The sequence below is a fragment of the Levilactobacillus bambusae genome (assembly GCF_003124125.1).
GTDB lineage: Bacteria > Bacillota > Bacilli > Lactobacillales > Lactobacillaceae > Levilactobacillus > Levilactobacillus bambusae.
Genome location: NZ_QCXQ01000001.1, coordinates 57,672 through 173,014, shown reverse-complemented (window position 1 = coordinate 173,014; position 115,343 = coordinate 57,672). Strand labels below are relative to the sequence as shown.

The following is a 115,343-nucleotide window of genomic DNA, read 5'->3' as shown; positions in this document are numbered from 1 at the left end:
ACCATGTGAACCGGAATCCGAATGGTCCGGGCTTGATCCGCAATCGCCCGGGTAATGGCCTGCCGAATCCACCAGGTTGCGTACGTTGAGAACTTAAATCCCTTTCGGTAGTCGAACTTTTCAACGGCCTTCATCAGCCCCATGTTTCCCTCTTGAATTAGATCGAGGAAGCTCATGCCCCGGCCAACGTACCGCTTAGCAATTGAAACAACCAGCCGAAGGTTCGCTTCCGCCAACTGTTGTTTTGCCTCTTCGTCACCCTGTTCAATTTTAAGGGCTAACGCAACTTCTTCATCGGCCGTTAACAAATCTACCCGGCCAATTTCCTTCAGATACATCCGAACCGGATCATTAATCTTAACACCGGAGGCCGAAGAAGCATTCTTCAGTTCCTTCTTGGTGACCTTTTCGGTGGCCTTTAACGCCCGGGGATCTGGATCGCCGTTTTCATCTAAAACAGAAATTCCATCATCCTGAACTTTTTGAAGGAGTTTATCAACGTCAGCTGAAGAAAGTGAAAATGGAATGGCGAGCGTCGTACTTAATTCATCGTAAGTTGTGGACCCCGCTTTTTTATGGTCCTTGATAAACTTCCGTAACGCCTTATTGTAAACCTTTTTATCTTCCGTCTTTTGTGCTGCAGTCTTTGTGGTCTTTTTTGTTGCCATTAAAATACCCCCTAGATCAAGCTTGTTGTCGCTGTTGGCGTTGCTGTTCTAATTTAATAATATCCATTACTAAGCCCGTTTGACGTTCAGTATCACCAACTCGGTTGGCCTCCGCTAACTCGGCTTTCTTTTGTTTCAACCGCTGACTCAATGGTGCTCGATTCATTAGTTCAGCAACATAATCATCAACTTCCTCATCCGTTACGGCTGTCGGCATATCCATCAGTTCTAACCCAATTACCAACCGGGAAAGACTATCATCATGCAGGTAATCCGTAAACTGTGAGGGCTGATAAGCGTCATGCCCGTGCGTTTGAAAGTACCCCTCTGCCAGGGTAAAAATCAACTGGTAATCTTCGTGCACAAAGCAGAATCCATTGACGGTGGTCACCTTAAGCCACACCCGGTTCTCGTGCAGCATCCAGTATAGGAGTGATTTTTCCGCTCGTTCCAGGGCATTCAACGGCCGATTTTGCTGATGAACGGTTACCGGAGCCGGATCTGCGGGCGGTTCAGGCGGGACCGGACTGACGGGCTGGTTTGGGCGTTGCCGTTCACCCGCCGCACTCTTTTTGCGCCGGCTTTGTTCCACCTGAGTTCGTAGATCACTGGGAGAAACGTGAAACTCCGTTGCTAATTGATTCAAGTATAAATCTAATTCTACGGGTGACTTAACGGTGGTTAACACATCCGTCATTTCATTTAAATACGCTAACTTATCAGCTTCCGTATTGAGGGCGTGCTCATGCCTCATGTACCGCATTTGAAAGGCGACGGGTGTTTCCTTCGCCGAAGTCATTACGGCCTGAAACTTGTCAGCCCCGTACTTTTGCCGGTATTCATCGGGATCCAATCCATCGGGCATTTGAATGACACCGAGTTTGAGTTGACTTTGCTGACCAATCAACTGTAATGCCCTAGAAGTCGCCTTCTGACCGGGCATATCGCCATCGTAGCAAATTAATAATTGATCCGTTACTCGCTCAAGCGTATAGATTTGTTCCTTAGTCAGGCTCGTCCCCATGGAAGCAATCCCGTTTAATACACCGGCTTGATGGGCTGAAATAACATCCATGAACCCTTCAAAGAGAATGACCGCACCCATTTTTCTAATTTCAGGACGGGCAAGGTCAAAATTAAACACCGTTTTGCGCTTGCTAAAGAGTTCGGTTTCGGGACTATTCAAATACTTCGGTTGGCCATCCATTAATTCTAATAACCGCCCGGAAAAGGCAATTACCCGGCCACTACTATTACGGATGGGAAACATCAGCCGATCAGCGAACCGATCCCGCAGGTCACCCGTTTGGCTCTCAATAAAGAGACCGGATTTGCGTAAGAGTTGGTAGTCCAGTTGCCGCTGATCAACAAACGGTTTTAACAGGCGTTCTGCCGGGGCAAACCCCAGTTGATACGTCTCAATTGTTTCATCCGTCAGCCCCCGGCCGTGCAGGTAGTCCAGGGCGGATTGGCCCGCCTCCGTGTTCATTAAAACATGGTGGTATAGCTTAGTCGCATCCTCGTGAAGTGCCATTAACTGGCCCGTTTCACTTGAAGCGCTTGGGCCCGTTTCCTTAGGTCGATAACTTTCGTCTAACGTGACATGACTAAAATCGGCGACCTTTAAAACGGCCTCCGGAAAACTAAGGTGGTCAAGTTCCATAACGAACTTAAAGACGTTTCCGCCCCGGCCACAGCTAAAGCAATGAAAAATTTGCTTATCCTCTGAAACAGAAAATGACGGTGTCCGCTCCTCGTGAAAGGGACACAAACCGAATAAATTCTGACCCTGTTTTCTCAGTTGGACGTATTGACCAATATAATCTGCAATGTTGGTTGCCTGACGAACATCCTCAATTACGGTTTCGGGTAATCGTGCCATTGCGTCACCCCCTTAGTTCCTGGTTCTATCCATAAGTCTTTAAAAGCCGCACCCCGGATACGAAAGTGCGACTTTTAGTTAACTGCGTAAAAATACACTATATATAATAACACGTTCGGTTGAAAAGTCCAACCTTTTAGTAACGATTACTTAACGATTAAAAGATCGAGGTCGCCTAACGGATAAGTCCATACTGCTAGCTGAGATAATTCCGCTAACCGATTATTCCGAACCGCCTCATCCTCTGCCATCACCATCGTATCGTCAAAGTAGTGATCAATTATTGGTTGAAGGGCTGCTAATGCCTCGTAGAGGGTAGATAACCCATTTTCGGCCGCCTTAGGTAACGTCTGAACGGCGTCATGGAGGGCTGCTTCAGCCTCGTTTTCGAACAACTCGGGATTAACCCGTTGCTCTGCTACCCGTTGATCGGCCTTCTTTGAAATTCGGATGACCCGCGTTAAAGCTTCAATTACCGCCTTAAAGTTAGCATCGTCCTGGTGGGCAGTCAAAATCCGGGCGTCCTCAAACAGGTCTAAAATATCTGAGTTGGATCCCGCGGTAACGGCATCAATAATATCATGGCGGACCCCGTCATTTTTCAGCATCTTAGCCACCCGGTCCCGGAAGAAGTCCAAAATTGCGGGAACTTCATCCAATTGATCGTACGTCAAGTTTACCTCTGCGGCGTCCTCCGCACTAACCAGCTCCGGAAGTAACGTGTTGATTGGCAAGTGCCAGTGATGCTCGCGGGCGATCCGAATAATCCCGGTTGCCTGACGCCGAAGTGCATAGGGATCGTTTGACCCACTCGGAATCATGTTTGCACCAAAGAACGCAAGGATGCTATCAAATTTATCCGCAACGGCTAAAACCGCCCCCACCGTTGACTCTGGCAAATCACCATCGGCCGAAATGGGGAGGTAGTGTTCACGAACGGCTTGGGCAACCGCAGTGGTTTCACCCTGCAGCAAAGCATATTTTTCACCCATTACTCCCTGCAACTCAGCAAATTCACCGACCATCCCGGTAACTAAGTCGAATTTATAGATGTCAGCCGCCCGGTTAACGTCTGCTCGTTCCTGCTCACTCAAGCCAAACTTATCGGCGAGAACATTCGCAATTGCCTTAGTTCGCATCATCTTATCGTACATACTACTGATCTTATCGTGGAAGCTCACACCGTCCAACCGGTTAACGTAGTCATCAATGGTCTTCTTTTGGTCTTCCTGATAGAAAAACATCGCGTCTTCTAACCGCGCCGTTAATACCTTTTCGTTTCCAGCCACCACGTTTTCAATCATGTGGTCCGTTCCGTTTCGAACGGAAATAAAGTTTGGCATTAACTCGCCCGCCTGGTTTCGAGCGTAGAAGAATCGTTGGTGATCCCGCATTGAAGTGATTAACACCTCTTCCGGGATGGTCAGGTACTTCTTGTCGAAGGCCCCGGCAAATGCCGTTGGCCATTCCACGAGGTTGTTAACTTCTTCCAGCAAACTCTGATCGGGGTTAACCAACCACGCATTGTCACTAGCAATTTGGTTAATTTGGTCCATAATAATCTGTTTCCGCTTAGCGGCATCGACGACGACATACTCGGACATCAGCGCATCCTCATAGTCGGTTGCCGTTTTAAGAATGGCTTCATGGCCTAAGAATCGGTGACCACGGGTTGTATTCCCCGTCTGGACGTCCAGTATGTTAAATGGAATGATCGTACCGTCTAACATTGCTACTAGCCAACGAATGGGCCGAATGTAATCAAAATGGTTCACTCCCCACTTCATCATAGTTGGGAAGGTCATGCTGGTGACGACTTCTTTCATTCCTTCAAGAACTTCACCCGCTGTTTTACCGGCCGTGAACTTATCCACGTAAACATATTCAGTGCCCTTAACTTCCTTAAAGGTAATGTCATCGACGCTAAGTCCCTGGCCCTTAGTAAACCCGATTGCCGCCTTGGTCCAATTACCGTCAGCATCCTGAGCAATTTTCTTTGCCGGGCCCTTAACGGATTCAGAAATATCCTCCTGTTTATCCGCTAACCCAGTTACTTCAATCGCTAACCGACGGGGCGTTGAAAACGGCTTAATCGTTTCATACGCTAACCGTTGATCCTTCAAAAAGTCACCAGCCCGTTTTACTAATTGCTTAATGGAAGGCGTCACAACGTGGGCGGGAACTTCTTCTAAACCAATTTCAAGTAAAAATGTATGTGCCATTATTTAGCGGCCTCCTTTTCATCATCAGCAAGTAGCTGGGCTCGAATGGCAGGGTCCTTAACTAGTGGAAAACCTTGTTCTTTCCGTGCCTTAACAAAGCCCTGAGCAACTAAATGGGCTAACGTCCGAATTCGGGACATGTATCCAGCCCGTTCCGTAACCGATACGGCCCCACGTGCATCTAAGAGGTTAAACGTATGGCTGCACTTGAGGGTGTAATCGTAAGCCGGGTGCACAAGGCCGGCCGCGATTTGTTTCTTGGCTTCAGCCTCATAATCATCAAAATGACGAAGCAACATGTCCTGCGTACTCGTTTCAAAGCTGTACTTCGACTGTTCAAACTCAGGTTCCCGAAAGATATCACTGTATAAAACGCCATCAGCCCACTCTAAGTCGTATACGGAATTGACATCCTGCACGTATGAACAGAGTCGTTCTAGCCCGTAGGTAATTTCAGACATGACAGGATCCATCGTTAACCCACCAACCTGCTGGAAGTAGGTAAACTGCGTAATTTCCATTCCATCGAGCCAAACTTCCCAACCAACACCGGCACACCCCATGGATGGGTTTTCCCAGTTATCCTCAACAAACCGAACGTCATGATCGGCGAGGTTGATACCTAATTCTTCCAGGCTGCTTAAATAGAGTTCCTGAATGTTGTCTGGTGATGGTTTCATCACAACTTGGAACTGGTGGTGCTGGTATAACCGGTTGGGATTTTCACCGTACCGGCCATCCGCTGGCCGCCGGGAAGGTTCCACGTATGCCGCATTCCAAGGTTCTGGTCCAACTGCCCGTAGGAACGTATAGGGACTCATTGTACCAGCTCCCTTTTCCGTATCGTAGGCGTTCATAATCATACAACCTTGGGCTGCCCAATACTTCTGCAGCGTCATAATAATGTCTTGAACGGATAATTTATTAGCCAAACTAATTTCCTCCTTTAATCACAAAAAAGTCCCTGACACGAGATTAGTTTCCACCTCTCGTGCAGGGACGAAGTTAAATTCGCGGTTCCACCCTGCTTCTGACTTTCATCAGCAGCTTGCTTAGTTCACACAGACTCCGAATGCGCCACCCAGTTCAGTTCCTACCCGGCTTTCACTATTCCAGGCTCGCTAAAGGATACCCTGAACTGGTTATCATTCATCTACGTCGTTTATATTTAATTACCTTTATAATCATAGCATCCCGCCCCGGATTGTCAATGGGCGGACTACTTTTTCTTTAAGCGGCCCTCCCAGGAAGCCATCTGGTCAATAAACCGTTTGGCCTTTGGGTGAACCCCAACGGCATTGTTATAAATCAAGTCTAAAACCCGCCGTAAATTTTTCTGGGTTGCCGGCTTAATATCAATATGTCCGACCTGGTTCAAATTGACGGCCGAAAGTTGGCGCAAAAAGAAAATGGTTCGGGCATCTAAATGAAGGCGATGTGGATCTAATGACCAATGGGCCTGGCACAGCAATCCCCCGTAACTTTCTGAGTAGTCAAACGGCAGGTCTGTGCGGCCACACACCGCACATTGCCGCCATTCCTGAGCGACACCAAAGGTTGGTAAAAGCTGGAGTTCGATAACGTTCGTAATAATCGCTGGATTTTGATCCTGATCAATTAATTCAAGGGCCCGGGCAACCAGTTCATACCACTGGCCAACGGGCTGACCATCTGGAAACGCGAGGTCAATCAACGACATAATGTACGTTGCGTAGGCATTCTTAAAAATATCCGTCGAAATTCCTAAAAACTGGGTGGTATCCCGAGCCGACCGAATATAAGAAAGTCCGTCATCGCTGATGTCGCCAACGTATTCGCCAATGGTGAACGGTAAAATATCTGCCGCCATCTTATAGCCCCGTTTTTTAGCTCCCCGGACGAGAAACATTTTTTTCCCAAATTCCGCCGTTAAAAACTTAATGAGATAGTCACGTTCGGCATAATCCCGGCGAAGCATCAGAATCCCGTGGAAGGCCTCGTTGTGAAAAATTGCCACAAAAGCGCCCCCTTTACGCCATTAATAGTTATCCTTTTTATACCCGTAACTCGATAGCAGCGAAGCTTTATCCCGCCAATTGGGTACCACTTTTACCCATAGTTTCAAGTAAACATGGTCACCCAAAAGGTTTTCAATATCTTGCCGGGCGAGTGTGCCAATTTTTTTCAGCATACTCCCACCCTTCCCGATAATAATTCCCTTTTGACCGGGACGTTCCACAATAATTGTGGCCTCAATATCCAAGTGTGTTTCATCCTTATGTTCCATGTGTTCGACGTACACGGCCACAGAATGCGGGATTTCTTGCCGGGTTAACTGAAAGATTTTTTCCCGAATCAATTCCTGAATAATAAACCGTTCAGGATGGTCCGTTACTTGATCATCCGGGTAGTACTGGGGCCCGTTTGGCAGTCCCGCGATAATCGTTTGCAACAGATCCTCGACGTTATTCCCCTGCAGGGCTGAAATTGGCACAATATCCTTAAATGGCAGGGCATCCTTATACTGGTCAATCACGTTCAATAACTCATCGGGATGAATTTCATCAATCTTATTAATAATGAGATAGATTGGCTGGGTGACCTTTTTTAACCGGTCAATGATGAAATTATCACCAGCCCCCCGGCGTTCCGTGGCGTTGACCATGTATAAAACGGCGTCCACCTCTTGAAGAGCTGAGAGTGCAGACTTTTCCATGAAGTCCCCCAATTTATTATCGGGCTTGTGGATTCCTGGTGTATCAATGAATACAATTTGGGCGTCGTCCGTAGTATAAATGCCCTGAATCTTATTCCGCGTGGTTTGCGGCTTATCCGACATGATCGCAACCTTTTGGCCCACTACCCGGTTCAAGAAGGTCGATTTACCAACGTTAGGCCGCCCGATTAAAGCGACGAAACCGGATTTGTACTCTGGATTATCTGGATTTTGCATATTGATACTCCCCTTTCTACTTTTGCAGCAGGTTCCAAATGGATGGTGCAAGAATCAGCAGGCCCACAACTACCGCAAATGCTGCGGCCATCAAAACACCAGCGGCTGCAACATCCTTGGCTTTTTTAGCTAGGCCGTCAAACTGATGGCCCACGAGTAGGTCAACAATAGATTCCACAATCGTATTGACCGCTTCTGAAATGAAGACTAAAAAAATGGCCAGAAGCAGCCATAACCATTGGTTCATCGTTAAGTGTAACCAAACACCGATCCCAATAGCAAGAATAGCGGCCAGGGTATGCTTACGAAAATTGCGTTCCGTCTGGTATAACGCAACTAGGCCATCTTTGGCATGGCAAAAGGATTGCCAAAACGTATGATTTTTAGTTGTTTGGGTTTTCTTCTCGTTTGAGTCCATAATTATCTAAAATGTCCTTTTGCAGTTTAAACATCTCTTGTTCGTCTTCGGGCTGAATGTGATCGTATCCATTCAGGTGTAAAAAGCCATGTACCACTAAAAAACCCAGTTCGCGGTCGTAGGAATGCCCCAAATAGTCGGCCTGTTCCCCGACCTTATCAATGGACACAAAGATATCCCCGAGGTTGACGGGTAAGGCATCGGCTAGCTCCTCATCCATTAGAATGGGCATTTCGCCGTCATCCTCCTCATCCATCGGGAAACTCATGACGTCAGTTGCCCGATCGACTCCGCGATAATCACGGTTCAGAACCTGAATTGCCGCATTGTTCATAAACGTTACGGACATTTCGGTGTCTCCCTTCAGATCTAACACTTGAGCAGCGTACTGAAGGATGTTTTGGACCAGGTCCAGCTGCTCGCTGGGGACCGTTTGCTCAGTTTGATCAAAAATTTCTAACTCCATACCTTAGTGGGACTCCTTTTGCTGGTTCTCATCGTATCGTTCATAAGCATTAATAATTCGGGCAACTACCGGATGCCGAACAACATCATCTGAGCTAAAGTTCACAAATGCAATTTTAGCTAAATTCTGTAAGATTCGTTCGGCCTGGATTAACCCAGAACGTTGGCTTTTGGGCAGATCAATCTGTGAAACGTCACCGTTCACAATCATTTTTGAGCCGAATCCCAACCGGGTGAGAAACATTTTCATCTGCATGTTAGTTGTATTCTGGGCTTCATCCAGAATAACAAAGGCGTTGTCGAGTGTACGACCCCGCATATAAGCTAACGGCGCAATTTCAATGACGTTGCGCTCCATCAGCCGCTTCGTGTGTTCCGCCCCTAGAATGGCGTACAGCGCATCGTAAATGGGCCTTAAATAGGGGTCAACCTTATCCTTTAAATCACCCGGCAAAAAGCCCAGGCTTTCACCAGCTTCAACTGCTGGCCGGGTGATAATAATCTTTTCAACGTCGCCCCGTTTTAAGGAAGCCACCGCCATGACCACCGCTAAGTAGGTTTTTCCCGTTCCGGCAGGCCCGATTCCAAACGTGATATCATTCTTCTTGATCGCCGCGACGTATTCCCGTTGACCGGCCGTCTTTACCCGAACGGAATTCCCCTTATTATCCCGAATTAACGTCTCGGAATAAAGGTCCTCAAAGTAGTCTAAGGTTCCCTTTTGAGCCATTTTAACGGCTGAAATTACGTCGGCAGCGCTAACGTGGACATCCCGTTGCAGAAGCCGATTCATACTCGTAAAAATCTGAATGGTTTGGTTAACTGCCGGTGCCGTTCCCGCCACCTTAATCGAATTGCCAAACGCATGAATACTGACGTTCAATCCGTCTTCCAGTAACTTAACGTACTGATCCTGAACCCCAAGAAGTTTAGCCTCATCCGCAGGGTGATTCAAAACATATTCTTTTTCGATCATTGCTTCAGTCAAATACGTTTGACTCCTTTGCTTAAATAGATTTTATTCCATTTAATTTTAGCATAACTTTCCCGTTTAAGACAGTAATATCACGGCTAAGCAGTCATCTAACGGGCTTAAACCAAAGGGAGTTCAGCCCACCACTTCTGGTTAGACTGAACTCCCTTTCTAATCCTTACACTAACTGTGCTTGAACGGCAGACTTCACCATGTTGCCATCTGCACGGCCCTTCACTTTACCCATTACGGCACCCATAACCTTGCCAAAATCACCCTTGCCAGTTGCACCTACTTGGGCAATCGTTTCAGCTACCACCTGGTTAACTTCATCCGCCGTCATTAACGCTGGCGCATACCGGTTAACAATTTCAAGTTCTGCGTTGGTGGCGTCAACTAAATCCTGTCGGTTGCCGGCCTGAAATTCATTGATTGACTCCTGCCGGGTCTTAACCTCGTGGTTTAAAATTGCAATTTCTTCGTCTTCGGTCAGATCGTGGCCGACCTTAACCTGTTCGTTTTGAATGGCCGCTTTAATCATCCGAATGACGTTCAACGACATCTTATCGTGTGCCTTCATGGCCGTTTTTAAATCCGCCGTTAATTGATCCTGTAATTGACTCATCACTGCACCCCACTATTTAATTGATTAAAACAAAAAGCCCCTGTAAACAGGAGCTTTCCTTAATTAGAAGCGACGCTTGTTCTTACGTTTTCTAGCAGCTTCTGATTTTAACTTACGTTTTACACTTGGTTTTTCATAGAATTCGCGTTTGCGGTATTCTTGCAATGTCCCACTTTTTGAAACCGTACGTTTGAAGCGCCGAAGAGCGTCGTCAAGAGATTCGTTTTTACGAACGACTGTCTTTGCCATGTTACATTCCCTCCCTCCGAGCTCAAGTTGTACGCAAGACAAGTTATTTTTATACGTCTTGCGTAGCGGTTCTTTTTAATTATACATAAAGCCGTTTTTTTCGTCAACAATCCCGCCAAATAAATTTGAATGAACTTCATGATCGGGTTAGAATTAAGTCATTATCCTACGGAGGTGTGCCCCATGAAACAGTTGGATCTCTTTGTTATCTCAGACTCTAGTGGCGAAACCGCCTTAACCGTCGCCCAGACGGCCCTATCTCAATTTCCGAGCCTAAAAGTCAACTTTCAACGGTTTCCGTTTATTCAGACAACGTCCATTCTAAACGGTATTTTAAAACTGGCAGGCCAAAAGCAGGCACTGATATTTCACACCTTAGTCGATCCGGCCTTAAGTAACCTGGTCATTACCTTTGCCAGGGAGCATCATTTAGCCGAAGTTGATTGTCTTCAACCCGCCATGCATACCATTCAAGCCTTGACCGGCGAAGTCCCCGAAAGCGTCCCAGGTTTGGTCCATAACCTCACCGACACCTACTTTGACCGGATTGCGGCCATGGAATTCGCGGTGGCGTACGATGACGGCAAGGATCCGGCTGGTTTATTAAAGGCGGACATTGTCATTCTTGGGGTTTCCCGAACTTCGAAGACGCCCCTCTCCCTCTTCTTAGCTAACCGCAACCTCAAAGTCGCTAACTTACCGCTTGCGCCCCAGACCCAAGTTCCAAAGGAGCTTTGGGAGGTGAACCCCAACCGAATCTTTGGGTTAACCAACCGGCCGGAACTCCTGAGAAAGATCCGGCAGGAACGCATGATTTCTTACGGTCTCCCCGTGGAAAGTGCCTATTCAGACACCCACAAAATCCAAGAGGAACTGGACTACGCGGATCAAATCTATAAAAAGATTGGCTGCTTAGTGATTGACGTTTCAAATAAATCAATTGAAGAAACCGCTACGATTATTATGGAAAGCCTCGATCCAAAGCTCATTTCCCATGAATTCGACCGGTAATCAAACGATATTGACCACTAGTGACCTTTCCTAACAAAAATAAGCAGCGCAGCCTGATGCGATCAAACGATCGGATTAGGCTGCGCTGCTTATTTAGTCTAGCGGTTTAAGTAAGCCTCTACGGGAACCCCCGCTGCAACATCTGACCTTAAATCAGCGTTAAAGCGACCGTTTCTTAGCATGGCCACTTCATAGCCGTGGGGATTTACCTTCGTTTTCTTGTCGGCGTCCGTAACGATTAGCGGTGTTTCCATTAACTTAGGGACGGCGCGAAGTTGGGGATGGTGGGCAATTTGGTTTAAAGTATCAAATCCGATGGTCCCGTACCCAATGTTTTCGTGCCGGTCCTTATGACTTCCCTGGTCATTTTTGGAATCGTTAAGGTGGATGACCTTTAACCGATCCAATCCAACGACGTGGTCAAATTCATTCAGCACCCCGTCAAAATCATCCTTAATTGGATAACCAGCATCACTCGTATGGCAAGTATCAAAGCACACACTCAGTTTATCATTTTCGCTCACGCCGGCAATGATTGTGGCTAATTGTTCAAAGGTCCGCCCCACTTCAGTTCCCTTGCCAGCCATGGTCTCTAGTGCAATCTGTGCGGTTTGATTTGGGGTAAGAATTCGGTTTAACCCCTCAATAATTTTATCTAGGGCGGCCTCATCTCCGGCCCCCACGTGAGCACCCGGGTGGAGGACGATTTGTTGGGCTCCAATCGCTTGAGCCCGCTGGACCTCCTCCGTTAAAAATTGAATCGCAAACTTAAAGTTTTCGGGTTTATAGGTATTCCCTAAGTTGACGACGTAGGGAGCGTGAACCACGACGGACTCAATTCCGTGTTCCTTCATGTAATCTTGCCCGGCGGCCGCATTTAATTCTGAAATGGGTTTTCGTCTTGTATTTTGCGGAGCCCCCGTATAAACCATAAAGGTGGATTCATCAAACGATTCGGCTTCCTCTGCTGAACCTAGCAGCATCGGCTTACCCTTCATACTAACGTGGGATCCAATTAATAATTCAGTCATTTTCCCTCTCCTTATCGTGGATTAAATCAACTACTGCTTGGCTGGCCATTCCCTTTTCCCAGCAGCAGAATTGCTCGTAAAACGCCCGCTGTTTGGAACGGTACGCCTTAAAGTTACCGGTTGCGGTAAATTCATCAAGAGCCTTCAACAACGCGGGTTCAGCCGTAACTAACGGACCCGGAACATGTTCCTCATAATCAAAGTAAAAGCCCCGCAGTTCATCACGGTAGTGCTCTAGGTCGTACGCGTAAAATAGCATTGGCCGCTTTAAATTCGCGTAATCAAACATCACGGAGGAATAATCCGTGATTAACAGGTCGGCAATCAGATAGAGGTCAGAGATGTCTTCATCTGCCAATACTTTGACTCGATCTTCATACCCCGAAATATCAATACGATCACGAACTAAGTAGTGCGGCCGAATCACTAAGACCGTGTCCTCACTAACGTGGTCAAAAAACCGGGCCAGGTCAAACGGTAAGTCGAACTGGTATCGGCCCTCGCTAATGGCCTCGTCGTCCCGCCAAGTCGGCGCGTATAAAATAACGGTCGCCTGGTCGTTCCCCACTAATTTCAACTTTAATTCTCCGACCCGATCCGGCCGATCCTGCGTAATGAGGACATCGTTTCTCGGGTAACCAATTTCCAGAATTTCATTATGAAATTTAAATGCCCGCCGAAAAATCGTTTCCGAGTACGGGTTTGGGGCAATTAAGTAGTCCCACCGGTTGGCCTCGGTGGCAAAGTCTTGGTGGTACTGTTGCGTGGTCGTGCCAGGAATTGCAACGGTTGCGATGTCTCCCGCTAGTTTCTTCAGGGGGGTACCATGCCACGTTTGGAGGTAGCGGGTGTCCCGGTTCTTTTTCCACCAGCCAGGAAGTCGGGAATTAAACACCCAAAACTCGCTTCGGGCCATTAAAAACACCCACTTCAGGTGAAACCGTTTCACAATCTTTATCTCCGGATACTGTCGCACGAGGTCCGCATAAACACTTGGCTTAACGCTAAAGTATGCCGTCTCCCGGTACTGGGAATTCGAATTAACCAGTTGGCGATAAATTGCCGCCGGATTATCGTTAATGTCCTTACCGTTAAAACTCTCAAACACGATGCGCCGTTTTTTTACGGGGAATAAAATAAGCCCATCGTTTAGCACGATGAGCCCACCGCGAATGATGAGTTTAATTGATTGGACAAGTTTTTCCTTAAGACTCGTCACAACCAAACCACTCCCTTCGCTTGATTAGATAAGATCCATAAACCGGGATCTGAATTTATAGTGCAGGTGGGACCCCACCAGTAAAAAGAACAGGGTGAAGGCCCAGAATTCAAGGGTTAACACGGGGCGATCCCAGAACCAAGTTTCGTTCAGGAAGGACTCCCGGAATCCCGAGATAATGTAATAAAACGGATTTAGCTGCAACAGACGGACGAATGGTGCGGGAAAAGCCGTCGTTTCAAAGTTAAATAGCACCCCGGACATGTAGAAAAGGACCCGCATGAGTGATTGCAGCATAATGTGCCAATCCCGAATTAAAATGGTAACCGCCGAGTTAAAGATCCCCAAGGCAAGTAGGAAAATGAGCATGGCAACAAAGTAATAAATCCATTGAATCCACATCAAGGATGGGTAGATCCCATTCAATAATCCAACAAAAATCGAGAAAACCAACATGGTCCAAAATGAGCTTAAATTACTAACCAGCTTAATCGTTGGCAGAACCGACATCGGGAATTTCATCTTAGAAACCATCCCGACCCGGCTGGTAATACTCTTAGATCCATCCAGGGTCACACGGTTCATGTAAAACCAAACGGTATACCCGATCACCATCCACGGGAGGTAAGAAATCCCGTTCATGTTGTTCCCGCTCTTCAGACCGATCCCAAAAACCAACCAGTAAATGGCAATTTGAATTAAGGGGTACAGGTATTGCCATACCAATCCCAAGTAGTGGCTCTGGTACTGGGACTTATCCGAATAGCGTGAAATCCGAAAAATAATCCCTAAATTTTCAAATTGCTCTTTAAATAGAGTTTTAACCTCTTTCAAAACATGCACTCCTTTAAGATTGAAGCAACGCTAAGTAGCGGGCAGTCACACGTTTGGTGGCGTGTCCATCGTTATAGGTGTTCCAATTTTGATTAAAATCTTTAAAATCCGTCGCCGAGTCTAAGACGACGGCGTGCTCCAAATCATCAACCGTCTTTAGCGGTTCACTTGGCAGCCAGTCCAGTAAATCCTTTTGAATTCCCGGATTATTTTGGTAGTCATCCAAATCAAACATGAAAAACAGCAGCGAATGAGCATTGGGTAACAAACTGTAATCAAACGCAACGGAAGAATAGTCCGTGACAACGGTTTCGGCAACCGTTAATAAATCAGTCGTCGTTAACTGGTCGTAAAATTTAACCCGGCTCCCAAATTCATACGTTAATTGCGCTTGTGACGAGGTTAAGAGCGGGTGTAGCTTAACCACCGCAATGGCATTGGGATCGGCCAGCAAGGCTTCGCGCATCCCCTTAGGGGCATGGTATGTAATTCCCTCTCGGTAGGTTGGCGCATAGAGAAGCACCCGACGGCCCTTCAGTTCTGGCGCTAACCGGTAAACCCGTTTTTGAGCCCGTTTACGCCATTTCGCGTTAAATAATCGATCTGACCGGGGGTACCCCAAATATTCCATCCGGCTTGCCGGCACGTGGTAACTGTTTTCGAAGACCCGGGCCATCATTTTAGAGGCCACAACGTACTCGTCAAACTGGTCATAAACCGCTTGGAACCGCCGTTGATCAGCAGAAGAACGCGTTGACGTTGCCGGATCTTCCCAGCCGAACTGCTTAATGGCCCCGTTGGCATGCCATAACTGAACAATTCGCATCTTATGCGGATGGGCCAGCCCGCCCAAAAAGGCGTAGTAGTTATCACAAAACAGTACCCGAGCCGTCATTAATAACGGCAACCCATTTAAGACAAAGTTCATATTATCCCGAAACGGAATGGTTCGAACCCCGTATGCGGCTAATTCGGTTGCTTCCGCCTCGGTATTAGGCCGGTAAAAAACGATCAGTTCACTGCCCTCCGGCATTTGATCTTGAAAGGCTTTAATCAACCCCAAATTATTGCCAAAGCTCATCAAGTAGACCATATTTTTCTTTTTCTTGAAGCGATTAAGGCTTGAGACCAATCGAACAAGCCATAAGTATATCCTCTTCACGTTTGACCACCAAACAAATCATTTATTTTTAAAACACAACGACAAAATTATACCACATCAGACCAGTCACGCCAGCTCTTTCAAAAACTTTCTGGGACCTTAATAAAAATAAAAGGAACCCCGTGATAAGTCGTCAGAGATTCCAAAATCAATCAGTTATTCTAGTTTAAATCAGAGCTTAGGTTCGTAGAAGTGCCCTAAAATTTTAGTAATGGGCGTCATGCTAACAAAGGCATGCGGATCCGCTTCATCCATTGCTTCTTCTAGGGCGCCCATTTCGTAACGCGAAATGGCTGTAATAAGAATGGTTTTTGAGTCGTGCTTATAAGCTCCCTCCGCGTCGTGGATGATGGTAATTCCCCGGCGAAGGTGATTTTGAACGCTATCAATAACGGTTTTAGGGCGGCTAGTAATAATCATTACTTGGAGCCGCTGCTGTCGCGTATAAGTTAAATTCATCACCCGGGAGTTGACCACTAACCCTAACGCTGAATAAAGCGCATACGGCCAGCCATAGGCAAATCCGGCAGCGATAATAATAAAGATATTAAACGTCAAATTAATCCGTCCGATGCTATGGCCCGTTTTGCGTTGAATCACAATCCCTAAGATATCAAGACCCCCAGTGGAGATCCCGCTTCTTAACGCAAATCCCGTTCCAAAGCCGTTCAACGCACTACCAAAAATGGCACAGATTAACGGATCATGAATCACCGAAACCGGGTGCAGCAGCCGAATTCCAATGGACGCAAACAGAACCGAAATAAACGTAAATACCGTAAAGGTGTGGCCAATTCGACGCCAGCCGATGATAAACATCGGCACGTTGAAAATAAATAGCCCCGCGGCGACCGGGATATGTACCGGTCCGACCCGGTTTGAAATCGTGTCGACTAATTGCGCTAACCCCGTAATCCCCGATGAGTAAATATGGCCCGGGGTCCAAAAAAAGTTCACCGCAATTGACACACAAACGGCATAGAGCAAGGCCGCGGATACCTTAGATAAATAATCGTTGCGTCTTCTCATTTGACGAATAGTTTCCATGAACAAGCTTGCTCCTTATTTCATTTGTTTTAAATTCGCAGTTTAGTATAACATTTCACGCGGTTTGAAACCACAAAAACGGGGTGAACCGTTCGGTATAAACCGCCGGTACCACCCCGTTTGTTAGGTTACTCGTCTTTATCGGCCGTTTTTTCTGGTTCAACAACCTTAATGTGCAAATCTTCGAGCTGCTTATTTGATACTGGGGCTGGCGCATTGGTCATTGGTTCCGCTGCCTTCGAGTTCTTCGGGAAGGCAATAACATCCCGAATGTTCTCAGCGTGGGCTAATAGCCGGGCAAACCGGTCCAACCCGATGGCTAACCCACCGTGAGGAGGAAAACCGTAATCTAACGCATTTAGGAAGAACCCGAATTGATCCTCCGCCCGTTCCTTCGTAAAGCCCAAGGCCTTAAACATTTTTTCTTGTAATTCACGGGTATGAATCCGAATTGATCCGCCCCCGAGTTCCAACCCGTTTAGGATAATATCATAACTTTGGGCGTAGGCCTTATGGGGATCTTCTCCGTCATCTAAGTAGTGAACGTCCTCTTCCTTAGGCATGGTAAACGGATGATGAGCTGGCACCCAGCGTTCAAGGTCAACATCGTAATCGAATAACGGCCAGTTAACGATCCAAAGGAAGTTCCACTTGGATTGATCAATCATGCCTTGTTCCTTAGCAATGGCCGTCCGCAGGTAACCCAACGTCCCCGCAACCACCCGTTTGGAATCGGCAGCAAACAGTAATAAATCACCGCTTTTGGCTCCCGTTCGTTCGGTAATTTGTTGGAACCAGTCGCCCTCGTTAAAGAACTTAGCAACGGGACCGCTAAAGCCGTCATCCGTTACCTTCATCCAGGCTAACCCTTTGGCTCCAAACCGTTTAACGTAGTCGGCGTATTTATCAATGGCTTTCCGGCTGTATAAGTCTGCGCCACCTGGTACGGCAATGGCTTTGACCTCTCCACCATCCGATAAGGCCTCCCGGAAAACCTTAAAGTCTGACTGGGTCATAAGGTCAGAAAGATCCTTCAGTTCCATACCAAACCGCGTATCCGGTTGATCCGTACCAAATCGGGCCATTGATTCATCCCAGTCCATCCGTTTAAACGGCAGGGTAACGTCAACGTCCACCGTATCCTTCATCACCTTAGCAATTAAGCCTTCGGTAATTTCCTGAATTTCTTCAGCGGTAAGAAATGACGTTTCCATATCAATCTGGGTAAATTCGGGCTGCCGGTCTCCCCGCAAGTCCTCGTCCCGGAAACAACGGGCTAATTGATAGTAACGGTCAAACCCCGCCCCCATCAATAGTTGTTTAAATAACTGGGGGGACTGGGGAAGCGCATAAAAGTGACCCGGGTAAATCCGGGATGGAACCAAGTAGTCCCGTGCCCCTTCCGGCGTTGACTTAGTTAGATCCGGAGTTTCAATGTCGATAAACCCTTGTTCGTCAAAGTAACTATGAACGGAGTGGGTAATTCGGCTCCTGAGTTGAATATTTCGCTGCATTTCTGGCCGTCGTAAATCGAGGTACCGATACTTCAGCCGAAGTTCATCGGAAACATCAACGTTGTCCTGAATCGCAAACGGAGTTGTCTTTGATTTGTTGAGCAGGTGAACCTCATTGACCCGAACCTCAATCTTTCCCGTTTTCATGTCGGGATTAACTTCACGTTCTGATCGGGCAACGACCGTCCCCTTAACCTCAATGACGTATTCGTTTCTTAGCTTTTCGGCGACTTCTAACGCCCGCCGATCAAATTCCTCGCTAAAGACTAACTGAACAATGCCAGCCCGGTCCCGTAAATCAATAAAAATTAAGCTGCCTAAGTCCCGGCGTTTCTGGACCCAGCCCTTTAAGGTTACTTCCTGATCTAAATAATCTTCGGTAACCAACCCACAATAAGTTGTGCGTTCCATGTTCTTCCTCCTCTATTCTTCGTCCGCAAAGTCGCTTAAAACCCGGTTGAAATCGGCAAAGACGGCGTCGACTGGCACAATAATTTCTTCACCGGTTGCCATTAACTTAAGGTTCACCGTGCGATTTTCCAGTTCAACGTCCCCAACGGTCATCGTGTACCGAGCGTTCTGCTTATTCGCCGTTTTAAACTGGGCTTTGGCCTTTCGACCGAGGTAATCTCTGTCAGCCGTCATCCCAGCCTGCCGAACCGCTTCCGTCAGTTGAAGCGTCATTGCACTTGTATCTTCAGTAATTCCAACCACGTAAACATCCAGCTGGTCTAACTCTGGGAGGGTAACCCCGGCGTCTTTCATCAGAAGCACAACCCGTTCAATTCCCATTCCAAACCCAACGCCGGCCATCTCTGGGCCGCCGAGTTCCTCAACCAAACCGTTATAACGACCGCCCGCTAAAACGGTGGTATATCCCTCACCGAGGGATTTTGAGTTGGACATAATTTCAAAGATAGTATGGTTATAATAATCTAATCCCCGAACCATATCAGGGTCAACGGTAAAGTCAATTCCTAATGCTGTCAGAGTTGCTTCAACCTGATCAAAATGCGACCGGGCTTCCGACGTTAAGAAGTCTAAAATGGATGGCGCATCCGCCACAAACTCCTGGTCCTTTGGATCCTTACTGTCAAGAACCCGTAACGGATTCTTGTGTAACCGATTCTGTGAATCCTCGCTTAATTCATCAAAGTGGGGTTCCAGGAAGTTAATGAGGGCTTGACGGTAATTTTCCCGGGTATCCGCATCCCCAAGGGTGTTGATGACTAGCTTTAGGTCATGAAGGCCCAGTTCATTTAACAGTTGCATCCCCATCGCAATGACTTCAACGTCTAGGGCTGGATCATCACTGCCAAAGGCTTCCACCCCAATTTGATGAAACTGCCGCTGCCGACCGGATTGAGGCCGTTCATACCGAAACATCGGTCCCATGTAATAGACTTTATAGGGTTTCTGGGTTTCTGGACCGTAAAGCTTATTTTCGATAAAGGCCCGCACAACACCTGCAGTCCCTTCTGGTCTAAGCGCGAGGTGTCGATCCCCCTTATCCATAAAATCGTACATTTCTTTAGTAACAATATCCGAAGTATCCCCGGAAGTCCGGGAGAAAACGTCGTAGCTTTCAAACATTGGGGTCCGGATTTCTTGATACCGATAGGTTCTAAAAATTGCCCGAGCCGTGGATTCAACAAATTGCCAGAGTTCGGAATCGCCGGGTAAAATATCGGCCGTTCCCTTTGGACGTTGATAACGCATGAAGGTTCCCTCTTTCTTTTAACTACCACAAACCAAATAAAAAGCACCCCTGTCCACTGACAAGGGCGCAATTTGCACGGTACCACCTTTAAGTAATTCTTTTCTTGCAGGATAACGTTGCAAACGAATGGCGGTTGGCCATTAGCCTCAAAAGTGTCTTGGCGTTCAACTTAGCCAGCCCCTTGCACCTACCGGGGTTTCTCTGTGGGCCGTTTCACGCTACTGGTCTTTCTCTGTGGCGGTCTATTTAACTATATGTTAGCTTACAAAATCGTTTCTTAATTGTCAAGACTAAATCTTTGGTTTGACGGGCTTTCCCACGTGTTATAATAGCTGATAACTTAACCAAAGGAGTTTGATCATGTCTGTTAAATCGTTTCGGTGGCGCGGCCTAACCGTATGCCTTATCTTAATCGCCGTTTTTTTAGGCTTGTTATTCGGCCTGCTCCGGCAAAACTCCGTCGTCGCTTCGGTAAGCGACCTCAACCTACGGACTGGTCCTGGCTTAACCTACCGGACAACCACCCAGGTCAAAAAGAATTCCCGGCTCACCATTCTCAACCGAAAGGACAACTGGTACCACGTCCGGGATAGTCAAAACCACTTTGGCTGGGTAGCCAGCTGGCTAGTTGGCCCTAACGCAACGGTGAAAAAGGCAACTAACCTATCCGAAGCCACCATTGTATTAGACGCTGGTCACGGCGGCAGTGATTCGGGCGCCCTCACTGCCAACCATAAGCACGATGAAAAAACGTACACCCTAAAAATGGTTCAGGCAACGGCCAAACAGTTACGGGCGGCTGGGGCTCGCGTTGTTCTTACCCGGGATACCGATCAATACGTGGGGTTAGCCGCCCGACCGCAATTGGCCGATGATCTAAACGCCGACGCCTTTATTAGCTTCCACTTTGATTCATCCCCAACGAATAATTCTGCCTCTGGTCATACGACCTATTACTACCATAAAAAGACCTCCATGGCCCTAGCAACCGATATTTCTGATCAATTAACGAACGTCGGCCTAAGTAACCGGGGGATTAAATTTGGTAACTTTGAGGTGATTCGGGACAACTCACGACCCGCAATTTTGTTAGAGATGGGTTACATTAACAACAAGCACGACTTCAAATCCATTGAAGACCCCGAATACCAACGGTTGGTCGCAAAAGATGTTACGGCTGGCTTAAAACATTACTTTAATGAATAGGATGCGATATGAATGACCCTTTCAAACGAATGGTTTACCAAACTTCCCTTATCCGATGTCACCACCATCGAACCGGTTAAGGGTGGCGATATCAACTTAGCGTTTCACCTGGTGGCTAACCAACACGACTACTTTTTGTTAGTCCAACCGGGTAAGCCCCAAGCCTTTTACCAGCACGAAGTCGATGGCCTTAATCTAATCGGTAAGGTCGCCTTAGTGCCCGGCGTTGTTGCAACCGGAGAAATCAATGGCAATGCCTTTCTGATTTTGGAGTGGCTGGCTAGTGGCTCGGGTAGCCAATACCGGTTAGGCCAAACGGTCGCCCATATCCACCAGGTTCACAACAGCTACTTTGGGTTTGATCATGATGAACTGGACGCTCGAATTCCCAAGATTAATACTTGGCAGTCAGACTGGGGAACCTTTTACACCCAACAGCGCTTGGATCCCCTCGTTTTACTAGCCAAGCAAAACGGTTACTGGTCGGAGAAGCGGGAAGCAGCATACCAGCAGCTCCGAGCGGACTTTTTATCCTACACCAAGCACCGAACCATTAAGCCATCCCTGCTACATGGTGATTTATGGTCGGGCAACTATATGTTCACGGCTGACGGCACACCCGCACTGATTGATCCAGACGTTTTGTACGGGGACCGAGAATTTGACCTTGCCATGACGACTATTTTTGGTGGGTTTAGTGCCGGGTTTTATCAGGGATATACGGATACCTACCCGTTAAGCGCCGGCTACGAAGACCGGCTTCCCTGGTATCAGCTCTACTACTTACTTGTCCACTTGAACCTATTTGGTGAAACTTACGGGACAGCCGTTGACCAAATTCTGTTTAACGCTTAAGCTTCCTAGTTGCAACTTTAATGAAAAAGTCCTATAGTGTTCATGAACCAAAATGTATTGTGTACAATCTATTTTTGGAGGCGGACAAAATGAAGTTAAACATTAAAGATGCAGCTCAAGAGCGGTTGGCCACTAAAATTCCGGCTGGTAGTGTCGTCTTACTATCAGTCGATGATGGTTCCAATAAGTATTCCACTGTCGGAGGATCGTGTGCAATCGGTGATAAGTTCCAGTTGGTTATTCTCAATCAACGGGATCCTGATTATCCCATCGAGGTTGAAAACAACGCCGGTCTAAACCTATGGACTTCAACCGGTGAGACCACCTACTTTGACAACGGGTTAACCCTGAACTTCCGGGGCAATAACTTAGTTCTTTCTGATGATGGCGGAATTCTCGACAGTGCCGTGTCCATTAACGACTACCGTGACAAGCAACCCCTCACAAGGGAAGATCGTGAAGCCCAAATGAAAACATTGGGTAACCAAATCTGTTAACGAGTTACCTGTCATTGACGGATTTTAGAAATTTTCACTATAAATAAAGCAGGATGACCCGTAAACCGGGTCATCCTGCTTTATTTATATATGGTTCGGTTTAGTCTCGGGTCGCTTATTTTAAAGCTAGTGTTCTAACCACTCTTCTAGTTCTGGCATTTGGCTGACCCGAATTTCCGGATTGGAATAGACCCGGATCAAATGGTCCGGATCAAACAGGGCCCCGGCAATTCCTGCGTTATGGCCTGCTTCCACGTCTAAGTTACGATCCCCAACCATCATCGCAGCATCCTTATCTACCACGTAAGTCGTCATTAATGACTCTAACGACGCCGGGTTCGGTTTTCTAGGAAATGGCTGGTCCTTAGTTACGGTTCCCGTAAAGAACGATGCTAATCTCTCGGCCTCTAACCCTTTTAGGGCACTTTGATCCCGGTGAGTTAATAAAAAATTCCGGCCGCCGTTGTCCACCACAAATTGCAAAATTTCGGGGACTCCCAAAAAGGGCTTCGCAGTCTTCACCATTGATTTCTCATTTGCTTCATAACGGTCCTTCAAGGCTGCCTTATCTAAGTTATACATGGCACTCGCCTGCGTTAAAGCTGTCTCCAAATCTGACTGTCGCATCGCTTCATAGATTTCACCGTCATCAATTTCAAACTCAGAAATTCCCATCTGTGTCAGTGCCTTAACAACGGCCTCTACCATTGAAGGGTACGTATTCATTATCGTTCCGTCAAAGTCCCAAAAAATTTGCGAATAACGCACACTAAGCGCCTCCATTGTCCTTATTCCTTTTTCTTTGTATCAAACAGAATGGTGACCGGCCCATCATTCACTAAGGCAACCTCCATGTCCGCCCCAAACTGTCCCGTCTGGACCGTAATTCCAGTTGCCGCTAATCGGTCATTAAATGTATGATACATCTTTTTCGCATGTTCAGGGTTTCCGGCACCCGTAAAGCTAGGTCGGTTCCCCTTTTTGGTACTTGCAAATAACGTGAACTGGGAAACAGATAGCACGGCACCCCCTACATCCCCTAAAGCTAAGTTCATCTTACCGTTAGGATCAGAAAAAATTCGGAGCCGGCTGATTTTTGAGACGAGATAATCGACATCCTCGTCCGTATCATTATCTTCTACCCCCACTAACAGCAAAAAGCCCCGGTTAATTTGGCCGAGAACATGGTCCTCAACCCTAACCGATGCCCGTTTAACCCGCTGCAAAACAATTCGCATCCCTAGCTTCCTCCTTGAAATTTAATGGTAAGCTCGGTTAACCACGTAAACATCCGGTACATTTTTAATGTTCGCTAAAATTCGTTGTAAAATCTCTGCGTTTCGGACCCCAATGGAAATCGAAATGGTTACAATTCGATTATGATCGACCTTGGCATTAATTGAATTCAGCTTCTTGGTCGTATTATTAATGGTCCGCAGAACGTCATTAATTAATCCGTTTCGGTTATAGCCCTGAACTTCAAAGTCCGCTGCGTAATTTTCACCGTCACCAGCAGCGTTGGCCCAGTTAACGTCAACAATCCGTTCACCGTTTTCAACGGCCTTTTTAACGTTAGGACAGTCTTCTCTGTGAACGGACACCCCCCGGCCCTTAGTAATATAACCTAAGATTTGATCACCTGGAACTGGGGTGCAACAGTGGCTCAACCGAATCAGCAGGTTATCAACACCCTCGATCAGTACGCCTTCCGACGGCTTATTTGCGTTTGCATCGTCATTCGTAATGGTCTGATGTTCCTCTAAGAGTTCGTGTTCCTCCTGCCGTTTTTGCTCTTCCTCTGCTGCATGGCGGACGTCTGCCGTTAACCGGTTAAGCACGCCACCGGTGGGAACGTCACCAAAGCCGATGGCGGCAAAGAGATCATCAATCTGTAAAAAGTGCTGTTGTTCGGCGACTTTCTGCAGATTTTCCTTCGTCATAATCACGTTGGGGTCAAAGCCGGCATCTGCCAACTGAGCTTCCAAGGTATCTTGACCCGTTTCGATATTGGCTTCCCGATCGTTTTGGCGGAAGTACTGTTTGATCTTATGCCGGGCCCGGCGCGTCCGGACTAGGTTCAACCAGTCCCGACTAGGGCCAGCTGAATTAGTCGACGTCAAAATATCCACGATATCACCGGTTTTTATTTCGGTGTCTAGCGGAACGATCTTGCCGTTAATTTTTGCCCCCGTCGTATGATTGCCAACTTCCGTATGAATAATATAGGCCATGTCTAAGGGGCCAGCCCCCTGTGGTAGCTCCAGAACGTCACCCTTGGGGGTAAAGGCGTAGACGTGGTCCCCGAACAGTTCACCCTTCACACTGTCCATAAATTCAGAAGCGTTGTCCGTTTCCTCCTGAATTTCAATAATGTGTTTGAACAGGTTTAATTTATCCCCCGTCGACGTTTCTTGGACCTCTTCCGTCTGGCCCTCCTTATAGGCCCAGTGGGCAGCAACCCCGTACTCAGCAACTTGGTGCATTTCAAAGGTCCGAATTTGAATTTCTAAGGGCTTGCCCTCTGGTCCAATTACCGTCGTGTGCAGCGACTGATACATATTGGCCTTTGGCATGGCAATGTAATCCTTAAACCGGCCCGGCATGGGTTTCCACTTCGAGTGAATGGCGCCCAAAACCGCATAGCAATCCCGAACTGAATCGACGACCACTCGAATCGCTAGTAAGTCATAGATCTGATCAAACTGCTTGTGTTGATCCTTCATTTTCCGGTAAACCGAGTAGATGTGCTTCGGCCGCCCGTAGATTTCCTGGTGGGTAAGGTGAAGATCCGCTACCGCCCCCTCAATTTCTTGAATGGCGGCGTTAATGTAGGACACCCGTTGATCCCGCTTTGAATTCATTAAATGAACGATTCGGTAATATTGCTGCGGATTTAAGTACCGCAGGGAGACATCTTCTAACTCCCACTTAATCGTACTAATCCCCAAACGATCCGCTAAGGGGGCGTAAATTTCCAGGGTTTCATTTGCAATCCGCCGTTGTTTTTCGGGCTTCAGGTGTTGAAGGGTCCGCATATTATGCAGCCGATCCGCCAACTTAACGATCATGACCCGAATATCCTTTGACATCGCTAAAAGCAGCTTACGGTGGTTTTCAGCCAACTGTTCCTTATTCGACTTGTACCGAATTTTTCCTAGTTTAGTGACACCATCCACGATTAGCGCCACGTCATCCCCAAACAGTTCGCGCACATCCCCAAGCGTAATGCCTGTATCCTCGACAACGTCATGGAGGAACCCAGCTGAAACGGATTCGGGATCCATTCTAAGGCTGGCCAAAATACCGGCCACCTGCGTTGGATGCATAATATAGGGCTCACCAGAAACTCGAGTTTGGTCTTGGTGCGCCGTTGCGGCTAACTGATAGGCCTTCTTGACCATCATCACGTGCTCGATGTTCATGTATTCAGCGCAGGCATCAAAGACATCCTGAGCCGTCCAAATCCGTTCCTTAGGCATTCTCTCACTCCCTTAAGCGGTTGCTGATAATCCGTACGACATGTATGACAAACATAAATAAACAATGGCAAACACAATCATATAGGGCTTCAAAAAGAGCTCAGCTCCAATTGCAAAGCACAGGGGCCAAATTAACATCCAGGCCCAGGATCCATTTCGGCGTTGAATGACCCGCCCAATGATGATTGATGTCATCGTATTGACGATACTTAATAGCAGGCAAAAAATTAGCCAGGGTGCCATACCTGCCGTGACTAACACCCAGGGAACCACAATGCCTAATCCAACGCCAACTAACCAGTATGGCCAGCCAATCCGGTTTATTATCTCTTGTTTCACTCTCATCAATTCCTTTAGTCATCTTAATAGGCCCTATTTTAGCATTTTTTGTGCCGTTACCGCAGAAATATTTAGGCCTGCAACTCAATCACGGTTGAAACGGCCGCCAAGAAGTATAACGGTGCCGTTTCCGTTCTTAAAATTCGGGGACCTAACCCCACGCTGACGGCGCCGTTTTGGGTGGCCTCCTGAACCTCTTCAGGTGTTAACCCGCCTTCCGGGCCAAAAACGGCGGTCACCCGATCACCTGCCGTTAATTGTGCTAAGGCTTGGGCCAACTTGGTCGTTTCGCCCTGCTTAGCGGATTCTTCGTACGCAATTATCCGCAGATCGGCGGGTTCATTTAAAATTTCAGTCAGTCGTTTAACGTAGCGAACCCGTGGGCGATGGGTTCGATGTGCCTGTTCGGCCGCCCCGTCGGCAATCTTTTGGAGGCGGGCAACCTTTTTTTCAACCTTATTATCGTTCCATTTGGCAATCGACCATGCGGCCGCAAAAAAAACAATGTCGTCGGCCCCTAATTCAGTCGCCTTTTGTGTGATCCACTCGGCCTTCTCGCCCTTTGGCAAACCACTCGCAATCGTCACCCTTACCGGCAGTTCAACGTTAACCGCAAGTTGACTCTGAACGGTCATGACCGCGCCGTCTTCATTCAACTTCGTCAAGGTCCCAACGTAGAGGTGTTCATTTGCATCCACAAACTCAGCGTCAGAACCAATTTCGGCTCGCAACACCTTTACCCAGTGGTGATAAACGTTCTCAGGTAGTGGCATCGATTGCCCAATTGCTAAACTTTCTTCAACAAAGTAACGCTGCATTAATCATCCTCCGTGGGTTTGTGCGCAATCACTGCCCGCCATTCGTTCATGGTTAACACTGAATCTACGATAAATCCTTGATTCTTAGTGGCAGCTAACACCCCATCCAGTTTATCATCAATAATTCCAGAAGTAATGAGTAATCCCCCGGGTTCCAGTACGGCCCACGCCTGCGGAACTAATGGAATCACAATGTCCGCCAACAGGTTTCCCATCACAATATCTACGGGCGCCGTAATCCCGGACAATAAGTCATTGGCAAGCACTGGAATCTCAGCCGCCACGGGATTTAGCGCCAAGTTTTGCTTCGCTGATGCAACTGCTACTTCATCCACATCGAAGGCGGTAATTTGGTCCACCCCAAGCAGCTTAGCGGCAATGCTCAGGACGCCCGACCCCGTTCCAACGTCATACATTCGCTCGTGACCCCTAACAACCATTTCAAGGGCAATTAAGCATAGTTGAGTGGTCTCGTGGGTTCCCGTACCAAACGCCTGACCCGGATTCAACCGAATAACAATTTCCCGCTGGTCGCTGGCAACATAGTCTTCCCACTCCGGGACAATGGTTATGTAGCGGGTAACCCGCACGGGATGGTAGTAGCGTTCCCACGTGGTCGCCCAATCCTCATCCGCAACCTCATTTGTCGTCACGGTCACTTCCCCGGGATTGAGACCAAATTGCTTTAAACCCGTAATTTTCTCGGATAGGGTTGGGGCCAATTCAGCCATGTTCACGTCGGCTGGGTAGTAAGCACTGACAGTCGCCCCCGAGCCCACGTGCTGCAACTCAGAGGGGTTAACAATTTCCCCGTGCTCGCCGTACCGACCCGGTTTTAATTTCGAATAGTCAGCTGAGTCATCAATTTGTACCCCGGTGGCACCAGCTTCCATCAATAGGTTTGCTACCGCCTCAACGGCTTCACTGCTTGTTTTAACGGTTAATTCCGTCCACTTCATTTTTCTGCCTCCAACTCTTTATTCAACCATCCGTACGTTGTCCAATTCATATCCCGTTTACGCTGCTTTGAGACGTAAGGATTTCCGGCAACCGTGTACCGCAAATTAGCGGTCGTCCAGTCGCCCTTGTTAGGAATGCCCACCCGGGGGCCAGATGTTATCACCGCTGGTTGACGGGCCATTGATTGATCCACCCGTAAATTAGTCTCGCCCAGAATTTGATTCTGCATTTGCTTGGTAATTCCAAACGCCTGAGTAAACTTGGCCGGGCCATTGGTTAACTCCGGGCCTTCCTTAGGTCGCCGTTCAAGCATCCAATTAATCCCCTGATCCGGTTCGACCGCGCGAATAAGAATCCCTTGGGGTTCCCCAGCCGGCTGAGTAATAATGTTTAGCATGGTCAAGCCCCGCATCTGGGGGGTGTATAGGGTGCCCGCCTCCTCATAAAGCGGGGCGTTCGCCTTAGTATGACGGTCCCCAAAAGCGTGGCATGCCCGGTCGTTAATGCCCACGTACGCCTCCGTCTCAACAATCCAGCCACTCATCAACCGATCGTTTAAGTAAAACACCAGGTATTGACCTAACAGAGTCCGAGCTGAAACCGGGGTTGGTTGTTCTCTAAGGTTGTCCACTATGCCTGAGTTCATAAGCCCTCCTTAAAATAAAACAGGGGCGGTGCCAAAATAATCTTTTGGCATGGCCCCTGCTGTGGTAACAAGATTGACGATTAGTTTTTTTCCGATTCCGATGAGTCATCCGCCTGCTTCATCTTGGAAAGTTGTTCGTCATGTTCAACTAAATGGGACTCCAGGTAATCCAACATGTCTGCTTCACTCTGAAAGACCCGTGGATGCTTCTGTTTGTGGAGCCGTAAATCAATTTCATTAATCCGCTGACGGCCAGTCCACGTATGCGTATACCTAATGATTACCCGATTATTGAGTGAATCACGCCCAAACTTAAAGACATATACACTTTCCGGCGTCATCAACGGCCGAATATAGGACTTTTCGTAACGATAATGATTCTGCTTCAAAAACTGCTTGGTTCGACTAAGCATGTGGTAACCACCTCCTTACCGCCTGTGTTTCTTTTCCTAGGTTATTAAAACCAACTATAAGACTATACCGCTTTATATCATACGATTTTTAGCCCTAAAAGGCAACCGGTTTACCCTTCATAGCGCGATCTTTCTTATTACTATACCATGAATTTGACTCAATTTTACCAAAAACACAAATAAACCCACCCGCTAATTTAAATCTAGGCGGGTGGGTTTATTGCGTTCATAAATTAATTATTCATCATCTTCGTCGGTTTTCAAAACGGCCATGAAGGCTTCCTGCGGAATATCAACCTTTCCTACGGCCTTCATCCGTTTCTTACCCGCCTTTTGCTTTTCTAACAGCTTCATCCGTCTTGTTCGATCGCCGCCATATAGCTTGGCCGTCACATCCTTACGGTACGGCTTAACGGTCGTTCTGGCGATGATCTTGCCGCCAATAGCTGCTTGAATGGCAATTTCGAAGTTTTGCCGCGGAATAATATTCTTTAGGCGCGTTGCGATCTCGCGACCGCGGCGCTCAGCAAAGGTTCTGTGGGCAATGAAGCTTAACGCATCCACTTTTTCACCGTTTAATAAAATATCGATCTTAACTAAGTCACTCGTTTGATAACCGGAAACATCATAATCCAGCGACCCAAATCCCCGGGTGCTTGACTTCAGTTTATCGAAGAAATCAAAAATAATTTCTGATAGGGGCATATTGTATAGGATGTTCACCCGGTACTTATCCAGGTAATCCATCGTTAAAAATTCACCCCGTCGGCTTTGACAGAGTTCCATCACGGCACCAACATAGTCGTTTGGGACCATAATCGTTGCCTTGACATAGGGTTCCTCAATCTTGCTTAATTCAGAAGAATCGGGCATTTCAGCGGGATTATCAACGTCCTTTTCGCTCCCATCCGTTAACTCCGCATGGTAGGTTACTGAGGGGGCCGTAGTAATTAAATCCAGGTTAAACTCACGTTCTAGCCGTTCCTGGATAACGTCCATATGAAGCATCCCTAAAAAGCCCACCCGAAAACCGTGACCTAACGCCTGTGACGTTTCTGGTTCAAATTCAAGGGAGGCATCGTTTAGCTTTAACTTTTCTAAGGCCTCCCGCAAATCAACGTACTTGGCATTATCAGTCGGATATAAACCTGCGTAGACCATGGGGTTCATTTCCCGGTAGCCGGGCAATGGTTCTTCGGCTGGGGCCGCGGCATTGGTGACCGTATCCCCCACCCGAGTTTCCGTAATATCCTTAATACTAGCCGTGATGTACCCAACTTCACCCGCCATTAAATAGTCCCGCTTAATGGGTTTAGGGGAGTTCACCCCAACTTCGTTCACCTCATATTCGGTCCCACTATTCATCAACCGAATTTTATCGCCGGGTTTAACCGTCCCTTCAAACACCCGGACGGATAAAACGACTCCGCGGTAATCATCGTAGACAGAGTCAAAGATTAACGCCCGTAACGGTGCGGTTAAGTCGCCTTGTGGGGCTGGGATTTCATTGACAATGGCTTCTAACAAATCCTCAATTCCAAGTCCCGTCTTGGCACTCGTCATGATTGCATTGGAAGCATCTAGGCCGATCACTTCCTCAATTTCCTCCTGCACCTTTTCGGGTTCCGCAGAGGGCAAGTCCACCTTATTAATATCCGGGATAATTGCCAGGTCGTCATCAATGGCTAAATAAACGTTGGCCAACGTCTGCGCCTGAACCCCCTGCGCAGCGTCCACTACAAGTACCGCTCCCTCACAGGCCGCTAAACTCCGGGAAACCTCATAGGAAAAATCGACGTGTCCAGGGGTGTCAATGAGGTGAAATTCATACGTTTCGCCATCCTTGGCGTGGTACTTAAGCTCGACTGCATTTAATTTAATGGTAATTCCACGTTCCCGCTCTAAATCCATATCATCTAGAACTTGATCTTGCATGTCCCGTTTTGAAACGGTATCCGTCAATTCTAAGATTCGGTCCGCAATCGTCGACTTACCGTGATCGATATGCGCAACAATGGAAAAATTCCGGATGTATTTTTGATGCTGTTGCATTTGTTCAAGATCCATTATTGTTCCCCATTTCGTAAAAATCCAATGTCTAAATTATACCAACGAACGGAACCGGACACAACTTTCCGTTCATATTCGCACTAAAACGAAAAAAGCCGTACGCCATGCGCACGACCCTTTATCCGTTATCAAAGTTTTAGTTAGTCACCGTTGTCGTTTGCTGCCACTGATTAGAATAAAAATCATCATTAATGTGGTAGGTCGGGGTCTTTTGCTTCTTGGTGAGGAACGGATCAACCCGCTGATCCACAGCCAGCCAACCCTTCCATCCCAAGTGAATGGTGTCCGTCATAAAGTAGGGCACGTCACCCTTATCCGATAAATCGACGATATTATTAAAACCTTGCGATTGAAGCTGATAGCGAATCTTTTGATCAAACTGTTTGAGCATTGACTGTGATAACCCGGTGTAATCAGCCCACTTTTGGTTAACTGGCGGAATGATAAACAACACGTTTGTATGCAGTCTTGCAAACTGATCTAAGCAAAGTTCAAAATCACTGTACTCGGGAGATTGCAGGTAGGAAAGGTTCTCTTGGAATCCCTTCAGATGCTTCACTTCCTGCTTTAACCCGTGATTATAAAAGCTATTGCTAATTTGGAACCGGTTATTATCGGTTTCCTTTTTACCAAGGTCAGTTGCCAATTGATTGATTTTAGAAAAAGAATATTGAGCGGGAAGTTTCTTTTCCTGTTGATCAACCTTCTTTAAGTTGCCGTTCGGTAAGTTGATCCCCGAGAAGAAGTTATCTTCGGACTTCAAAAAGTTCTGCCGGAGGCCAAGGTAGCGCTTCTGGTTTGGCGTCATCTGCTGACCCTTCGCAACCCGCTCTAATGCAGCATAGACAATGTGATCGGATTTAGCTGACGGCATCTGCATTAACCGCTGTGCCGCATAACGATCCATCTTAGTGTTACTATATTGATTCAGCCATTCGGTTGTTTGAAGCTGAGAGTAGTAAGCACTAAAGGCAGCTTTATCGACACCCTTTTTAACGAACCACTGGGGCGAAATCACAAACACTGCCTTCTGATTCTTTAATTGGGGTTGAATATTCTGCATCACGTAAAATTGTGTTAAAGACTGGGTTCCACGGGATCCCAACAGAAACGGCTGATATGACCGATGGTACTTCTTGGCCATTACCGACGGATGCATCGGATCAAACCGGGACCACTCAGATGAACCAAAGAACGGAACGTATCCATCATCCAGCGCCGCTGTTTTCAAGCCAGCGCCCTTTAAAACCGATGGTGATAGTGACACTGCGGCTTGCTCCTGGGCCTTCTTATTCGCGGTATAGCCAATGAGGTGGCCGGGCAAAAGGAAAATTCCAAGAACTAGCGCAGCCGCTAAAATCAGCGGTCCGAAGATCTGAAATAGACGTTTACCCATTACTTCATGCTATCGACTTTCGCAATAATTTTATTTGGCGTATCCCACTCTGAACGCACAAATTCTGAAACTGGTACGCTAATTCCCATTTCACTTTGAATTTGAAGTAATAACTGAACCGACCCCATGGAATCTAATAACCCGTCGTCAAACAAGTTTTCATCCATGTTATTGCTCAAGTCGCTACCCGTTAAGTCAGATAAAATTGATAAAACCGTTTCCTTTGTATCCATAATGAAAATCCCCTTTTTATTTTATGATTTAAATTTTTTAAACCCTACTTTGTAAACCAAAGTGTGTTCAAGAACCCGGAAAAGATGAGAAAACTGAAGCAAACCACGTTAGCCGTAAAGAAGATTGCGAAGTATTCCGTAAACTTATTGTGCGGAATTGAATCTTGGTGCTTCTTCTTATAACGCAGCCAGGCATCATTAATAATTAATGCTGCTGCATGGAACAACCCGTACGTAATATAAAACCACGTTACCCCGTGCCAGAATCCCATGATTCCCATGTTGATGAAGTAGACCACGTTGGAAGTCGTTGTCGGCTTTTTGAAGGTTTTATGCTTCATGAACCAAAAAACAAGTCGCATAAAGATGAAGTCACGGAACCAAAACGATAGCGTAATGTGCCAACGATTCCAGAAATCTTTAATGTTCTTAGACTGCCACGGCCGGTTAAAGTTCATTGGGGTTTCAATTCCCATAAAGTAAGAAATTCCCACCGCAAACAAACTATACCCCGCAAAGTCAAAGAATAAATCGGCACTGTAACAATACATGTACCCGAGGACCGACCAAGATAAATCGAGAAAGCCCCCCCGGTGAATCATCGCCGTATGAGCTAACTTCGGCATCAGAATCGTCCCAAAGAAGTACGCGAGTAAAAATTTATACAGGAATCCCAGAAAAATATAGTGGAGCCCCTTACCCAACATTTTAAGGTATTTATCTTGGTCAGGTACCGTTGTGAAATCCCCTTCGAACCGCCGGTACCGGTCAATGGGTCCGGATGAGATCGTTGGGAAAAACAGCATAAACGGAATAAATATTTTCAGACTAAAGTTCTTAATTGTACCGTCCCGGATCTCCATAATGGTCTGAACCGCCCGAAACGTCAAGTAACTAATTCCTAAAAACCCAATTAACGAGTTATTTCCACCATCCACTGCGGGAGTTACCTTAACGATTGTTAACGGCAAGATCGCCAGAATAACCGCAAAGTAGAAAATGTACCCCTTATTTTGCCCACGTTTCCGATAAACGGAATACCCCCACGTCAGCAACATTTCGAAAATGATGTAAACAACTAAAGCAACCCCCTGTGTCGACCACTTTGGTCCCCCAAACGTCAACAGTAAAAACGCTAATGAAACCAACGTTTCATAGAGGTGGGACCTTTTCCCATAGAGCAAGCCGATAACTAATGGAATTAGGGCAATCCCAAGAATCACAAAATAGGTGGGATTTTCGTACGGTGTAAACGATAGCATTAGTTATTAACCTCGGCAATAATAGATTTAACATCAACTTTACCATTAGGGGTAATGGGTAAGCTTTGCTTATAAACAAATTGTTGTGGGATCATGTATGGCATCATATCACCCTTCGTTAACTCAGATTTAATGGCTTTGGTCATGTCCAATTCAGAATCAAAGTGCACATTTTCTGCTGGAACAACCCAGGCAATCATCTTATCAACCATATGGTTTTTATTATAGTGCGGAACCGTCACCGCTTGCTTAACGTACGGGACCCGATTTAAGTAGTGGTCCACTTCTTCGAGCTCAATTCGGTAGCCGTGCATCTTAATTTGGAAGTCCGTTCGGCCATCGTACATAAAGAGCCCGTTTTCTAACTGGTAGCCGAGATCGCCAGAACGATAAACCCGTTTGCCATTCCAATCAATAAAGGCCTTGGCGGTTTTATCCGGGTTATTTAAGTAGCCCTTCGACATGGATGGCCCACTAATCAGTAACTCACCCTTTTCACCCGCTGGAACCCGGTTAAGATCTTCATCAACCACATCAATGGTCATATCTTCCTTAACGTACCCAATTGGCAGCCGGGCGTAGTCCCTTAAAATATCGGCGGTAATTTCAACTCCTGTGACGGCCACAGTTGTTTCGGTTGGCCCATACGTATTATAAATGCGAGCCTGTGGGAACTTAGCCCGCAGCGTTGCAGCCGTTCCGTTAGTTAATTCTTCTCCACAGAAAAGAAAAACAGCTAGATCCGGTAAATGTTCGGCATCAAACTCTGGTGCCAGTAAACAAATCTCGATAAAGGAAGGTGTGGACACCCAAACGTTCAAGTTCATCTGGGGTAAATCTTCAAATAACTCCTTAAAGTTATCGGTGACCGCCTTAGGAAGGGCAACCAATGTCCCTCCCTTGGCCATTGTTGGTCCCCAATCCATAACCGAAAGGTCAAATGCATAGGGAGCCTGTGACAGTGTTCGGGGTTGATCAGGAAGCTTAAAATCGTCCGATAACATCCAATTAACATAACTCACCAGGTTACTATGCGAGATTTGAACGCCCTTTGGCTTCCCCGTTGTTCCTGAAGTAAAAATAATGTAGTAGGTCTCGTCACCGCTAACCGCATGCGTCATCTCATACTGAACCGACTGGGAGAAAACCTCAGTTAATTCATCAGCCTGCATGACGGAAACGTCCGGTACTTCAGTGGGTAAAGCCTCTACGGCAATCACCAAGGCCGGACTGGCAACTTCCGCAATGATGGGAACCCGGTCCTTAGCAGAGTGAGTGTCCACCGGAATATAGGCGTGACCACTCTTCACCACCCCTAAGAAGGTCGCAATCATTTCAAAGGTTTGGCCCCCAAAAACAATAATGGGCGCCCCACTGGGCAGCTTCATTTGGTCCAAGTGGGCTGCCAACGCATCAGACTGGCATTTTAGCTCCCCGTAGGTATGAGTTTGCCCCAGGTAATTATAAGCGATCCGGTCGGGGTCGCTTTGACCATAATCATCAATGGTCGTTATCATATTAGTTATCATTTTACATTCCCCCGAAAACATTATGCCAGTTGTTATTTTTCTAACTCACCCGTTAAAATTCATTGTAGATAAAGGTTGAATTATTCAGGCCACTGTAACCATATAAATACACAAGCGCTAATATAATCACAAAGTAAAATAGCGTCCTTGCAAAAAAACGAACGATTGGATTTTGCCACCAGGCTTCCAACTGTGTCTTCATAGCCTCACCCCCAAAATAGCGATAATGAAGATCCCCGACATGTTTGCGTTAATCTTCATTATACTGATTTCCACCAACTTATCTCAACGATAAGGCTTGGATGTTTAATTAACCTTTACCTCCTTGATTAATATTTTTATATTTCCAATAAAAATATTTTTATAAACTAGTTAAATCGTTGGTACATCAAGTGATCAGATAAATTATTTTCTTTACTAATTCGAGATTATCATTTCATAATTTTGGATACAAAAGAAACGACTCGCAAATTATAAAAAAATTTGTCAAGCCGTTTCTGGATACCTGTTCGGTTAATTAGTCAATCAAAAAAGACTTTCATGACCCTTTTTTACCCTATTTTTTCATTTTGCCAAAGAAGCTGTGGTTGGTATTAGCGTCGATTTTTTCGCCGCTCGCCTTAGCAAAAGCAACCATGGCCTCTTTTTGCCCCTTATTCAGCTTCTTAGGGGTTTCAATGCTAACCGTGACCTTTTCATCACCGTTCCCATTTCCACGCAGGCGTGGGGCCCCCTTACCTTTGAGTCGGAAAGTCGTCCCCGTTTGGGTTCCAGCAGGAACCTTCATTTTGACGTCACCATGAACGGTCTTGACGTTAATTTCATCCCCCAGGGCTGCCTGAGCAAAGGAGAGGTTCGTTTTAAAGTAAATGTCCGCACCGTCCCGCTGAAAATCTTTGCTGGGCTGAACGGAGAAAATGATGTATAGGTCTCCGTAAGGCCCCCCGTTTTCTCCGGCTTCTCCCTGTCCTTGCAGGCGCATTTGCTGCCCGTCATCGACACCAGCTGGAACCGTCACTTCAACCTCATGCCGTTCATCAACATGACCAGAGCCACCACAGGTTGGGCACTTCTCTTTAATTTCCTTACCCGTTCCGTGACAGACTGGACATACCTGCTGACTCTGCATTCGGCCAAGTGGCGTATTTTGTTCCGTCACAACGTATCCGGAACCCCCGCAATTATGACACGTTTCTGGGTGGGTCCCGGGTTTAGCACCGCTTCCATCACAAGTTTGGCATTCAGCTTCCCGATTATAGGTAATAGTCGTTTTCTTACCAAAAATTGCTTCCTCAAACTTAAGGTTCATCTGGTACTGCAGGTCACGTCCTGGCCGTGGGGCAGTCGGATCTTGCCGTGCCCGACTTCCAGCCCCGCCAAAAAACTGGCTGAAGATGTCGTCGAAACCGCCGCCTCCGCCAAAACCGCCGAAGCCAGCACCTGAAGCGTCACCGCCACCAAAGCCGCCGAAACCTTGAGGACCATCAGCTGAACCGTATTGGTCATAATTTGCCCGTTTTTGGGTGTCGCCAAGTACGTCGTAAGCTTCTTGAATGTCCTTAAATTTTTCGGCCGCATCCGGCGCATCATTCAAATCCGGATGGTACTTTTTTGCCAGTTTCCGGTAAGCCCGTTTAATATCATCGTCGCTGGCATCCTTCGACACACCGAGAATTTCATAATAATCCTTGTTTGCCATTGTTTACCTCCCAGAGGTCATCATTTAAATTTTTACTGACACTATATCATACCAGTCAACGTGCAAAAAGCCAAAGTCCACCGGACCTTGGCTTTTCGTCAACGACCTAACAACCAGTCGATTTACTTCTTATCGTCATCGTTGTTAACTTCGTGGAAGTCACCATCAACGGTGTCGCTATCCTTAGCGTCGTCAGCAGAACCCGTATCGTTGGTTTCGCCACTGGCCTCGGATTGAGCCTGTTGATAAAGTTTTACGGATAGGTCTTGAACAATTTTGTTCAAGTCCTCTTTCTTTTGCTTCATTTCTTCAAGGTTATTATCTTCTTGGGCCTTCTTTAAAGCATCACGAGCTTCTTCGGCCTTCTTGATTTCATCCTCAGAAACCTTACCCTGAACATCCTTTAAGGTTTTATCCGTTTGGAAGATTAACTGGTCGACTTCGTTCTTAGTGTCGGCTTCATCCTTACGGGCCTTATCAGCCTCTTCATTTTCCTGAGCTTCGTTCATCATCCGGTTAATTTCATCATCGGATAATCCCGTTGAACTCTTAATGGTAATCTTTTGTTCCTTGTTGGTGCCTAAGTCCTTGGCAGAAACGTTAACGATCCCGTTTTTGTCAATATCAAAGGTCACTTGAATTTGTGGAACCCCACGTGGAGCAGCAGGGATGTCAGTCAGTTGGAAGTTGCCTAACGTCTTATCGTCAGCAGCCATTGGCCGTTCACCCTGTAAGACGTGGATATCAACGGCAGGTTGATTGTCAGCGGCCGTTGAGAAGACCTGAGACTTGCTGGTTGGGATCGTTGTGTTCCGATCGATCAACTTCGTGAACACGCCACCCATAGTTTCAATTCCGAGTGATAATGGCGTTACGTCAAGTAAAACGACATCCTTAACATCACCAGTAAGCACCCCACCTTGAATGGCAGCACCCATTGCTACCGCTTCGTCAGGGTTGATAGAGTGGTTAGGTTCCTTGCCAGTCCAATTCTTAACGGCTTCTTGAACGGCTGGAATCCGTGTGGACCCACCGTTTAAGATCACAACGTCAACATCAGCGGCCTGTAACCCGGCATCCTTTAAGGCGTTTTGAACGGGGATCTTGGTCTTTTCAACCAGGTCAGCGGTCATTTCGTTAAACTGTGCCCGAGTAAGCTTAGTTTCCAAGTGAATTGGACCGTTAGCTCCAGAGGCAATAAACGGCAAACTAATTGTGGTTTCAGAAACCCCAGATAAGTCCTTCTTAGCTTTTTCTGCGGCTTCTTTTAACCGTTGCATAGCCATCTTGTCTTCGGCCAGGTTAATTCCGTTATCCTTCTTGAAGTTATCAATCAACCAATCCATGATCTTTTGATCAAAGTCATCCCCACCTAAGTGAGTATCACCGTTAGTTGATAAAACTTGGAATACGCCGTCGCCTAATTCAAGGATGGAAACATCAAAGGTTCCACCACCCAAATCATAGACCAGAATTTTTTCGTCCTTGTCCTGCTTATCCAATCCGTAAGCCAATGCGGCTGCGGTTGGTTCGTTAATAATCCGTTCAACGCTTAATCCGGCAATCTTACCAGCATCCTTAGTTGCCTGGCGCTGAGCATCATTAAAGTAAGCTGGAACGGTAATGACGGCCTTATCAACCGTATCGCCGATGTAGTCTTCGGCAAAGCCCTTAATGTATTGTAAGATCATTGCTGAAATTTCTTGTGGGGTGTATTCCTTACCCTGAATTTCAACTTTATATCCCTCTTCACCCATATGACGTTTGATGGATGAAACCGTATCTGGGTTGGTAATTGCCTGACGTTTTGCAACGTCCCCAACTTCTGGTTTACCGTCTTTAAATGCTACAACTGACGGAACCGTCCGGCCACCCTCTGGAGTAGTGATAATCTTTGGATCGCCGCCTTCAAGTACGGCAACGGCAGAGTTAGTTGTTCCTAAATCAATCCCAATGATTTTATTGCTTGCCATGTTTAAGATTCCTTCTTTTTGTAAAATTTTTAAATCAAATTACTGAGCAACAACGACCATCGCTGGACGAAGGACCCGGTCCTTTAACAGGTAGCCTGATTGAAAGACCTGAACCACTGTATCTGGTTTTTGGCCATCCTCTACGGCAACCGTTTGGATCGCTTGATGAACCTTAGGGTCAAATGGTTCACCTAACGCAGGGATGACACTAATACCATTGTCCTTCAGGGCATCCTGCAGGTGGGTTAACGTCATTTGAACTCCCTTTTGTAATTGTTGACCAGCATCGTCATCAACCTGAACGTCTAACGCTCTTTCCAGATTATCAACCACTGGCAAAATGGCCTTTGCTAACTTCTGACCATCATACTTAATGGTGTTCGCCTGTTCCTTTTTAAAGCGGGTCGACATATTCTGAATTTCCGCTTCGGCCCGTAGGTAACGGTCCTCCATGGCATCTCGTTCAGCCTTTAAGTCGTCGAATTCCGAAGTTGCCCCGGCTGAGGTATCCTCAGTCGTTGGTTCCTGACTCACGACTTGATCGGTTGAGGCTGCTTCACCATCAACCTGTTCAGTTGAATCAAGCTGACTTTCATCTTGCTTCTTTTCAGTCACGTAAATCCCTCCTTTTGTTACTCGCCATAGTGTTGATAATAATCAAGCAGTTTTTTAGCTAATTCTTCCCGGAAGGCATCGACCAAGCCGATTACCCGCGAATATTGCATTCGGGTGGGACCCAAAATTGCAATCATTCCCTGCCCGTGCTGGTCCACATCGTAAGTCGCAGTTATCAGACTGTAGTTTTTGAGAACGTCATTCGTTATCTCATTTCCAATCCGAACCTGCATTTGATTCGATGGTTTACCAATAATATCCGCTAAATCATCGTTCGTGTCCAATAATTGATACAAGGATTTCAACGAATCAACATCTTGATCATCCGAGTAATTCAGAACGTTCAGTCGACCACCGATATAAAACCGTTCTTGGGCTGCCTTTCTCAAAACATCACCAAAAATTGCGAGGAACCCCTCGGGACTTGTTACGTAGTGGGAAACCTCAACCGGAATATCTGTGTTCAACCGGGCCAAAACATCGGGTAACGTGTGCCCAACCAATTGATCATTAATTAGCCTAACCACCGGTTCCAGCTGATCAGCGGTGATCCCCTCCGGAACATCAAACGCCCGATTCTGAACGTTGCCATCGTCGGTCACTAAAATTGCCATAACCTGACGTTTTCCCAGGGGTACCAACCGAAATCCACTTAACCGGCTTTCCTGAAGTTCTGGGGGCAAGGTAAATGCCGTATAGCTGGTAAGATTAGATAAAATATTTGCCGATTGCGAGATGATATCATCAATCTTATGAAAGTCACTTCCTAAAGAGCTTTGAATAAGGTTGATATCATTCTGCCGTACCGGATCCGGTTGGATCAAATGATCCACGTAGAACCGATATCCCTTTATGGAAGGCACTCGGCCAGACGAAGAATGGGTCTTCTTAATGAGTCCACTCGACTCCAGCGTTGCCATTTCATTGCGAATGGTGGCAGAACTGACGTGAATCGGCAACTGCTGTGCCAATGCTTTTGATCCAACGGGAACGCCGGAATTTGTATAATCCCGTACAATGGCCCGTAAGATCATCATTTGTCTCTCTGTTAGCGTCACAATCACCTCTTTTAGCACTCATAAGGTTCAAGTGCTAAGACACATCTATAATGTAGCAAAGGAAACCTTTAAAGTCAAGGGATCTTACTAGATTTTTAGCAATCTCAGTTTCCAAGTGCTAATGAGAAATAGCAACCGATTAGAGGTTTTTTTCAACGTAATCACGAGTATTTTGCCTGTCTTTTTCTAATTGTGCAACTAATTCATCAACCGTTTCAAACTTCACTTCTCCCCGAAGTCGATGCTGCCAGCGGACGTTAACCCGCTCCCCGTAAAGATTACCGTGAAAATCAAGGAGATTCATCTCAACGGTTAGGGGCCGATCATCACCAAACGTGACGTTATACCCCACCGAAGTCATCGTTTCGTACCAATGGCCACCCACTTCAATTTCGGCAACGTAAACCCCGACGCCCGGTAGCCAGGTGCCAGCATCATGAAAAATATTAGCCGTTGGAAACCCCATGGTTCGACCCCGGGCTTCACCGTGAACGACTAGTCCATGGGTCACGTACTGATAACCGAGCAAATCGTTAGCCGCATCAACGTCACCGGCATCAAGGGCGCGCCGAATCCGACTGGAACTAATTTTTTGGTTCGCTTCATCCAGCTCTGTCACGGTTACCACGTTAAAACGTGATTGGGCGTAAGCAGGCAGATTGGCCATGGTTGCCACTTCTTTGGGACCGTAAGTATGGTCAAATCCCGCAACGACGGTCGCCGGGTGCAGCCGCATTAAACAGTCATCAACGAATTGTTGGGGAGACTGTGCGGCGAACTGACCGGTAAAATCAGCTACAAAAACGCGGTCAACCCCTAAGCTTTCAAAGTGTTCCATTTTATCCGTGGGCAGCGTTAAATACTGCATGTCCTCCGGTTCAACCGGGCGAAAAACAAGCGCCGGGTGATGATTATAGGTTAGGACTGCCAGTGGGAGTCCCATTTGTTCAGCGATTTGCTTTGCCTGATGAATAACGGCTTGGTGCCCCCGGTGGACACCATCAAAGAATCCCATAGCTAACACTACGGGTCCGGACGGTAATGGTGCAGGGTCCATTGGGTAATGAATCGAATAAATTTCCACTATTTTTCCCCCTCATCCACAAGATTAAACATTTTTAACGGCCGGTATAATCCCTTGGCGTCATCCCACTGATATAAACAACGGGTCTGATCTTGGTGCACTAACGCCACCTGGGCAAAAGGCTCCTCATCCGGGGTTTGATTCAGTTCATCTGGCGATAGAAAGACCCCGTTTTGGACAAGCCGCCAAACCCTTTGGTCAACTGATACGTGCGGATAATCCGTCAGGGCATAGTCTAACGGGCGCAGTAAGTGACTAAGGCTGCCATCAGCAACTGCCTCTTTAACCTCGTCTAAGGTCACGGTGTCATCTAACGTAAAGCCCCCCGATTCCTGCCGGGTTAAGTCAGACATTACCGCCGGCACTCCTAGATAGCGCCCAACATCCACCGCTAGGGTTCGGACGTAGGTCCCTTTGCTACAAGCCACCTCAAAGGGAAACGTTAGGGTGCCATTGTTTTGATCAAATAAAACGGTTCCCGTTCGTCTAAAACTTTCAACATGAATCACGCGGGTTGGTCGGTCAACCGTTTCTCCCGCTCTGGCATACTCATAGAGTTTACGACCGTTAACCTTGACTGCCGAAAACATCGGCGGCGTTTGCTGTAGATCCCCCGTCATCTGGGTCAGGACCTGATCAATTATCGTTTCTGAAAGTGGTTCAGTTAACCGTTTCCGCTCGACGATCTCGCCGTCTAAATCCTCAGTGGTGGTTGAAAAGCCCAGTGTGATGCTCCCAGTATACCGCTTGCCAGATGCCATGAGATAATCGACCACCTTGGTTGCTGCGCCAATACAAATGGGAAGTACGCCATCGACGTTCGGATCAAGCGTTCCACTATGTCCCACCTTCTTCGTGTGCAGGATGCCTCGCATCTTTGCAACACAGTCGTGACTTGTCATACCGCGTTCCTTATACAACGGGATAATTCCGTTCATGTTTTCGCCTCCGTTTTAACAAAAAAAACTGGGAATCGTCTGTCCAGAGTCAACTCCAGCACAGATGATTCCCAGTATCCGTTCATTAGCTTATGATTTGTCCTGTGAGTCACGTTCTAATTGGTTAATCAATTGATCGATATGGCTACCATACTGAATGGATTCATCCCGCTCAAACGACAACTCAGGCGTCTTAAAAATCCGAAGTCGTTGGCCTAATTCATGCCGAATTAATCCCGTCGCCTTGTCTAAACCAGCCTGAGCTTTTTCACCGTCGGACGCTTTATCAGACAAAATGCTATAGTAGAGGGTCGCTTGTTGGTAATCGCCGGTAACGTCAACCCCGGTAATGGTCACGCCCTGAACCCGAGGATCCCGAATGCGTTTTAACAGAATATCGTTGACTTCCCGCTCAATTTCCTGCGACAAACGCCCCTGTCTGTAATTTGCCATTGTGATTAACTCCTTTATTAGTCGATCGGAACTTCCTTCATCACGTAAGCTTCAACCACATCGTTGACCTTAACGTCATTGAAGTCCTCAATCGTTAATCCACACTCAAAGCCCTGCTTAACTTCTTTAGCATCGTCCTTGAAGCGCTTCAAACTCCCTAATTGGCCCTGGTAAACAACAATTCCGTCACGAACGAGGCGAACCAGACAGTTCCGTTCAATTCGGCCGCTAATGACCATTCCACCGGCAATCGTCCCAATCTTTGAAGCCTTGTAGATCTGACGAACTTCGACTTCACCAATGACTTCTTCCTTGTAGGTCGGTTCCAGCATCCCCTTCATGGCCGCTTCAATTTCTTCGATGGCATTGTAGATAACGGTGTAAAGCCGAACATCGACATCGTCACTATCTGCTTGAGCCTTGGCCTGGGGGGTTGGTCGGACGTTAAACCCAACGATAATGGCGTTGGACGCTTCCGCTAAGGTAACGTCACTTTCATTAATGGCACCAACGGCACTGTGGATAATATTAACCCGAACACCATCGACATCAATCTTGCCTAAGCTTTGGCTCAGGGCTTCAACGGAACCCTGAACATCTGCCTTAACCACAATGTCCAGTTCCTTCATTTCGCCTTCCTTCATCGTATCGAAGAGGTTATCTAAAGTCACATGGGTCGTTTTATTCCGTTCAGCCATGAGTGATTCCTTGGCCCGTTCTTCACCAGCTGCCCGAGCCGTCTTCTCGTCATCGAAGACCACGAATCGGTCACCGGCTTCTGGGACATCATTTAAACCAGTAATTTCAACTGGTGTTGACGGCGTCGCTTCAGTCAGGCTTTGACCACGCTCATTAGTCATCGTCCGAACCCGGCCAAAGGCATCCCCAACCACGATGGGATCCCCAACGTGCATCGTTCCTTGCTGAACCAGTAAGGAAGCAACCGAACCCTGACCTTGATCCAGTCGAGCTTCAATCACTGACCCAGCCGCATTTTGCTCTGGATTGGCCTTCAATTCCATCACATCAGACTGTAATAGAATCATATCCAATAAGTCATCAACGTGCTCACCCGTTTTAGCTGAGATTTGGACGAAGATGGTGTCACCACCCCAGTCTTCTGGAATTAAACCGTATTCGGTTAGTTGTTCCATAACGTGTTGTGGGTTAGCACCTGGCTTATCGATCTTATTTACGGCAACAATGATTGGCGTTTCAGCGGCCTTAGCATGGTTAATCGCCTCAATTGTTTGAGGCATTACCCCGTCATCAGCAGCAACCACCAAAATTGTAATATCAGTTACCAATGCCCCACGCGCCCGCATTTCCGTAAAGGCAGCGTGCCCCGGCGTATCCAAGAAGGTGATTAATTGATCATTGTAATTGACCTGGTAGGCCCCAATGGCTTGGGTAATCCCACCTGCTTCACCGGCAGTAATGTGTGAGTGGCGGAGATAATCAAGCAACGTCGTTTTACCATGGTCAACGTGCCCCATGATGGTCACAACCGGAGCGCGGGTTACTTGATGCGCCGTATTGTTTTGCTCATCTTCAAACATCTTATCGATATCCGAAACATCCACTTCGATTTTTTCTTCGGCTTCAATTCCGTAATCAGCTGCAAGAATTTCAATGGTTTCAGAATCCAAGGATTGATTTTGATTCGTCATAATTCCCATCATGAAGAGCTTCTTAACAATTTCGGCTGGTTCACGGTGCAGAATTTTCCCAAGGTCTTGGGCGTTCATGCCAGTGGTGTAGTAAAGAACCTCCGGCAGAGCCTTATTCTTCCGCTCAGGAGCTCCCTTACGCTGAGTCGTTTCCTTGAGTCGGTTATTCTTCTTGTACTTGTTTTTGTTATTATTATTGCGTCGCTGGTTGTTTTTCCGGTTATTCCGGCCACCATGGCGATTATTAGTCTTCTTATTATTATTCAAGCTGCCACCAAATCGTCCAGTCCCTGTATTCCGGTCATTAAGCCGGCCTTCAGACTGGGTATTTTTATTTTGTTTATTCGTTGTTGTTTTCTGAGTATCTCGTTGCCGGTTTGATTGAGGCGTTGTCACCTGTTTATCCCGGGATTGATGAGGTTTTTGACCTGACTTTTGCGCCTCATTCTTTTGACTCTGTCGTCCATCGGCCCGTTTAGGTGCCTTCTTAACGGCTGCCGATCCCTTTGACTGCTGGTTTGTCTGCTTGGTGTACGCTGCGCGCAACTGACGCTCTTCGTTGTCACCGAGCGTTGACATGTGGTTCTTTACGTCAAATCCTAAGCCATTGGCATGGGAAATTAAGTCCTTGCTAGGGACGTTCAATTCCTTAGCCAGCTCATAAATTCGCTTTTTCCCCATATCATCACTCTCCTTTTCAAACTAAGACGGTAATTGCGCTAGCGTTCCTAACTAAGCAACGCCTTCAATTTGTCAGCAAAACCGGCATCCTTGATCGCAACCACCGTTCTTTTCATTCCGATTGCTGCACTTAGATCAGCCTTCGTAAAGGTTTCATCAAGTGAAATTTGATAACTCGCTGTTTTATCCCTAAACTGCTTTAACGTATTGTCACTGGCATCATTGGCCAAAATAACTAACTTAGCCGATCGATCCCGAATACTAGCTAGCGTGAACTGTTCTCCAGTCGTTAGCTGACCGGCCCGCCGCACCAAGCCTAAAAGCTGTTGAGCTTTCTCCTGGTTAGTCATTGTTGAATAGTTCCTGCCGGGCCTGTTGGTGATCCACGTATGCAATGAGGTCATCGTAGAACGAATCATCCAACTTAACGTCAAAAGCCTTATCAAACGTCTTTTGGGTTTTAGCCTTCTTGGCAACCTCCACATCAAGTGAAATGTAAGCCCCCCGACCAGATTTCTTACCGGTAGGATCCAAGCTTACCTCACCAGTTGAGGACCGAACTACCCGCACCAGCTGCTTCTTAGGAACCATCTCACCAGTTACGATGTCTTTGCGTAACGGTACCTTTCTCTGTTTCATACTTAAGCCTCCGCTTTAGTCGTTGTTATCACCGTCATGATCTTCAGCCCATTCTTCAATGGCATCACTGATACTTGCCCGATCCTCGGCATCCCCTTCACGGTATGCGGCTGAATCTCCCACCTCTTCAAAAGCGGTGGCATCTTCGGCATAGTCGGCTTCATCATTTGTGGCTTCTTCCTCGGCCTCAACAAATAACTTGTTATCTGCAGCCGGATCACTAACCATGTTTTCTCTGGTCATATCAACGTCGGCATCCGCTTCATCAGCGGCAACCTCAGCCTCAAGATCCGAAATTTCTTGATCCCGTTTGTTAGCCATTGATCCCATCACATCCTCAGCTTCAGATTCTGGTTTAATATCAATCTTAAACCCGGTAAGTTTTGCCGCTAATCGAGCGTTCTGCCCCCGCTTACCAATGGCTAACGATAGCTGATAATCTGGGACAATAACGGTACAGGCATGCTCATTTTCGGGATCAAAGATGACATCTAATACCTCCGCCGGATTTAAGGCGTTAGCAATAAAGGTCGCAGCGTCCTCGGTCCATTCAATGATGTCCATATTTTCGCCACTTAGTTCGTTTACAATCGCTTGAACCCGTGAACCACGGGGACCAACGGTTGTTCCCACTGGATCCACATCCGGGTTGTTCGATCGAACGGCGACCTTTGACCGGTCACCGGCTTCACGAGCGATCGAAACGATTTCGACCGTACCGTCGTAAATTTCAGGAACCTCTTCTTCAAACAACCGTTTCAGCATTTCTGGCTGGGTCCGTGAGACAAAGACCTGAGGTCCCTTTGCCGCATTCTCAACCCGGGCGACATAAACCTTAATTCGGTCATGAATCCGGTACGTTTCATTCGGCATTTGGTCTTGGCGACCCATAACGGCTTCAACCTTGCCTAAACTAACGTAGACAAACCGGTTATCCTGCCGCTCAATTTCCCCGGTAACGACTTCACCGTCGTAGTCACTGTATTGTTCAAAAATATTTTCGCGTTCAGCTTCGCGCAACCGTTGCATAATAACTTGCTTGGCCGTTTGTGCAGCAATCCGGCCGAAGTTCTTGGGTGTGACTTCAAACTTCACGTCATCACCGACTTCATAACCCCGATTAATGGCCACAGCATCGTCTAAATTCACTTCAAGCCGTGAATCATAGACTTGGTCAACCACTTTTTTAACGGCGTAAACGTGAACGTCACCCTTTTTACGGTCAAATTCAACCTCTACGTTTTGGGCCTGGCCGTAGTTCCGCTTGTAAGCTGACGCTAAAGCGGCTTCTAGTGCATCAATCACAACGTCCTTTTGGATCCCCTTTTCGGATTCAAGGCTGTCCAGGGCGCCTAGCAGCTCTTTACTCATGTCTCGATTCTCCTTTGTTAAAACTTAATTGCTAACCGTGCTTTAGCAATTGCATCGCGAGGGATGGTGAAGGTTTTGAACCGTCCCTTTAAGTTAACCTCTAAATCTAGGGTTTCCTTAGTTAGGGATTTCAAGGTTCCTTCATACATTTTTCGACCATCGAGCTTCTGGTATAGCGAAACATGGATGTAATCGCCAACCGCCTTTTCGTAGTCACTTTCATTCTTTAAGGGGCGCTCTGCACCTGGTGAAGAGACCTCTAAGTAGTATGCCTGTGGAATTGGGTCTGGATCTAAGGCGTCCAATTCCTCACCCAGCTCGTCACTGACCTCAGCACACTCGTTAATGGTAATTCCACCTTCTTTATCAAGGTAGACCCGCAAATAAAAGCTCTTGCCTTCCTTAACAAATTCAACATCAACCAGTTCTAAGCTCATTTTCTTAGCAATTGGCAGAACGAGTTCCGTTACCGTTTCAACAACTGAACCCAAATTCACACCTCCATTCAGTTTTTTTCAATAAAAAGAGTGAGCATCGCTGCTCACTCATTTAATAACGAGTTAATTTACATCTCATAATATAGCACAATCATTGATCTAATACAAGTTTAACCCAATGGCCTACATCATATCGAATAAACTCAGCTGATTTTCATCCGGTAATTGATCCAAAACGTGATTTTCCGTCATGTAATCAATTAGGGTCTTTGATACCTTTCCCCGGTTTGCCAGGTCTTCCTTGGATAAAAATGGCTTATCTTCCCGAGCCGCCACAATTTGTTTTGCAACGTTAAGCCCCAACCCAGGCGCCGCTCTAAATGGCGCAATTAGGGTCTTACCATCAATTAGCCATTCCGAGGCATCCGACCGTTCGATATCAATCATCTGAAAGTCGTAGCCCCGTTCAAGCATTTCATTGGCTAATTCAAGCACCGTTAAGAGGTTTTTATCCTTAGCACTCGCATCCCGTCCCATGTCGTTAATTTCCTTCATCCGGGCCTTAACCGCTTCTTTCCCCTTGGACATGGCCACTAAATCAAAGTCGTCTGCCCGAACGGAGAAGTAAGCGGCGTAATAAGTCAACGGAAAGTGAACCTTAAAGTAAGCTACCCGCAAGGCCATCAGCACGTAAGCGGTCGCGTGGGCCCGGGGAAACATGTACTTAATCTTTAAGCAGGAATCGATATACCACTCAGGAACGTTTGTTGCCCGCATTTTTTCCTGCCACTCGTCAGGAATTCCCCGGCCCTTCCGAACGTGTTCCATGATTTGAAAGGACGTTTCAGAATCCAGTCCATAGTTAATTAAGTCGGTCATGATATTATCCCGACACCCGATAACATTGGCAATCGTCGCGGTCCCATTCTTAATTAATTCTTCGGCATTTCCCAGCCAAACATCGGTTCCGTGGGACAACCCAGAAATCTGCAGAAGTTGTGAATAGTTTTGGGGGTGGGTTTCCTCTAACATCCCCCGAACAAACCGCGTTCCAAATTCTGGGACCCCTAAGGTACCCGTCTTGGATTGAATTTGTTCCGGGGTCACCCCGAGCGTTTCCGTTCCGTTAAATAACCCCATCACACCGGGATCATCCATTGGGATGGACTGGGGATCAATACCGGATAAATCCTGCAGCATCCGAATCATCGTGGGATCATCATGCCCTAAAATATCAATTTTTAAAATATTATCGTGAATGGAATGGAAATCAAAGTGGGTTGTCTGCCACGCTGCACTTTGATCATCGGCCGGGTACTGGATCGGCGTAAAATCGTAAATATCCATATAGTCCGGCACAACGATGATTCCGGCAGGGTGTTGGCCCGTGGTCCGTTTGACCCCGGTTGCTCCCTTGGCGAGCCGATCTTCTTCGGCCCCCCGGAAAGTTGTTTCCTTATCCCGTTCATACGCTTTGACGTACCCGTACGCTGTCTTATCAGCAACCGTCCCAATAGTTCCGGCCCGATAAACGTTTTTTTCACCGAATAGAACCTTCGTGTAGTTATGGGCAATTGGCTGATAGTCCCCGGAGAAGTTCAAATCAATATCGGGAACCTTATTTCCTGTAAATCCAAGGAACGTTTCAAACGGAATATTATGACCATCGCCAATCATATGGGTGCCACACTCCGGACAGTCCTTATCCGGCAGGTCAAACCCCGAACTGTATTCCCCCTTCGTATAAAAGTGGGAATACTGACAGTTAGGGCACCGGTAGTGCGGTGGTAACGGATTAACTTCCGTAATTCCCGTAAAGGTGGCCACTAAGCTAGACCCAACCGATCCACGGGAACCAACTAAATAACCATCCTTATTGGACTTCGCAACTAACCGTTGAGAAATTAAATAAATGACGGAGAACCCATTTCCGATGATGGATTTTAATTCCTTGTCCAACCGTTCCTGCACAATATCAGGCAGCTCTTCACCATACCAAGCGTGAGCGGTGTCCATGGTCCGTTTTTTAATCTCATCTTCCGCCCCCGCCATTCGTGGCGTATAGAGTTTGTCCTTTAATGGTTCGACCTCTTCAATCATGTCGGCCACTTGGTGGGTATTTTCAACCACAATTTTATGTGCAGCGTCCGCCCCCATAAACGCAAACTCTTCGAGCATTTCATCCGTTGACCGGAAGTGAAGGTCGGGAAGCTCTTGCCGGTTCAGGGGGTTAGCTCCCCCCTGGGAGTTAATTAAAATCTTCCGGTAGATAAAATCTTCCGGGTTCAGGTAGTGGACGTCACCCGTGGCAACCACCGGCTTATTGAGGTTGTCTCCTAGCTTAACCATATTATTCAAAATATCTTCCAGGTGTTCTCGATCCGCAATTAACCCGGATTCAATGAGGGGCGCATAGGCCGCTGGCGGTTGCACCTCGAGGTAATCATAGAACTTTGCCCGGGCTTCGGCTTCAGCCTCCCCCTTCTGCATCATCGCCGTAAAAACTTCACCAGACGAACAAGCAGACCCCACGATAATCCCCTCGCGTAAACGTTCTAGTTCACTTCTTGGAATCCGTGGTACCCGGTAATAATATTGCACGTTCGACATTGAAATCAGCTTGAACATATTCTTTAATCCAGCCTGAGTTTGAGCCAGCAAAATTGCGTGGGATGGCCGCGCATGTTTATAGGCGTCATTTTCCGTCATGTGGTCGTTCAACTGGTCATGGAACTGAATCCCGTACTGCTCTTCCGCATCCTTAATGAAAATATAATTCAGGTGCCCCGTTGATTCAGCATCATAAACGGCCCGGTGGTGATGTTCGAGCGCCACCTTAAACTTCTTCGCCAACGTATTCAACCGGTAACTTTTCAGGTTGGGATACAAAAACCGGGCCAAGGTTAGGGTATCAATAATCGGATTGGTAATTTCTTCCATGTTATGTCGTTTATAACCCGTATTCATAAACCCCATATCAAAGGTAACGTTATGACCAACAATTATAGCGTCCCCGTACCACTCCCGAAATTCCTTGAAAACCTCTTCTTCGCTCTTACTTCCCTGCACCATTTCATCCGTAATACTTGTTAGTTCAGTCGTTTGATCGGACAGGTGAAAACCGGGATCAATAAACTCTTCAAATTGATCAATGACATTGGCCCCCTGCATTTTAACCGCAGACAATTCGATGACCCGATCATAAATGGCGGATAAACCAGTCGTTTCCGTATCAAAAATAACGTAAGTCGCATCATTTAGGGGGACGTGGGCGCTATTAAAAGCAATGGGTTCACCATCGTCCACTAAGTTAGCTTCAACCCCGTATATCATCTTTAAATCCGTTTTTTTAGAGGAATTAAATGCCTCTGGAAAAGCTTGGACGCCGGCATGATCAGTCACGGCTAACGCCGGCATTTGCCACTTGTTAGCCTGCTGAACGTAATCCGAAATGGGGTTCGTCGCATCCATTTGGCTCATTGAGGTATGGAGATGTAATTCAATCCGCTTATCATTTTCTGGTGCCGAATCCTGGCGTTCCGCATGCCCGACCTGATTAATGTCACGTGCATTTAACACTAAGTCACGCAGATACGTATCTTCCTGGATTCCCCCGCGAACCTTAACCCACATGCCCTCTTTAACCGCCGCAAACTGGGCTTCGTCATCTTTATCGTGTGAGAACTTTTTGACAACGATTGAGGAAGTATAATCCGTAATCTTAATCGTGAGGAGTTGGCGGCCCGATCTCAAGACCCGAATTTCCTTATCAAAAATATACCCCTCCAAAACCACTGACCGTTCTTCTTCAACGATGTTAATCATTTGCATGGTTTCTTCATTCGGTTTGATCTTATGGCCAATCTGAACCGGCCCTGAAATAGGGCCGGGTTCGCCAGATACGGCCGCCCGCTTTTGACTCGATTCCTTAATGGCTGCAGCCGCCTTCTTAGCTCGTTCAGCATCCTTGGTGGCTTTCTTTTCCTTGAAATCCTTAATCATTTCTTGGGACGCCGTTTCATCCACCATCACGTGAATGTTAAACGTTGGAAATCCCGCGGCGTGATAAGCTGACTCAATAGGGCCCAATGCCTGATTCGTTAAAAAGTCCTTAATAATTTCATTTTCCGCCATTAAAATAACCCGGTCGCCATCCAGTTTAGGAACCCTAGAGTTCATTAAAGATTGGGTCATGTTGGATTGGATGTTACTGTGCGTCACAACCCAGTCCCAATAATCACCCAGTAGCCGATCGGTCATTACCGGATTTTCAACCTGGATCCAGTCACTAACCTTGGCAATTTGGTTAAACGAGAGCGTTAACCGATTTTGAAAATCAGTAAAAACGTCAAACGGCAGTATCTGGGGGAGCTTTAGGTAAAATTGCCAGCGGCGCGTTTTTTCATGAACGTCTAGCCGGTCAATTTCTGCACCCTCAAAGTATGGTTGGTTTTCCTCACTGCCAAGCTGCAGCTGATCCAACAACTTGGTAAATAATTCGTGATGACTTAACCCCACAATAAGACTCCTTTCATTGTTCCTATGAGCTAAAAAAGGGATGGACACCAAGTCCAAGCCCTTCTTCAGCTGATACACCTATCTTAGTCAATTTCTTTAAACAGAATCTCAACCGTATTATTAACTTCATCCTTAATAACTTCCACGGTTTCACCGGTCTTGCGAATTTTCAATTCAACAATTCCATCTTCAGCCTTTTTTCCAACCGTAATTCTAAGCGGAATTCCAATTAAATCAGAATCGGCAAACTTAACGCCAGCGCGTTCCTTACGATCATCAACCAACACTGAATATCCAGCCTGAGTTAAGGTAGCCTCTAATTCCTTTGCCAACTCAACTTGACTTTCCTGCTTAATATTAACGGGAATAATATGAATGTCAAACGGTGCAATCGCCTTCGGCCAAACGAGCCCCTTATCATCCGCCGATTGTTCTGCAATGGCGGATAACAACCGGGAAACTCCGATTCCATAGGACCCCATGACCACGGGTACTTCACGACCATTCGCATCTAAAACGTTTGCACCCAATGCCTTTGAATACCGGGTACCCAACTTAAAGATATGCCCAATCTCAATGCCCTTGGTAAACTTTAAGACGCCGGAGCCATCAGGTGATACGTCACCCTCCTGAACAAACCGTAGATCTGCGTAATCATCAACCCGAAAATCCCGTTCAGGATTAGCATTGATATAGTGGTGGCCATCTTCATTTGCCCCAACTGCAACATTCACCATGTCGCGAACGTACTGATCCGCAACGATCTTAATGTCTTCACCAACGGCAACTGGGCCTAAGGAACCAAAGTTCGCTCCTAGATAATTTTGTGCATCTTCAGGGGTTGCCATATCGAGTGTATCAACATCCAAGAAGTTCTTCAGTTTGATATCGTTAACTTCATGATCCCCGCGAACCAGAACCATTACGGGCTGCCCATCCGCCAAGTAAAGCATGCTCTTGACTAATTGATCTGCCGATGTCGCTAAGAAGTCCGCCAGTTCGTTAATACTTTTAACGCCCGGGGTTTCAATTTTTTGCAGGGTCCCTAACGCCGCGTGAGACTTTTTAGGCACGTAAAGGCTGGTGGCCATTTCTAAGTTTGCCGCGTAGTCTGAGGAATCGGAGTATACAATGGTATCTTCTCCAATTGGTGCAATAGCAGAAAACTCCTTGGAGTCCTTTCCGCCCATCGCTCCTCCGTCCCCAATAATGGTCCGGTAATTAATTTTCATACGGTCAAAAATAGCTGTGTACGCCGATTCCATTTGATTATAGATGTGATCAAGATCTTCATCATCAATCGTAAAGGAATAGGCATCCTTCATAATAAATTCACGGCCACGCAGTAACCCATACCGGGGCCGGTCTTCATCACGGTACTTAGGCTGAATTTGGTACAACAGCAGGGGCAGCTTTTTATAGGATTTCACCGTATCACGAATGATCGTTGTAAAGGTTTCCTCGTGGGTTGGTCCTAAGATAAAGTCGGTGTCGTGCCGGTTCTTAAACTTAAACAGAGTGGGACCGTAAGTTTCATACCGGCCGGATTCCTGCCACAACGACGCTGGTAAAACGGTCGGGGTTAACATTTCAACGGCGTCAATATTTTCCATTTCACGCCGAATAATGGTTTCCATGTTCGTTAACACCCGAAAGGCCAACGGAAGGTAAGCGTACATGCCCGCCGTAACTTGTTTGATATAGCCAGCCCGCAGCATCATACGGTGGCTTAACGCCTCTGCGTCGCTTGGAACCTCCTTTAAGGTCGGAATTAACATTCTAGATTGTTTCATACTCAATACCCCTTCACTCTGAGTTTACCTATCTAATAAAGTAACGTTCAATATCGTTCCAAGTCACCAACACCATTAAAATAACCAAAATAGCGACCCCAACTAAGGTAATAATGGTCTCCACTTTTTCGGATAACGGCTTACGTCGAATGCCTTCGATAATATTCAATAGTATTTTACCACCATCCAAGGCCGGAATTGGAATCAAATTAACAATTGCCAAATTAATCGACAAAAAGGCCAAGAAGTTAAGCACGCCAGCTAAGCCCATTTGGGTTGCCTGAGAAGTAGTGGCAAAAATAGCCACGGGACCCCCTAAATCGTTTAACGAAAAATGCCCTGAAACCATGACCCATAGTGCACTTAAAAGCTGAAGCGTCATACTCCAAGTCTGGGTAAAGCCGCTCAGGACCTTGGCACCAAAACTAGTATCTAAGTGTTCCGTAACGCCAATCACTCCGTAGGCCTTCCCGTTGCTGGTCTTTTTGTCTGGCGTAACCGTAATTTGCTTCTTTTGGTTTCCCCGTTGAATGGTCATCGTCGTCTTCTTATCCGGATTTTTTTGAATTTGCTTCGTTAAATCCGCCCAATTTGCGGTCTTATGTCCGTTAACGGCGGTGATTCGGTCACCTGATTTAATCCCTGCTTCCTTAGCCACAGAGTTAGTTGGGGTCGGCGTGACCTGATTGCTACCCGTTCCAACCCCTCCTTGGACAAAGGCAAGCAGCATGAAGGCCACGATAGCTAGAATAATGTTATTCATCGGTCCCGCAAAATTGGTCATTAGCCGGTGTCCTAGCGAGGCCGATTGAAACTGAACGTCCCTTGGTGCAATTTGAATTTCGGTCCCATCAGCTTCGATAATCGTTGCATCATGGTCGACCGGGTACCGTTTTAACGTTGACTCATCCCCGTTTTCGTACCCTTCAATCCAGAGATCATCCTCTAAATCCGTTGCCGTTACCTGCATCGGAATGCCGTTAAACAGCGCCGTTTTTTTGCTCGTATTGATTCGGCTCACCTTTTCATCACCGTTTAAAAACAAGCTCACTGGCGTACCTGGTTGGATCTCTTCTTCATCATCCTGAGCACCAGCCATTCGAACGTAGCCACCGACCGGTAATAATCGAATTGTATAGGTCGTTCCATTTTTATGAGTCGCAAAGATTTTTGATCCCATCCCAATGGAAAATTCCCGGACCAGGATCCCGGAACGTTTTGCAAAGTAAAAGTGACCAAACTCATGCACGGTAACCAGAATTCCGAACACAATGATAAACACAATAATTGTTAAGATCACTGAAATCGTTCCTCCCTTTTTTAAGTCAGATATGCATTAGAGTATCGTACTTAAAGTGTCAGACGCAAGTAATTTTGTCAGCCCTAAATTAAACCGAACAGGTGGACGATTGGCAGGACTAATAGCAAGCTATCAAACCGATCTAAAATTCCACCGTGACCGGGTAAAATTTTACCCGAATCCTTTACCCCGTAGTAGCGTTTCAGTGCGGACTCAATTAAATCCCCCAACTGGCCCACAATTGAGAAGATCAGGGTCAACCCGATCATTGAACCAATTCCATGACCGGCAAACGGGAAAAAGTAGGCAAAGATAACCCCAACTAAGGTCCCTAATAGCGATCCGCCAATTGATCCCTCCCACGTTTTATTCGGACTAATGTGGGGAGCCAACTTATGTTTACCAAATTGACGGCCGAAAATGTAAGCCCCTGAATCCGTTGACCAGACGATAAAGAGGACGTAGAAAATCGCCGCTACACTGACACTACGGGCCGCAATAAAGTAATGAAAGCCCATCCCAACGTAAAGCATTCCTAACGTCAAAACGCCTGCATCATCAAATGTGAATCGATTTTTAGAAAATACGGTCCAAAGCAGTAATAAAATAACAAATAAGTAAAAAATAAAGGCGTCCGACAACCGACTGGATAGTTGTGACATCCATGTCGTGGGAACAATCAATGCAATCACACCCAGTGCACTGATAAAGGCCTCCGGCGAAACTAACAGTTTCTTTTTCATAACTAGTATTTCACTCATGGCAACTAAGCCTAAAACAATCGCAGCTAAGTCTACCCAGCCATGTCCCGCAAAAATAATCGGGATAAAGATTAATAGGGCGACTACCGCCGTCGTAACACGTTGCTTCATCGTTAAACATTCTCCTTAACGTTTATTTCTAAACGATTATTTTTGGTTTTCATCTGGCTCAAGCCCACCAAAGCGTCGGTGCCGTTGCTGGTAGGTTTGGACGGCCTTCGCAAGTGAATCCCCGTTGAAATCCGGCCAGTGTTCCTTCACAAAAACAAATTCGCTATAGGCAATTTGCCAAAGTAAGAAATTAGAAATACGTTCTTCGCCACTTGTTCGAATAAGGAGATCAGGATCCCGGTATTGCCCTAAACTAGCGGTCATTAAAACGTTAGAGATCATTTCATCGTCAATTGCCGTGGGATCTAACTGACCATCCGACACCTGCTGAGCCAGCCTCTTGACGCCCGTCACAATCTCTGCTCGACCACCGTAGTTTAACGCAAAGTTCAAAACCATCCCGGTACAGTCTTTAGTATCTTCAATCGCTCCTTGTACCGCCTGCTGGGTCTTTTCAGGTAACTGATCAGTGTACCCCATCACCCGAACCCGAACGTTATTTTTAACTAGGTCCGGCACAAACGCACTAAAAAAGTCGGTAGGTAATTTCATCAGGTAGTTCACTTCATCCGTTGGCCGTTTCCAGTTTTCCGTTGAAAAGGCATACAACGTCAAGACTTTGACCCCCATCTGACTAGCAGCCATCGTCACCGTTTTAACGGTCTCCATCCCCTGCTTATGTCCGGCAATTCTTGGCATGTGACGGGACTTTGCCCACCGTCCATTACCATCCATAATGATTGCAATATGGGCCGGAATGTTATCCGGATCTAACGAAATTGTCTGAGAATCTGTTTCAGGTTGATTTTTACTTAAAAAAGAAAACAAATCGCACCTCCAAGTTAGTGTCTCCAACCTAATATGATAACAAAAAAAAGAGCGGGAAACTACCCGCTCAGAGTCTAATCTCAGGTTTTGAAAAATTTAATGAAAGATTAAGCTAGCATCCGCCATTCACCGTGGTTCGTATCAATCAAGGTTTGGAAGTATTGCAGAATCTGATTGGCATCATCACCGCTAATACTTCCCACCATATTCAGTCCTTGTCCGGTTGGAATAGGATCGGACAAATCAGTAATTTGATTTTCATCCTCAATGGTCGCCTGTGAAAACGAAATAATCCAGTCTTCACCGATTAACTGGGCAATAACAAAAAACATATTTAAATCACCGTTGACAAAGGCGGGTTCAGCATAGACCCCCTCCTGGATTTCTTGTAACTGGCCCCCGTTATAGTTAAACAACGATTGATTTTCGTCTGTAATTGGACCGTTTAACCGAAACACCATCTTAGCAAATTCATCAGACCCCGGTTGAATTTCAACGTTTTCATCATTATTTTGATCAGCCATGCTTAACCGCTCCCTTCGAAATTAACCTTCGAGAATTTCCTTTTCTTTGTCGCTTGCAATCTGTTCGACAGCTTTAATTGCAGTATCAGTTTCTTTTTGAACCTGATCCTCTAATTTATGCCATTCATCATCCGTATAGTCGCCATCTTTATGTCCCCGTTTTAACGTATCCATTGCATCACGCCGAACGTTCCGGACCGCAACCTTACCCTGTTCAGCCGTTGCCTTCACCTGCTTGGCAATTTCTTGCCGCCGCTCCTCAGTTAAGGCTGGTACCACTAGCCGAATTTCTTCACCGTCATTCGCCGGTGTTAAACCGACGTTGGCTGCATAAATCCCATGTTCAATATCATTCAACGCAGATTTATCATAGGGCTTGACCAGTAAAACCCGGGCTTCAGGAATAGTAATGGCCGCAATTTGATTTAACGGCGTGGGTGCCCCGTAGTAATCAACGGTAACATTATTTAATAAACTGGCATTAGCCCGGCCAGCCCGAATCGTTCCTAATTCACGTTCTAGGGCTGCCTCGGCCTTTTGCATTTTATCCTTTGCCGTTCCTAATACATCATTATCAGCCAACTTTATTTCCCCCTTACTGTGGTTCCAATCTTTTCACCTTGAACCACTTTTCGAATGTTACCAGGTTCGTTCAGATTAAAGACGACTAACGGAATATCATTATCCATTGATAGTGAGCTGGCCGTTGTATCCATAACATCGAGTCCCTGATTAATAATATCCATTTGTGATAACTCATCAAACTTCTTTGCTTCTGGATCCTTCCGGGGATCAGCCGAATAAATCCCATCCACGCCGTTCTTAGCCATTAAAATAGCATCAGCATTAATTTCTGCTGCACGTAACGCCGCAGCGGTATCCGTGGAAAAGTATGGGTTCCCCGTTCCACCTGCAAAAATAACAACTCGATCTTTTTCGAGGTGCCGAATGGCTTTTCTACGGATGTATGGTTCCGCAATTTGACGCATTTCAATGGAGGTTTGAACTCGCGTTGGAACCCCAATTGACTCAAGGTTATCCTGCAAGGCTAACGCATTCATAATGGTTGCTAGCATGCCGATATAATCGGCCTGGGCCCGTTCCATTCCCATTTGAGCGCCAGCTTCACCGCGCCACATATTACCTCCGCCAACAACAATACCAATTTGGATTCCAAGATCGAAGACGTCCTTAATTTCCTCAGCGATTGTTTTGATGACTGGTGGATGAATCCCAAACCCCTGGTCACCTGCAAGTGCTTCACCACTGAGTTTGAGTATAATTCGTTTGTATTTTAAATCCGCCATTTAGCATCCTCCTATGTTTGTGTCCGTACTGGTGATAATTTTATCATAGATTACGGCACGACAACAGGTTTTAACCCGACTTCACCAAGAAAAAGAGCTAGGGCCCAATGAATCGGGACCTAGCTCTTTTTACGGCATAAACCTTAGTTTTTAGCGTCGTTAATTTGTTTTTGAACTTCGTCAGCTAAGTTGCTTTCTTCAACTTCAATTCCTTCACCGACTTGGTAACGGATGAAGCTAACCAACTTACCGCCCTTAGAAGCAACGTATTGTGACACAGATTGGTCTTCGTCTTTAACGAAGGCTTGATCCGCTAACGTCACTTGTGAAAGGTACTTGTGCAAACGGCCTTCCACCATCTTCTTCACGATGTTTTCAGGCTTTCCTTCGTTCAAGGATTCCTGGGTAATAACTTCGCGTTCGTGATCTAACCGGTCTTCTGGAATGGCTTCCTTGTTCAGAAATTCTGGGTTGATAGCAGCCACGTGCATAGCTACATCCTTAGCGGTAGCCTCATCGGCCCCATCAAGAACAACTAACGAAGCGATTAATCCGCCTTGGTGTAAGTATGCGCCAAAGACTTCACTGTCGCTTTTTTCAACGAGTTGGAAACGACGTAGTTGGACGTTTTCACTCGTAATCTGAGTGGTCTTGATGATTTCTTCGCCTAAAGTATCACCGTTTGACGTTGTTAAAGCTAAGGCAGCTTCGTTATCAGCAGGCTTGCCCTTAACAATCGTTTCAGCGGTTAATTTAACTAAGGCTTGGAAGGTGTCGTTCGTTGCAACGTAATCTGTTTCAGAGTTAACTTCAACAATTGCAGCGGTGTTGCCATCAACAGCAATTCCAGCTAAACCGTTAGCAGACGTGTTACCGCTCTTCTTTTGAGCCTTCATAACACCTTTTTCGCGTAAGAAGTCAATTGCGGCAGCCATGTCGCCATCGGAAGCAACGAGTGCCTTCTTAGCATCCATCATACCAACTTGTGTCTTATCACGTAATTCTTTAACTTGTTGTGCGGTTACCTTTGCCATGAATAATGGCCTCCCTTTAAAAATAGTTCATCACAATAAAAGACTGACCCAATTCCCAGGCCAAAATTGGTCCTAAAAATTGAGCCAGCCCAGCACTAATTAATATTTGGATAATTAGTCAGATACTAATTGCAAATCGTGAGTGTTATTCGTTCTTGCCTTCTACAGCATCAACGATTTCTTCCATTGACTTGCCATCAGCTGCCTTCTTGGCACCTTCAGCAGCAAAGTCAACGTCATCTTCACCTTGACGGCCTTCAATAATAGCGTCAGCCATCTTAGAAGTGATCAAACGAACGGCACGAATAGCATCGTCGTTAGAAGGAATGACGTAGTCAACATCGTCTGGATCAGCGTTAGTATCAACCATCGCAACGATCGGAATGTTTAACTTTTGGGCTTCGTTCACAGCAATTGCTTCCTTGCGTGAGTCAACCACAAACATAACGTCAGGAATCTTTGGCATATCTTCGATACCGCCTAAGAAACGTTCCAACTTATCAGTCTGCTTCTTTAATAAAGAAACTTCCTTCTTTGGTAAGATGTCAAAAGTCCCATCAGTAGCCATCTTCTTCAAGCTCTTCAAACGAGCAATCCGCTTTTGGATGGTTGACCAGTTAGTTAAAGTTCCACCTAACCAACGGTGGTTAACGTAGTATTGGCCTGCCCGAATAGCTTCTTCTTGAATCGTATCTTGAGCTTGCTTCTTAGTACCAACGAACAGAACAACGGCACCCTTTGAGGATTCGTCCTTCATGTAGTTGTAAGCAACTTCAATCATCTTCACCGTCTTTTGTAAGTCGATGATGTAGATTCCATTACGTTCCGTAAAGATGTATTCCTTCATCTTAGGGTTCCAACGACGAGTTTGGTGACCAAAGTGGACACCGGCTTCAAGCAGTTGTTTCATTGTAATAACAGCCATAAAAATTTGCCTCCAAATAGTTTTTTCCTCCCCCACGATCCATTACCTTAAGAACTCTCTCGAGCACCGCTTAAAGTATTACGTGGAGTGTGAATTGATGCATCGCACCGACAATTAGTATATCTAATCCCCCATCAAAAAGCAACTAGTTTTCAATCGTTAGACGGTTTGCAAAATATTACAAATATGTTACAATACTGACCAAGATTGAGGAGGTCACCAATACTATGATAAAAGCGGTCGTTTTTGATCTCGATGACACGTTATACGATCAATTCTACCCATTTAAATCTGCACTTACGGAAACCTTCCCGGACCTTATGCCAACCCTTGACGCAATGCAGGCCTTTAACGTTTACCGGCAGAGCAGTGCCGCAGCCTATGCGAAAGTCGATCAGGGGCGTTGGACGCGGGATGAAATGGCCCAAAACCGGGTTAACCTCATGCTCCAAAAGCAAGCCGTCCCCCCCGTTACCATGGCCGAAGCCCTGGATTTTCAAGTTTACTACTGTGCCAACTTAGAAGAAATTACTCTTTTTCCTGGGTTTCGGACGGCCTTTGATGAATTAAGCCACCAGTTTGAACTCGGAATTATTACGAATGGCCGCACAGAGCACCAGTTAAAAAAGATCATGCAGTTAGACCTGCCACGCTGGTTCAAACGAGAAAACGTTCTGACCAGTGAAGAAGCGGGGATCGGTAAGCCCAACCCAGAAATTTTTACGATGATGAACCGCCGACTTGGCTTACGAGCAAGTGAAATGGCCTACGTCGGTGATTGCTATTCCGCCGATATTTTAGGTGCCAAACGGGCCGGATGGCGATCATGTTGGTTTAACCATCGCCAATTCGAAGAGTTAGACAGTTCTCTAATTCCGGATCAAACCGTTGCAGACGATCAGGATTTGTTCAACCTCTTGCTGGCATTAGCCAGTTCTAATACGGAAGAACCCGCATAAAAAAGTCCATCAACAATTAGTTGATGGACTTTTTTATTATGACTCAAATTCTACAATATTTTGGGCAGTTCCCGTCTCAATTAAAGATTTATTATCATCAAACGAGAAGACCACCATGTTTTTCACCGCGGTTTCCGTGTAAAAGGCGATGTGAGGACTAACTAGAACGTTTTCACGCTCCATCAAATTCTTCAATCGGCCATCGGGAATGGCGTCAAAGCTGCCCCAATCTTTGTTAAAGATCCCGACTTCATCTTCGTAAGTATCAAGCGCTGCGCCCCCAACCTTACCTGAATCTAAAGCGTGGATCAAAGCATCCGTATCAACTAGTGCCCCCCGCGCTGGATTAAGAATATAAACCCCGTCCTTCATTTCATTCAGGGTCGATTTATTAATCATATGGTCGGTTTCGGGCGTTGCAGGTGCGTGCAGGGATAAAACATCCGACTGCTTAAATAAGTCATCCGCAGAATCCACGTAGATGCCCTGCTTTTCTAATTCAGGATTCCGGTAGACGTCGTAGGCAATAACCTTAGCCCCGAAGCCCTGGTAAATTTTAATTGCTGCCCGGCCAATCCGCCCGGTTGCATAGACCCCAACCGTTAACTGGTTAAGTTCCAGGGCAATGTCCGGTGCCCATGTGAGGTTCCCCTCCGTCTGTTTACGATCAAACGTTCGACTTCGCCGTAGCAACCGCATGAGTTGGGTAACCGTAAATTCAGCGATTGCTTCCGGTGAATAAGCGGGTACATTGGTAACGGTGATCCCATTCCGTTTAATTGCATCAATATCAATATTATCTACCCCAACATTCCGTAGGGACATGTATTTTACGCCATCAGCGGCTAACTTATCAATTACCGATGCCGTATAGGGCTTCTGTTGGTAAACGACCGCGCCATCGTACCCCTTGGCAAGATCAACCGTTGAGTCATCCAGTAATTCTTGAACTACTTTTACATCAACATCCGGGTTCTTTTCTTCCCAGTCTTTAACGTATGGGAGTTCGTCATCACGAATTCCGTAGGCAATAATTTTCACGTGTCATTCCTCCAAACATTAAGATAACTCTATTATAGGTGTTTTCCAGGGTTCAGCCAATCCCTAAAGTGAGAAATCAACGTGATGTAAGCGTAAAAACTTTTCTTTTGCCGGTCGTGACTGATGTTTAAAATGCCATTCGGCACTTAGCGCATCATGTTTAGATTCAAATCGTTCCTGATAAAGAATTCGTATGGGATGATGCGTTTTGGTATACTTTGCGCCGTGTCCGCTCTTATGGGATTCAAAGCGGTTTGAAACGTCCGTTGTAAAACCGCCGTAAAAACTTCCATCCTGACAGAGTAGAACGTAAAAATAGTAGCTAGTGTTTGTCGCCAAATAGAATCGCCCCCACTTCTGGAAGATATTCTCCCTGTTCGTCGTATACAGTCATTGGCGGCATTACCCTCAAACCGTCGGGCTGACCATCCTTAATCGCTTCAACTAACACCATATTCGCCTCTTTATTTGCCTTTGGGTAAACAAATCGAAGACGTTTCGGCGCCAACCGGTGACTCTGCATCAATGCGAGTAAGTCTAACAATCGATCTGGGCGGTGAACAAAATAAGCTTTCCCGTTCATTTTTAACAACTGACTCGTCACGTCTACCACGGTTTTGAGCGTTGTTTTAACTTCGTGCCGAGCAATGGTCAAGTATGGATTATCATTTTTCTTACTTGCCGGCAAATTTTCAAAATAAGGTGGGTTACAAGTCACAACGTCGGCACTATCCTTTTTCAGGTGGTTAAAAACGGTAGCTAAATCTTGCGGATAGACCGAAATTTGATCGGAAAGTTGGTTTAGTTCGACACTTCGCTTAGCCATATCGGCCAGCCGGGGTTGAATTTCGACCTCCACGATTTTCCCGTGCGTTTTATGACTCATGAATAAACCAACCGCACCGTTTCCCGCACATAAATCGACGGTCAAACTACGGTTTCGCACTGGAAGTTTTGCAAAATCTGCCAGTAAGACGGCGTCTAGCGAAAACGAAAAAACGTCGGGACTCTGGATTATCTGAACGGATTGACTGTAAAGCTGATCAATTCGTTCGCCCGACTTTAACACTGGTTTTGTCACCTTAGTTCCCCCTAATCTTGTAATTTAACTTGAAACTAACGAACAAGTTCGCCATACTATTTTTAGTATAAATTCGAGAGGAGTTACCCCTATGCTGTATTCGTTTTTGCGTGTTCTTATCCGCGCATTACTTATCCTGATAAATGGAAACATCCATTATGATCATCAGGATCGTTTACCAAATCAACCCTATATTCTGGTTGCACCCCACCGGACTTGGTTCGATCCCGTTTTGTTTGCTTTAGGGACCAAGCGCAAATTTGCCTTCATGGCGAAGGAAGAACTGTTTAAGAATCCGATTCTTCGCTGGATTCTGGTCCACGTCCACGCCTTTCCGGTCGACCGTCAAAATCCGGGACCTTCAGCAATTAAGGTCCCCGTCAAAATTTTAAAAAAGGGGGATGACTCCCTCATTATCTTTCCCTCTGGCAGTCGCCACTCAGCCGAGCTAAAGGGAGGCGCCATCGTCATTGCCAAACTTGCCGGCGTGCCACTGGTTCCGGCCGTCTATCAAGGTCCTTTAACCTTTATGCGACTATTTTCACGCAAGCGAATCACCGTATCTTACGGTGACCCCATTTACGTTGACCGGAAGTTGAAGTTAACGGACGAAAACCAGAAACTGATTGAAGATCAAATGCAAGAAAGTTTCGATGCCCTTGATAAAGAAATTGATCCAGACTGGCACTACGTTGATGTGACCGGTCAAAAACATCGAACAATCGATTAGTCTCTACCCCAACCTTTTAGGATGGGGTTTTTATTTCCCGATTAATCAAATAAAAAGCGTTTAGCAAAATCCGAATTTAATCAGATCCTGTTAAACGCCAACTGATCAAAACGAATCGATCAGTTTATTTTTTCTTTGATGTCGTTGATGATTGTGACTTCATCGCGTTCATCATTTGGTTCAACTTACGTTGTGAAGGTTTTTGCCCCATCTGAAGCATCATTGCCCGCAACTGATCTTCGTTAATTGGCGGATTATCCTTTAGGTAGTTTTCAAGGTATTTACGAGCACCAAAAAAGCCACCTACGGCTCCCAGAATTGCTGCCAGAACGACAATCAAAATCCAAATACCGGTTGACATAGCCATCCCTCCTCATCTTTTCATTACAATCATTGATTTTACACAACTTCTCCGCAAAATAAAAGAGCAATCCTAGGTTTCCCGCTAGATTGCCCCGTTATTTAGCTTAGTCATCTCGTAATCCACGTTTGCGTTGGATCTTTTTAACTTTATCTGGCGTAACTTCTTTGCCATCCTTGTCAAACACCTGGGTCATTTCGAGTTGACTTCTAAAGCCCTCCCGAAATTTTTCTAAATACTGTTCCCGCAGGTCCTTTTGTTCGACTTTTTCTAATTCAGTTAATTCAACTTCCTTAGCCTTGTGAGCTAATTCATTGATTCGATCGAGTAGTTTCATCATTTCTGGATCTTCTGCCATGCGTGTATCCCCCTCTATCTTCAAATTTGAGGCGGCAAAAGAAGTCATTGGTTTTCTTTTGCATGAAAATTCTAACAACAAACGCCTAAAAGCGCAACTTATTCCGCTTTTATACGAACAAGTGTTTGAATCTTACAGTATCCTATGATAAACTTAATTTAAAATTACCGGGAAAGGATGCAAGCTTATGACTAAAGCATCAGATAGCAAACAGATGGCCATTCTCGACTTTATTTGGAAACGGGTAAACGAGGTCGGTTATCCACCTACCGTTCGTGAAATCTGCGACGCCGTATCCCTTTCCTCGACGTCAACCGTTCATGGCCATCTTGCAAGACTAGAAAAAAAGGGCTTCCTACATAAGGACCCCACCAAGCCCCGGGCGCTGGAAATTACAACAGCCGGCATGGCCGAACTGGGTGTTAAAGAGAAGCAGGAAATGATTCCCGTTTTAGGAACGGTAACCGCCGGCGAACCAATATTGGCGGTCCAAGAGGCCACTGATTACTTTCCGATTCCACCCGAATTTGACAATAGCAGCGACGATCTGTTCATGTTAACCATTCGTGGTGAATCAATGATTAATATTGGAATCCTGAGCGGCGATGAAGTGATCGTTCGCCGTCAACAATCTGCTGATAACGGCGACATTGTCATTGCCATGACCGAAGAAAACGAAGCGACCTGCAAGCGTTTTTTTAAGGAAGCAGATCATTATCGCTTACAGCCGGAAAATGATACTATGGCCCCGATTATTTTAAAGCAAGTTGCCATTCTAGGTAAGGTCGTCGGACTCTACCGGGCTGCCGTTGGTTAAATAACCTGTTAGGTAAACAGGATGAAACGCCCAACGTTCAATTCATACAAAAAACGGATGATGACTAATTCGATTGTTGATCGAATTTAGTCGTCATCCGTTTTTGATTACGGTTTGCTGTACACCGCATAATGGTCAACCTGAAAAAATTGTGTTTTCAAAGCGAAGCGAACTCATGGTGTCAAGTTCATTTTATTTTTAAATGACCGGACCATTATAATGACTCTCTGGCATAGTCTTAAAATCATAGGCAGCTAACTGAGCAGCATCCGTTAGATAGGCGGTTAAACTTTGAGATAACATAATATTAACCGGCGATTCTTTTTCGTGAAGTAAAACTACCGGAATCTCAGCACGGACGGCATACCCCACTTCAAACGCCGTTCCAGAATCTACGTTGTCACCAACAAAATCACTCACAGCCACCACAACGTCCGCGTCTTGCAGATGGTCAACATCATTATCGAAAATTGCCTGAGCCCACTCCGGGGTACCCACTTCAAGATTTTCAATTTGTTCGGCACGAGGACTAAAGAAGTCAGTTACAGTTACGTTTGTGCTCAGGGCTTCTTCCACCCGCTTTATTCGGTTAATTTGTTCATCGTCAAAAAAGGGGCCTGCTAAATAAATTTTCACACTCTTCACTCCTCGAATTGGTTATCCCTATTTTACCGGACCTCACCCAAATATGTCTAGGTCGCCTGAGAAAAAATCAGTTCGAGCTGAAGACCAATGCCCAACCATGTTATACTGTTAATTAAATACCATTCAAATGATTTAAGGAGGTTCAGTTAATGGCGCTTTTTATTGCGATCATGGCGGGAATCGTACTACTTCTCGCAATTTTTAAGTTGGTCCTTAATCTTCAGGAAGGTGAGGGATGGCGAATTCCGACTGGATTAGCCGTGATTGCCGTTTTAATCATGGGACTATCAATTTGGAAGCTTCCCTTTTGGTCCGGTCATGATCAGACATCCAATTCGGTATCCTCTCAGAGTTCAACTTCTGCTAAAACTTCAGCCAAGGATTTTTCAGCTAACTTTTCCGATCAAAAGGACTCCGTTTTTGACGGCGGAAAGGCTGATCGAGCTAAGGCCGAACAAACGTTAAAAGTTCAACAAATGAGTAAACAGCTTCGGGAAACCTACGCCGATTTAGGCCAGGTGACCTATACGGCTACAACCAAGACCTGGACCTTAACGATCACCGACAAAGACTTCAACAAGGCCGTTACATACCTTTCCCAAAATCCGGGCGAGGGTCAAAAAATCAAGTGGCCTAGTTTTGTGACCAATATGACCAAAACCTCACAGAGCATTCAAAAAAACGTTGGGTCGGGTTATACCTGGCAAATCAAGAGTTCAGCAGCATCCGATAGCATCATTCTTCGTCTCAAAGACGGCAAAGTCACCCAAAACTTAGCCAAGTAATCAGGATGACATCTAGCTGTGTACAAAAACCGGGAACGTTCACCTAAACGTTCCCGGTTTTTATCGTCTTATTATGCTAATCGGCTACTGTCTAACCGTTTGCTTTCTGTATTGGCGCTGTTGGTCCTTTAGGCCAGCTAAAACAAACGTTGCGTGATCCCCTGCTAAATCAAGAATTCGGTCTGATCCATCCGTTGGCAGCTGATCCATAAACATCGTTTCGTAGTCCTGTACGGATAACTTAGTTCGGTTATTCAATTCATCTAAACGTTGAATTTTATTCAACTGATCCTGATAATTGGGGACCAGCACCCCACTATAAAACTCGCCCTCCGCACCAGAACCGTAGCTAAACAGCCCAACTCGATCACCAGCCGATAACTTGCCGGTTTCAAGCAATGAAAGTAGGCTTAAATAGAGTGACCCAGTATATAGATTACCGACTTCCCGTGCATACACCCGGCTGTCATCAAAGTTGGCCTTTAGGACTTCCTGCTGACGCTCATCGGCCTCGGGCAAAACCGTTCTGAGCGCTTTGACTCCCATTTTAGTAAACGGTAAATGAAAAATCAGGGCCTCAAAGTCACCCATCTTAAATCCAGTTTTAGTGAGATAACGGTGAAAGGTATCCGTAAAAAAGTCCAGATAGACTTGTTCGGAATATTTCCCGTCCACTAGTGCTTCTGTTCGATAGTTTGGCCGCCAGAAATCCATAATATCCCTTGTCAAATGGGCATCATGCGTATCAAGAACTAAAATCCGGGGATTCTGACTTAATAACATGACAACGGCTCCCCCGCCCTGAGTCACTTCGCCAGGAGTTTTAATGCCATACCGGGCAACGTCAGCACCGATCACTAGGGCCTTTTCGTCTGGATGATTCATCAAGTAGTTTTTTGCAAGATCGATCCCTGCTGTGGCGCCAAAGCAAGCTTGCTTGAGTTCAACCGCCTTGGCCTGATTATTAACTCCAATCAAATTCATAAGGTAAACCGCTGCCGATTTGGAGTTATCAATTCCAGATTCGGTTCCAAATAGCACTAACGAAATTTTCTCTTTATCTTCAGGGGTTAAAATGGAATCAGCAGCATTGGCAGCCATTGTCACAACGTCCTGAGTTGGAGGAATAACTGCCTGTCGATTCTGCCCAATTCCAATTAAATATTTATTGGGATCCTCATGACGGGCTTCCGCTAAATCAGTCATATCTACGTAGTAATTCGGGGCGTAAAACCCGATTTTATCAATCCCAACGTTTGTTGTCATCTAACCTTCTCCTCTCGTGAACTGGGAGCCATTTCTCAGTTTCTAAAAGGTAAATGTAGCACAACTTACCTTTGAATCGCAACAGACGATCAATTGTACTATGCAACTTAACAGTTAATTTACAGCATTTATTTCTTGTCGTTATGCTTATTGCTATACACAAAAACATCCATGACGCAAAATTACGTCATGGATGTTTGTTAACGGCCTAATTGTTCCTTTAACCCCGGAAGCAACTTTTTCATAGCCTCCAGGTCCTGATTAGAAACCGTCGGATACGTTAACTTCATTGCTTCAAAGTGTTGAACTAAAATATTCGAAACGATTAAGCGGGCCGTGACCTTATCATCGGCCGGAATAATGTACCATGGACTCTTCTTGGTAGCCGTTCCCCTTAACATTTTGTTATAGGCCATTTGATAATCGTCCCAGTAGGCCCGTTCCTTGGCGTCACTTGCCGAAAACTTCCAGTTTTTTTCGGGAGTCGTAATACGTTTAATAAACCGCTTATCCTGTTCATCCTTTGACAAATGAAGAAAAAACTTATAAAAAACGAAACCTTGGTGCCGCAAATATCGTTCGTAGGCTTTCAAGTCTCGGTAACGGGTGTCAAACAGTTTTTGAGTGACATCCTTAGAACTTGTAATTCCCGGGATTTTTTCATTAAGGACAAGGTTCGGATGAACCTTATCCACCAGCACTTCTTCGTACTGAGACCGGTTAAAAATCTTAATTTCTCCGCGAGCAGGCAATTCATTATTTACCCGCCACAAATAATCATGGCTTAATTCTACTGAGGTCGGTTGCTTAAAGTTTGCGACCGACGTTCCCTCAGGATTCATCCCGGAAAAGACGTGTCGAATCATGCCGTCCTTGCCCGACGCATCCATCCCTTGAAGCAAAATAATAATTCCCGTTTGTTTGTCGGCGTAAAGGCGCTGCTGAAAATCCGCTAACTTTTGGACGTTTTCATCTAGCTTAGCTTGCTCGGTCACCTTCTCGCTTTGTTTTGACACCTTTTTGGCCGGTTTTGCCCGGGTCGGAATCTTATTAATATTAACCGGTTCATTTCCTGTATAACGATACAGTTCTTCATCACCCATAACGTCATCCCCCAATGTTATTTTCTTCACCATAGCACGATTTTCGGATAAAAGTGAGCTGAAACGCTTGCAAACTTAAAAAAATTTAAAATCAGCTTGACCTCCCTTCCTAAAACCGCCAAACTATAATCTGTACGCTTTTACGTTTGCTCGTCCTGACTAGACGATAGAAGCAAGAATTTCTAGGAGGATTTATTGGATGAGAAAGTATGTTGCTGAATTTTTAGGCACCTTTGTGCTAGTGTTTGTCGGTACAGGAGCCGTTGTCTTAGCGAAGGGTGATACCCTGACCATCGGTTTGTCGTTCGGGCTTGCCGTCATGATGATGGCCTACGCCGTGGGAAATATTTCTGGTGGTCACTTTAACTCGGCCGTTACCCTGGGCTTTTTAATTAAGGGTGATGTCACTTTCGTTCAAGCCATCGGCTACTGGATATCACAGTTCATTGGTGCAATCGTCGCTTCGTTTGTCGTTCAACGGTTTACCATTGCGCTACATCAACCGGCAAACCAACTTGGCCAAACGGATTTCCCAACGATTTCAGCCGGAATGGCATTCGGATTTGAAGCCCTCATTACCTTCCTATTCGTTTTCATTATTTTAATGGTCACAAGCGATCAGTTCGGTAACGCAATGATGGCTCCGTTAGTTATCGGAATTACCCTTGGGTTTATGATCATCGTCGCCCTCAACTTAACTGGCGGTTCGCTTAATCCCGCCCGGAGTTTTGGACCCGCAATTTTGGCGGGTGGAAGCGCCCTGGCTCACTACTGGGTTTACTTCTGCGCTCCGTTAGTCGGAAGTGCCATCGCTGCCTTTGTCGCTCGGTGGTTCCTTGCTGACTAATTAGTTTTAACACCTAACGGCTAACTTCAGCCGGTTAGGTGTTTTTTTATTGCCCGACAAGTGTTGATTGTCCCCAGATTTGTTATACTAAGGGTAAATCAGTCATGTAAAGGAGATTATTATGAAAACGATTACTGCTTATTTTGTCCGCCACGGTCAAACGATGTTAAACCACTACAATAAGGTACAGGGTTGGATTGACTCCCCGTTAACCGAAAAAGGGATTGCTGACGCCAAACGGGCCGGCCAAAATTTAAAGGCCCTCAACTTCGACTCCGCCTATTCAAGTGATTCCGGTCGGGCCATTGAAACGGAACGGTTGATTTTAAAGGCTAACCCCCACAATCAAAATATTGTCCAATACCAATATCCTGAATTTCGGGAACAGTGCCATGGTTACTTCGAAGGAAGTGACCTTAACCAAATGTGGCAATTTGTTGGTGAACAAGTTCAATTAACCTCTGAGAGTGCGGTTCTAAAGCAATTTGGGTTGGAAAAGGCCCGTGATCTTATTCATCGCGCTGATCTTTATGGCGAAGCAGAAAGTAACGATCAGTTTTGGCACCGACTTGACCGGGGCTTTGATAAACTCCGCGCAAACACATCCGACGGTGACGTTGTCGTCGTTGTCTCTCACGGGATGACCATTCGCTCCATCGTGGACCGATACGCTCCCCAACTTGACTTAGGCGAACCCACCCAAAATGGCAGTATTACTAAACTGATCATTACGGATAATGATATTCAGGTTGAATACTTTAATCACGTTGACATTCCGGTCGCATCACCCGAAGATTAAAGCTAGCGACAGAAACTCAGGATATCCTGAACCACTAAATAAGCAGCGCAACCATCCAGGTTACGCTGCTTATTTAGTTATTTTATTCATCGCCTTATCAAAATCCAGGCACACAGATTGGCATTTTTTAGACGACGGAACCTAAGGCAGCCAAAGCCGTAATAATCGCAACAATCGCAATCCAAATATTATCCTTTTCGATCCCCTTTTTCTTCCGGGACCGGAGCCACAACAGGCAGAGAACGGCCACGAGTGCGTAAATAAAAAAGTAGATTAAATTTTGTTTCACTGTCTTTCTTCCCTTCGTTCGATTAACTAGCAATAAAATCCGATTCGTTTTAATTCCAACCCTTCGCTCGATAGTTTAAAGTTAAGGTAGAATTTTCGGAGGTGATTCAATTGACGAGTGACGCAGAATTAAATAAATTATACAGCATTGACCACACCTTGGGCGAGGCCTTAGATAATATTAACACTAAAACCCCGGTCTACATCAACGGAACCCAGTTAAATCGCTTGTACGGTGAACAGGATTCGCGACAGGCCGTTTTAAACTTTGCCCACGACTCGGATACCGAGTGTGTGTTTGAAACCGATCCCAAGGGAATTGTTAATCTAAAGGGCCTAGTTGCCTACGCCAACCTTTCCCCAGTGGGACCGACAAATAAGGAAACCATCATTGACAATCTGGTGGACGTCTTTGATCAACGACCCGGACGCTACGAAATTGATGATGCATCAGCCAGTCTCACCGTTACTCCGGCAGGTCATGAATTCGGGGCAATTTCCTTAAAGTCGGGAACTTATCTCATGTACGGTAAAAATGATTATACGGTTCTTTTGAAGCTGTGAGCTTTCTCACTTAGGATCCAATCAGAACCTGCTATACTGAACAAAAAGGAGGTCTTCGTAGTGAATGACTTATTAAATCAAATTCTAGCCGACGTAAAGTCAATGTCTTCTGGTAGCACCAAGACGATTCAGTTAACTAATGTTACTGACGACCATGCTGGTGAGTTAATCGACCGGTTAAGTGCCAACGTGGCTGATGCCGACTTTGACCTTGATAAAGACGGAACAACCAATATCCTCCATGTCCGCAAACACTAATTACTTCTTCATTCAAACCATCATCCATGGATGATGGTTTTTTATTAGCAGTAACGTCGCCCTTAAATTTACATATACCAATTAAAGAAAAAACAAGACTATATAAAACCAATTTTGACACTTTTCCTTTGTACCAACGATATTGATGTAGTCCATTACATAATATTTTTTGTTTTTTTATATACCTTTACCTTGATTTTATTTTTGATATGGGTACAATGAAATTATGAAATCAGTTTCAAAGGAGAAATGAATGATGTCAGAAGAAATGGTTGCAACACTTATTCAATCGGTGGATCTAAAAGTTAAATCGGCTACCAAGGGCTTAGTGCTGGATACATCCCTTAGTTCAGCTACCGAGGCCACGGAGTTTCTCACCCTCGTTCGAATTAAATATCCACGCAACGTTTTTACCCTAAAGCAGCTTAATAATCATTACTGTGTTGTGATGGCGGATCCCGCCAGTGAAATTTAAATTGAGCTAGCAAAAGGAGGCTGCCAAAATGTCTGAATGGAAAAAATTTTTTAACACTAACCACGTCATTGAAAATACCCGTTGGTTGATCGAAATCGGTGCCATTACCATCGATCGGCTAGCCGAAAGTACTGGCGTTGACCCAAACGTTTTACATCAAATTGTGACAACGTCCATCACCGAAAACGAACTCTCTGAACAAGAAATTCGGTTTTTAAACATTTTTTACTATCAAAAGATGGAGGATTTTTTTCATCATACTTACTGTTATCATCATCAAATTACCCCAAATGAATTGGTTCCCGAGCAGGTGGAGCCAACCCTGAGACTAGCAATGAACCGCTTTTATATTCGTTAGCCCTGTCACTCCACCTGTTAATCACCGCTCACTGTCAATTTGGTATACGCTATAAACTTTTATCAAGGAATTTATGTTGCATTAATTTGTATCTTTGATATACTTATTTTTGTAAGCAATTTGGAGAGTTGGCAGAGTGGTAATGCAACGGACTCGAAATCCGTCGAACCGGCTAATACCGGCGCGCAGGTTCAAATCCTGTACTCTCCTTTCAGGTACGGTATAGAAAGTTTTTAAAAAATAGGAATCCCGCTAAATCAACGTTTAGCGAGGTTCCTATTTTTGAGTTTGGGTAAGAATGTCGAATAACTGAGAACACTTTTAGCATTTTTTCACACTTTTTGAACGCCAGCAAAACTTAAAAGACATTCGGCTGTCCTTTGATTGTGGGATCGCTTTTAAACTCCCTCACCCACCCTGACCTAAAAAGTCCCTACCAAAAACTTGGCGGGGACTTAAACATAATGTAGGGTTCGTGCTTTTTCACGATAACCAAGATTTATATTAACCAAATTATTTCAAATAAACAACTATTTGCACTTATTCCCTTAAGTTCACCCTAATTTATTCTAAACGTGATAACTCCTCACCACTAATAGTGTATAATAAACTCATTAATTCACAGTGTCGCAACTCATCACCAACACTATGAATCATCAGTAGCTTCATTTAACGGATGAAGCTGATTAAACGAGGTGTTCATATGATTTTACATAGTACTCAGGACGGGGAACAACCCCTATTTTTAGATGTCAATAATGCCACAACTATTTCAGGGGATCAGGAAGCGCAATCAATTTTTGCGACCTTAACATTACCAACCCGGGTGAACTTAATTTTTGGCCAAAAAAATGTTATTTACGTTCAAGATGCCCACCGGAAAAAGTATATTTTAACCCCCGGCTTTCCAAATCCCCAAGCTTTTAAGCAGGCTCTTCAATTAATTCCTCGGCTTACGGGAAATAGTGACTTCATTGATCAAGTCGCGACCTCTTCGAAGTCGGATTACACCCTTAAAATTACAATCGCGTAAAATACCGGCGAATGCCGGTATTTTTTATTTTTGGTCCCGTTAGCGTCCGTTAACTCAGGAAGTTATTGCGTTATTTGACCACGGCTAGGTTGACACTAATGTCGACATTTGCTACTAGAAAACCGTTTTAAGATATTCCATAACTTTACATAATTTAAATTATTATCATTCATCATTTACGGGCCTTAACCCTGATAAGCGTATTTGTTGATGGCCTAAATTATATTTGTTATGATGGCGCTATCTTCTAGAAAAGGTGGTCATGGCCAATGACAGTTAATAACTCAAAAGAACAAACCCTGCGTTACTACTTCACGAAGCTATATAATCAACGACTCGAGTCTGGTTTAACACCCAAGGAAGCTAAGAACGTCTCCTGCTCAGGCAATCTCCTCTGCCAGTTAAAGGAGTTAGTGGGCGCAGAAAATTTACTTCGTATTTTAACCGATTTACAGAACGACGGATTTCTTAATTTATTTACCGAAACATACGGTCCCAACGACGAAACACGCCTGCTGGGAATGAACTTAATGCCTAACCGTCAATTAGCGTTCGCTGTTGCTTACCATTAAGTTCATTACCTTAAAGAGGTCAGAGCTTTCTGGCCTTTTTATGTGGGCTCATCACAATTATTGTAATTTTCTCCCTTAAATTTTAAAATAAGGGTGTTAACTACTAATAAGACGGAAAGTGTGATTTAAATGACCCAATTAGAACGAACACTCCTACTTGTAAAACCCGATGGGGTAACGGAGGGCCATATTGGTGATATCATTCACCGATTGGAAGAAAAGCACTATACTATTTCGGCACTCAAAGTCGTTACGGCAACGGAGGACCAATTAAAAAATCACTATTCGGACAAGGTAGATAAACCCTTTTTTAAGGAAATTACCAGCTATATGCAGGAGGATCACTTAGTTGCTATCGTGGCCAGTGGGGTTAATATCATTAAGACCGTTCACCATATGGCGGGCAATACCAATCCTGATGAAGCACAACCAGGTACCATTCGTGGTGATTATTCCCATGACTGGTCAGACGGTATCTTGCGAAATACGGTTCATACTTCCGACAGTGTTACCGACGCAGAAAAAGAAATTCAAATTTGGTTTCCCAACCTAGAAGTTTAAGGAGGAGCTTATGAAAGTCAATAAACTTGCGGCATATTTATCTATTATCGCTACCCTCATTACCATTGTGTTAAACATCATGTCTGTTTCTCAACGGATGAAGTCACTTCACCAAGAATCAGCCTCAAAGCCAAAGCGTTAACCACCGGGTCTTAAAAGAACCCATTCGCATTTTATGATCAAACGTGGCATAATATTGAATAACGCTAAAAAAGGATGCGGTAAATGTGCTTCAGTTCGTTACCATCGGTCGAATCATCGGGATGGTTTTAATGGCGGTTGGATTAGTCTGGTTGATTTGGAATTCCTCAAGAAAACGGACGGCGCAAGCGGCACTTGTCACGCTTGGAATCGGGCTCGTCATTTTATTGGGTGCAGATGTTTTTCGTTTAATTATTCAGCATTAATATCTGACGTCCTGAAACGTTAATAAGCAGCATGCCCAACTTTGATTGCATAATCAAGGTTGGGTATGCTGCTTATTTTATTGGGGTTAACCGACAAATAGTTTTCGATTTTTAATTCTGGTTGCGATAGTAAAGCACCTTCACTTCGTCTAAAACAAAGGTCATTACCACCACAATTCCTAGCACCAACGCAACTTGAGTAACGGGCGCCTTAGCCAATAAAATTCCAAATATAGCCATGGCACTGGCGACAATAACGTTAATTAACGTCATCCAGAAAACCGGGCGGCTTGGCGCTAGCTTCCAAAAATGACCCCGCGTCCGAGTCATGTAAATCGTTGCCATCGGTGAGTCAATCAGGAACACAAATAGCAGAGAACTAATCACCGCGTGGGAAAAATGCCAACCGGTTAAATAAACATCTAATAACCCAAAGCCAATGATAAGCCAACCAATTGTAAAAATGCTAGCGATTTTAATAATCTGTCCCATCCGCCATTTTTCTGGCCGATGCGTGATAGCCGACGTTCGATCTGTTCCTAAGGTTAGCGTTACCAGGTCGTTCATAACGATAATAAAGACAATCATGCTTAAATTAACCGGAAAGAAGTCTGTTAGTAAGTACCCAAAGGTCAGTAGGACTGCCAACTCAGCTGTCCGAGCTAACTTAGTAATCGTCCACGTTAGCATGCGTTGATAAACCCGATGCCCGCTATCAATTAATTTACTAATATCACTTAGCCGGGGTTCCGTTAGAACGACCTTAGCGGCTTCCTTTGCCACATCCGTTGCATTACTAACAGCAATCCCAACGTTAGCCTGTTTTAGCGCAGGCGCATCATTAATGCCATCCCCCGTCATCCCAACAACGTTTTCCGCTTTTTGCAGAGCTTTCACGAGTTCAAACTTATCTTGGGGGTAGACGTCGGAAAAGCCATTATATTCCAGTGGATGCGCGAGGCCACTATGAATATCCGTTATATTAGGCCCAATCCCAACCTTTGTTGCAATTGATTTAGCCGTGGTTGACGAATCCCCCGTTAACATCACAACCTTAACCCCACGTTCCTGTAAATCGGCAATGGAGGTTGCCGCATCCTGCCTTGGTTCGTCAGCCAACGCAATTAATCCCTGTAAGGTTGCCGGTTGTCCATTTGAGCTCGTCGTTAAAGCAAGTACCCGATCCCCATCCTGTTCGGCCTGAATCACATCTGTAACTGCCTGATCCGTTTTTGATAACCTAGTTAGCAGCACGGTTGGTGAGCCTAAAGTGACGGTTAGTGGTTGATCGTTCCACTTTGTCGTGGCCACTGTTACCTTCTTATTAGGATCAAACGGGGTATAAGATAAGCGTGGTAAACTAGTTAAGCCCCGCTGTGCCGCTTCACCAATAATTGCTCTATCAATGGTTCCAGCTCCACTGGGATCACAGGCAACCGCTGCTAATTGAAGCAGTTGCGTATCCGTTAACCCTTGAAACGAAGTGACTCCTTGAACTACGGGCCGATTAGTGGTTAGCGTTCCCGTCTTATCCGTCAGTAAAACCGTCATGGTTGCTGAATCCTGAATTCCTGTTAGATCCGTAACCAAGATTTGGTGTTGAGCCAAGTACTTAGCTTCAATTGAATTAGCAACCGTAAAACTAGAGGGCATGGAAATTGGAATGGTAGCCACAATTAAAATCACCATAAAGGGAAGCAGTACCTGAATCTGAATCCCCCTAAATACTGCGACAATGACCAAAATAATAATCAATACCAAATCCATATAGGCTAAATAACGGACTACCGTAAATAAAAGCTGTTGGAGCTGCCCCGGGGCCTTAGCGTTTTTGACGAGTGCCGCAGTTTTACCCGCCGTACTAGCCGCACCAATTTTAACAACTTGCATCAGAGCAGCCCCCTGCTTAACAACCGTTCCCGATGAAACTGTGGCCCCCTCAGTCTTTTCAATGGCGGCCGATTCACCCGTTAATTCAGATTCATCCACAACGACCGAACCTGCTTCGAGCGTTCCATCCGCTGGAATAAGGTCCCCAACAAATAGGTGGACGATATCACCAGGAACTAAATCATCGACGTTAATGGTTTGCCAGGTCCCATTTCGTTTTACCCGCGCCGTCATTGTTTCCTTCGTATGAAGAAAACCAATTGCAGACTGGGCCCGGTGTTCCTGAATCGCCCCGTCCACGGCTGAAAAAAGAAGTAGTCCAAAAATAACAACGGTTTGAAATAGGTTGCCCAAACTAACTTCAAAAATCAAAGTGGCTTCAAGCAACCATGGGATCGGCCCCCAGAATCGGGCAATAATCCCCTGCAACAACGTGGTTTGTTGTGAGCGTTGAATCACATTGGGACCAAACTGACGCTGTTCCTGATTGATCTCGTCCGTTGTTAAACCTGTCCCCTGATACGTTGATTCCAGTGAATTCTGATCCATGCTTTTCCCCCTTAAGTAAGAAAAAACGCCTACTTCACTTATCTAAGTGAAGTAGGCGTCATCAATTCCGAAGAATTTATTGAGCGAACACCATCGCTCATTTTATTAACTTAATTTTAGCAGTCTTTTGCTAGAAAACAACTTATCAGCAACCGATTTAATAATTCATCAACGTAAAAACGTCATAACCGTTGCTTTCAATTTTTTCTCGGCCGTGGAGATCATCTAATTCGATGAAGAAAGCCGTCCCAACGACTATCCCGCCCAGGTCCTCAATTAACTGAATGGTAGCGCCAATGGTACCGCCAGTCGCCAGTAAATCATCCGTCACTAAAACCTTTTGTCCGGGTTGAATGGCATCCCTTTGCAGGTAAAGCGCTGACGTTCCGTACTCCAATTCGTACTTGGCCTCAACGGTTTCACCGGGCAGTTTGCCAGCCTTTCTGGCCGCCGCAAAGCCAACCCCTAATTCATAAGCAACTGGACACCCCACGATAAATCCGCGGGCCTCAGGGCCGACAACCATATCGACACCCTTTTCTTTAGCATATTTCACAATTTCATCGGTTGCAGCATGATAGGCTTTTCCGTTTGCCATCAACGGAGAAATGTCTCGAAAAATAACGCCATCCTCTGGATAGTTAGGAACCGTCGCCACATACTTTGTGAAATCAATTGCCATAATTGATGAACTCCTTTGTCATTTAATGCCCCTTAAAAATCGCTTTTAGTCTTGCGATTAACTGTTTACCGTCACTAAACAGCAGAGCCTGCTCTGTCTTTACCTGTTCCTCTCTCAACTGATAACTAGGTGCAGAGGAAAGGGCCTTCTTTTCAGGATGTTTGACCCCCGTCATCTTGCCCGCTGAAATCGTGACAAACCCGAGTTCAAAGAAAACCTGAATCATAAAGACCAACTGTGCTTGTTGAATCCCTAAAAATTGACTGAGTTCCCCCATTTGATGGGTAATATCAATATTTTGGTGTGTTTCAACGAACTTAAATAGTTTAGCATACTCCGACCGTTCTGGCATCCCCAAAAGCGAAACTGGCTGCTTTTTATAGAGGTACAGCGCGATTTCATTCCCTGGTAGTTCGGCTAAGATGGATTTTAAATCATCAGTTGAATCCGGACAATCCACTAGTATGATGGGTTGATCATCTGGAATGGGTTGAGTCAAAACCTGACCGTCAATACAAATACTAATTGCGGGTTCCTTAATATACCCTTGAAGTTGTTCATACAGGGATTCATGAAAGAAAACGTAAATTCCCGGCCGATCAAACATTTGTTGATGCAGCGCCGAAGTCCGTGAGTCAATGATGGTAATTCCTGAGGTTGCAATATCTTTTACCATCAGTTGGAGACTCGTCTTCCCCTTCCAGGTATTTGTCCCTAACGCCCCCACAATTTGAGCATCGTCCGAATTCGCCGTTAAATCACTGGCTAACTGGCCGGCACCAAAGTCAATGGCACTTAACCGTTGCTGACCCTCAGTGAGTTCAAACTTCAAGTGACTTCCCGTACTGCCAATAGCCTTGACATTCTGCAGGGAAGCGTCGCTAAACTCAAACAATGGTTCTGGGTTAGCCGGCCCAAACGGTGCTAGTCGCTGGACGGCTTGATAAACTTCCATTGTCGCCGTAGAAACCGAGATTTCAGCCGCCACGGTTAAACTCTGTTTGCCACTGGCCTTTAGATCCTGTTCGTCAGCCGCCGCATCCAAAGCTTGGGCTAACTCATCTAATTGATCCGCCATCACCGTTAATCCAACGGCCATGTGATGACCCCCAAAAGCCACCATCAGATCACGGTGGGGGTCTAGGGCAGCAAACAGGTTGAACGCTGGAACACTTCGACCGGAACCCTTAGCTCGGCCATCGTCACCAAGGTTTAGAATCAAAGTTGGCTTACCAGTCGCCTCTACTACGTGGGATGCCACAATCCCTAAGACACCCTCATGCCAATGATGTCCCGCAATAACCAACGCTTGCCGATGAACATGTTCTTCATCATTAGCGATTTGCAGGGCTTCATCACTAATTTTATTAACTAGTCCCTGACGCTCCTGGTTGGTTTTCTCCGTCTGATCAGCCAATTCTTGAGCTTGATCGGGATCTAACGTGGTTAACAACTCCACCGCTGGTTTTGCATCTTTCATCCGACCAAGCGCATTAAGTCTTGGCGCAATGGTAAATCCAATGGTTTGTTCCGTAATTTGATGGGCATCAACCCCAGCATTTTTCATTAGGGCAATTAATCCGGGTCGCTCATCCTGAGCCAGAAGTTTTAATCCAAAACTAACTAAAACCCGGTTCTCACGTGTTAAAGAAACTAAGTCCCCCACAGTGCCAATTGCGGCGAGGTCTAACATTTCTTGGGGAATTTCGTCTAATAGTGCGGTCGCAACTTTGAAAGCTACCCCAGCTCCTGATAGGTCGCCAAAGGGGTAGGAACCCTCTGGGTGGCGGGGGTGGATAATCGCATAGGCGTCTGGTAACGTCTCCGGCATTTCGTGGTGATCGGTTACCACAACGTCAACCCCGTGTTCATTGGCAACGGATATGGCTTCATTTCCTGCCACCCCATTATCAACCGTGACAATCAATTCTGTCCCAGCCTGAATAAGTTCCTCAAAAACCCGTGAATTAGGTCCGTAACCATCCGTGAACCGATTAGGAACGTAATAGTTCACTTGAGCGCCCATCTGTTCTAGCGCCTCCACTAAAATCGCGGTACTAGTTACGCCATCAGCATCATAATCACCGTAAACCGTAATTTGGTTTCCCTCTGAAATGGCCTTTTCAATGCGCTCCACCCCTCTTTGCATGTCATGCATTAACATTGGATCGTGAAGCTGTTCAGGACCTGGGTTTAAAAAGGCAGAGGCCTCATCCACCGTCGTATAACCGCGGTGGATGAGAATTTGGGCAATCACGGGATTTATGTCTAACTGAGTTCCCAACTGTTTAGCTGCTTCAGTCGGTCGATTAACACCCTTAACATCCCAATCATAATGTGATTCAATCACGCAAGTCATCCTTTCTCAAAAAGAAAAACAAGGCAGGCACCGCTGTCTTGTTTTAATCTCTCCGTTTAACTGGTTTGAACTTTCTTCTTTAAATCCGCAACCTGCTGCTGAAGTTGCTTAATTTGTTGATCCTTCTGGCCAGAATCCTGTTTACCGACCGAATTCTTCAATTGTTGCGTTAACTGATTGTTTTGCTTTTGCAGGGAGTCAATCTGAGCGTTGGCATCCTGTTCGGAGGTCTTACGCTGCCGGTTAGTTTTAAACGTATTGATACTGGAAAACAGAAAAACTAACAGCGCTCCGATCAGCAATGAAATGAGAAGCACCATTACAAGCGGCCAGTGAACCTCCGCAAACCCAAAGTCGACCGGGACAGTCTCAACGTTTAGTAAAGCAAAGATGGCAATTAAAATAATTAATAAAATTCCTAAAATAATGCGGCCCTGATTTTTCATAACTTTCGCTCCCTAGTCTATTTTTTAAAGGGGATCTCAATGATATCAAAGTCACGGACAACGCGAGTATTCGGAAAAATTCGTTGTGCGTCACTTTCTAATTGATGTGCCATTTTACCGGTGTAACGAGCTGAAATATGGGTTAACAATAATAAGGCGACCCCACTTTCCTTAGCTAACTTAGCGGCTTGAAGGTTGGTCGAATGATAGTAGGATCTGGCTAATTTGCCTTCGTCCTTCCCAAAGGTGCTCTCATGGACCATCACATCCGCATTCTGAGCAATCTTTTGCGAGTTCTTTGTCATTCGGGTATCCCCAAATACGGCAACAATGCGGCCCTTCTGGGTGGGTCCCAAATAATTCTGACCATTGATCGTTCGGCCATCCGGCAATGTGACAACCTCGCCCGCCTTTAGTTTGCCATAGATCGGTCCAGATGGCACGTGTTCTGCCTGGAGCTTATCAACCATTAATTCACCTGGGTGATCCCTTTCCACCACCCGGTAACCCCAACTTTCAATTTTATGATCTAATTTATAACCAAATACGGAAAATTTTTGATCCTCAAATAATAACCCTTCCGTCTCGAGTTCTGTAAAAATCAACCGATAAGATAACCGAGTTTTAGAAACTCTCAGGCTCGTTGTTACGAAGTCCTTGATGCCTCGCGGGCCATAAATGGTAACGGGAGTTTCCCCCCCCTGGTTGGAACGGCTGCTTAACAGACCGGGTAGTCCAAAGATATGGTCCCCGTGTAAGTGAGTAATGAAAATCTTATCTATTTTTCGTGGCTTAAGCGTTGTACGTAAAATTTGGTGTTGCGTTGCTTCACCACAGTCGAACAACCATACGGAATTACGTTCATCCAACAAACGGAGGGCCGTACTCGTCACATTACGAAATTTTCCGGGTGCACCTGCGCCAGTTCCTAAAAATTCAATTTGCATCGTCTGATCGTTCCTATTCTTTAGTTTATCCTGCCTTATTTTAGGCGATTTTTCCTGAATCTGCAACATGGATTCAATCGAATCGGATAAAACTAAGCTTTAGTCAGAGGTCGACCCCTAATCCAGGTTATAATGAAAATCATTATTAAGGAGGAAACTCATATGCGTTTATCTGATTTTATGTTATCCACTCAGGAATTGGATCCGGCCATGCCCCTTTATTTTGAATCAGGTTCCCACGAAGTACCGGTGAGCGCTCTCACTCCCACTTCATCACAACTCATCCTAAACCTAACCGGCAACCAAACGCCATTAACGCTGGGGCAGCTTCGGGCTCAGGTTAAGGCGCTCCCGGGCCGGTTACGCCTCTACGTTCAACAGGCTACTGGCGATCACCTCATTCTTGGGTACCGGCTTACTCAAAATCATCTGTTACTCGGATAAGGAGAATCCCATGACTAAAAAAAGCATCCTATTCGTATCAGCCATTGTCTTGATCACTCTCAGTGGGTGTTCGACCAGTTCAAATCAGGGTAAGAAGGCTGATACCGATCCTAATTTTAACGCCAATCAGTCAGCAACTAATGTGGCTCTCTCAACAACGTCCAGTTCCATTAGTTCAACTTCGTTTACTCCTAGTCGAACGGAAACCAACCGTAAGAATTACGTTCAGCCATCGCAACTTTTCCATCCGGGCGAATTCACCTACGATCAAGTAGGAACCCGTCAGCAGCTGCTAAAAATGCGAACCAAGCACCATAAAATCCAATCGGGACCGTTGTCCTACACCATTACACGTGTCAGGGTCATTAAGAACCACGCCGTTAATCAGCCGGCTCTAAACTACGCTGAACAACAATTCAACGCTAAGCCGCTGGCCCGAACGTACTATACCGTACAGCTTAGTTTTTTAGTTCAAAACCACTCTAGCCAAGATTTAGTTTTAGGTGGCGTAAAGCAGCTTAAGTTAAGTAACGGCGTCACCTTGGCCCCAAATCAACAATTAAGTGATCGTAGTGCTGGCCGGATTATTCGATCCCACAAATCCTTGACGACTTCGGCCCTGGGACTATTAGGCTCCCAAACTAACCCTAAGATTACCTCCGCTACCATTCGTTTTAATCCAGCTTTTCACCACCAACGGGCCAGTACGCCTAAATCCAATTTACTCAAGCTAAAAATCCAATAAAAAACGGTCAGTCATTCTAAAAATGATTGACCGCTTTTTGTTAACTACAAAAAGTAATCTTATGCAGATATCATAACGTATTTTTAATTAGATTAACCAAGTGATTGCAACTACCAAAAAGGTTCATTCAGCTATTCTAGGAACTCAAAGGTAAAGTTGCCAATTTGAACTGAATCACCATTTTTGGCACCCGCATCCCGGAGGGCCGAATCAACGCCCATTCCTCGCATTTGACGGGCAAACCGGGTTAAACTTTCCTCGTGGTTGGTATCCGTCATTTCAAATAGTCGTTCGAGCTCACGCCCTGAGAGAACCCAGATACCGTCCTCATCCCGACTAATTTCAAACGGTTGCTCTTCTTCATAATCATATGCCACATCGATCTCATCAGGAATCCCCTTAACCGGAAACTGTGGGGTCACATCTAATAAGTCAGCGGTTTTATTGAGTAGTGGTGACAATCCCTGATGTGTCACAGATGAGACTGGGAAGATCTCTGGGGTTTGATCTAAATAGTGATCTTGTGCTAGTTCTTCCTTAAACTTAAGCAGATTCTCTTCGGCACCCGGCAAATCCATCTTGGAAGCAACAACAATTTGAGGTCGCTTCAAGAGTTCGGGATCATATTCCTGGAGTTCCAAATTAATTTTTTCAAAATCGTCAAATGGATTGCGTTCCTCGGATCCACTCATATCGACAACGTGCAGGATAACCCGCGTCCGTTCAACGTGACGTAAAAACTCGGTTCCCAAGCCAACGCCATTAGACGCTCCTTCAATTAATCCTGGAAGATCGGCCATTACAAAGTCCCGGCCGTCATCTAGTCGAACCATCCCCAGGTTAGGGACCAGCGTGGTGAAATGATATGCCGCAATTTTGGGCTTGGCACTCGTGACAACGGATAATAGCGTTGACTTTCCAGCGGATGGAAAACCAACTAGGCCAACGTCTGCCAATACTTTTAGCTCAAGCTGAATGTTGCGTTCTTGACCCGGTTCCCCGTTTTCGGCAATCTCTGGCGCCGGATTCTTTGGGGAGGCAAAGTGGGTATTTCCCCGGCCTCCTCGACCCCCACGAGCCGCAATAAACTCATCACCTTGATGCAGAAGATCCGCTAAGACCTGCCCCGTATCCGTATCAATAACGGTTGTTCCTTCTGGAACCGCGATGATCGTGTCGGTTGCACTCTTACCGTGCTGCTTTTTAATAGCACCGTTTCCCCCATTATCCGCCTTGAATTTACGGGTATACCGAAAATCCATTAACGTCCGTAACCCTTCATCCACGCGGAAAATCACGTTGCCTCCTCGGCCACCATCACCACCGGCAGGACCGCCGTTAGGAACAAATTTTTCCCGGCGAAAGGCAACCATTCCATCGCCGCCCTTACCGGCCTTTACACTAATTTTCACTTGATCGACAAACATTTGTGCCATTATTTTATCCTCATTTTCTTCGTAATCCAACAGGTCACTCCGGACTTGTTCTGCTTCCGCCACCATGAAAAAAACAGGCGGAAGAACCGTCTGCTCTATTCTAACATGATTCGGCCCCAGTTTGGAGCTAGCTTTCATTTGGCTGCAAGGAATATTTAATTGTTTGGGCGACCTTCTCTGAAATTCCGATATCCTTTAGTTCATCAAGTGAAGCAGCTTCAATGCCCTTCATAGACCCGAACTGACGCAGCAATTTATTCCGGGTCTTTGGTCCAACCCCCTTGATGGAATCCAGCCGTGAACTGAGGGAGTGCTTCGTATGAACCTGACGGTGAAACGAAATGGCAAACCGGTGAACTTCATCCTGAATTCTTTGAACCAAGTAAAAGCCCTGGCTCTTAGGGTCTAAGTGAATGTGTTGATCACCATCGCCAAATAGTAGATCGGCCGTTTTATGGTGATCATTCTTCACCATACCAGCCACCGGAATATCTAACCCCAATTCATTCTCTAAAACGTCCTTGACCGCATTCATTTGAATTTCGCCCCCATCCATTAATATCAGGTCCGGCATCGCTGCGTGTTCCTTTAATAGCCGGGTATACCGGCGCCGAATAACTTCACGGGTACTGGCAGCTTCATCCGCATGCTCTTGGTGTAATTTGTACTTACGGTATAGTTTCTTATTCGGTTTTCCATCCACGAAGACGACCATCGCTGAAACTAAATCCGCTCCCTGAATGTGAGAATGATCAAAGGCCTCGATTTTATGTCCAGGTGCAATTCCTAAGGCATCCGTAACTTCCCGCATGGCCCCCGTTGTCTTCCCCTCATCCATTTCAAGAAGCCGAAATTTCTCTTCTAAGACCAGTTTGGCGTTCTTACCCGCCATTTCCAGCAGGTCGCGCTTGGCACCCCGCTTAGGCGTTCTAACAGGGGTTTCCAACACTTCTGACAGGGCAGTTGCATCTAGACCAGCCGGAACCAAGATCTCCTTTGGCATCACAATGTTTTTTCGTTGGTAAAACTGTACGATGAAGGTTGAAAAGTCCTCTTCGGCCGTATTCATGACGGGTAACATTTTCTTTTCCCGCTTCATTAACCGGGCCTGACGAATAAAGAAGACTTGAACGGATAACCAGCCCTTATCCATGTAGAAATTAAAAATATCGCGTTCTGCATGATCGTGCGAAATAATTTTTTGTTTTTCCACCGTCATCTCAATGTACTTGATCTGATCCCGGATTTCACCTGCCCGTTCAAACTGAAGGTCGTTTGCCGCCAGCTTCATTTGAGTGGTCAGCGTCTTCTTCGCTTCTCCCACGTTCCCGTTTAAAAAGGACTTAATTCGTCTAATCTGTGCATCGTAAGCAGCCTTTGGTACATCCTTAAAGCAGGCACCTAAACACTGGTCCATGTGGTAATAAAGACACGGGCGTCCCTGGTGTCCGGGGCACCGTCTTAACGGGTAAACCTTTTCTAAGAAGTGCAGCGTCTCTTCCGCCGCGTAGACGTTTGGATAAGGACCAAAATAGTACCCTCCATCTTTTTTAATGGTGCTAACTAATTGCATAACGGGATCACGCTCGTTGGTAATTTTAATGTAGGGGTAACCTGATCCCTGCTTAAGCTTCGTGTTGTAATAAGGTTGATACTTTTGAATCAGCGTAATTTCAAGTAGGAAGGATTCCTTATCGGTTGAGGTGATAATGGTTTCAAAATCCGCAATTTCCTCGACTAATTGGGCCCGTTTTCCCACCTGCGTTGTTTTAAAGTAGGAGCGGACCCGGTTTTTCAGATTTTTTGATTTTCCAACATAGATAACATCGCCCCGAATATTTTTCATAATATAACATCCTGGTTGATCAGGGAGTAACGCCAACTTATGTTCAATGTGTTCTGATGCCACAGGCCGTCCCACCATTCTAAATAAATTTCGATAATCAGTATAAAACGAAAGCACGTTCGATGCAAGAAATAACGTGAATTTGCCTTTAACGTAAAAGCGTCTCCGGAGTAAAAATCACACTCCAGAGACGTATTAATATAGCCAATATTTTTAATTAGTCATTAATAATCTTATTAATAAAATTCTGAGCCCTTTCGGACGTAGGTTGATCAAAGACTTGTTGAGGTGTGCCATTTTCTTGAACATATCCATCCGCCATAAACCAAACCCGATCAGCAGCTTTTTTTGCAAAACCCATTTCATGAGTAACAACAACCATGGTCATTCCGTCTTCCGCCAACTCTTGCATGACTTGTAACACTTCCCCTACCATTTCAGGATCTAATGCTGACGTTGGCTCGTCAAATAATAGAACTTCCGGATTCATTGCCAACGCTCTGGCAATGGCAACCCGTTGTTTTTGCCCACCTGATAATTGTTCCGGATAACGATCTGCCATTTTTCTTAGACCAACTCGATCCAATAATAATAGCGCAGATTTGCGCGCATCACCTTCAGATTCCTTTTTTACCCGCTGGGGGGCCAACATTAAGTTTTGAGCCACCGTCATATTTGGAAAGAGATTAAAGTTTTGAAAAACCATACCCACTTTTTCCCGATATTGACTCAATTGCGTCCGATCAAAGCGAGTAATATTTTCACCCTTGTATAGTATCTCGCCACTTGTTGGTTGTTCCAATAGGTTTAAACACCGCAAAAAGGTACTTTTGCCAGCACCAGAGGGCCCAATTACACAGATAACTTGGCCTTCTGCTACCACTTCATTGATATCCTTTAGAACATTCGTTGTACCGTATTTCTTTTCAAGGTGTTGAATAGCTAAAATAGGTTGATCAATTGGCATATTGCATCTTCCTTTCGTAGTGGTTCAAAATTCTCGTTAAAATAAATGTCATTGCAAAATACAGTAACATCGCGATAAAAATTGGCATGACACCACGGTACGTATCTGATCGAACCAGGTTAGACTCATAAATTAAATCGGTAACGCCAATAATGGATACTATGGAACTATCCTTTAGCAAGGTAATGAATTCATTTCCCAGTGCTGGCCATATATTTCGCATCGCTTGGGGTAAAATAACGAATCGATAACTGTCACTCATTGATAACCCAAGGCTTTCTGCCGCCTCCGTTTGACCAGAATCAACTGAATTAATCCCGCCCCGGATAATTTCGGCCACGTAAGCTCCACTATTCAGCGAAACCGCAATAATGCCTGCAAGTAAGGCTGGAATATTAATTAGAACACCAATCCCAAAGTAAACAAACATGACCTGCACCATCATTGGGGTTCCCCGTAAAAACTCAATGTAGGAAATAGCAATTCCACGCCATAATCTATTCTTAGATAGCCGCATAAGTGCGAGTAATAACCCCAGCATCAACCCTAAAATAGCAGAAACAATAGAAATAATCAGCGTGTATTCGATCCCAGTAGCAAAGAATCGCCAATAGTGCCACATCGATGTGTCCTCTGTATTGACCTTCAAATACTGGCCAGCTTTTTTCAAGTAATCCTTATTCACCAAATCTTGTTTTTGAATTTGATCAATACCCTTATTTGCAGCCTGTGCTAAGCTGACATTTCCCTTTTTCACAGCGATGGCAACCCCAGTGGTTCCCTTATCCAACTTAAATTCAGCGTTGATTGCCCTTAAACTACCATCATTTTTGGCGTATGCCAGCGCGGCAGGCTTTTCCATTACTACCCCGTTAACTTTGTTAGTCTTAAGTGCTAAAACGAGATCGCTATAAGAGGTCATCCCCCTGACTTTTACTCCTTTGATTTGTTTTTTTGCAAGGTCATACTGCGTTGTTCCCGTTTGTGCCCCAATCGTCTTATTTTTAAAAGAATTTTTATCATGGTAAAGCCAGCTCATAGACTTCTTCACCAAGATATATTGTCCCCCATGGTAGTACATCTTTGTAAACAACACATTCTTACGCCGTTCAGGGGTTGGATTGACTCCTCCAATGACCATGTCACACTTCCCAGTCTGGAGTGCAACCAGTAGGGAATCGAAATTCATTTTTTTAACGACCAGCTTAACACCTATATTTTTGGCAACTTTTTTAGCAACCATAATATCAACACCCTGAACCGTTGAATGCCCATTTTTATTCACTAAAAATTCATAAGGTGGATAATCCGGACTAGTTGCAACCACTAATTCCCCCCGGGCCTTAACCGCTGACAAGGAGCTGCTCATTTCTGGCACATCAGCCTTGGCAGTCGAAAGGCTTCCAAAGGACATCGTTAGAATAAATATGATTACAACCCGATAAAATAAATTACCTGTATTTTTCATGCATTCATCTCCCAAATAATTAAATAAATATGTAAATAAATGAATATGTTGTTTATCATACTTAATATTCATTTATTATGCAACATTTTTTGCTATTTTTTATTTAATATACACTAAAAATGAATACACGTCGCTGTTTTATGCATTTACACATATCAAATGACAAATGATATAAATTCTGCTATTCTGTGAATATGAGTGAAGGAGATGTAAAAATATGGCAATACGAGGAAAAGCTAAGCGCCAAGATAATTTAGATTCCAAGTTCGGTACGTTTGCCGAACTTGATCCCCGTGATAGTGCTCGGGATAAATTCTTAAAACACGGTAACCATGCCGAAAAAAAGGCTAAACCAATTATCACACCCAAAAAACATCACCATAAAATTAGTGACGATGAAAAATAATACAAAAAAATGATAAAACAAAGCCCCCGCCGTTAGACTAATCTAACGTCGGGGGCTTTGTTCTATCAGAACTACCAGCTAGTCAACTATTCGATTAGCTAAACTCGGATACAATTCCTCGATTATATTTATAAATTTGATTGATAACCATCAGGATAGCGTTCATTTAGCCGTTTGATATTTTCCTGGGCGACATCATCAAAATCAATGTCAGCCCACTGAGCGACTTGACTAAGATACCAGAGGACATCGCCCATCTCAGAAACCAAAGCCTCTTGATCCAATTCCTGGCCCCGAAACGTATAATTTTTAACAAGATCGACAACCTGACCCGTCTCACTTGCTAAGCCCAAGGCACAGTTGGTTAGAACCTGTTCGTTGCCGTAAAGGGTCCGATTAGCGGCCTCTTGATAATCGTTAAATTCCATTAGTTTTGGCCTCCAAATGCCTGAGTTTCAATCCAATCCCAAATGGCATCCTTTCCCATCTTCTGCGGTGCAGAAAATAAAAGTAGGGGGTTATCAGGGGTCATCCCTAACCCCTTGCGCATTGTACTTTCAACCTTATTCCATTTACTGCGTGGAATTTTATCCGCCTTTGTGGCAACGACCAAGGTTGGTAAATCATAGTAGGCAAGCCACTGAAACATTTGAATATCATCTTTCGTTGGTTCATGCCGAGCATCGACTAGCTGAATCACACCACGAAGTTGTTCCCTCTGGGTAAGATAGGTTTCAATCATCTGGCCCCAACGTTCACGCTCCGCTTGCGAGACCTTCGCATATCCGTAACCTGGCACATCCACGAAGTAAAGCTGATCCTCAACGTTATAAAAGTTAAGGGTTTGGGTCTTACCCGGCTGACTTGACGTTCTGGCGTAAGAACGCCGGTTAATTAAAACGTTCGTCAACGATGACTTCCCCACGTTCGACCGACCGACAAAAGCAATTTCCGGGTATCCTGTCGTCGGATACTGTTCCGGTGCTACTGCACTCATCACTAACTCGACGTTATTGACTTCCATAAAAATGCCACCCTCCAAAAAGATTCCTACTCATTCTAACATATCCCACTGACGTTTTTAGCCATCATTTACGGAATCATTAGAAAAAGGTCCATAAAAAAACTGGTTAAGTCAGGTAAGTAACCTAACTTAACCAGCATCACCCAACCGTTACGATGGCTGACCGTTCTTCATCACAATTTGCGGTTCCGTATGATTTTTCACCGTATCAGCCGTTACAACGACTTTTTCGACGTCATCCCGACTCGGTAAATCAAACATAATATCCCGCATCACTTCTTCAATAATTGATCGTAGCCCACGGGCCCCTGTGTTTCGATCTAACGCTAGCTTAGCCATTTCACTAAGTGCACCTTCATCGAACTCTAAATCAACATCGTCAAGTGAAATGAGTTTTTGGTATTGTTTAACCAGTGCGTTTTTGGGTTCGGTTAAAATTCGGACTAAATCATGTTCATCCAACTTCTCTAAGGCCGTTAAAATCGGCAACCGACCAATAAATTCAGGAATTAACCCAAACTGCAGGAGATCTTCAGGGATAACTTGCTGCATAAAACTCTCACCGGATTTTTGTGCTTCCAGTTCCTTGGAATTAGTACCAAACCCAATTGTTTTATCCCCTAACCGGTTCTTAACAATTGTTTCAATTCCGTCAAAGGCCCCACCCACAATAAAGAGAATATTCTTCGTGTTAATTTGAATAAACTCCTGTTGTGGATGTTTGCGCCCACCCTGAGGTGGCACGTTGGCAATGGTCCCTTCGAGAATCTTTAAGAGCGCTTGTTGAACCCCTTCACCAGAAACATCACGAGTAATCGAGACGTTTTCAGACTTCTTGGCAATTTTATCGATTTCATCGATATAAATAATTCCCTTTTCAGCCCGTTCAACATCAAAATCAGCGTTTTGCAAAAGTTTTAGCAAAATATTTTCAACGTCTTCACCAACGTATCCCGCTTCCGTTAAGGTCGTGGCATCCGCAATGGCAAACGGAACATTCAAAATTCGAGCCAAGGTTTGGGCTAGATAGGTCTTACCGGAGCCCGTCGGTCCAATTACAGCAATATTACTCTTCTGCAGTTCTGGCCCCTCGTTATCCTTTTCCATCTCGTTAACCCGCTTATAATGATTATAAACGGCTACGGCAAGGGTCCGTTTAGCTTCATTCTGGCCGATGACATAGTCATCCAGTTCATGAACAATCTCTGCCGGAGTTGGAACTTCAAACGCCTCATTTGCGTGTTCTTGGCTAAACTCTTCGTCAATAATTTCCTTACATAAATCGATACACTCATTACAAATGTAGACGCCCGGTCCAGCCACAATTTTTCTGACCTGGTCCTGAGACTTTCCACAGAATGAGCAGGTTACGGGGCCATTCGTTTCAGTATCTTCAAACAATCCATTCACCCCTCCATTAATTTTTGTTTCACTACCTTAATGATAGCAGAGATGTCATTATTTCGCGACAATTAAACAACCGCTTAATAGAACAAACTGTTATCACCAGCAAGTGGAAATATAACACATCATCTTACTAAATAAAAGCCATTTGTTTTCACGAAAAAACGGCCATTCCGACCTCGGTCGAAATACCCGTTTTAACCCCACTTATAAGTAACTAACGACTATTTTTCGTCGCTCTTCTTATCGTCGGCTTTTAAATTCTGCTTAGCAGAATCCCGAATCAAATCAACTGCATCCTTGACAGCAATATCATGCTTCAACATGTCTTCAGTCAATGCTGAACGGATTGCAGATTCTTCCATGCCATATTGGGCAGCTAAATCCTTAACTTCAGCATCAAGTTCTTCTTGTGAAGGAACGATGTTTTCAGCCTTAACGACTGCGTCTAGGACTAAGTTAACCTTAACACGGTGTTCTGCACCTTCAGCAAATTGCTTCCGAAGGTCAGCTTCGCTAGTACCCGTTAATTGGTAGTACATCTCAGCACTGATCCCTTGTTGTTGCATGTTTGCTAAATATTGTTGAACCTGACGATTAACATCTTCGTTAATCATGGCTTCAGGGATCTCTGCAATGGTAGCATTTTCAACGGCAGTGTCGATTGCTTCCTCTTCAATTGCATTTTTGGCGGCTTCCGTCTTTTGTTCCTTCAACCGTTCTTTGATCTTAGCCTTTAATTCATCAAGACTGTCAACGTCATCATCAACGTCCTTGGCAAATTCATCGTCTAGTTCAGGTAATTGCTTAGCCTTAACTTCGTGAATCGTCACCTTAAAGACGGCTTCCTTATCACGTAAGTCTTCAGCTTGATAGTCAGCTGGGAAAGTTACCGTAACATCAACGTTTTCACCGGCCTTGTGCCCAACAAGTTGGTCTTCAAAGCCAGGGATGAAGGAGTTAGAGCCTAATTCTAGGGAGTAGTTATCGGCCTTACCACCGTCAAATTGCTTACCGTCAACGTAACCATCAAAATCGATCACAACGGTATCACCATTTTCTGCAGGTTGATCTTCCTTCAGGACCAATTCAGCTTGTTGTTGTTGTTCACGTTCAAGTTCAGCGTCAACATCCTTAGCGTAAACCCGCGTCGTTTGCTTTTGAACGCTAAGGTCTTTGTATTCACCTAATTCAACTTCTGGTTCTACGGTAACGACCGCAGAAAGTGTCCATGGTTGATTAGTTTCCATTGAATCAACACTAATTTGTGGTTGGTCAACGGGTTTAATTTCAGTTTCTTGAACCGCAGCCTCATAAGCTTCTGGTAATACAATGTTTAAAGCATCTTCGTAAAGTGCTTCTTCACCGTACATTGAATCGAACACTTGACGTGGAACCCGGCCCTTACGGAATCCAGGAACACTCAAGTTCTTCTTAGCACGTGCAAAGGCCTGATCGAGGCCTTCCTTAATTTTATCTACGCTAATTTCAAAGGATAATTTACCCTGGTTAGCGTCTGTTTTTTCCCATTTTGCAGCCATTATTTTCCCTCCGAATTGAAAAGATGATCTATTTACAATTCTATCAATTGCATACGCATTTCATTTTACATGAAGGATTCAAAAATGTAAATCTTTTCTCATTAAAAAGCCAGTCATAACGCCGGTTTTGTCCCGAAAAAAGAAAAAGGCCCAAAGGAGATCGCTCCCCTTTGGGCCTTATAATCACTAAATTAGTTAAAAACTAATTAGTCATCAATAGTTGAAACGATACCGGCACCAACAGTGTGGCCACCTTCACGGATAGTGAACTTAGTACCCTTTTCGATGGCAGCTGGCTTTTGCAGCTCAACATCAAAGGTAACGTTATCACCAGGCATAACCATTTCAACACCTTCTGGCAATTCAATTACACCAGTGATATCAGTGGTGTGGAAGTAGAATTGTGGACGGTAGTTTGAGAAGAATGGCGTATGACGGCCACCTTCATCCTTAGTTAAGATATAAACTTCGGCATGGAAGCTCTTGTGCGTTTGGATTGAACCAGGTGCGGCAAGAACTTGTCCACGAACAACGTCTTCACGGTTAACACCACGAAGAAGAACACCGACGTTATCCCCAGCTTCACCAAGGTCAAGAGTCTTACGGAACATTTCGAGACCAGTAACGGTACTCTTAAGAACTTCTTCCTTTAAACCAACGATTTCAACTTCATCGCCGACCTTAACAGTCCCACGGTCAATACGACCAGATGCAACAGTACCACGACCAGTGATAGTGAAGACATCTTCAACGGGCATTAAGAAAGGCTTGCTAGTATCACGTTCTGGAGTAGGAATGTAGTCATCAATGATGTCCAATAAGTGAAGGATAACCTTTTCTTGTTCTGGGTCGCCTTCAAGAGCCTTGAGAGCTGAACCACGGACAACAGGTACATCGTCACCAGGGTAATCGTATTCAGAAAGTAATTCCCGAACTTCCATTTCAACTAAGTCAACCAATTCGTCATCATCAACTAAGTCGGTCTTGTTTAAGAAGACAACGATGTAGTCAACACCAACTTGGTGGGCAAGCAAAATGTGTTCACGCGTTTGTGGCATAGGACCATCAGTTGCAGCAACAACTAAGATGGCACCATCCATTTGTGCGGCACCAGTGATCATGTTCTTGATGTAGTCAGCGTGTCCTGGCGCATCAATGTGAGCATAGTGGCGCTTTTCAGTTTCGTATTCAACGTGAGCAGTGTTGATCGTGATACCACGTTCACGTTCTTCTGGAGCTGCATCAATATCAGCATAGTCTTCAGCCTTAGCTAAACCTCTATCAGCCAATACTTTAGTGATAGCAGCAGTCAGTGTTGTTTTCCCATGGTCAATGTGGCCGATTGTACCAACGTTAACATGGGGTTTTGTACGTTCATAATGTTCTTTTTCAGCCATTAATGAAACCCTCCTGTTGTTTTCGTAAGAATCAGTATCCTCCACAAGTGGAGTTACCGTCCTTTACATAAGATTATACTACTTCTTTCCTAAAAGAGGAAGGTGCATCCCTTTAACGAAAGAATCCTTAAACATTATATCTATCAAACTTTTATTTGTAAACCATAATCGCAAAAAAGGTCGTTTATTTTTTCAAAACCGGCTAATGCATCAGCCGCGTGGTGTATTGGTCCAACTTTTTTTGCCATTGGTCAACCTGTTCTTCGGCCGACGACGAAACGTCAACGGGTACCCCGCCTGCCCGGTATTTCTGAATTAGACGGTCCACCCACAGTTGAGGATCCGTCACCACTCGATCGTTAAAGGGATACAGGTACATCATTTCAAGTTGGGCCTGTTGCGTAATCATTTGTTCCGCCATCGGATCATCGTGCCCAAGTCGCCGTTGAATTTCATCGTTAACCGCCTGTACACTGCTGATGCTTCCTAGGAGTGGCAACTGCTGACCTCCAATTTTATGGCGCTGTTCATCAAGCCAGAGCAACTCGATCTCTTCTTGGTACTGAAGTTGTTGGAGAACTTCTAGTAGACTGGACCGAAGTAAGGGATGTAAAAAGGGATCCAACAGTAAATATTTGGCTCCAACGAGGTAATTATCCAACGGTAAGGCTAATGCCGCATCAAATCGGCGTTTCTGTTCGGAGAAGGATTGATCGCTAAGATGGTAAAACTGGCGGCTGACCGTTTGAATGGTTTCCTTCATTTCACTTTTGGCCACCCTCTCCCCGTCCTGAATTTCCTGCAGGGCTGCCGGTAGCCAATCCTGATGAACTACTGGATCCATAGCCATTTCCCGTGCTTCAATAAATCTGTGATTATGCACTAAAAGACTAATTAACAGGTTAAATAAAGCATGATCAGTCAAATAGGTCGTGACAAAATCCGCAGCATACTGTTGGGCTGCTTGATATCGTTGATCCAGGTAAAGTGCTTCGACTAATAAGTGGTTATTTTGTTCCGTTTGCTGTTTTTCATACAGGGCCTCAAAGTTAGCACTGGCTAAGGACCAGTCCTCACGTTCAAACGCCTCTCGCCCCTCCCGCTCAAGCTGTTCAGCCGACTTTTGGTTCATTTAAACCACCCCTTCTACAAAAAAACGCGACCCGGTTAGAAACCCAAGTCCCGTTTTTAAATCGCTTTACTCGTTAATTGATTCTTCATCCTTGGTGGCTTTTGCGCCGCTCTTTTTCCGACGGTGATGTTGGTTAGCTTCCATAATCACCGGTAAGATAACGGGACGGCGATGAGTTTGGTCAAAGAGGAAGTGGCTCAATTGTTCACGGACATCCTGTTTAAGATGACCCCAGTCAAACTCTTTATTATCAAGATTGTTCTGAACCGCCTTCTGAATGATCTCAGCACTTTCCTGCATCAGATTCTTGTTAGCTTTCACATACACAAACCCACGGGACGTAATCTTAGGTTCCGAAACAATTTTTTTCTTCTTCCGGTCAATGGTAACGACCGCAACAAAGATACCGTCTTCAGAAAGAACCTTCCGATCACGCAGCACAATGTTTCCAATGTCGCCAACTCCGATACCATCAATCATGGTATCGCTCATCTCAATCCCCTTGCCTAGGTGCATCCCCGCATTATCATACTGTAAGTTATCGCCCTTTTGTAACAGAAAAATGGTGTCATCTGCGTAACCTAACTCTTTTGCGGCTTCGGCTTGGGCCGTTAAACACCGATACTCTCCCGTTACCGGGATTAAATACTCGGGGTGAAGCATGTTGATCAGCAGCTGTAAATCATCCTTGCTGGCGTGTCCTGAGGCGTGCATATTATCAGAAACATTTCGCACTTCACCATCCGCGCGATAAATTAAGTCTCGGGTCCGGGCCGTTGTATTTTCCATGGCGTGAGATGGTGTTGTTGCAATGTAGACTAAGTCACCTGGTTCAATGTTAAGACTCTTATCTTGTTGATCCGCCATCCGTTGAAGGGCCTTAATGGGTTCCCCCATTCGCCCGGTCTGCAAGATCACAATTTGGTCCTTATCTAACTTAGCGAGGTCAGCTGACTTGATCAGTAAATCATCCTCGGGCATCGTCAGCTTCTTCAGATCCATTGCCGTTTTGACGATCTTTTCAACGTCGGTACCCGTCAGATAAACCTTTCTCTTGGATGCCGCAGCCGCATTTAGTACCTGCTGGATCCGTAAAATATTTGAAGCGACACTGGCAACAATGATCCGGCCATCATAATCATCAAAGGTTTCCTCTAAATCCTTAGCAATATCCCGTTCGTTTGCGGTGGTATAAGGATTTTCAGCGTTGGCTGAGTCGGCTAGTAAGGCTAAAACCTTGTCCTGTCCGATGGCTCCAATGCGACCATAATCAGTCCGGTAGCCATTCTGAGCCGTTTGATCAAACTTAAAGTCACCCGTATAAACGATTTGACCTTCATCCGTTTTAAGGTCAATTCCGAGGGATTCCGGAATGGAATGGGTCGTCTTAAAGAATGAAACCGAGACGTCGCCAAAGTCCACCTCAGTTTTTTCATCAACCACGTGAAAATCATCGTAGTCATTCACCCGAGGGTCAGCTTCAACACCGAGTTTTGCAAGGGCAATGGTCATTTCTGATCCAAATACCGGAACGTTAAATTCATTTAAAAAGTATGGGAGTGCCCCGATCGCATCGGCATGGCCGTGAGTTAAAAAGACGGCAACGATTTGATCTTTATGGTCCCGCAAATAATCAAAATCAGGAATCACAACGTCAATTCCAAGTAATTCATTTTCCGGGTACTTCAACCCGCAATCTAATAGATAAATGCCGTCGTTAACTTCGACTGCATACATGTTCTTCCCATTTTCACGTACTCCGCCAAATGGAATAATATTAATTTTCGAACTCATAGTCCACCTCAATAGTCAGTTTTGCTTTAGTTAACATTCGAACGACGCCCTTAATATCTGAGCAATCGTTTTTTAAAGGGAAGCTACCCCTAAACGTCCGTGATAAACTGAATACAGTGTACCATACTTTTCATCATATCCCTACCAGTTATAAACGCAAAAAAGCACCGCAGCAAGACTGCGATGCTTTTAGAGTTAGGATTAACGACGTAAACCTAATTCTTGGATTAAGTTCCGGTAACGCTCAACATCGTTATCTTTAAGGTAACGTAAGAGGTTACGACGGTGACCAATCTTCTTCATCAAACCACGTTGTGAAGAGTAGTCATGCTTGTTGGCTTTCATGTGGTCGTTTAAGTCGTTAATGTCGGCAGTTAAAACTGCAACTTGGACCTCAACTGAACCCGTGTCGCCTTCATGACGAGCAAACTTCTTGATAATTTCATCTTTACGTTCTTGACTAAGTGCCATTGTAAATTTCCACCTTTCAAATAGATAAATGCCCAAAACTGAGTGTTCGTTGGTGGTCGCGGGACACCAAGTTAAGGGTTTTGTGCTCTCGCACAGTTATTTACTATAACGATTTTACTTGTGATTTGCAAGGCCTAACTAAAAATAACCGTTCCTATCAAGTAGTTTTCCTTTACAAACTGCAGACAAGCTATTGATTTGTTTTCCAGGGTTCGGTATAATAGTGTTCGTTGAAATTTAACGAATCCCCTTTGACGGGTTTCAGCACGGAGGTGAAAAAAATGCCAATCATCAAGTCAGCTATCGAACGTGTTAAGACGAACGAAAAAGCTAACAAGCGTAACAAAGAACAACTTAGCACGATGCGGACTGCAGTTAAGAAGTTTGAAAAAGGTATCAATGACGGTGCCGATAACACTGAGGAATTATTCCGCCAAGCTTCCAAGGCTGTTGACCACGCCGCTTCTAAGGGCTTAATCAAGAAAAACAAGGCTTCACGTGACAAGTCACGTATGGCCGCACGTTTAGCTAAGTAATCTTAACCTAAACCAATGATGTCCGGTTCTTAACCGGGCTTTTTTTGTCCCCTCATTTTCGTAACCTTTATTGAAGAATACGGCCCAGATCAGTCGCACACCAATAAAAAACCAGCTAACGCCAAAGGTCCTCCCCTTGGCAGCAGCTGTTTTTTTGACTTAATTATTCAATTTAACCCGATCAAACCTTAAGTTAGTGATTGACGACCCGATTATCAACAAATCGGGTCATAAACAATTCAAAGAGAAGTTCAGGATCCGTTTGGGATGATTTCATTTTCGTTTCCACATCAACCAGCCCTAAGTAGGCCTGATTGAGATCCGTAAGGTTAAATTTTTTTTGCATTTGTAGCGCCAACTTAATCCGGTAAGGGTGCACTTTTAGGGCGCTGGCTAGGGACCCCTGTGAATACCCCTCCTGAGATAAAACCTTAACTTGAATCAATAACCGAAATTGACCAATTAAAATCGCGTTAATTTTTAGTGGTTCTTCCTTCGCTTCTAATAATTGCCGGTATAACGTGACGGAAGCCTTCGTGTTATGACTTAATACGTCATTCACTAGGTCAAAAACATTTTGGGTTAACGTTTTAGTCACTAAGTCATCAACCGCTGATAAGTCAATTTGCTTTGTGCCCAGGCAATAGAGCTCTAGTTTAGGTAATTCTGCCATCATCAGGGTTAAATCAGCATCGGTACGTTGTAAAAGTTCAGCTAATGCGTTGGGCTCAATTGAATATCCCGTCCGCTTAATGTCGTTTTGAACGTAAGCCTTAATCTGGCGTTCATCCAATTGATTAATTTCAACAAATTCGGCCGCTTTTTTTAATCGCTTGGTCACTTTTTTGCGGGCATCAAGCTTAGCGTACGGCGCAAAAAATATCAAAGTGGTTGTGGGTTCTGGGTGTTCTAGGTAATGGATTAAACCCTCAATATCGTGATCTGGCTTTTGCTTTTTAGTCTCCCCGGACAAAAAAAGGGGGTTTTCAATAATTACAATCCGGTGTTCCCCAAAAAAGGGAGCCGACATCGCATCATCCAGTGCCACCGCAAGCGGTGTGGTATCCATATCATAGCTCGCATAATTCATTGTTTTCTCGTCGGCTGGAATAAGATGGATAAACCCCTCCCGAATTTGGCGTTGAAGGTAATCCTGCTGGCCTAAAATAACGTATATCGAGGCTAAACTTTCTAAGTTCGGTTGTTTTAGTTGTTGTATTAAATCAAAAATCTTCACGGTATCGACTCCTTTAATTTGACGTGCCATATCCCAACCTGGCCGAAGTAACGAAACCAAATCATTCCCCGTTGCTGCGTCGAAAATTGGGGGATTTTTTGACGGGCCAAGGTGACTAGCGTTTCCTCGTTTGGGTGTCCATATCGATTATGGCGGCCAGCTGAAATAATTGCAAGTTTTGGCTGTAATTCAGCCAAGAACTGCGGGTCTGACGATGTTTTACTGCCGTGATGGCCTAGCTTAATGATGTCTGCCTTGAAGGCTGGATACCTCATTAAAATTTGCCGCTCCCCCGCTCGGTCCAAATCGCCCATGAATAAAAATCGTTGTCCCCCATAACGACCTAGCAATACCATTGAATCCGCATTACTGCCTAACCCGGGTTGAAAGGGATGGATGACGGTTAACCCGGCCCCCACCGACTGACCAGCCCGCACAGAAATTAGTTTCGTCTGGGCCATATGGCCGCTCAGTCGATGACAAAACGCCCGGTTATTTTCCATTCCGGCGGGGACGTATAACCGTTGAACGTGCATCGTATCTAAAACGGTCGCTATATCCCCCACGTGGTCGGCATCCTGATGAGATAAGTATACCCCATCCAACCGTGAAATTCCCTGACTTTTTAGGTAGTTTAAACTCGTCCTAGTTGCGTTAGCTTGACGCACTGTCGGTGGCGCCCACGTAGGATCTGGCAAGTTTAGTTTACCTCCCGTATCAATCATGACAACCTGTTGGTTAAAGGGGGTCCGAATTAAAAAGCTGTCCCCCTGACCCACATCAAAAAAGACAACTTCCCCCAAAATTGGAAAATGAATCCATAAAAATCCAACCAGGTAGATCATCCCAAGTAAACGACTTAGCCTCTGCCACTTATTGGGAAATGCAAGCAACAGCGTCGTAGCGCCGACCAGTAAGATGAGTATGGGTAACGGTGGTCGCCCATAGATGATCATCCCCGGCAATTGCGAAACCCATCGAATTCCCGTTTCAAATCCGCTTAAGAGGACAGCCACAAGTAATGCCAGGGGGTAAAAACAGTGTGCCGCAATCACACCAATAAAGGTTAGCGGCATGATCGTGATCCCAAAGATCGGTACCACGATTAAATTAGCTACGACAGATAAGAGATGCCATTGATACAAACTATTCAAAAGGATGGGCAACTGAATTAGGTTTAGCGCCAACAAAACGAAGAACCGACTCTGGTGATGTAACATAATCAGCCCAAAGGATAGGGCAAAGCTGAGTTGGGGGCCCATCATCAGAACAATCATCGGATTAATCATCAAGGTGATCATAAGCGCTAACGACCAGTTATCTAAACCGCTCAAATGAATCCCAAATTGTTTTGCGATTAACGAATTGCCGGCCATTAAAACCGAACGTAACAAGCCGACTGATCCGCCCGCAATGACAAAGTAAATGGGCAGCATTCCCAGTTGAATGATCTGCACTGTCTGCCTTGGAAGCCATAGGTGAAATAATCCCCATTCCAGCGCTAAGATCATCAATGATACGTGAAGTCCGGAAATACTAAAAAGGTGAATTAACCCTAGGTCCTGAATTCCCGTCATGGCCTGATTAAAGTCGTTGCTCCGGGTACCCGTTATGAGTCCTAGGGCGTACGGTTTCAGTAATCCTGGGAGCCGATTAAAATCGTTGATCATCAACATCCGGAACCAATGCAAAAGGGTCAATGGTCGTGTAATTGATAAGGGCAACTGTTGAATTGACTTGAGCTGACTAATCTTTACGGTTTGGGCGACCCCATTTTCCCGAAAGTAACGTTGACTATCGAATTGATTGACGTTGGTAGGTGGTAAGATCTTAACCAGCTGCCCCACTACCGTCACCTCAGCCGGTCGATCCAACGTTCGTAATCGGTGGTACTCGGCGTGATTTTTGGCCCGGCCAGTTAGTAAAACCCTGCCCCTTTGGTGGGTTAAGGTTCCGATTTCACTAAACTGAGCCCCGTTCCAACGGAGTTCATCCGGCAGTATCCGGATCGTTAGTGTTTCATCAGAAACGGGCTTAAGGGTTAATTGGTCAAGGACCGCTTCCCGGTGCCAAATCACGCCGCACATGATCACTGCACAGAAAACGGTCACCAGTAGCGTTTGAGATTCCCTTAACTTACACAGACGAAGAACAAATAAGCCAAACAAAACCAACCCAATAATCGGTTGCCAGTACCAGATTAGGGCGACCAGCGTCATTGCGAAGGCGCCAAAGATCAGCCGGTTGGGTTTTATCACATTTAATTGAAATTTCATCCCATCAGACGCTAAGGTGAGACCGTAAATTAGCGACGGTTTTCTCACCAAATCCTGGGACATCTTTCAAATCATCCACGGATTTAAAGCTGCCGTGCTGTTGCCGGTACTCAATGATCTTATCGGCCTTCTTATCCCCCACCCCATTAATGGTCATTAATTGTTCCTTAGTGGCTTGATTCAAGTTTACGGTAGCTCCCGATCCGCTACTGGTCTGACCTGATTGACTAGCCGTGCTAGATGAAACTGAACTTGGTTTTGTATCCGCCGTATTTTGCTGTCCGGCAGGCGGTCCCTTGACCTCGCCCTTAATTGGCACGTAAACAACCTGCTGATCCGTTAAACGTTGAGCCAGGTTCAAATGTTTCTGGTCGGCCGATCGCGTACAGCCGCCCGCAAGTTGAATGGCATCCATTACCCGCATATCATCCCTAACTTCGTATAGTCCAGGGTGCTTAACGGCTCCCTTAACATCCACAAAAACTCGCCCGCTTGAAGGGCCAATATCGCCAGATTGATGTGCCTCTGAAGCAGCGGGAAATGATGAACCTGACGTCTTATCACTGTTCAACTCCCCAACCTGTTGACTGGTGAATTCGGGGGTCGCCTGATCGCTATGTCCCCGGTTGAGCGTCATTATCCCAATGATAAGGGCAATCACGCCAATGATTCCTCCCGTAATGACCCACCGAAGATGGATCCCAATTAACTGTCGTAATCTTTCCAACGTCTTTCACCTCCTTACTTACATATATCCGTAATTAAATGCTGGTCTGGTGTAAGATCTAAAAACAAATTCACATTCTTCTTCCATCGCTCCCGGATACCCGTGCCAGATCACAAAAAAAGCGAACCTCAATTTGATCAAAAATCAAATTGAGGTTCGCTTTTTTATCAATGGGTTTCCAAGTAGTTAACGGCGTCGCTAAAAGTTTTAACTGGTACCACTTTCATATCTGGAGCATATTTTTTGGCGGTCGCCTTAGCTAATTGGTAATTGGTTTGATGGTGCTCCTCATACTTTAAAAGTAGGCGGCTAGGTTTCTGATACGGCGCAAAGAAGACGGTCGCTCCTGCCTTCTTTGCGGCAATCACCTTCTTATCAATTCCACCAATTTCTCCAACGTTTCCATCACCGTCGATGGTTCCGGTTCCGGCAATTTGTTTACCGTGCCGCAAGTTTTTATTAGTTAGCTGTTGATACAATTGCAGGCTCAGCATTAACCCCCCAGATGAACCCCCGATTGCGCCAGTGTTAACCCGAACAGCTGGTTTAGTCGTCACCTTAACGTTATCCGTTAACGTAATTCCAATTCCCGCCGTGCCGGTCTGGATTTTCATTAGTTTTTCGGTTGCCTGCTTGGGTTTCCCGTTATGCTGATACTCAATGGTGAGCTTTTGGCCGATTTTTTGATGCTGAATGTACTTTTGAAAGCCAGCCGCACTATTATAGTGATGTCCATCAACCTGGGTAATGGTATCACCAACGTGAAGCTGTCCCTTAAACGGGCTTTGATCATTCAAATCCACCACATAAATTCCTAAGTACTGACGACTAACCGGCTTATTAGCCGCATGAAATGCCGTGTACTTCGCTTCATTAATGGCACTTTGCATGTAAAAATCCTGGACTTTTGTGTAGGTTTGACTACTCTGACCTCCGGTTACCGCAGCCTCTGGTTCCACGGAATAGTAAGGAATCAGCTTTGCCTTTAATAAACTCACGGGCCGTGCCTTAGTTAGGGCCACCGTCATCAGCAAAAAGTCACCGGATCGGTCATCCGGATGCCCCTTAACCGTCACCATCTGTTTTAAATCGTTCGCATCTCCGGGACCCTCAATGTATTCAGGCAGCGGCAACAAAAAGAACCCCGCCACTAAAACCACGGTAATCGTGGTTAAAATTGTTGACCGCCACCGGTGCCACCACGTTTCTGGCTTAGTCTGCATTTTCATTCCTCCGTTGCTCAATGGCTTTAGCAGCCGCCGGAGGTAAAACACCGGTAATGTCCGCCCCAAACTGAATGACCTCTTTGATTAAAGATGATGAAACGAAAGCGTCCGCCGGATTGGCTAATAAAAATACCGTTTCAATCTTCGGATTAAGGTATTGATTCATCCCCGCAATCCCCTGTTCATATTCAAAATCAGTTACATTCCTCAGGCCCCGAATGATAACGGTGGCGCCTACCGAAGCGGCAAAGTCGGTCGTTAAGCCCGTTTCAATCTGAACGGTAACGTTGGGCAGATCGGCGACACTTTCAGATAGAATTTCTAACCGTTCTTCTGGGGTAAAATAGCCGGTTTTTTGGGTGTTAACCCCAATGGCTACAATCAGTCGGTCAACTAAATGGCTGGCCCGTTCAATCAAATGCATATGGCCCACAGTGACGGGATCAAAACTGCCAGGAAAAATTGCTGTCGTCATCCTATTCTCCCCCTAACTGATAGATCGTTAACTGTGTGATACCGTAATCTTTTCGTTTTAATAGGCGATAATTTGGCAGGTCATCCGGTAAATTAGCGGCCATGTCGGTTTCGCAAACCACAACGGCATTGGGTGCCAACAGTTTCAACTCAATTAACCGTTCCATTTCAGTCATAATTTTTTGATCTTTATACGGCGGATCAAAAAAGACCAGGTCAAACCGATCGTTGGCTTGGGACAGGGAGTCTAAGACTCGTTCTGCATCGCCCTTAATGACCGTAAACCGATCGGGATCCTTGGTTACGGCAATGTTATCCTGAATGGTTGCAATCGCCGCTCTTTGCCGATCAATTAACACTGCGTGATCAATTCCACGCGATACGGCTTCAATGCTTAGTCCACCAGACCCGGAAAAAAGATCTAAACTTTGGCCACCGTCAAAGTAAGGTCCCACAATGTTAAACATATTTTCCTTCACTTTATCGGTCGTTGGTCGGGTTTTCATTCCAGGGACTGCCTTTAACTTACGTCCCCCGTATTCACCACTAATCACCCTCATTCGTCAACCTCCAGTAAAGCATCTCCGGTAGTATCGCCAAAGGTTTCTCTGACATCTTGCCTTGGGGATGAAATCACTCGTTTAACAAACCGCAACGATTTTAACTTTTCCGTCACGGCCTCCGCCTCGGCTAGATCAACATACATCACCGCATACCGCATCCGTTTGCTCGTATATTCGACGTTACCATACCGTTTAAGCTGCCGCATCTGTTTTAAACTATAAGTATAAATAATTAACTCTGTTCGTGGATTAATCTTAAAGGTCACTTCTAAATCCTCCTAACCTTAACCATTTAAATCACTTGCCGCTTTAACTTTTGCCGGGCACTAATATTTAGGACTAGGCCCATCACCAAAGCAAGGGTCAGGGTACTCGATCCCCCATAACTAATGAAGGGAAAGGTAACCCCCGTAATGGGAAGCATCCCTAAGACGCCTCCGATATTAAACAGGGTTTGAACGGTTAAGTAAGTTGCACTACCGTAACAGACTAAGGTGGCATAAGTGGACTGGCTCCGAATTCCAATTAATACCATCCGGGCAATAATAATCATAATCAGCATAATAACCACAATCGCCGTTACCAGCCCAAGTTCCTCCGCTAAGATAGCCATAATAAAATCGGTATTAGGTTCAGGCAGATAACCCGTCTTCTGAATGGAATTCCCTAATCCAACCCCAAAGACCCCGCCGTTGCTTAACGCATAGTAAGAGTTAACCAACTGGGCCCCAGACCCATTAGCATGCTGAAACGGTCGAACGTAGGCAATAAACCGCTGCAACTGATACATATGGGTATGGGCAGCCACGGTAGATAACCAGGTTGCCACCGGGCCGATGACCACGATGATGGCAGCAACGATCCCCGTCAGAATCATTCCCGACCAGCGCCAATCAATTCCAGACGCTAATAGCATAACGATGATAATAGCGGCGTTAATCGTTGCCCCACCGGTATCGGGTTGAACTAAAATTAAACCCACAATGATGGCCGCCAAAATAATGGGTTGCCGAAAGGTTGGCCACCACCCAAATTCTGGAATCTCATCTTGACGATTATCAATTGTATTTGCAAACCAAATGATAAAGTAAAACTTAATAAACTCCGCTGGCTGAATGCTGATCGGGCCCAAGTGAATCCAGCCGGCCGCTCCATTCACCGTTTGACCAAATACCAGCAAAAAGAGAAGGAGAATAATAAATACGAGTGCCGTAATGGCCAGCACCTGGGTTTGCCGAATTTTCCTTAACGAAATGGACGACATAAACGCCGCTGCAACGAGCCCTACTATAACGTAAACCACCTGTTTAATTAAGTAACTCGTTGCGCTTCCCCCGGTTTGATTACCAATGTCCATGCTGGACGAATAGACCATAATAATTCCTAAGATGCTTAGGATTAGATATGGGACTAGGAGGACATAGTCTAAGTAATGCCACTTTCTCATTTTTTAGCGCTCCGTTTCAATCATCGGTTAAAAACCGACCGAATGGATTAATTATAGCATAACTCACGCATCAAACTGATGGTCTGCCCCGTTCTTTAAGGAAGCTTTTAACGCAAAAAAACGGTTCAACCCCAAATTCACTTAACTAGGGGTTGAACCGTTATCTTACGTCTCAGAATTACTTACGTGCAGCACTCCGACGTTGTTTAGCAGCCTTTTCACGGGCGTTAGTATTTAAGATTTGCTTCCGCAAACGAACATGTTCAGGTGTTACTTCACAATATTCGTCTTCGTTTAAGAATTCCAATGATTCTTCCAAGGTCATGTGTAATGGTGCCTTAACCTTGGCAATATCTTCAGAACCAGCAGCCCGGACGTTGGTTTGGTTACGTCCACGGGTGATATTAACCGAAATATCGTTATCCCGACTGTTTTGCCCAACGATCATTCCTTCGTACACTTCTGTCCCGGGATCGGTGAAGATTAATCCCCGATCTTGGACGGCCATAATGGCATACGTGGTAACCGCACCCGAGTTAATTGAAACTAAGGTTCCGTTACGACGACCTGGTTGCCAGTTCTTGATAACCGGAGCGTACTTTTCAAAGGTATGGTTCATGATTCCATATCCGTGAGTTAATGACAGGAATTCAGATGAGTAGCCAATTAAGCCACGGGATGGGGCAAGGAACGTTAACCGAGTTTGACCGTTATCGGTTGTTTCCATGTTTAACATTTCACCCTTACGTTGTGATAACGTATCGATGATTGAACCCGTGTACTCGCTAGGCGTATCAATTTGAACCTCTTCAAATGGTTCGCTTTGAACGCCGTCAATATTACGGTAGATAACTTCAGGCCGTGATACTTGGAGTTCGTAACCTTCACGCCGCATCGTTTCAATCAAGATTGAAAGGTGTAATTCACCACGACCCGATACAATCCAAGCACCGGGATCATCCGTATCTTCCACCCGAAGGGAAACGTCAGTGTGAAGTTCACGCTTCAAACGTTCTTCGATTTGACGGGACGTTACAAACTTACCTTCTTGACCGGCAAACGGTGAGTCATTGGTCCGGAAAGTCATTTGTAAGGTAGGTTCATCAATCCGTAGGGGTGGTAATGGTTCCTTCTTATCAGGTGAAACCACTGTTTCACCCACGTTGATTTCATCCATCCCAGAAACGGCAATCAAGTCACCGGCCTTGGCTTCGTTAATTTCAACCTTGCTCAAACCGATAAAACCAAAGAGCTTAGTTACCCGGAAGTTCTGTGATGAACCATCCAGTTTCATAACGGTAACGCTGTCTCCAACCTTGATCTTACCACGGAAGATCCGCCCAATTCCGATCCGACCAACGAAGTCGTTGTAGTCTAACATGTTCACTTGGAATTGGAGGGGTTCGTCACTATTATCAATTGGTGAAGGAATGCTTTCGATGATGGTATCGAAAATTGGCTTCATCGTGTGTTCTTGCGTTGATAACTCAGCATCGTAACTTGAAGTCCCGTTCATGGCTGAAGCATAAATCACTGGGAAGTCCAATTGTTCTTCGTCAGCGCCTAATTCGATGAAGAGATCCAACACTTCATCAACCACTTCAGCTGGACGTGCACCTTCACGGTCAACCTTGTTGATTACAACGATTGGCGTTAAGTGTTGTTCTAAGGCCTTCTTCAAAACGAAACGCGTTTGCGGCATCGTTCCTTCGTAGGCGTCCACAACAAGTAAACAACCATCAACCATCCGCATGATCCGTTCCACTTCACCACCAAAATCGGCGTGTCCTGGCGTATCTAAGATGTTGATTTGTTTGTCACCGTATTTAACGGCAGTATTTTTTGAAAGGATCGTGATCCCACGTTCTCTTTCAATTGCATTTGAATCAAGTGCCCGATCCTCAATTTCAGCATGGCTGTCAAGGGTATCGGATTGCTTTAACATTTCGTTAACCAATGTCGTCTTACCGTGGTCAACGTGCGCAATAATCGCAATGTTACGAATGTCGTCCCGAGTCTTCAAGTAGGTTTCTCCCTTTCCTGGTTAATCTCAATTTTAGAGTAACGTTTAAGTGACAAGATCAATTAATCTTGTGGCACAACACCAAGTGCTCGCTGGCATAAAAAAACTGTGACCGTAGTCACAGTCGGATGTTATCCCTGAACAATCTTCAGGATATCCTGTTGTGCTTGCTTCGTCGCTACTAATACAAGATTAGATGATAACATATCTAACGCATTACCGTCAATAGTTGAAACAACAAGTCCAAGAGGTTCTAATAATGCGCGCCCAGCGGCGATATCCCACGGTTTTAAATATGAAATATAGCCCACGTTCTCGCCGGCTAGCACGGCAATAATGTCAAGACCTGCACTTCCATAGATCCGCATACCAGACGCCGCGTGTTCAATGGCTTGCATGTGGCTAACATCGTTCACTACCAGCGACGCACTCATCCCCATTAACCCATCGGATAACGATAGGTTTTCCGGTTCTGGGACTGCCAACCCATTGGCAAACACCCCAATCTGGGGTCCGCCGTGGTAAATGACGTTATTCATAACATCCATAATGGCGCCGTAAACGGGTTCCCCGTCTTCGTAAACGCCAACCATCATCGCAAAGTGATCATGCTGTTTGACGAAGTTCATGGTCCCGTCAATTGGATCAACAATCCATAGCCGCCCCTTCAGGCTGTTAACTTGATCCCCAAACCCTTCTTCCCCCAAGATTTTAGCCTGTGGATCAAACCCGTGAATTTTTTCAACGTAAAATTTTTCGTTTTCCTTATCAACATTTGTCACAAGGTCCTTACGCCCCGTCTTAGTTTGAACCGTCAGCCGCTGACCAAAATGGTTTAAAATTCGGGTTCGTAATTCAAGCATCCAATCACAAACGGCGTGATCTATCCGGCGAATCTGATGTTCATTCATTTCGATTCCCCCTACCGAACGGTCATCTTAACGTGAGCAGTATCAGTCAACGTTTGGGCGGCTTGGATCGTTCTATAGATGCTAAACCCAGAGATTCGTTCAAACTCACGGTCAATCTGCTTTTCCGCCATTTTAGATTCGACAACCGTTTTAAAGTCCCGGTAATTTTGCATTAATTCCGCTTTAATTACTCCCTTAGGCAACTCATACGCATCCTCTATTGAACGGTAAAGGCCCGTTACCTTGATGATGTCATCGGTCGACCAATCTAATTCTAAGGGGTACTCATAATTTTCCTTTGGCATTACATATCCTCCGCTTGGTTTGCTTCTACCTGAGCCTTTTCCGTTTTTACCGTTGCAACTAACTCCGTAAAGTCGTGATTTTCACTTTCAGAAAGTGATAGCTCGGTTAACCGTTGAACGCCCCGTTGGTTGATTAATACCGGCGTTGACAGCGCAACGAGCTCCTTACCGGGCTGTAAATTTGTAATTGTTAAAATGGCAGGATTGGGCGTTAACAGGCATTTAGTAACGTCCAACAAACTAGTCATTCGTAAAAATAAGTTATTTTGGATACTCTCACTTTGAATCCAATCTTCCGACGAGGACATTTCCTGAACACTAAAGGGGTTATCCGAATTTGCTAAGTACATTAGTGCGGGGGCTGGTCCAAAAGTGGTCCGACTCCAAGCCACGAAATTATTGCTGCTTGTTCCAATGACGTACACTCGAACGTCATTTTTTCCCAACCCCAGTCGTTTTTCTAGGCGATTCGCTAAAATCCGGCTTTCTGGATAGGTTCCCAGGCCCAATAACCGGTGCGCTGCCATCCCCGAAAATTGGGCGGCAAAGAGCAACATCTGTTCGTCATGGGCCCCTGCAAACAGGAGGTTTCCGTCAAAGCCGCTTTCGACAATGTCATTAATTATTCGCCGAAACCGTGGCATTCCCGCAGAAAAAGTGGCAATGGATACCCGATTAGGATGTTCATTTTCGACCCAGTCTAGGTCAAAAATGACAATCAGTTCGGCGTCTTGGTAATCTGTACTGGTTCCAACGCTCAAAGAAAACGCGTGGCATCCCTCAGCAGAAGCTATCAGGTCCCGATACTGATTCACTTCATCAGTTGAAGCCGGGATTACCACGAGGGACATGGGTAAATCACGCGTAATCGCCATTTGGATAACCGTTTGAATCTCCCGATATATCCCTTGAAACACTACTCGACTGCTCATTTCGGACCTCCTCGATCTTCGCCTTTTCTCACTTAATTATAAGTTTTTCCCTTTAAATCGCAAGTTTGAGCTGCTTATTTGTCCAATAATCAGATCCATAAAATCGAGTCCGCCGCCAATGTTCGCTCGATTTCACCGTAAAATATGGTACACTAAAAGGAGTGAAATTGAGTAATTGGAGGTATTCAACCGTGTTTTTAATGAAAGATATTGTTCGAGACGGCGATCCCGTCTTACGTCAAGAAGCTGCCCAAGTCACCTTCCCCCTTTCAGAGGAAGATCAACAGTTGGCAAGGGATTTAATGACCTACTTAGAGGTCAGCCAAGATCCTGACCTCTGCCAAAAATACGGCTTGCGGGCCGGGGTTGGTTTAGCCGCCCCCCAAGTTGGCGTTTCTAAACAAATGGCCTCCGTATTAGTTCCCGCTGAAGATGAAGCCGGCGAGCCGGTCTTTAAGGACGTTATTATTAATCCCGTTATTGTCAGCCACTCGATCCAGGACGGCGCATTAACCGAAGGGGAAGGCTGCCTGTCAGTGGACAAAGACGTCCCCGGGTTTGTCCCCCGTCACGATCGCATTACCTTACGATACAGCGACGTTGAAGGCAATGAACATAAAATCCGGCTAAAAAACTACCCGGCAATTGTTTGCCAGCATGAAATTGACCACCTGCACGGTATTTTATTCTACGATCACATTAACGATGAACATCCATTCACCGTCCCAGATGATACCGTTATGTTTGATTAAGTTAATTGAACCTGTAAAAAGTAAATGATCCTGCCCATTCATTTTCAATCGAGTGGGCAGGATCATTATTTTTAATTCGACTTTAATCTACGTAGGTCCTTGACGTATTCAATCGTCGCCTCGTTCATAAGGTAAGCAACGTCAACGTGAACCCGGTCTTCGTAGACCCAGGTATCCGTCACTAAGAAGGGCGTCGTCTCTAAATACCCCTCGATTTGATGATCGTGGGCATAGTGCAGCAGAGCCGTATCCATGAGAACCTGAATTTGATCCAGTTGATTTCCCGAGGGCTCCTCAGCAACGTCAAACGTATACTCAAAGGCCATAACCCCCCGCCCCCAAACATCAGCCACTAATTCGGATGACAGTGGGGGTTCTGTCTGATTACTCAAGCCTAACTTAACTAATTCTGGGCTGATTTCTCGAACGGCCCGATCCGTTTCGCTTTGGGCGTTTTTTTGAACAATCTTAATGGCCCGTTTGACGGTCATTCGGTGAATAACATAGTAGATTCCCGTTGCCAAAATGAGTGCGATGATAATTTCAATAATCAATTGCATGGTTAAGTCCTCCTTAATTAAAAAATTATTGAACTCAAATCCAATTATTACCCTCATCTTACAGAATCAACTCGGGGATGTAAATGTATACAATATGCCACAAATATGCTAGAATCAACGTAATTGTTGTGTAAGCAACCTGTTGTTCGGAATTATTAAATTCTCGCTAACTAAGCATTTCAACCGCGAGAAAAAAGTTTAAAGGAGATTTATGAATGATTTATAAAGTATTTTACCAACCAGATCCAGTGCGGAATCCTAAGCGCGAGACGACGCACACCCTCTACCTCGAAGCTGCTAACATTGCGGATGCAACGACCCTGGTAGAGACCAATACTGATTACAATATCGAGCTCGTGGAACCACTCGAAGGCAACAGCCTAGAGTACGAACAAAAGAGCCCCGATTTTCAGTTAACGGAGTTTTAACTGATGAAAAAACTCAACGTCAAGAATAACGAAGCTGCAATCTTTGCAGTGGGTGGTCTTGGCGAAATTGGTAAAAACACTTACGGAATTCAGTTCCAGGATGAAATTGTCCTTATTGATGCCGGAATTAAATTTCCGGAGGACGAACTCCTCGGAATTGACTACGTAATTCCTGATTACCAATACCTTGTGGAAAACCAAGATAAAATCAAAGCGCTGGTGATTACACACGGACACGAAGACCACATTGGGGGTATTCCATACCTCTTAAAGCAGCTGAACGTTCCCGTTTACGCGGGTCCATTAGCCCTTGCCCTAATTAAAAACAAACTCGATGAACACGGGTTGCTTAAAAGTACTGAATTACACACGATTAACGAAGACACCGTTTTGAAATTTCGCAAAATGAGTGTTTCATTCTTTAGAACGACCCACTCAATTCCGGATACCTTAGGAATTGCCGTTCACACTCCGGTGGGTGTGATCGTTGAAACGGGGGATTACAAATTTGATTTGACCCCGGTTACAAATCAGCCGCCTAACCTTCAACGCATGGCTAAGTTGGGAGCAGAAGGTGTTCTTTGCCTTATGTCTGATAGTACCAATGCGGAACGCCCCATCTGGACCAAATCCGAAAAATGGGTTGGTAAATCCATTCGTCACATTTTTGACCAGGTAAAGGGTCGGATCATTTTTGCCACGTTTGCCTCGAACATTTCACGGATTGAAACGGCATGTGAAACCGCCCTGGCCCACGGTCGAAAAATTGCCGTGTTTGGCCGGTCCATGGAAGCTGCATTAGTCAACGGGCGCGAACTCGGCTACCTCAACATTCCGGACGATGCCCTGGTGGATGCGAATACCATTAAGTCACTTCCGGCCGACAAGGTCATGATTCTTTGTACTGGATCACAAGGCGAACCTATGGCCGCCCTCTCACGGATCGCTAACGGAACCCACCGGCAAATTTCCATCGAACCGGGCGACACCGTTGTCTTTTCTAGTAATCCGATTCCTGGTAACACCGTTAGTGTTAATAAAGTCATTAACGAACTAGAAGAGGCTGGCGCCCACGTCATTCACGGTAAGGTCAACAACATTCACACCTCGGGTCACGGTGGACAGGAAGAACAAAAGTTAATGCTGCGTTTAATGCAGCCGAAGTTCTTTATGCCCATCCACGGGGAATACCGGATGCTTAAGATTCATACCCACCTTGCTGAACAGTGTGGTGTGCCGTTAGACCATAGCTTTATTTTGGAAAACGGTGATGTTCTTGCCCTAACCAAGGATTCT

Annotated in this window: 118 protein-coding genes, 1 tRNA gene and 2 pseudogenes (2 of these 121 cut by a window edge); 27 read left to right on the top strand and 94 right to left on the bottom strand. The window is 45.5% G+C overall.

Going from position 1 to position 115,343, the window contains the following annotated elements:
• From rpoD to rpsU, 11 genes are all read right to left on the bottom strand, one after another.
• Positions 1-668, bottom strand: partial view of an RNA polymerase sigma factor RpoD gene (rpoD, locus tag DCM90_RS00955; protein ID WP_109249489.1) — the 5' portion only. 469 nt of this gene lie to the left of the window's left edge; 668 of the gene's 1,137 nt are visible here — the first part of the coding sequence; its start codon is at positions 666-668; its stop codon lies beyond the left edge, outside the window.
• Between the two features lie 16 nt (positions 669-684).
• Positions 685-2,550: a DNA primase gene (gene dnaG, locus DCM90_RS00950; protein ID WP_109249488.1), complete on the bottom strand. Its 1,866-nt coding sequence runs from the start codon at positions 2,548-2,550 to the stop codon at positions 685-687.
• A gap of 146 nt (positions 2,551-2,696) precedes the next feature.
• Entirely contained in the window at positions 2,697-4,772 is a 2,076-nt protein-coding gene (gene glyS / locus DCM90_RS00945) for a glycine--tRNA ligase subunit beta (RefSeq protein ID WP_109249487.1), read from the bottom strand.
• The gene (glyQ, locus tag DCM90_RS00940) at positions 4,772-5,704 is read right to left on the bottom strand and encodes a glycine--tRNA ligase subunit alpha (protein WP_109249486.1); all 933 of its coding nucleotides are present in this window, start codon (positions 5,702-5,704) and stop codon (positions 4,772-4,774) included. The genes glyS and glyQ overlap by 1 nt, the downstream gene beginning before the upstream one ends.
• Positions 5,705-5,991: 287 nt before the next feature.
• Positions 5,992-6,768, bottom strand: coding sequence for a DNA repair protein RecO (gene recO, locus DCM90_RS00935; protein WP_263852049.1), 777 nt, complete (start codon positions 6,766-6,768; stop codon positions 5,992-5,994).
• 21 nt (positions 6,769-6,789) lie between these two features.
• On the bottom strand, positions 6,790-7,704 hold the full coding sequence (era, locus tag DCM90_RS00930) for a GTPase Era (RefSeq protein ID WP_109249485.1): 915 nt from the start codon (positions 7,702-7,704) through the stop codon (positions 6,790-6,792).
• A gap of 16 nt (positions 7,705-7,720) precedes the next feature.
• Positions 7,721-8,122 (bottom strand): diacylglycerol kinase family protein, encoded by a 402-nt coding sequence (locus DCM90_RS00925; RefSeq protein WP_109249484.1) that lies wholly within the window; start codon positions 8,120-8,122, stop codon positions 7,721-7,723.
• Complete coding sequence (gene ybeY, locus DCM90_RS00920) at positions 8,088-8,588, bottom strand: rRNA maturation RNase YbeY (RefSeq protein ID WP_109249483.1); 501 nt, start codon at positions 8,586-8,588, stop codon at positions 8,088-8,090. Before ybeY ends, DCM90_RS00925 begins: the two co-directional genes overlap by 35 nt.
• A gap of 3 nt (positions 8,589-8,591) precedes the next feature.
• Positions 8,592-9,575 carry a PhoH family protein gene (locus DCM90_RS00915; protein ID WP_109249482.1) on the bottom strand — a complete coding sequence of 328 codons (984 nt, stop codon included), beginning with the start codon at positions 9,573-9,575 and terminating at the stop codon, positions 8,592-8,594.
• Positions 9,576-9,738: 163 nt separating this feature from the next.
• Complete coding sequence (locus DCM90_RS00910) at positions 9,739-10,185, bottom strand: GatB/YqeY domain-containing protein (protein ID WP_109249481.1); 447 nt, start codon at positions 10,183-10,185, stop codon at positions 9,739-9,741.
• Positions 10,186-10,248: 63 nt separating this feature from the next.
• Positions 10,249-10,434: a 30S ribosomal protein S21 gene (gene rpsU, locus DCM90_RS00905; RefSeq protein ID WP_109249480.1), complete on the bottom strand. Its 186-nt coding sequence runs from the start codon at positions 10,432-10,434 to the stop codon at positions 10,249-10,251.
• A 183-nt stretch (positions 10,435-10,617) separates the two neighbouring features.
• Here rpsU and DCM90_RS00900 point away from each other — a divergent pair, with 183 nt between their 5' ends.
• Positions 10,618-11,445, top strand: coding sequence for a pyruvate, water dikinase regulatory protein (locus DCM90_RS00900; protein WP_109249479.1), 828 nt, complete (start codon positions 10,618-10,620; stop codon positions 11,443-11,445).
• A gap of 98 nt (positions 11,446-11,543) precedes the next feature.
• Here the strand turns inward: DCM90_RS00900 and DCM90_RS00895 are convergent, their stop codons facing one another.
• The 7 genes from DCM90_RS00895 to hisS form a co-directional block, all read right to left on the bottom strand.
• The gene (locus tag DCM90_RS00895) at positions 11,544-12,476 is read right to left on the bottom strand and encodes a deoxyribonuclease IV (protein ID WP_109249478.1); all 933 of its coding nucleotides are present in this window, start codon (positions 12,474-12,476) and stop codon (positions 11,544-11,546) included.
• Positions 12,469-13,695 (bottom strand): CDP-glycerol glycerophosphotransferase family protein, encoded by a 1,227-nt coding sequence (locus DCM90_RS00890; RefSeq protein WP_109249477.1) that lies wholly within the window; start codon positions 13,693-13,695, stop codon positions 12,469-12,471. The genes DCM90_RS00895 and DCM90_RS00890 overlap by 8 nt, the downstream gene beginning before the upstream one ends.
• Before the next feature lie 24 nt (positions 13,696-13,719).
• Positions 13,720-14,529: an ABC transporter permease gene (locus DCM90_RS00885; RefSeq protein ID WP_109249476.1), complete on the bottom strand. Its 810-nt coding sequence runs from the start codon at positions 14,527-14,529 to the stop codon at positions 13,720-13,722.
• 13 nt (positions 14,530-14,542) lie between these two features.
• Positions 14,543-15,691 (bottom strand): CDP-glycerol glycerophosphotransferase family protein, encoded by a 1,149-nt coding sequence (locus tag DCM90_RS00880; protein WP_225365929.1) that lies wholly within the window; start codon positions 15,689-15,691, stop codon positions 14,543-14,545.
• Between the two features lie 171 nt (positions 15,692-15,862).
• The gene (locus DCM90_RS00875; RefSeq protein WP_109249475.1) at positions 15,863-16,738 is read right to left on the bottom strand and encodes a YitT family protein; all 876 of its coding nucleotides are present in this window, start codon (positions 16,736-16,738) and stop codon (positions 15,863-15,865) included.
• Between the two features lie 128 nt (positions 16,739-16,866).
• Complete coding sequence (gene aspS, locus DCM90_RS00870) at positions 16,867-18,663, bottom strand: aspartate--tRNA ligase (RefSeq protein WP_109249474.1); 1,797 nt, start codon at positions 18,661-18,663, stop codon at positions 16,867-16,869.
• 12 nt (positions 18,664-18,675) lie between these two features.
• The gene (hisS, locus tag DCM90_RS00865; protein ID WP_109249473.1) at positions 18,676-19,971 is read right to left on the bottom strand and encodes a histidine--tRNA ligase; all 1,296 of its coding nucleotides are present in this window, start codon (positions 19,969-19,971) and stop codon (positions 18,676-18,678) included.
• A gap of 361 nt (positions 19,972-20,332) precedes the next feature.
• Between hisS and DCM90_RS00860 the strand changes: the two genes are divergently transcribed.
• The 3 genes from DCM90_RS00860 (at position 20,333) to DCM90_RS00850 (ending at position 22,530) form a co-directional block, all read left to right on the top strand.
• The gene (locus tag DCM90_RS00860; protein WP_109249472.1) at positions 20,333-21,178 is read left to right on the top strand and encodes an N-acetylmuramoyl-L-alanine amidase family protein; all 846 of its coding nucleotides are present in this window, start codon (positions 20,333-20,335) and stop codon (positions 21,176-21,178) included.
• Positions 21,179-21,190: 12 nt separating this feature from the next.
• Positions 21,191-22,033, top strand: a complete 843-nt coding sequence (locus tag DCM90_RS00855) for a fructosamine kinase family protein (RefSeq protein ID WP_109249471.1) — start codon at positions 21,191-21,193, stop codon at positions 22,031-22,033.
• Positions 22,034-22,122: 89 nt separating this feature from the next.
• The gene (locus DCM90_RS00850) at positions 22,123-22,530 is read left to right on the top strand and encodes an iron-sulfur cluster biosynthesis family protein (RefSeq protein WP_109249470.1); all 408 of its coding nucleotides are present in this window, start codon (positions 22,123-22,125) and stop codon (positions 22,528-22,530) included.
• A 126-nt stretch (positions 22,531-22,656) separates the two neighbouring features.
• Here the strand turns inward: DCM90_RS00850 and DCM90_RS00845 are convergent, their stop codons facing one another.
• From DCM90_RS00845 to rpsB, 37 genes and pseudogenes are all read right to left on the bottom strand, one after another.
• Positions 22,657-23,298, bottom strand: a complete 642-nt coding sequence (locus DCM90_RS00845) for an HAD-IA family hydrolase (RefSeq protein ID WP_191981017.1) — start codon at positions 23,296-23,298, stop codon at positions 22,657-22,659.
• A gap of 20 nt (positions 23,299-23,318) precedes the next feature.
• Complete coding sequence (gene dtd, locus DCM90_RS00840; protein WP_109249468.1) at positions 23,319-23,768, bottom strand: D-aminoacyl-tRNA deacylase; 450 nt, start codon at positions 23,766-23,768, stop codon at positions 23,319-23,321.
• A gap of 21 nt (positions 23,769-23,789) precedes the next feature.
• On the bottom strand, positions 23,790-26,009 hold the full coding sequence (locus tag DCM90_RS00835) for a RelA/SpoT family protein (RefSeq protein WP_109249467.1): 2,220 nt from the start codon (positions 26,007-26,009) through the stop codon (positions 23,790-23,792).
• A 12-nt stretch (positions 26,010-26,021) separates the two neighbouring features.
• Positions 26,022-26,348 (bottom strand): hypothetical protein, encoded by a 327-nt coding sequence (locus DCM90_RS00830; protein ID WP_109249466.1) that lies wholly within the window; start codon positions 26,346-26,348, stop codon positions 26,022-26,024.
• Positions 26,349-26,419: 71 nt separating this feature from the next.
• The gene (locus DCM90_RS00825) at positions 26,420-27,166 is read right to left on the bottom strand and encodes a 16S rRNA (uracil(1498)-N(3))-methyltransferase (RefSeq protein ID WP_109249465.1); all 747 of its coding nucleotides are present in this window, start codon (positions 27,164-27,166) and stop codon (positions 26,420-26,422) included.
• On the bottom strand, positions 27,166-28,125 hold the full coding sequence (gene prmA, locus DCM90_RS00820) for a 50S ribosomal protein L11 methyltransferase (protein ID WP_109249464.1): 960 nt from the start codon (positions 28,123-28,125) through the stop codon (positions 27,166-27,168). Before prmA ends, DCM90_RS00825 begins: the two co-directional genes overlap by 1 nt.
• Positions 28,122-28,772 (bottom strand): DNA-3-methyladenine glycosylase, encoded by a 651-nt coding sequence (locus DCM90_RS00815; protein WP_109249463.1) that lies wholly within the window; start codon positions 28,770-28,772, stop codon positions 28,122-28,124. The genes prmA and DCM90_RS00815 overlap by 4 nt, the downstream gene beginning before the upstream one ends.
• A gap of 80 nt (positions 28,773-28,852) precedes the next feature.
• A complete protein-coding gene (locus tag DCM90_RS00810) occupies positions 28,853-29,185 on the bottom strand; it encodes a hypothetical protein (protein ID WP_109249462.1) in 333 nt (110 codons plus the stop codon).
• 237 nt (positions 29,186-29,422) lie between these two features.
• Complete coding sequence (lepA, locus tag DCM90_RS00805) at positions 29,423-31,252, bottom strand: translation elongation factor 4 (RefSeq protein ID WP_109249461.1); 1,830 nt, start codon at positions 31,250-31,252, stop codon at positions 29,423-29,425.
• Between the two features lie 139 nt (positions 31,253-31,391).
• Positions 31,392-32,651: a D-alanyl-lipoteichoic acid biosynthesis protein DltD gene (dltD, locus tag DCM90_RS00800; protein ID WP_109249460.1), complete on the bottom strand. Its 1,260-nt coding sequence runs from the start codon at positions 32,649-32,651 to the stop codon at positions 31,392-31,394.
• Positions 32,651-32,884: a D-alanine--poly(phosphoribitol) ligase subunit DltC gene (gene dltC, locus DCM90_RS00795; protein ID WP_109249459.1), complete on the bottom strand. Its 234-nt coding sequence runs from the start codon at positions 32,882-32,884 to the stop codon at positions 32,651-32,653. The genes dltD and dltC overlap by 1 nt, the downstream gene beginning before the upstream one ends.
• Before the next feature lie 44 nt (positions 32,885-32,928).
• Positions 32,929-34,146 (bottom strand): D-alanyl-lipoteichoic acid biosynthesis protein DltB, encoded by a 1,218-nt coding sequence (dltB, locus tag DCM90_RS00790; RefSeq protein WP_109249458.1) that lies wholly within the window; start codon positions 34,144-34,146, stop codon positions 32,929-32,931.
• Positions 34,146-35,675 carry a D-alanine--poly(phosphoribitol) ligase subunit DltA gene (dltA, locus tag DCM90_RS00785; protein WP_109249457.1) on the bottom strand — a complete coding sequence of 510 codons (1,530 nt, stop codon included), beginning with the start codon at positions 35,673-35,675 and terminating at the stop codon, positions 34,146-34,148. The genes dltB and dltA overlap by 1 nt, the downstream gene beginning before the upstream one ends.
• 52 nt (positions 35,676-35,727) lie before the next feature.
• Positions 35,728-35,877 carry a teichoic acid D-Ala incorporation-associated protein DltX gene (locus tag DCM90_RS00780; RefSeq protein ID WP_109249456.1) on the bottom strand — a complete coding sequence of 50 codons (150 nt, stop codon included), beginning with the start codon at positions 35,875-35,877 and terminating at the stop codon, positions 35,728-35,730.
• Between the two features lie 354 nt (positions 35,878-36,231).
• Entirely contained in the window at positions 36,232-37,374 is a 1,143-nt protein-coding gene (dnaJ, locus tag DCM90_RS00775) for a molecular chaperone DnaJ (protein WP_109249455.1), read from the bottom strand.
• A 122-nt stretch (positions 37,375-37,496) separates the two neighbouring features.
• Positions 37,497-39,347: a molecular chaperone DnaK gene (dnaK, locus tag DCM90_RS00770; protein ID WP_109249454.1), complete on the bottom strand. Its 1,851-nt coding sequence runs from the start codon at positions 39,345-39,347 to the stop codon at positions 37,497-37,499.
• 39 nt (positions 39,348-39,386) lie between these two features.
• A complete protein-coding gene (gene grpE, locus DCM90_RS00765; protein ID WP_165815164.1) occupies positions 39,387-39,962 on the bottom strand; it encodes a nucleotide exchange factor GrpE in 576 nt (191 codons plus the stop codon).
• A gap of 17 nt (positions 39,963-39,979) precedes the next feature.
• Entirely contained in the window at positions 39,980-41,023 is a 1,044-nt protein-coding gene (gene hrcA, locus DCM90_RS00760; protein ID WP_225365944.1) for a heat-inducible transcriptional repressor HrcA, read from the bottom strand.
• A gap of 136 nt (positions 41,024-41,159) precedes the next feature.
• Positions 41,160-42,104 (bottom strand): riboflavin biosynthesis protein RibF, encoded by a 945-nt coding sequence (gene ribF, locus DCM90_RS00755; RefSeq protein WP_109249451.1) that lies wholly within the window; start codon positions 42,102-42,104, stop codon positions 41,160-41,162.
• Positions 42,104-43,042, bottom strand: a complete 939-nt coding sequence (gene truB, locus DCM90_RS00750; RefSeq protein ID WP_109249450.1) for a tRNA pseudouridine(55) synthase TruB — start codon at positions 43,040-43,042, stop codon at positions 42,104-42,106. Before truB ends, ribF begins: the two co-directional genes overlap by 1 nt.
• Positions 43,043-43,132: 90 nt before the next feature.
• Positions 43,133-43,495 (bottom strand): 30S ribosome-binding factor RbfA, encoded by a 363-nt coding sequence (gene rbfA, locus DCM90_RS00745; RefSeq protein ID WP_109249449.1) that lies wholly within the window; start codon positions 43,493-43,495, stop codon positions 43,133-43,135.
• 17 nt (positions 43,496-43,512) lie between these two features.
• Positions 43,513-45,345 (bottom strand): annotated as a pseudogene (infB, locus tag DCM90_RS00740) (translation initiation factor IF-2); the annotation flags it as partial.
• Between the two features lie 389 nt (positions 45,346-45,734).
• Positions 45,735-45,846 (bottom strand): annotated as a pseudogene (locus DCM90_RS10205) (translation initiation factor IF-2 N-terminal domain-containing protein); the annotation flags it as partial.
• Between the two features lie 47 nt (positions 45,847-45,893).
• Entirely contained in the window at positions 45,894-46,196 is a 303-nt protein-coding gene (locus DCM90_RS00735; RefSeq protein WP_109249447.1) for a L7Ae/L30e/S12e/Gadd45 family ribosomal protein, read from the bottom strand.
• The gene (gene rnpM, locus DCM90_RS00730) at positions 46,189-46,485 is read right to left on the bottom strand and encodes an RNase P modulator RnpM (RefSeq protein ID WP_109249446.1); all 297 of its coding nucleotides are present in this window, start codon (positions 46,483-46,485) and stop codon (positions 46,189-46,191) included. Before rnpM ends, DCM90_RS00735 begins: the two co-directional genes overlap by 8 nt.
• A gap of 15 nt (positions 46,486-46,500) precedes the next feature.
• Complete coding sequence (gene nusA / locus DCM90_RS00725; protein ID WP_109249445.1) at positions 46,501-47,856, bottom strand: transcription termination factor NusA; 1,356 nt, start codon at positions 47,854-47,856, stop codon at positions 46,501-46,503.
• A 17-nt stretch (positions 47,857-47,873) separates the two neighbouring features.
• Entirely contained in the window at positions 47,874-48,347 is a 474-nt protein-coding gene (gene rimP, locus DCM90_RS00720; RefSeq protein WP_109249444.1) for a ribosome maturation factor RimP, read from the bottom strand.
• 129 nt (positions 48,348-48,476) lie between these two features.
• Positions 48,477-52,811, bottom strand: a complete 4,335-nt coding sequence (locus DCM90_RS00715; RefSeq protein ID WP_109249443.1) for a PolC-type DNA polymerase III — start codon at positions 52,809-52,811, stop codon at positions 48,477-48,479.
• Between the two features lie 83 nt (positions 52,812-52,894).
• Entirely contained in the window at positions 52,895-54,604 is a 1,710-nt protein-coding gene (locus DCM90_RS00710) for a proline--tRNA ligase (RefSeq protein ID WP_109249442.1), read from the bottom strand.
• 28 nt (positions 54,605-54,632) lie between these two features.
• Positions 54,633-55,904: an RIP metalloprotease RseP gene (rseP, locus tag DCM90_RS00705; protein ID WP_109249441.1), complete on the bottom strand. Its 1,272-nt coding sequence runs from the start codon at positions 55,902-55,904 to the stop codon at positions 54,633-54,635.
• Between the two features lie 83 nt (positions 55,905-55,987).
• Positions 55,988-56,776 (bottom strand): phosphatidate cytidylyltransferase, encoded by a 789-nt coding sequence (locus DCM90_RS00700; protein WP_109249440.1) that lies wholly within the window; start codon positions 56,774-56,776, stop codon positions 55,988-55,990.
• A gap of 36 nt (positions 56,777-56,812) precedes the next feature.
• A complete protein-coding gene (uppS, locus tag DCM90_RS00695; RefSeq protein WP_109249439.1) occupies positions 56,813-57,604 on the bottom strand; it encodes an undecaprenyl pyrophosphate synthase in 792 nt (263 codons plus the stop codon).
• 107 nt (positions 57,605-57,711) lie between these two features.
• Complete coding sequence (locus DCM90_RS00690) at positions 57,712-58,128, bottom strand: hypothetical protein (protein ID WP_109249438.1); 417 nt, start codon at positions 58,126-58,128, stop codon at positions 57,712-57,714.
• A 21-nt stretch (positions 58,129-58,149) separates the two neighbouring features.
• Positions 58,150-58,671, bottom strand: a complete 522-nt coding sequence (gene frr / locus DCM90_RS00685; protein WP_370738405.1) for a ribosome recycling factor — start codon at positions 58,669-58,671, stop codon at positions 58,150-58,152.
• A gap of 41 nt (positions 58,672-58,712) precedes the next feature.
• Positions 58,713-59,435 (bottom strand): UMP kinase, encoded by a 723-nt coding sequence (pyrH, locus tag DCM90_RS00680; RefSeq protein ID WP_109249436.1) that lies wholly within the window; start codon positions 59,433-59,435, stop codon positions 58,713-58,715.
• 143 nt (positions 59,436-59,578) lie between these two features.
• Positions 59,579-60,469: a translation elongation factor Ts gene (gene tsf / locus DCM90_RS00675; protein WP_109249435.1), complete on the bottom strand. Its 891-nt coding sequence runs from the start codon at positions 60,467-60,469 to the stop codon at positions 59,579-59,581.
• A 145-nt stretch (positions 60,470-60,614) separates the two neighbouring features.
• Positions 60,615-61,394, bottom strand: coding sequence for a 30S ribosomal protein S2 (gene rpsB, locus DCM90_RS00670; protein ID WP_109249434.1), 780 nt, complete (start codon positions 61,392-61,394; stop codon positions 60,615-60,617).
• Positions 61,395-61,621: 227 nt separating this feature from the next.
• Between rpsB and DCM90_RS00665 the strand changes: the two genes are divergently transcribed.
• Positions 61,622-62,353 carry an HAD family hydrolase gene (locus tag DCM90_RS00665; protein WP_109249433.1) on the top strand — a complete coding sequence of 244 codons (732 nt, stop codon included), beginning with the start codon at positions 61,622-61,624 and terminating at the stop codon, positions 62,351-62,353.
• 36 nt (positions 62,354-62,389) lie between these two features.
• On the opposite strand, the gene DCM90_RS00660 is transcribed toward DCM90_RS00665, so the two are convergent.
• The 3 genes from DCM90_RS00660 to DCM90_RS00650 form a co-directional block, all read right to left on the bottom strand.
• Positions 62,390-63,394, bottom strand: coding sequence for a D-2-hydroxyacid dehydrogenase (locus tag DCM90_RS00660; RefSeq protein ID WP_109249432.1), 1,005 nt, complete (start codon positions 63,392-63,394; stop codon positions 62,390-62,392).
• Between the two features lie 63 nt (positions 63,395-63,457).
• Complete coding sequence (locus DCM90_RS00655) at positions 63,458-63,733, bottom strand: GIY-YIG nuclease family protein (RefSeq protein ID WP_109249431.1); 276 nt, start codon at positions 63,731-63,733, stop codon at positions 63,458-63,460.
• A complete protein-coding gene (locus DCM90_RS00650; RefSeq protein ID WP_225365928.1) occupies positions 63,717-64,475 on the bottom strand; it encodes a tRNA1(Val) (adenine(37)-N6)-methyltransferase in 759 nt (252 codons plus the stop codon). Before DCM90_RS00650 ends, DCM90_RS00655 begins: the two co-directional genes overlap by 17 nt.
• Positions 64,476-64,566: 91 nt before the next feature.
• On the opposite strand from DCM90_RS00650, the gene DCM90_RS00645 reads away from it, so the two are divergent.
• On the top strand, positions 64,567-65,205 hold the full coding sequence (locus tag DCM90_RS00645) for a lysophospholipid acyltransferase family protein (RefSeq protein ID WP_109249430.1): 639 nt from the start codon (positions 64,567-64,569) through the stop codon (positions 65,203-65,205).
• Between the two features lie 124 nt (positions 65,206-65,329).
• Here DCM90_RS00645 and DCM90_RS00640 read toward each other — a convergent pair whose 3' ends face one another.
• Entirely contained in the window at positions 65,330-65,566 is a 237-nt protein-coding gene (locus tag DCM90_RS00640) for a YneF family protein (RefSeq protein ID WP_109249429.1), read from the bottom strand.
• Between the two features lie 106 nt (positions 65,567-65,672).
• Entirely contained in the window at positions 65,673-65,924 is a 252-nt protein-coding gene (locus DCM90_RS00635; RefSeq protein WP_109249428.1) for a DUF896 domain-containing protein, read from the bottom strand.
• A 187-nt stretch (positions 65,925-66,111) separates the two neighbouring features.
• Between DCM90_RS00635 and lexA the strand changes: the two genes are divergently transcribed.
• On the top strand, positions 66,112-66,741 hold the full coding sequence (lexA, locus tag DCM90_RS00630; protein WP_109249427.1) for a transcriptional repressor LexA: 630 nt from the start codon (positions 66,112-66,114) through the stop codon (positions 66,739-66,741).
• Between the two features lie 198 nt (positions 66,742-66,939).
• Here the strand turns inward: lexA and DCM90_RS00625 are convergent, their stop codons facing one another.
• Positions 66,940-67,377, bottom strand: a complete 438-nt coding sequence (locus tag DCM90_RS00625) for a nucleoside 2-deoxyribosyltransferase (protein WP_109249426.1) — start codon at positions 67,375-67,377, stop codon at positions 66,940-66,942.
• A 158-nt stretch (positions 67,378-67,535) separates the two neighbouring features.
• Between DCM90_RS00625 and DCM90_RS00620 the strand changes: the two genes are divergently transcribed.
• Positions 67,536-68,171, top strand: a complete 636-nt coding sequence (locus tag DCM90_RS00620; RefSeq protein ID WP_109249425.1) for a hypothetical protein — start codon at positions 67,536-67,538, stop codon at positions 68,169-68,171.
• Between the two features lie 84 nt (positions 68,172-68,255).
• Here the strand turns inward: DCM90_RS00620 and DCM90_RS00615 are convergent, their stop codons facing one another.
• Positions 68,256-69,437 carry a hydroxymethylglutaryl-CoA synthase gene (locus DCM90_RS00615; protein ID WP_109249424.1) on the bottom strand — a complete coding sequence of 394 codons (1,182 nt, stop codon included), beginning with the start codon at positions 69,435-69,437 and terminating at the stop codon, positions 68,256-68,258.
• 200 nt (positions 69,438-69,637) lie between these two features.
• Positions 69,638-70,540, bottom strand: coding sequence for a PPK2 family polyphosphate kinase (locus DCM90_RS00610; protein WP_109249423.1), 903 nt, complete (start codon positions 70,538-70,540; stop codon positions 69,638-69,640).
• A 199-nt stretch (positions 70,541-70,739) separates the two neighbouring features.
• Here DCM90_RS00610 and DCM90_RS00605 point away from each other — a divergent pair, with 199 nt between their 5' ends.
• Both DCM90_RS00605 and DCM90_RS00600 read left to right on the top strand, forming a co-directional pair.
• Positions 70,740-71,387, top strand: a complete 648-nt coding sequence (locus DCM90_RS00605) for an MIP/aquaporin family protein (RefSeq protein ID WP_109249422.1) — start codon at positions 70,740-70,742, stop codon at positions 71,385-71,387.
• Between the two features lie 121 nt (positions 71,388-71,508).
• Positions 71,509-72,186, top strand: a complete 678-nt coding sequence (locus DCM90_RS00600; RefSeq protein ID WP_109249421.1) for a histidine phosphatase family protein — start codon at positions 71,509-71,511, stop codon at positions 72,184-72,186.
• Positions 72,187-72,313: 127 nt separating this feature from the next.
• On the opposite strand, the gene DCM90_RS09905 is transcribed toward DCM90_RS00600, so the two are convergent.
• On the bottom strand, positions 72,314-72,475 hold the full coding sequence (locus tag DCM90_RS09905) for a hypothetical protein (RefSeq protein WP_165815163.1): 162 nt from the start codon (positions 72,473-72,475) through the stop codon (positions 72,314-72,316).
• 110 nt (positions 72,476-72,585) lie between these two features.
• Between DCM90_RS09905 and DCM90_RS00595 the strand changes: the two genes are divergently transcribed.
• The 10 genes from DCM90_RS00595 to DCM90_RS00555 all read left to right on the top strand — a co-directional run bounded on the left by DCM90_RS00595 (position 72,586) and on the right by DCM90_RS00555 (position 76,702).
• Positions 72,586-73,038, top strand: coding sequence for a hypothetical protein (locus DCM90_RS00595; protein WP_109249420.1), 453 nt, complete (start codon positions 72,586-72,588; stop codon positions 73,036-73,038).
• Positions 73,039-73,098: 60 nt separating this feature from the next.
• Positions 73,099-73,296, top strand: coding sequence for a hypothetical protein (locus DCM90_RS00590; protein ID WP_109249419.1), 198 nt, complete (start codon positions 73,099-73,101; stop codon positions 73,294-73,296).
• Between the two features lie 256 nt (positions 73,297-73,552).
• Positions 73,553-73,771: a hypothetical protein gene (locus DCM90_RS00585; RefSeq protein WP_109249418.1), complete on the top strand. Its 219-nt coding sequence runs from the start codon at positions 73,553-73,555 to the stop codon at positions 73,769-73,771.
• Between the two features lie 28 nt (positions 73,772-73,799).
• Positions 73,800-74,129: a hypothetical protein gene (locus DCM90_RS00580; RefSeq protein WP_109249417.1), complete on the top strand. Its 330-nt coding sequence runs from the start codon at positions 73,800-73,802 to the stop codon at positions 74,127-74,129.
• Positions 74,130-74,251: 122 nt separating this feature from the next.
• A tRNA-Ser gene (locus tag DCM90_RS00575) sits at positions 74,252-74,339 on the top strand.
• A gap of 493 nt (positions 74,340-74,832) precedes the next feature.
• The gene (locus DCM90_RS00570) at positions 74,833-75,162 is read left to right on the top strand and encodes a hypothetical protein (protein WP_109249416.1); all 330 of its coding nucleotides are present in this window, start codon (positions 74,833-74,835) and stop codon (positions 75,160-75,162) included.
• A 269-nt stretch (positions 75,163-75,431) separates the two neighbouring features.
• On the top strand, positions 75,432-75,734 hold the full coding sequence (locus tag DCM90_RS00565; protein WP_109249415.1) for a hypothetical protein: 303 nt from the start codon (positions 75,432-75,434) through the stop codon (positions 75,732-75,734).
• A gap of 129 nt (positions 75,735-75,863) precedes the next feature.
• Positions 75,864-76,295 (top strand): nucleoside-diphosphate kinase, encoded by a 432-nt coding sequence (locus tag DCM90_RS00560; RefSeq protein ID WP_109249414.1) that lies wholly within the window; start codon positions 75,864-75,866, stop codon positions 76,293-76,295.
• A 10-nt stretch (positions 76,296-76,305) separates the two neighbouring features.
• The gene (locus DCM90_RS10145; protein WP_263852048.1) at positions 76,306-76,437 is read left to right on the top strand and encodes a hypothetical protein; all 132 of its coding nucleotides are present in this window, start codon (positions 76,306-76,308) and stop codon (positions 76,435-76,437) included.
• Between the two features lie 85 nt (positions 76,438-76,522).
• Positions 76,523-76,702 carry a hypothetical protein gene (locus DCM90_RS00555; protein WP_109249413.1) on the top strand — a complete coding sequence of 60 codons (180 nt, stop codon included), beginning with the start codon at positions 76,523-76,525 and terminating at the stop codon, positions 76,700-76,702.
• Between the two features lie 111 nt (positions 76,703-76,813).
• Here DCM90_RS00555 and DCM90_RS00550 read toward each other — a convergent pair whose 3' ends face one another.
• The 5 genes from DCM90_RS00550 to rnz form a co-directional block, all read right to left on the bottom strand.
• Complete coding sequence (locus DCM90_RS00550) at positions 76,814-79,141, bottom strand: HAD-IC family P-type ATPase (RefSeq protein WP_109249412.1); 2,328 nt, start codon at positions 79,139-79,141, stop codon at positions 76,814-76,816.
• Positions 79,142-79,298: 157 nt separating this feature from the next.
• Entirely contained in the window at positions 79,299-79,823 is a 525-nt protein-coding gene (locus tag DCM90_RS00545; protein ID WP_109249411.1) for an adenine phosphoribosyltransferase, read from the bottom strand.
• A gap of 22 nt (positions 79,824-79,845) precedes the next feature.
• The gene (gene recJ, locus DCM90_RS00540; protein WP_109249410.1) at positions 79,846-82,173 is read right to left on the bottom strand and encodes a single-stranded-DNA-specific exonuclease RecJ; all 2,328 of its coding nucleotides are present in this window, start codon (positions 82,171-82,173) and stop codon (positions 79,846-79,848) included.
• A 65-nt stretch (positions 82,174-82,238) separates the two neighbouring features.
• A complete protein-coding gene (locus DCM90_RS00535; RefSeq protein WP_109249409.1) occupies positions 82,239-82,628 on the bottom strand; it encodes a LapA family protein in 390 nt (129 codons plus the stop codon).
• A 17-nt stretch (positions 82,629-82,645) separates the two neighbouring features.
• Complete coding sequence (rnz, locus tag DCM90_RS00530; protein WP_109249408.1) at positions 82,646-83,575, bottom strand: ribonuclease Z; 930 nt, start codon at positions 83,573-83,575, stop codon at positions 82,646-82,648.
• A gap of 162 nt (positions 83,576-83,737) precedes the next feature.
• Between rnz and DCM90_RS00525 the strand changes: the two genes are divergently transcribed.
• Positions 83,738-84,019, top strand: a complete 282-nt coding sequence (locus DCM90_RS00525) for a hypothetical protein (protein WP_109249407.1) — start codon at positions 83,738-83,740, stop codon at positions 84,017-84,019.
• 10 nt (positions 84,020-84,029) lie between these two features.
• Positions 84,030-84,764 carry a hypothetical protein gene (locus DCM90_RS00520; protein ID WP_109249406.1) on the top strand — a complete coding sequence of 245 codons (735 nt, stop codon included), beginning with the start codon at positions 84,030-84,032 and terminating at the stop codon, positions 84,762-84,764.
• A 131-nt stretch (positions 84,765-84,895) separates the two neighbouring features.
• On the opposite strand, the gene obgE is transcribed toward DCM90_RS00520, so the two are convergent.
• The 4 genes from obgE to DCM90_RS00500 all read right to left on the bottom strand — a co-directional run bounded on the left by obgE (position 84,896) and on the right by DCM90_RS00500 (position 90,481).
• Positions 84,896-86,191 (bottom strand): GTPase ObgE, encoded by a 1,296-nt coding sequence (gene obgE / locus DCM90_RS00515; protein ID WP_109249818.1) that lies wholly within the window; start codon positions 86,189-86,191, stop codon positions 84,896-84,898.
• A gap of 136 nt (positions 86,192-86,327) precedes the next feature.
• Entirely contained in the window at positions 86,328-88,109 is a 1,782-nt protein-coding gene (uvrC, locus tag DCM90_RS00510; protein WP_109249405.1) for an excinuclease ABC subunit UvrC, read from the bottom strand.
• A gap of 154 nt (positions 88,110-88,263) precedes the next feature.
• Positions 88,264-89,013, bottom strand: coding sequence for an amino acid ABC transporter ATP-binding protein (locus DCM90_RS00505; protein WP_109249404.1), 750 nt, complete (start codon positions 89,011-89,013; stop codon positions 88,264-88,266).
• Complete coding sequence (locus tag DCM90_RS00500) at positions 89,003-90,481, bottom strand: ABC transporter substrate-binding protein/permease (protein ID WP_109249403.1); 1,479 nt, start codon at positions 90,479-90,481, stop codon at positions 89,003-89,005. Before DCM90_RS00500 ends, DCM90_RS00505 begins: the two co-directional genes overlap by 11 nt.
• A gap of 217 nt (positions 90,482-90,698) precedes the next feature.
• On the opposite strand from DCM90_RS00500, the gene DCM90_RS00495 reads away from it, so the two are divergent.
• Positions 90,699-90,887 carry a hypothetical protein gene (locus DCM90_RS00495; protein WP_109249402.1) on the top strand — a complete coding sequence of 63 codons (189 nt, stop codon included), beginning with the start codon at positions 90,699-90,701 and terminating at the stop codon, positions 90,885-90,887.
• Between the two features lie 128 nt (positions 90,888-91,015).
• On the opposite strand, the gene DCM90_RS00490 is transcribed toward DCM90_RS00495, so the two are convergent.
• The 8 genes from DCM90_RS00490 to rpsO form a co-directional block, all read right to left on the bottom strand.
• Complete coding sequence (locus DCM90_RS00490) at positions 91,016-91,315, bottom strand: nucleoside triphosphate pyrophosphohydrolase family protein (protein ID WP_109249401.1); 300 nt, start codon at positions 91,313-91,315, stop codon at positions 91,016-91,018.
• Positions 91,315-91,911 carry a ribosome biogenesis GTP-binding protein YihA/YsxC gene (gene yihA / locus DCM90_RS00485; RefSeq protein ID WP_109249400.1) on the bottom strand — a complete coding sequence of 199 codons (597 nt, stop codon included), beginning with the start codon at positions 91,909-91,911 and terminating at the stop codon, positions 91,315-91,317. Before yihA ends, DCM90_RS00490 begins: the two co-directional genes overlap by 1 nt.
• Positions 91,912-92,061: 150 nt before the next feature.
• Entirely contained in the window at positions 92,062-93,312 is a 1,251-nt protein-coding gene (gene clpX, locus DCM90_RS00480; RefSeq protein WP_109249399.1) for an ATP-dependent Clp protease ATP-binding subunit ClpX, read from the bottom strand.
• Between the two features lie 227 nt (positions 93,313-93,539).
• Complete coding sequence (tig, locus tag DCM90_RS00475; RefSeq protein WP_109249398.1) at positions 93,540-94,856, bottom strand: trigger factor; 1,317 nt, start codon at positions 94,854-94,856, stop codon at positions 93,540-93,542.
• A 206-nt stretch (positions 94,857-95,062) separates the two neighbouring features.
• Positions 95,063-96,253 carry an elongation factor Tu gene (gene tuf, locus DCM90_RS00470; RefSeq protein WP_109249397.1) on the bottom strand — a complete coding sequence of 397 codons (1,191 nt, stop codon included), beginning with the start codon at positions 96,251-96,253 and terminating at the stop codon, positions 95,063-95,065.
• Positions 96,254-96,455: 202 nt separating this feature from the next.
• Positions 96,456-97,385 carry a type I restriction endonuclease subunit R gene (locus tag DCM90_RS00465; RefSeq protein WP_109249396.1) on the bottom strand — a complete coding sequence of 310 codons (930 nt, stop codon included), beginning with the start codon at positions 97,383-97,385 and terminating at the stop codon, positions 96,456-96,458.
• Between the two features lie 66 nt (positions 97,386-97,451).
• Complete coding sequence (locus DCM90_RS00460; RefSeq protein WP_109249395.1) at positions 97,452-99,179, bottom strand: ribonuclease J; 1,728 nt, start codon at positions 99,177-99,179, stop codon at positions 97,452-97,454.
• 201 nt (positions 99,180-99,380) lie between these two features.
• A complete protein-coding gene (rpsO, locus tag DCM90_RS00455; RefSeq protein ID WP_109249394.1) occupies positions 99,381-99,650 on the bottom strand; it encodes a 30S ribosomal protein S15 in 270 nt (89 codons plus the stop codon).
• Between the two features lie 281 nt (positions 99,651-99,931).
• Here rpsO and rpsT point away from each other — a divergent pair, with 281 nt between their 5' ends.
• Positions 99,932-100,186, top strand: coding sequence for a 30S ribosomal protein S20 (rpsT, locus tag DCM90_RS00450; RefSeq protein ID WP_109249393.1), 255 nt, complete (start codon positions 99,932-99,934; stop codon positions 100,184-100,186).
• A gap of 193 nt (positions 100,187-100,379) precedes the next feature.
• Here the strand turns inward: rpsT and holA are convergent, their stop codons facing one another.
• From holA to DCM90_RS00390, 12 genes are all read right to left on the bottom strand, one after another.
• Positions 100,380-101,453: a DNA polymerase III subunit delta gene (holA, locus tag DCM90_RS00445; RefSeq protein WP_109249392.1), complete on the bottom strand. Its 1,074-nt coding sequence runs from the start codon at positions 101,451-101,453 to the stop codon at positions 100,380-100,382.
• Positions 101,420-103,681: a DNA internalization-related competence protein ComEC/Rec2 gene (locus DCM90_RS00440; RefSeq protein WP_165815162.1), complete on the bottom strand. Its 2,262-nt coding sequence runs from the start codon at positions 103,679-103,681 to the stop codon at positions 101,420-101,422. Before DCM90_RS00440 ends, holA begins: the two co-directional genes overlap by 34 nt.
• Before the next feature lie 22 nt (positions 103,682-103,703).
• On the bottom strand, positions 103,704-104,426 hold the full coding sequence (locus DCM90_RS00435; protein ID WP_109249390.1) for a helix-hairpin-helix domain-containing protein: 723 nt from the start codon (positions 104,424-104,426) through the stop codon (positions 103,704-103,706).
• A 167-nt stretch (positions 104,427-104,593) separates the two neighbouring features.
• Positions 104,594-105,655: a SepM family pheromone-processing serine protease gene (locus DCM90_RS00430; protein ID WP_370738404.1), complete on the bottom strand. Its 1,062-nt coding sequence runs from the start codon at positions 105,653-105,655 to the stop codon at positions 104,594-104,596.
• Positions 105,639-106,127, bottom strand: a complete 489-nt coding sequence (coaD, locus tag DCM90_RS00425; protein ID WP_109249388.1) for a pantetheine-phosphate adenylyltransferase — start codon at positions 106,125-106,127, stop codon at positions 105,639-105,641. Before coaD ends, DCM90_RS00430 begins: the two co-directional genes overlap by 17 nt.
• Before the next feature lies 1 nt (position 106,128).
• A complete protein-coding gene (rsmD, locus tag DCM90_RS00420; RefSeq protein ID WP_109249387.1) occupies positions 106,129-106,686 on the bottom strand; it encodes a 16S rRNA (guanine(966)-N(2))-methyltransferase RsmD in 558 nt (185 codons plus the stop codon).
• The gene (locus DCM90_RS00415; RefSeq protein WP_109249386.1) at positions 106,683-106,955 is read right to left on the bottom strand and encodes a YlbG family protein; all 273 of its coding nucleotides are present in this window, start codon (positions 106,953-106,955) and stop codon (positions 106,683-106,685) included. The genes rsmD and DCM90_RS00415 overlap by 4 nt, the downstream gene beginning before the upstream one ends.
• 26 nt (positions 106,956-106,981) lie before the next feature.
• Entirely contained in the window at positions 106,982-108,136 is a 1,155-nt protein-coding gene (locus DCM90_RS00410; protein ID WP_109249385.1) for an FtsW/RodA/SpoVE family cell cycle protein, read from the bottom strand.
• Positions 108,137-108,314: 178 nt separating this feature from the next.
• Positions 108,315-110,159: a translational GTPase TypA gene (typA, locus tag DCM90_RS00405; protein WP_109249384.1), complete on the bottom strand. Its 1,845-nt coding sequence runs from the start codon at positions 110,157-110,159 to the stop codon at positions 108,315-108,317.
• Between the two features lie 131 nt (positions 110,160-110,290).
• Complete coding sequence (locus DCM90_RS00400) at positions 110,291-111,070, bottom strand: inositol monophosphatase family protein (protein WP_191981016.1); 780 nt, start codon at positions 111,068-111,070, stop codon at positions 110,291-110,293.
• A gap of 11 nt (positions 111,071-111,081) precedes the next feature.
• Positions 111,082-111,375 carry a UPF0223 family protein gene (locus tag DCM90_RS00395; RefSeq protein WP_109249382.1) on the bottom strand — a complete coding sequence of 98 codons (294 nt, stop codon included), beginning with the start codon at positions 111,373-111,375 and terminating at the stop codon, positions 111,082-111,084.
• Complete coding sequence (locus DCM90_RS00390) at positions 111,375-112,307, bottom strand: Rossmann-fold NAD(P)-binding domain-containing protein (protein WP_109249381.1); 933 nt, start codon at positions 112,305-112,307, stop codon at positions 111,375-111,377. Before DCM90_RS00390 ends, DCM90_RS00395 begins: the two co-directional genes overlap by 1 nt.
• Positions 112,308-112,498: 191 nt before the next feature.
• Here DCM90_RS00390 and def point away from each other — a divergent pair, with 191 nt between their 5' ends.
• A complete protein-coding gene (gene def, locus DCM90_RS00385) occupies positions 112,499-113,059 on the top strand; it encodes a peptide deformylase (RefSeq protein WP_109249380.1) in 561 nt (186 codons plus the stop codon).
• A 71-nt stretch (positions 113,060-113,130) separates the two neighbouring features.
• Here the strand turns inward: def and DCM90_RS00380 are convergent, their stop codons facing one another.
• Entirely contained in the window at positions 113,131-113,619 is a 489-nt protein-coding gene (locus DCM90_RS00380) for a hypothetical protein (RefSeq protein ID WP_109249379.1), read from the bottom strand.
• A gap of 215 nt (positions 113,620-113,834) precedes the next feature.
• Here DCM90_RS00380 and DCM90_RS00375 point away from each other — a divergent pair, with 215 nt between their 5' ends.
• Entirely contained in the window at positions 113,835-114,047 is a 213-nt protein-coding gene (locus DCM90_RS00375) for a DNA-directed RNA polymerase subunit epsilon (RefSeq protein WP_109249378.1), read from the top strand.
• Positions 114,048-114,050: 3 nt separating this feature from the next.
• Positions 114,051-115,343, top strand: the 5' portion of a protein-coding gene (gene rnjA / locus DCM90_RS00370) for a ribonuclease J1 (protein ID WP_165815161.1). Its footprint extends 492 nt past the window's final position; the window shows 1,293 of its 1,785 coding nt (coding positions 1-1,293); it begins with the start codon at positions 114,051-114,053; its stop codon lies off the right edge, out of view.

Bases quoted from the DNA above. Each gene is read 5' to 3' on its own strand.
- dnaG (WP_109249488.1), bottom strand. From the start codon at position 2,550: ATGGCACGATTACCCGAAACCGTAATTGAGGATGTTCGTCAGGCAACC.
- glyS (WP_109249487.1), bottom strand. From the start codon at position 4,772: ATGGCACATACATTTTTACTTGAAATTGGTTTAGAAGAAGTTCCCGCC.
- era (WP_109249485.1), bottom strand. From the start codon at position 7,704: ATGCAAAATCCAGATAATCCAGAGTACAAATCCGGTTTCGTCGCTTTA.
- DCM90_RS00925 (WP_109249484.1), bottom strand. From the start codon at position 8,122: ATGGACTCAAACGAGAAGAAAACCCAAACAACTAAAAATCATACGTTT.
- ybeY (WP_109249483.1), bottom strand. From the start codon at position 8,588: ATGGAGTTAGAAATTTTTGATCAAACTGAGCAAACGGTCCCCAGCGAG.
- DCM90_RS00910 (WP_109249481.1), bottom strand. From the start codon at position 10,185: ATGAGTCAATTACAGGATCAATTAACGGCGGATTTAAAAACGGCCATG.
- rpsU (WP_109249480.1), bottom strand. From the start codon at position 10,434: ATGGCAAAGACAGTCGTTCGTAAAAACGAATCTCTTGACGACGCTCTT.
- DCM90_RS00900 (WP_109249479.1), top strand. From the start codon at position 10,618: ATGAAACAGTTGGATCTCTTTGTTATCTCAGACTCTAGTGGCGAAACC.
- DCM90_RS00895 (WP_109249478.1), bottom strand. From the start codon at position 12,476: ATGACTGAATTATTAATTGGATCCCACGTTAGTATGAAGGGTAAGCCG.
- DCM90_RS00875 (WP_109249475.1), bottom strand. From the start codon at position 16,738: ATGGAAACTATTCGTCAAATGAGAAGACGCAACGATTATTTATCTAAG.
- aspS (WP_109249474.1), bottom strand. From the start codon at position 18,663: ATGGAACGCACAACTTATTGTGGGTTGGTTACCGAAGATTATTTAGAT.
- hisS (WP_109249473.1), bottom strand. From the start codon at position 19,971: ATGCGTTATCAACGTCCAAAGGGAACGGCCGATATTTTACCCGGCGAT.
- DCM90_RS00860 (WP_109249472.1), top strand. From the start codon at position 20,333: ATGTCTGTTAAATCGTTTCGGTGGCGCGGCCTAACCGTATGCCTTATC.
- DCM90_RS00855 (WP_109249471.1), top strand. From the start codon at position 21,191: ATGACCCTTTCAAACGAATGGTTTACCAAACTTCCCTTATCCGATGTC.
- DCM90_RS00850 (WP_109249470.1), top strand. From the start codon at position 22,123: ATGAAGTTAAACATTAAAGATGCAGCTCAAGAGCGGTTGGCCACTAAA.
- dtd (WP_109249468.1), bottom strand. From the start codon at position 23,768: ATGCGAATTGTTTTGCAGCGGGTTAAACGGGCATCGGTTAGGGTTGAG.
- DCM90_RS00835 (WP_109249467.1), bottom strand. From the start codon at position 26,009: ATGCCTAAGGAACGGATTTGGACGGCTCAGGATGTCTTTGATGCCTGC.
- DCM90_RS00825 (WP_109249465.1), bottom strand. From the start codon at position 27,166: ATGCAGCGTTACTTTGTTGAAGAAAGTTTAGCAATTGGGCAATCGATG.
- prmA (WP_109249464.1), bottom strand. From the start codon at position 28,125: ATGAAGTGGACGGAATTAACCGTTAAAACAAGCAGTGAAGCCGTTGAG.
- DCM90_RS00815 (WP_109249463.1), bottom strand. From the start codon at position 28,772: ATGAACTCAGGCATAGTGGACAACCTTAGAGAACAACCAACCCCGGTT.
- DCM90_RS00810 (WP_109249462.1), bottom strand. From the start codon at position 29,185: ATGCTTAGTCGAACCAAGCAGTTTTTGAAGCAGAATCATTATCGTTAC.
- lepA (WP_109249461.1), bottom strand. From the start codon at position 31,252: ATGGATCTTGAACAAATGCAACAGCATCAAAAATACATCCGGAATTTT.
- dltD (WP_109249460.1), bottom strand. From the start codon at position 32,651: ATGGGTAAACGTCTATTTCAGATCTTCGGACCGCTGATTTTAGCGGCT.
- dltC (WP_109249459.1), bottom strand. From the start codon at position 32,884: ATGGATACAAAGGAAACGGTTTTATCAATTTTATCTGACTTAACGGGT.
- dltB (WP_109249458.1), bottom strand. From the start codon at position 34,146: ATGCTATCGTTTACACCGTACGAAAATCCCACCTATTTTGTGATTCTT.
- dltA (WP_109249457.1), bottom strand. From the start codon at position 35,675: ATGATAACTAATATGATAACGACCATTGATGATTATGGTCAAAGCGAC.
- DCM90_RS00780 (WP_109249456.1), bottom strand. From the start codon at position 35,877: ATGAAGACACAGTTGGAAGCCTGGTGGCAAAATCCAATCGTTCGTTTT.
- dnaJ (WP_109249455.1), bottom strand. From the start codon at position 37,374: ATGGCAAACAAGGATTATTATGAAATTCTCGGTGTGTCGAAGGATGCC.
- dnaK (WP_109249454.1), bottom strand. From the start codon at position 39,347: ATGGCAAGCAATAAAATCATTGGGATTGATTTAGGAACAACTAACTCT.
- truB (WP_109249450.1), bottom strand. From the start codon at position 43,042: ATGAACGGAATTATCCCGTTGTATAAGGAACGCGGTATGACAAGTCAC.
- rbfA (WP_109249449.1), bottom strand. From the start codon at position 43,495: ATGGCAAATTACAGACAGGGGCGTTTGTCGCAGGAAATTGAGCGGGAA.
- DCM90_RS00735 (WP_109249447.1), bottom strand. From the start codon at position 46,196: ATGACTAACCAGGAGAAAGCTCAACAGCTTTTAGGCTTGGTGCGGCGG.
- rnpM (WP_109249446.1), bottom strand. From the start codon at position 46,485: ATGAAACAGAGAAAGGTACCGTTACGCAAAGACATCGTAACTGGTGAG.
- nusA (WP_109249445.1), bottom strand. From the start codon at position 47,856: ATGAGTAAAGAGCTGCTAGGCGCCCTGGACAGCCTTGAATCCGAAAAG.
- DCM90_RS00710 (WP_109249442.1), bottom strand. From the start codon at position 54,604: ATGAAACAATCTAGAATGTTAATTCCGACCTTAAAGGAGGTTCCAAGC.
- DCM90_RS00700 (WP_109249440.1), bottom strand. From the start codon at position 56,776: ATGAAGCAACGTGTTACGACGGCGGTAGTCGCCCTATTAATCTTTATC.
- DCM90_RS00690 (WP_109249438.1), bottom strand. From the start codon at position 58,128: ATGGCTGATCAAAATAATGATGAAAACGTTGAAATTCAACCGGGGTCT.
- frr (WP_370738405.1), bottom strand. From the start codon at position 58,671: ATGCAAAAGGCCGAGGCAGCCCTAGAACGTGAATTAGGAACGATTCGG.
- pyrH (WP_109249436.1), bottom strand. From the start codon at position 59,435: ATGGCGGATTTAAAATACAAACGAATTATACTCAAACTCAGTGGTGAA.
- tsf (WP_109249435.1), bottom strand. From the start codon at position 60,469: ATGGCAAAGGTAACCGCACAACAAGTTAAAGAATTACGTGATAAGACA.
- rpsB (WP_109249434.1), bottom strand. From the start codon at position 61,394: ATGGCTGTTATTACAATGAAACAACTGCTTGAAGCCGGTGTCCACTTT.
- DCM90_RS00665 (WP_109249433.1), top strand. From the start codon at position 61,622: ATGATAAAAGCGGTCGTTTTTGATCTCGATGACACGTTATACGATCAA.
- DCM90_RS00645 (WP_109249430.1), top strand. From the start codon at position 64,567: ATGCTGTATTCGTTTTTGCGTGTTCTTATCCGCGCATTACTTATCCTG.
- DCM90_RS00640 (WP_109249429.1), bottom strand. From the start codon at position 65,566: ATGTCAACCGGTATTTGGATTTTGATTGTCGTTCTGGCAGCAATTCTG.
- DCM90_RS00635 (WP_109249428.1), bottom strand. From the start codon at position 65,924: ATGGCAGAAGATCCAGAAATGATGAAACTACTCGATCGAATCAATGAA.
- lexA (WP_109249427.1), top strand. From the start codon at position 66,112: ATGACTAAAGCATCAGATAGCAAACAGATGGCCATTCTCGACTTTATT.
- DCM90_RS00620 (WP_109249425.1), top strand. From the start codon at position 67,536: ATGGCGCTTTTTATTGCGATCATGGCGGGAATCGTACTACTTCTCGCA.
- DCM90_RS00615 (WP_109249424.1), bottom strand. From the start codon at position 69,437: ATGACAACAAACGTTGGGATTGATAAAATCGGGTTTTACGCCCCGAAT.
- DCM90_RS00610 (WP_109249423.1), bottom strand. From the start codon at position 70,540: ATGGGTGATGAAGAACTGTATCGTTATACAGGAAATGAACCGGTTAAT.
- DCM90_RS00605 (WP_109249422.1), top strand. From the start codon at position 70,740: ATGAGAAAGTATGTTGCTGAATTTTTAGGCACCTTTGTGCTAGTGTTT.
- DCM90_RS00600 (WP_109249421.1), top strand. From the start codon at position 71,509: ATGAAAACGATTACTGCTTATTTTGTCCGCCACGGTCAAACGATGTTA.
- DCM90_RS00585 (WP_109249418.1), top strand. From the start codon at position 73,553: ATGTCAGAAGAAATGGTTGCAACACTTATTCAATCGGTGGATCTAAAA.
- DCM90_RS00580 (WP_109249417.1), top strand. From the start codon at position 73,800: ATGTCTGAATGGAAAAAATTTTTTAACACTAACCACGTCATTGAAAAT.
- DCM90_RS00570 (WP_109249416.1), top strand. From the start codon at position 74,833: ATGATTTTACATAGTACTCAGGACGGGGAACAACCCCTATTTTTAGAT.
- DCM90_RS00565 (WP_109249415.1), top strand. From the start codon at position 75,432: ATGACAGTTAATAACTCAAAAGAACAAACCCTGCGTTACTACTTCACG.
- DCM90_RS00560 (WP_109249414.1), top strand. From the start codon at position 75,864: ATGACCCAATTAGAACGAACACTCCTACTTGTAAAACCCGATGGGGTA.
- DCM90_RS10145 (WP_263852048.1), top strand. From the start codon at position 76,306: ATGAAAGTCAATAAACTTGCGGCATATTTATCTATTATCGCTACCCTC.
- DCM90_RS00550 (WP_109249412.1), bottom strand. From the start codon at position 79,141: ATGGATCAGAATTCACTGGAATCAACGTATCAGGGGACAGGTTTAACA.
- DCM90_RS00545 (WP_109249411.1), bottom strand. From the start codon at position 79,823: ATGGCAATTGATTTCACAAAGTATGTGGCGACGGTTCCTAACTATCCA.
- DCM90_RS00535 (WP_109249409.1), bottom strand. From the start codon at position 82,628: ATGAAAAATCAGGGCCGCATTATTTTAGGAATTTTATTAATTATTTTA.
- rnz (WP_109249408.1), bottom strand. From the start codon at position 83,575: ATGCAAATTGAATTTTTAGGAACTGGCGCAGGTGCACCCGGAAAATTT.
- DCM90_RS00525 (WP_109249407.1), top strand. From the start codon at position 83,738: ATGCGTTTATCTGATTTTATGTTATCCACTCAGGAATTGGATCCGGCC.
- DCM90_RS00520 (WP_109249406.1), top strand. From the start codon at position 84,030: ATGACTAAAAAAAGCATCCTATTCGTATCAGCCATTGTCTTGATCACT.
- obgE (WP_109249818.1), bottom strand. From the start codon at position 86,191: ATGTTTGTCGATCAAGTGAAAATTAGTGTAAAGGCCGGTAAGGGCGGC.
- DCM90_RS00505 (WP_109249404.1), bottom strand. From the start codon at position 89,013: ATGCCAATTGATCAACCTATTTTAGCTATTCAACACCTTGAAAAGAAA.
- DCM90_RS00500 (WP_109249403.1), bottom strand. From the start codon at position 90,481: ATGAAAAATACAGGTAATTTATTTTATCGGGTTGTAATCATATTTATT.
- DCM90_RS00495 (WP_109249402.1), top strand. From the start codon at position 90,699: ATGGCAATACGAGGAAAAGCTAAGCGCCAAGATAATTTAGATTCCAAG.
- DCM90_RS00490 (WP_109249401.1), bottom strand. From the start codon at position 91,315: ATGGAATTTAACGATTATCAAGAGGCCGCTAATCGGACCCTTTACGGC.
- yihA (WP_109249400.1), bottom strand. From the start codon at position 91,911: ATGGAAGTCAATAACGTCGAGTTAGTGATGAGTGCAGTAGCACCGGAA.
- tig (WP_109249398.1), bottom strand. From the start codon at position 94,856: ATGGCTGCAAAATGGGAAAAAACAGACGCTAACCAGGGTAAATTATCC.
- tuf (WP_109249397.1), bottom strand. From the start codon at position 96,253: ATGGCTGAAAAAGAACATTATGAACGTACAAAACCCCATGTTAACGTT.
- DCM90_RS00465 (WP_109249396.1), bottom strand. From the start codon at position 97,385: ATGAACCAAAAGTCGGCTGAACAGCTTGAGCGGGAGGGGCGAGAGGCG.
- DCM90_RS00460 (WP_109249395.1), bottom strand. From the start codon at position 99,179: ATGAGTTCGAAAATTAATATTATTCCATTTGGCGGAGTACGTGAAAAT.
- rpsO (WP_109249394.1), bottom strand. From the start codon at position 99,650: ATGGCACTTAGTCAAGAACGTAAAGATGAAATTATCAAGAAGTTTGCT.
- rpsT (WP_109249393.1), top strand. From the start codon at position 99,932: ATGCCAATCATCAAGTCAGCTATCGAACGTGTTAAGACGAACGAAAAA.
- holA (WP_109249392.1), bottom strand. From the start codon at position 101,453: ATGGCACGTCAAATTAAAGGAGTCGATACCGTGAAGATTTTTGATTTA.
- DCM90_RS00430 (WP_370738404.1), bottom strand. From the start codon at position 105,655: ATGAAAATGCAGACTAAGCCAGAAACGTGGTGGCACCGGTGGCGGTCA.
- coaD (WP_109249388.1), bottom strand. From the start codon at position 106,127: ATGACGACAGCAATTTTTCCTGGCAGTTTTGATCCCGTCACTGTGGGC.
- rsmD (WP_109249387.1), bottom strand. From the start codon at position 106,686: ATGAGGGTGATTAGTGGTGAATACGGGGGACGTAAGTTAAAGGCAGTC.
- DCM90_RS00410 (WP_109249385.1), bottom strand. From the start codon at position 108,136: ATGAGAAAGTGGCATTACTTAGACTATGTCCTCCTAGTCCCATATCTA.
- DCM90_RS00400 (WP_191981016.1), bottom strand. From the start codon at position 111,070: ATGAATGAACATCAGATTCGCCGGATAGATCACGCCGTTTGTGATTGG.
- DCM90_RS00395 (WP_109249382.1), bottom strand. From the start codon at position 111,375: ATGCCAAAGGAAAATTATGAGTACCCCTTAGAATTAGATTGGTCGACC.
- DCM90_RS00390 (WP_109249381.1), bottom strand. From the start codon at position 112,307: ATGAGCAGTCGAGTAGTGTTTCAAGGGATATATCGGGAGATTCAAACG.
- DCM90_RS00380 (WP_109249379.1), bottom strand. From the start codon at position 113,619: ATGCAATTGATTATTGAAATTATCATCGCACTCATTTTGGCAACGGGA.
- DCM90_RS00375 (WP_109249378.1), top strand. From the start codon at position 113,835: ATGATTTATAAAGTATTTTACCAACCAGATCCAGTGCGGAATCCTAAG.